We start from the raw sequence: 99,730 nt of genomic DNA, 5'->3' as shown, positions 1-99,730 counted from the left end.
GAAGCGCAGGCCGAAGCGCAGGCCGATGCACAGGCCGATGCGTACGTCGACCAGCAGGAGTTCCAGCAGGAGTTCCAGCAGGAACAGGTCGCGGCGAATGTGCCGGCGACCCCGGGCTTGTTCGATGCGATGCCGTCGGCCGACCCGGCGCAAGCCGCCGCCGACGCCGCGGAAGACGCGAAGCAGGAACACCGCAACGCGTAACCCAACCCCGCCCTCCCCTGCACGCAGGGGAGGGCGCAGGGCTACCACGCCAGCGCCGGATCGCTCATCCCGTACCGGCTCACCACCCGCGCCAGCGCGATGGGGTCGCGGATGCCCAGCTTGTCGAACAAGCGCGACTTGTGCGTGTTGATCGTCTTCGCGCTCAGGCTCAGGCGCCGCGCGATGTCTTCCTGCCGCAGCCCGCGCACCAGCAACATCGCCACTTCCAGTTCGCGCGGCGACAACGTGTCGAACGGCGTGCCGTGGCTGCCGTCGATCTTCGCCAATGCGATCTGTTGCGCGATGCCGGTCGCGAGGTAACGCCGTCCGTGCGCGACATCCTGCAACGCGCGCAGCAATTCGCTCGAGTCATGGCTTTTGCCGACATATGCCGATGCGCCCGCCTCGAGCGCGCGCCGCGGCAACGGCCCGTCCTGCACCGCGGAAACCACGATGACGCGCGTGCCGTAACCGCCACGCACGACGCGCTCGGTGACTTCCAGCCCGCTGATGCCCGGCAGGTGCACGTCGCACACCAGCACGTCGGGCCGCAGCTTGCGCAGTTGCGGCAGGGCGTCCTCGCCACTTTCCGCCTGGCCCACCACTTCCACTTCCGGCACACCACCGAGAATCATGCACATCCCGGTGCGTACGATGACCTGATCGTCGACCACGAATACGCGGATCGTCATCCCTGACTACCTCCTTTCGCACCAGCCTATGCCGATGCGAAAGAAGGGTCGTGCGAAACCGGTCAGCATTCTCCCGAAAGCGGAGTCGCGGATCAGCGGTGGAAGTTTCCGTCGATCATTGTGGCGTCGTGTGCTTCGCGAGGAACGCCAGCAAGCGCGTGTAGAAATCGCGCTCGTCCTCGTCGAGGTTGAGGCCATGGCCCTCGCGCATGTATTCCTGGAACTCGACGTCGACGCCCGCCTCCTTCAACGCCTTCACCATCTTGCGCGAGTGCGCCACGTCGACGCGCGCATCCAGCCGCCCGTGCGCGATGAACACCGGCACCTTGATCGCCGCGGCATTCTGCGCGGGCGAACGCGACGCGAGGTCCGCCTTGTCCTTGCCGAGCACCTTCTCCAGGTAGTCCAGGCCCAGGTCGCTGCGGCGGATGCTGCCCCACTTGTACATCTTGGCCAGGTCGTACGGCGCCGCGTAACCGGCCACGCAGCGATACAAGCCCGGCTCGCGCACGCCGCCCATCAGCGCCGCGTAACCGCCGTAACTCGCGCCGTACAGGCACACGCGCTTGCCGTCGGCGATGCCCTGCCCGATCGCCCACTTCGTCGCGTCGGTCACGTCGTCCTGCATCGCGCGGCCCCACTGGCGCCAGCCGGCTTGCTCGAACTGCTTGCCGTAACCGCCCGAGCCGCGATAGTTCACGCGGAGCACCGCATAGCCCTGGCTCGCGAGCAGGCCCGCTTCGGAATCGAACGACGCGCTGTCGTACACCCCATGCGGGCCGCCGTGCGGAACGACGACCATCGGCAGATCCTTCTCGCGGCCGTCGGGCGGCAACGTCAGCACGCCGTAAAGCGTCTTGCCGTCGCGCGCCTGCACCACCACTTCGCGCGTCTTCGGCAACTGCGCCTCGGGCAGCCAGCTGCGCGCACGGGCGATGAGCTTCGCCTTCTTGGTGGTGCGGTCGAACAGATACCACGATCCCGGATCGCGATCGCCACTGGCCAGCACGATCGCCTTGGAGCGATCCCGCGACGCGCTGGTGACGCCGATCATGCGCCCCGGGAACGCACGCACGATCTGCTCGATCGCCTGCGCATCGGGATGCTGCGTGTTCCAGAACACCGGCCGCGGCGCGGTCGGCCCGTAGTACGCGCCCAGCGGCGTTTCGCCGTCGAACGCGTCGATGGTGGTGACCACATCCGACACCGCGTCGCGATACACCTCGGTACGTGCACCGGTGCCGAAGTCGTAACGCTCGACGACCGACGGCCCGCTCTCGCGCTCGGATTCCAGGAACGCGAATTCGCCGGCGGAGTCCACGCCGAGCGGCCACACGTGCAGGCCGGTCTGCGTGCTGTCGTTCACCAGCGTCCAGCCGGTGTCGTTGCCCTTGTGTGCATGCAGCTTCGAATTGGCCTTGTCGTCCACGCCGATGGCGAAACGCACGTGCCCATGGCGATCGGCGCGCAGCGAGGCTTCGCGGTCCGGCGCGTCGATGAGCTTCTCGCCCATGCGGTTGGTGTGGCCGATCTCGACCTTGTGCACGGCACCGACGCACCCGCCTTCGCCGTAGTTGGAGCACTGGATGACCAGCAGATGCTCCACGTCGCCGTCGATCGTCGCCAGGAAGTTGGCGGGCAGCACGTAGCGCGAGAAATCGTCGACCGTGATGATCGCCAGCGTCGGGTCCGAGAACGAGACGTTGTACTTCTTCATCACGCGGTTGACCGCGACGAGGATGCGCTTGTCGTCGATCCACGACAGGCGTTCGACCTCTCCGCCATCGCCGGTTTCGAATCGCTTGAGCGTGGCGAGCGTCGCTGCGTCGCGGATCGTCACGACCGTGCTGTCGCCGTCGCGCTGCGCCACCGCAAGGCGCGTACCGTCGGGCGAGATCTGCACGCGCTCGATCGTCGAACGCTTGAGATAGTCCTGCCACGCCGGCGCGGCCGGCGTCGCGTTGTCCGCCTGCGCCCGCGGTTGGCCCAACGTCGCGCACGCCGCCACCAGCGCGACCACCAGGCCGCGCACCAGATTCCGATCCAACATCCCGCCCCCGAAAAAGTGCTTTCCCCTGCCGCTATCCCACCGCGTCCGGCCCCGCGAATCAAGGGGCGCAAGATGAACACCGGTAGCGACCTGCGCGAGAATGGCCCCGACACCGCAAGGAGCCCCGCCGATGATCGTCCGCATGTGGCATGGCCGCACCGCCGCGCACCGCGCCGATGACTACCTCGCGTTCCTCGAGGCGCGCGCCATTCCCGACTACCGCCGCATCGACGGCAATGCCGGCGTCTGGTTGCTGCGCCGGATCGAAGGCGACATCGCGCACTTCATCACGATGACGCACTGGACCTCGCGCGAGGCGATCGCCGCGTTCGCGGGCGACGACATCGCGGTGGCGAAGTACTACCCCGAGGACCGCGACTTCCTGCTGGAATTCGAGCCCACCGTCGTGCACTACGAGATCTGCGGCGGCGAGCCTGGTCCGCTCAATCCTCGAGCGTGAATCCGGCCTTGATCGTCACCTGCCAGTGCTGGACGCGCCCATCCTCGACGTGGCCGCGGGTCTCGATGATCTCGAACCACTTGAGGCTGCGCACCGTCTTGCTGGCGCGTTCGATCGCGTTGCGTACGGCGTCGTCCGTGCCGGTCGTCGACGAGCCGGTCAGTTCGATCGCCTTGTAGACATGGTTGGTCATGCGCGCCTCCGGAGCGGGTGGGAACACTCGAGCCAACGAAGCGCGCCTTGGGCGACGGCCAGCGTCACGCGAGCGCGCCGAGCAGCCGCCGCAGCAACTCGTCGATCGACACCGCATGCAGCACCAGCGGCACGATCGGCAGGGCCGACGCCAGCGCCACGCTGAGCAGCGAGAGTTTGTTCACGGGAATCACCGCCATCGTGCGGGCCGTGCCGTACATCGCGGTGAAGTCGGCGATCGCGGACGGATTGGGACTTTCGAGCAGCGACTCGCCCGAACGCGCGACGTCGGCCTGGTCCCAATGCGCCGCGAACGCACGCGACGCCGCCTGCCCCAGCACACCGAGCGCGTGCATTCCGTGCCGCCGCGCGCGCACCAGGGGCTTCATCAGGAACAGCAGCGGCGCGAACACCACCGCCACGCTGCCCGCCACGCAGCCCAGCAGTTCCCACTGGAACGACTGCAGCGGCACGTGCGCATATTCCATCTGCACCAGCGCGTTGCCGCAGAGGATCGTGCTGCCGGCGAGGGTGAGGATCGCGAACCACGCCTGCCCCGGCCCGAAGAACCCCAGGCCGCCCGCGCCATCCGGATGCGCGGCAAACAAGGCCAACCGCAAGCGCGAGAAGCGCCACAACCAATAGGACCACAACGCGAACCGCCACACCCACACCAGCGCGACGAACCGGAACGCCGGCGCCGACACGATCGCGAACCACTCGCCCGCCTTCGTCAGCGCCCCACCCTCCGTCGCCCAATGCGTGAAGCCCGGCACATGCGAGAAGCGCGCATCGGTCGAGAACGCCGACAACACCGCGATCAGCGCGCAGATCGCTTCGGGCGCATACGAATCGCGCAGCGCGTGGCCATGGTGCACGAGCCTGTCGAACGCCTCGCGCGAGGATTTTTCGATGAGCCCCGATCGCCCGATGTATCGAACCGCCGAATGCAGCACTTCATCGCACGGCCTGGCGCCGAGGACCAGGATCGGCACCGCGACCAGCAATCGTGCGATCACCGCGTGGTCGCCAAGCAACGCGATGCGATCGGCGGACGGCCACAGCATGCCGTCCATCCCGGCGAACACCATCAACGGCACGAACGACACGAGCACCAGGACGCCCAACACCAATGGCGCCGTCGGCACGCCCGCGCGCAATGCGCCCAGCCAATGCAACAACCGATACACCGGCCCGCCGCGCAACAGGGAGAAGCTGTCGGAGATCATGTCAGTGCGCGCCCGGGTACACGACCTCCCAGTCGTGCGCCATGTCGATCACGGTCCATCCGCGCGCGGGGGCTTCGTCCAGCCCGCGGGCGAGCATGCCCGCCGACGATTGGCGGTCGTACGCGAATTCGCGCACGCCATCGGTGTGATGCAGCAACGCGGCGTAACGCGGGCCTGGACCACTCGTCGTCCATTCGAGCATCTCGAAATCGCCGTCGGAGTTGCCGAACGCCATGACCGGACGCCGGCCGAGGAAAAACGCTGGATGCCGACCGGCTTGCCCGCATGGTCGTCCACCAGTTCCGGCTGCGCGGTCTTCAGGATGGAAGGCGCGTCGCCGCCCTCGTAATGCAGCCCGGCGTAGCTGCCGATCACCTGCTGCGGGGGAACGCCGTACACGCTTTCGACCCACGCGCGCAGGAACTCCTGGCCACCGCCCGACACGATCCACGTCCCGTAACCGTTCGCGCGCAGGTACGCCATCAACTCCTGCATGGGCTGGAAAACCATGGCGTGATAGGGCTTGCGCGTCGTCGGGTGCCGCGCCTGCGCCATCCATTCGCGCACGATCTCGCCGAAGGCGTCCGTCGTCATCCCCGCGTGCGTGGCGGCCACGATCGGCATCAGCCCCTTCTCGCCCGATGCCGCCAACGCCTTCATGTCGCCGTCGAGCACCCACTTGAACGGCGTGGTCGTCGCCCATTCCGGATTCGCACCGGCCAGTGCGCGCACACGATCCAGCGCGAACAGGAACTGGAAGTACATCGGTTGTTCGGACCACAGCGTGCCGTCGTTGTCGAACACCGCGATCCGCTCGGCAGGCGCGACGAAATCGGGACCGCCCGGCGTCGTGGTCCGCCGCACGAAATCGACGATCGCCCGCCGCGCCGCCGAATCCGACCAGGACGGCAACTCAGACATGGAACAACCACGCGGCGGTGACGCAACCGATGAGGAGGAACACCAGCGTCATCACCACCACCGCGCGATCGAGCGAGCGGAAACTCGCGTTGCGAATGTCCGTGTTGACGTGCTTGTACCGATACAACGACCACAGCGCCAGCGCGATGCCGAGCAGCACCATGCCGACGCCCACGTTCTGCGTATCGCGCAGTGCGCCGAAGGACTGCCCGGCCTGCAGCTTGTCGCTTTGCTGGAGGAACACCGAAAAGCGGTTCAACGTGATCCCGAACCCGATCAGCGACACGCACGTGCGCAGGTACGCCAGGTGCGTGCGTTCGTTCGCCAGGTGCGAGCGCAGGTCGGCCAGTCCCGTGCGCGAGGCGGCCAGTTCGTTCGAAGTCGGTTGCGTGCTCATGCGACCTCCGGAGCGTCCTTCGCGCCTTCGCGCGCCGCGGCGTCCAGGTCGCGTTCGAGGAAGAAGTTGAGGAACGTACGGATGACGGCGATCGCGGCGAGCTTGCCGATGTCGTCCCACGTCGGTGCGATCGCGGTGCGCACGATGTCGGCCGCGAGCATGAATTCCAGCCCGAGCAACAACCATCGCGCCAGACTGAGCCAGGCCGCGCGCCGCCGCCCCTGCGACGCCAGGTTGCGCACCAGGGGAACGACGATGCGCACCAGCGCTTCGACGGCGCCGATGGCGATCATCAAGACGGAGATCGCTTCCAGCGCCAGCGCGATGTGCTGGCTCACTTCGCGGAAGAGCGCCTCCATGCGTGCATCCTCAGCTGCGCGACACGCAGCGGAAGCCGAGGTGCGAGGTCGACGTGTCGACCGGCTGCGCCATGCGCGCGGCGGGCCGGTAACGCCGGCAATAATTGGGCGCGCACAGGTGCGAACCGCCCTTCATCACGCGGCGCGGGATCTTCAGTTGCGGCTGCGCGGGATCGAAGCTCGCCTCCGCCGGGCCGCCGCGTGGATTCTCGGGAATGCAGCAGGCCTTCTGCGCTTCGGCCGGGTGCCGCGGGCGATACCAATCGGCGGTCCATTCCCACACGTTGCCGATCATGTCGGACAGGCCGTAGCCGTTCGCCGGATAGGCACCGACCGGCGACGTGCCGATGTACCCGTCCTGCGCCAGGTTCTGCCACGGGAACTCGCCCTGCCACGTGTTCGCGCGATGCAGTCCGTGCGGCGCGAACTCCTCGCCCCACGCGAACTCCGCCTCGTCGAGCCCGCCGCGCGCCGCGCATTCCCATTCGGCTTCCGTCGGCAACGCCTTGCCGACCCAGGCGACGTACGCATCGACATCGTGCGCCGCGACATGCACGACCGGATGGTCGTCCTTGCCCTCGATCGACGAATGCGGCCCTTGCGGATGCCGCCAATCGGCGCCGGGAACGAATTGCCACCAGCGATAGTGATCCTCCAGCGACACGCGATGCGGCGGCGGGACGAAGACGACCGACGCCGCCACCAGCATCTCCGGCAACGCGCCGGGATAGTCCTCTTCCTTCGGCGGCACTTCGGCCATGGTGACGTAACCGGTGGCATCGACGAACGCGCGGAACTGCGCATTCGTCACCGGCGATGCATCGATCCAGAACCCGTCGACCGCCACGCGATGCGCCGGCGCTTCCTCCGGGTAATGGTGATCCGATCCCATCCGGAACGTGCGCGCCGGAATCCACACCATTCCCTCGGGCGCCGCGGGACGCATCGCGGGCCGTGCGTTCATTTCGCGGCGGTTCCCGGCGGGAACGACGCGAACATCTTGTCGAGCGCCGAATTGACCGCGGCTTCCGTCTTCTCCGGAGAATCGGGCACCGTGCCGCTGGCCACGCCGCGCCACACCGCTTTCTTCGTCGAGGGATCGAACATGTCGAGCACGAGCGTGCCGACCGTGTAGGTGTTCACGCGCGTCGTCGAACTGCCCATCGCGCCGTACGCGCCCCACCCCGGCCCCCAGCCCCAACCGCCCATGCCGGTGCCCGTGTAGAACGTATCGAGCGTCTGCTTCTCGCTCGTGGCGACGTTGCCGACGATGGCGATGTCCCCGCTGCCTTCCTGGCGCGTGAAGCCTTTCGCCGCCATGCGCGCATCGATTCCCGCGAGGATCCGCTGCTTCGCCAGCGGATTGGTGATTTGCGGCTCCTGCGCCCAGTAGTACGTGTGGTAGCGGGTGAAATCGGCCGACGGATCGTGGTCGACCGTCACGTCGGGCGTCGATGCGCAACCGGCGAGCAACGCGGTCAACATCAGGGGGGCGAGCGCTTTCATCGTGGCTCCTTTATCCGAACGGTTGAACGTCGAAGACCATGCTGGCGATCGCCAACAAGCCGATGAGCAGCAGGACGACCGCGCAGATCAGCGTCAGCGAAATCGGATACTCGCTCTGCCCGTGGATGAGGCCGTCGCGGATCATCTGCGTGCGCTCCTGGCGCAACTGCGTCATGTAGCGCACGTGGTAGGCGATGCCGGCCAACAGCAGCAACGTCCCCACCATCACCAGCGCGATGCCGAAATTGCGCGGCGCTTCGCGCGCGAGGCGCGCGCCCGGTTGTTCGAGCCAATGCGTGAATACCTGGTAGATCGTGAAGCCGAAGCTGATGAGCGAGAGCGACGTGCGGATCACCGACATCAGCGTGCGATCGGCGCTCATGCGCGTGCGCTGGAAACTCATGCCCGTGCGGCGCGCGGACAACTCGACCGATACGTCGTCGGCCGTCTTGTATTTCTCGGGATCGACCGGGAGCATGGTCGGTCCAGCTTCCGGTCGCCGCACAACCCGCACAACGGGGTTTACACGGTCGGTGGCCTCAGTATTTCTACTGGTGCGCTCAACGCCGGGTGGCGTGGCGGTCGAGCGATGCCGACGCATACCAACGCCCCGCCATCACCTCCTCGACCGCGGCGTTCAACGCATCCCCGGCATCGGCTTTCAGCACGTACGCCGTGCGTGGCAGGGATTTGGCTTTCGCGACCAGCGCCGGCTCGTCGTGCACGGTGATGAAGACCACGCGCAACCGCGGCAAGCGCCGCAACGCGAGCTCGGCGGCCTGCATGCCGTCGAGCCCCGGCAACGAGATATCGGTCACCAGCACGTCGGGCTGCAGCGCATCCAGCGCGCCCAGGATGGCGTCGCCATCGGTCACCAGCCCGAGGACCTCGAACTCCTGCGCCAGCAACGCCCGCAACTGCCGCGCCACGACCGGACTGTCCTCGGCCAACAACACCCGCACCCGGTACGGAGCCCCGTTCATCCCCACAGCGTGAAGGCGCGCGCGCGCGCCGACCATCGTGAAAACGACTGAAAAGCGCCACGTAAAACTACTGTGGCCGGTCAGTAGCTCAGGGCGGTGCGTCGATCGCGATCAGCCCCGCGTGCGCGGCCTTGCGTACGAGTTCGACGGTGCTGTGCACGCCGAACTCCTGCATGATCGCGTACTTGTGCGACTCCACCGTGCGCACCGACAGGCCGAGCTCGAAGGCGATCTGCTTCGACCGCAGGCCTTGCGCCACGCGCGCCAGGATCTCCCGCTGCTTCTGCGTCAGCGCCGCATCCGGCATCGACCGCGCAGCCGACTGCCCCCCGTGCGCCCGATGCGCACTCGCGCGGATGGTGCGCGCGGCCAACGTCGGCGTCACGTACGTGCGCCCCGCGAGCACCTCGAAGATCGCCCGCACCAACTCCTCGCCCGCCGACGACTTCAGCACGTACGCACTCGCACCGCCTTCGATCGCTTCGGCCGCCAGCTCCGGATCGGCGTGCATCGTGAGGAACACGAACGGCACCTCGATGCCGTCGCCGCGCAACGCGCGCATCGCATCCAGCCCACTCATTCCGGTCATGCTGATGTCGGAAACGATGACGTCGGGCGGATCGCGACGCACTTCGTCGACGAGCGACTGTCCGTCACTCACGATCCGGATGTTGCAGAAGCACTCGAGCAGCAGCATCTCGATGCCTTGGGCGACGAGCACATGGTCGTCTGCGAGCAAGACCCGCGCGCGTTCTGAGGAGTTCGCAGCGTCCATCACGGCCCCCTTCAAAGGTCCGATGCGTGCCCCCTGCGCACCGTGAGGGTCGCGTCGAAAGCGTTCAGATCGCGTGACGGGGCCCATCCGTCGGAGGAGTGACCTTCGGTCATTGAAACGTGCGTGTACGGGGAGTACACGAAGCTGAAAATGCCCGGGATTCGCAATGGACCACGACGTTGCGCGCACCGGCTGGGGCATCCCCGCGGCCGTCGCCGTGGCGGGGGCACTCGGCCAATCGATGACGATGGCGCCCTGGGCGGCGTCGTTCCTTGCGCAGGCCGCCTGGCTGCCCGGCGCGATCCTGATGTGCGGCCTGCTCGCGACCCCCGGCGCCCGCTGGGCCGTGGTCTACGGCGCCGCACTGCTCGGCAGCGCGGTCGCGTGCATCGGCATGGAGCGCGAACTGCTGCCGCATTGCGTCGTGTTGATGGGCGAATTCGCGCTGGTGGTGGTCGCGACCTGGCTGCTGCATCCGGCCCGCGATGGCCGCATCTCGCCGACGGGCTGCGATCCGGTGAAGTTCCTGCTGCTGTGCGGCGTCGCCTTGCCCGTCGCGGGGGGCGCCTGGGCACACGCGGCAACCTCGCAACTCGGCATGAGTGCGATGCCGATGCCCGAAAGCGGCGACATGCTCGCGCGCAGCATCGGCTATCTGATCGTCGTGCCCGCCTTCACCGGCGTGATCCGGCTCGCGCAGGATGCGCCGCGCGAATCGCCGCAGCACGGCTGGCAATCGACGATCCTCCTGGTCGGCGCCCTCGGCATCGTCGTGCTGTGGGTCTCGCCGTTCGGCACTGGCGACGCCTTCCCGGTGCTGCTGCTCGCGCCAGTGATGTTGATGTTGTGGTCCGACCACGCGCTCGGCACCGCATGGACGCGCCTGGCATGGGTGCCGATCTGGCTGGGCTGCCTGCTGCTCACCTCGCTCGGCATCGGCCCGCTCGTGCATCAGATCCCGGGCGCCACGCTGTCGCACCTGCAATGGTGGAGCGTCGGCACCAGCGTCGTGCTGTTGTTGCTCACCGCGTTGCGCGACCAGCGCGGCGAATCCAGCGAAGCGCTGCGCGATTCCGGCGAACGGCTCAGCCAGCTCGCGCGCCGCGCGATGAACATGCAGGAAAACGAACGCAGTCGCATCGCGCGCGACCTGCACGACGACGTCAACCAATCGCTCGCCGCGATCTCCATCGAACTGAGCACGCTCAAGCGCGGCAGCGATGCCACGGCGCGCGACCGCATCGAAGGGCTGCAGGATCGCCTGCTGGGCGTATCGGACGACATCCGCCGCCTCTCGCACGAACTGCATCCCAGCATGCTTCGATACACCAGCCTGGCCGCATCGCTCGAAGGCCTGTGCGCCAGCCATTCGCGTGACGACCTGCACGTGCGATGCGAAACCGACGAATCGTTCGAACTCACCGAGCCGCAGAAGCTCGACCTGTTCCGCATCGCGCAGGAAGCGCTGCACAACGTGGAAAAACATGCCGGCGCACGCCAGGTGCGCATCGAATTGCGGCGCGACCGCGCGGGCTGGGGCTTGCTGCGCGTGGAGGACGATGGCCGCGGGTTGCCGGACGATCGCGCCGATACACCGAAGACCGGCCTGGGGATGATCAGCATGGCCGAACGCGCGCGCTCGCTGCGCGGCCGCCTGGATTTCGGCAACGGCCCGCGCGGCGGCACGCGCGTCGACGTGCGCTTCCCGGTGCCCGTGCCATCGGTAGAAGTACTGAGGCCGATTCCGTAGAAGTCGGGCTGCGGCATGCGGCCGCGGGCGGCGACGATACGGGCTCTTCCCGTCGTCGTCGGATCACGAATGCCGAGCGCGCGTTCCCTCCCCCTCGTCGCCGCGCTCGTGGCCGCCTTTGCCTGCGTGCCCGCACACGCCACCGAAGGCGGGCTCGGCAAGCCGATCACCGGCCTGCAGGGGCAATCCTATGCAGGCGTGGTTCCGCCGACGCCGGGATTCAATCTCGCGATCGGGTATGCGTACTACTCCGGGCAGATCGGCGGCCAGCGCGAAACGCCCATCGGCCGCAGCACGGCGATCGGCGTCGATGCGCAATTCAGCCTGCTCAGCTTCACAGGCCTGTACGTATGGCCGACGGGCGAAGGCCGCTGGAATTACGCCAGCGCCGTCGCCGTCCCGTTCGCGAAGGTCGACGTCGGCGCGGACCTGCGCATCGGCCGGATCGGTTTGTCCACCGACGACAGCGACAGCGGTTTGTTCGACATGACGATCGTGCCGGTCATCGCCAGCCGCCACTTCAGCCAGACCAAGCACATGTCGCTGGCGCTCTACATCAGCGCGCCGACGGGATCCTACGACCCCGACAAGCTCGCCAACGTCAGCCTCAACAATTGGTCGTTCTCGCCGACCGTCGCGTACACGCAACTCGGCCAGGCCGGCACGCTCGAGTTCACCACGCTCGCCGCGATGGATTTCTACACCGAGAACACGGCGACCGATTACCAGAATGGCGCGGTTTTCCGCGTGGATGCGTTGTTGATCAAGAGGACCAGGAGCGGATGGGGCTTCGGCGCCGCCGGCGGATGGATCGAACAACTGGAAGACGACACCGGCCCGACGGCCGATCGCCTCAACGGCTTCAAGGGCCAATCGCTCGCGATCGGGCCGATCGCCACCTACAAGACGGGCAAGGTCGAGTTTTCCGCCCGCTGGTTGTACGAGTTCGATGTCGAGAATCGTCTGGAAGGCAACCCCGTGTTGATCACGGGCACGATCACGTTCTAGGAGACCGGCCATGCTCAAGCGTCTGCTCGCGGAAACCATCGGCACCTTCTGGCTCGTCCTCGGGGGCTGCGGCAGCGCGGTGCTCGCGGCGAACTTCGGCGGCGACGGCAATCCGCTGGGCATCGGGTTGCTGGGCGTGTCGCTCGCCTTCGGCCTCACCGTGCTCACCGGTGCGTATGCGCTCGGGCATATCTCGGGCGGGCACTTCAACCCGGCAGTGAGCGCGGGCTTGTGGGCCGGCGGTCGGTTTCCCGCACGCGAGCTGGTTCCGTATTGGGTCGCGCAAACCCTGGGCGCGGTGCTCGCGGGTTTCGTGCTGTGGCAGATCGCGCACGGGCGCGCGGACGTCGTGATCGATCCGAGCGCGGCGGGCACGTTCGCCACCAACGGTTTCGGCGAGATGTCGCCCGGTGGTTACTCGATGGTCGCGGCCCTGCTCACCGAGTTGGTGATGACCGGCATGTTCCTCGTCGTGATCATGGGCGCCACCGATCCGAAAGCGCCCGCGGGCAACGCGCCGCTCGCCATCGGCCTGGCGCTCACGCTGATCCACCTGATCAGCATTCCGGTGACCAACACCTCCGTGAACCCCGCGCGCTCGACGGGCGTGGCGTTGTTCACCGGCGGCGTGCCGCTGCAACAACTGTGGTTCTTCTGGGTCGTGCCGATCATCGGCGGCGTGATCGGCGGCGGCCTGTATCGCTGGCTCAGGCAACCGGAATGAACGCCGCGCTCGCCGACCCCGCACTCGAACGTCTGTTCGCCGCGGATGCGGCGATCGTCAAGGTCGGTCGCAAGATCCGCGTGCTCGATGCGATCGGCTGGCCGGCGTGGATGGAGACGCGTTTCCTGGACGGCCTGCGCGCGGGCAGGCCCGAGTTGCCCGTGCCCACGACGACACCCCAAGCGTTGAACGACGAGGTCGCCGAGCTCGACGCGATCATGCGCGGCATCGACCGCGGCCACCCCATCGGCCATTGGCTGTGGAAGACCGCCTGGAGCTACCGCGTCGCGGCGCAGATGCTGCGCGGCATCGGCACGCCGGAATTCACGCGCTGCTCCACCCTGCTCTATGGTCGGCCGGATACCAAATACGAATCGCAGGACGTGACGTCGGACGACGCCGCGCGCGACATGCTTGCCACCACCGATCACCTGATCGACGCGCGTCTGATCCCCGAGACGCCCGCGACGATGACGGCCGCGCAGTTCGCCGACCGCATCCGCGAACGCATCGATCCGTTCTTCACCGACGACAAGGTGGAGGTCGTCCTCGACCCCGATCTCGCGTCGAAGGCCGCGGCCGGCAGCAAGCGCATCACGCTGCGCGCGACCGCGATGTTCTCCGAGCTCGACGTCGAGCAACTCGTCCAGCACGAAGCCTTCATCCATAGCGCAACGCTGCTCAACGGCAAGCACCAGCCGCACGTGAAATCGCTCGGCGTCGGTTCGCCGCGCACCACGCGCACGCAGGAAGGCCTGGCGACGTATTCGGAAATCATCACCGGGGCGATCGACCTGCAACGGCTGCGGCGCGTGGCGCTGCGCATCGTCGCGGTGGGCCAGGCCCTGCAGGGCGCCGACTTCATGGAGGTCTTCCGCACGTTCCTCGACGCCGGCCAGAGCGAAGTCGAAAGCTATCGCAGCGCGGCGCGCGTGTTCCGCGGCGGCGACGTCCGCGGCAAAGTCTGCTTCACGAAGGACGGCGCGTACCTCGAAGGCGTCATCATGGTGCACCTGTTCATCTGCAAGGCCCTGCACGAAGGCCGCGCGGACATCCTGCGGATGTTGTTCTGCGGGCGCGTCAATTCGGCGGACGTGATCACGCTGGCGCCGTTCCGCGAGAGCGGCTTGATCGCGGGCCCGCGCTACGTCGCCCCGTGGGCGCAATCGCCCGAACGCGTGCTCGCGACGATGGCCTTCTCCGCGGCAACGGAGAGGTTCAGGCTGGATACGTTCAAGCTCGATCGCTTCGTCGAATACGAAGACGAGCGCATCGCAGAATCGGGCATCGGCGTCTAGAGCTTCGGCGTCGGCGGGCATTCCGCGCGGCGCTGCCACAACACGTACGGCATGCCGACGAGTGCGGAGACGAGCACGTAGAGCAGGATCGTGCCGCCGAAATGCAGGTCGGGGAAGTTCGCCGACGCGATGGTCAGCGCGATCGCCGGGTGCCGGCATGCGCTCGCCAGCGCGAGCACGATCGAGTGCCCGCGCTCGGGCCGGCCGAACCAATGCCCCACCGCGAGGCCGATGCCGACGAACAACGCGATGGCGAAGATCGTGCCGTCGCCGACCGCTGCCCAGATGCCGCGCCAGGCCGCGGCCAGGAATACGACGACCGACAAGGGCAACAGGATGTTCGCCACGCGCCGCACGATGGGCGACAGTCGCGCGGCCAATGCGGGCATGCGCCGCCGGATGAACACGCCGATGACCAGCGGCGCCACGATCAGGATCAACACCGTGCGCGCGATGGCGCCCATCGACACTTGGAACTGGCGATCGAACAACCAGCCGAGCAACGCGCCCGACAACGGGATCGCAACGATCGCCAGCAACGACAAGGTGACCAACAGCGCCACGGTATAGGCATGCTCGCCGCCCGCGCGATCCATGCGGCCCGGCAGCAGCGGCGGCAAGGGCGAGAGCGCCAACGCGACCAGCGCGAGCTCCGTCGTCGGCCGGAAGTCGAACAGCCGCTCGATCAGCACGGCAACGATCGGCATCACGATCATCACCGCGAAAATCGATCGAAGCAGCAACTTCGGCCGATGCCACAGGTACAGCAGGTCCAGCTTCGTCGCATGCAGCCCGAAGCCGAGCACCGTGCAGACGATGCTCAGCTGGAACGCGAGGATGACGATGTGCTTGGGATCCATCGCGGGTCAACGCGCGTAGAGATCGATCTGCACGTTTTCCGCGGTGTTGGCAGCGACCTGCACGGTGAACCGGCGCTCGCCGTGCTTGGCACGGACGAAGACGACGTTCTTCTTGTTGTTGGTTTCGAAGTCCTTCACGCCGAGGATCTCGCGGAACTGCTGGCGCGTCTCCAGCGCGAGGCTGTTTTCGGTCTGCCCCAGTTCGACGGGGATCGCGATTTCCGTCGGCGCGTCCTGGTCGTTCTGCCAGACGAGGAAGCGGATCTGCCCGTCGGACTTCGCCGTGCGGTCGAACGCGATCTGCCAGCTCTTCGCGGTGTCGCCGGGGCGCTTGGCGGCGGTGTCCGCAGGGGCTTGCGCGGCGGACTGCGCGATCGCACCGCCGCACGCCAGGGCAAGCACGATGGAGAACAAAACGTGGGACGTGCGCATGTCCGACCTCCTGGGGACCTGCCGCCACAATGCGGCCGGTGGCGCCAGCCAGCCACCGCAATTCCACGCGCCATCGCCCCAGTAGAAATACTGGCCGTCAGAACCACGCCCGGATGCCGAACACCACGCGCGTGTCGCTGGCGCCCTCGCCCGCCGCGCGGCGGAAGTCCGCAGTGGCACCATGCGCACGCTCGTAAACGACACCGACATAGGGCGCGAACTGGCGATGTACTTCGTAGCGCAAGCGCAGCCCGGCCTCGAGGGTGGACAGCCCCGCACCGATCCCGCGCCGCGGGTCGTCCTTGCCGCACAGGTTCGCTTCGACCAGGGGCTGCAGGATCAGGCGATTGGTCAGCAGCACGTCGTATTCGGCTTCGATGCGCGCAGCGGTGCGGCCGCCGCCGCCAAGATACGCGGTGGCCTCGACCTCGAACTTGTAGGGCGCCACGCCGGTCACGCCGATCGCCGCCCAATCCTGCGACGCGCCCGGTTTGAAATCGTGGCGCACGCCGGCGACGAGATCCCACCAACGCGCGACGGGACGGCCATAGAGCGCCTCGAGGCCGGCCTTCTCCGTGCGCCCGTCGACACGCTCGCCTTCCGAGCGCAGCCAGACCTTGTCGGTGTCCGTGCCGATCCACGCCTGCGCTTCCCATTCCAGGCCGGCGCCGTGGTCGGCGTCGAAGCCTTCGAGGCGGTTGAGCAACACGTACGACTGCACGGTGTCGTCGTGCGCCGTTTCCGCATGCGCGTGGTGCTGCGCGTATGCATTGCCGGAGGCCAGCAATGCGGCGGCGACCGCGAGCGCCCTCATGCCTCAACCCGCACTTCGCGCATCATCCCCGCTTCCATGTGGAACAGCAGGTGGCAGTGGTACGCCCACGCGCCCATCGCATCGGCGGTGACGCGATAACCGCGGCGCGTGCCGGGCGGCATGTCGAGCGTGTGCTTGCGCACCATGAACGCGCCGTCGGCGTCCTCCAGGTCGCTCCACATGCCATGCAGGTGGATCGGGTGCGTCATCATCGTGTCGTTCACCAGCACGATGCGCAGCCGCTCGCCGTAATTGAATCGCAGCGGCTCCGCCTGCGAAAACTTCTTCCCGTCGAAGCCCCACACGAAGCGCTCCATGTGGCCCGTCAGGTGCAATTCGATCTCGCGCCCGGGATCGCGCCCGTCGGGGTCGTCGAACAAGCTGCGCAACTGACCGTAGGCGAGCACCGTGCGGCCGTTGTCGCGCAGGCCGATGCCGGGGTCGTCGAGACGCGGCGTCGGGGAGGTCGCCTGCATATCGACGAAGGGGTTGTGGGTTTCGCTGGCCGGATGCGGCTGGGACTGCGGCATCGCGTGGCCCATCGCGGCATGGTCCATCGCGCCGTGGTCCATGCCGGCCATGTCCTGCGACATCGCACCGCCATGCCCCATGTCCGCCATCGTCAGGATCGCGCGCGGGTCCACGGAGGGCACGGGCGCACGCAAGCCGTCACGCACGGCGAGCGTGCCGCTGACGAATCCCGTGCGCCCCATGTCCTGCGCGAAAATGGTGAACGCGTCCTGCCCCGCCGGTTCGACGATCACATCGAACGTCTCCGCCGCGGCGATCCGGAATTCATCGACCGTCACCGGGTGCACGTACTGCCCGTCCGCCGCCACGACGGTCATCTTCAATCCGGGAATGCGCACGTCGAAGTACGTCATCGACGAGCCGTTGATGAAACGCAGCCGCACCTTCTCGCCGTGGCGGAACACGCCCGTCCAGTTGGCGAGCGAGGTCGCACCGTTCATCAAGTACGTGTAGGTGTGCGCATTGACGTCCGACAAATCCGTCGGCGTCATGCGCATCGCGCCCCACATGCGGCGGTCTTCCAGCGTCTTCGACCAACCGTCGCGCCTGGCATCGCGCAGGAAGTCACCGACCGTGCGCTTCCCGTAGTTGTCGTGGCCCGGCATCTTCTTCAGGCGCGAGAACAGCGCCGAGGGATCGAGGTCCGTCCAGTCGGTCAGCATCACCACGTGTTCGCGATCCCACGCAAACGGCTCGGGCGCGAGCGGGTCGATGATCAACGGCCCGTACAAGCCCGCTTGCTCCTGGAACCCCGAGTGGCTGTGATACCAGTACGTGCCGCCCTGGCGCACGTCGAAGCGATAGTCGTAGGCCTCGCCATTGCCGATGCCGCCGAAGCTGATGCCCGGCACGCCGTCCATGTCCGCGGGCAACACGATGCCGTGCCAGTGGATCGACGTGCGATCGCCGTGGATCGAGCCCTTCGGCAACGCATTGCGCACGCGCAGATGGACCGTGGTGCCCTCTTTCCAGCGCAGCAGCGGCGCGGGAATGGACCCGTTGACGGCGACCGCGGTGCGCGTGCGCCCGGTGAAGTCCACCGGTATCTCACCGATGGCCAGGTCGAACTGCGTGCCACTCAGCGTGGCCTGCCGCATCGCGCCGACGGACGCACGCGACGGCCACGCGCCGAGCCCGGCGCACGCGCCGACGGCCGCGAGGCCTTGCACGAACCTGCGCCGCGCCGGATGCGCGGGCGTGTCGGGGAATCGATCGGAAGACATCGCGCGCAGGGTAACGCATGCCTCCCGCGCACAGCGAAGCCCCGCGCTGCACGGGGCTTCGATGCAGAACGATCGCCGCTGCTTCGCGAAGTGTTACTTCGCCGAGCCGGCGACGCCCTTGTCGACCACGAGCTTCACGACGACCTTGCGGGCATTGGCATTGCTGCCCGAGCCCGCGTCCGGCGCAACGCCCATGCCGTCGCCGGCGGTGACGCGACCCGGCTGCAGTCCGCCCTGGCGCTGCAGGAAGTTCGCGACCGCTTCGGCGCGGCGCTTGCTCAGGCGTTCATTCGCGGCGGCATCACCGGTGGAATCGGTGAAGCCCTGCATGACGACGGCGTAGTTCTGGATTTCCTTCGCCTTCGTCGCCAGCGACATCAGGTCGGCCTTGCCCTTCTCCGAAAGCGACGTGCTGCCCGAGGCGAACATCACTTCGGCCGTCTGCACGGCTTCGTACTTGCCGAAGTCGTCCATGCGCTTGCCCATCGCATCGACCTTCGTCGAGGTGGGCGCGACACCCGCCTGCACCTGTTGTGCGGTGCGCATGTCGTCGCTGCGGAAGGAAATCGCGGTGGCCTGCAACTGGTCGCCCTGCGCGACGAGGTCGGCCACGATCGGCAACCCCGCGATCAGTGCGCTGCGTTGCATGCGTTCGAAGCGGACGGCGGCCAGGCCTTCCTTCTTCTTGATTTCGGTCGCGTCGGTCAGCGTGATCTTGTGATCGACGTTGTTGCCGTCGCGCACGGTGACGGTGTCGCCGTCGATCGCGGTGATCAGGCCCTTGACCGTCGACTTGTCGCCGTCGGCGGCGAAGACCATTGGCGCGAAAGCGAACAGTGCGACCAGGCCGGCGATCCACAGTGTGTGTTTCGAAACGTTCCAGCGAGCCATGAGGGGTCCCTCCACGGACGAATGGCGGTCCGCAAAGGCTCGCGCCGCGCCCGCGCGGCCGCAATTGACCGTTGGGCCAACGCCGGGCTCATCCGTACGCACCCCTTGTTCACCGGCCGTGGCACAGGCTCGCCGCCATCCAGCAAAGGAGGCGCGGTCATGTCCGCCAGGAGCAAGCTGTTCACCCGTTTCGCGAAGAAGGCCGCCCATTTCACCGGCACGCCTGCATGCTTCGTCATCGCACTGGGCGTCATCGTCGCGTGGGCGCTCACCGGCCCGCTGTTCCAGTTCAACGACACCTGGCAACTGGTGATCAACACCAGCACGACCATCGTGACGTTCCTGATGGTGTTCCTGATCCAGAACACGCAGAACCGCGACACCGAGGCGATGCAGATCAAGCTCGACGAGTTGTTGCGCTCGCATCGTTCGGCGAGCAACGCGTTGCTCGATCTCGAAGAACTGGAAGAAGACGAGCTCGATACGTTGCGCAAGCACTACGAAGCGCTCGCCGAAAAGAGCCGCAGTCGCCGAAAGGGCCCGCGCCGCGACACGTGACGGGGGCCGTCACATCGCCCCGCGCCGGGGGCGTATAACCAAGGTGCACAGCGGTAAGTGAATGGTTTCCGCTGACCTTGGGCCTCCGTGCAGCTCGAACGGCAGGCCGATCACATGAAACTCCCGAACCAGCGGGAGTACGCGCACGACGCGCACTCCACCACGCAGCGCCTCGAAACGGCGATCGCGGAAAACCGCAGCTTGCGCGACAGCATGGGCGCATGGGGCCCGCGGTTGCGTGCGAGCCTCGCCGCGTATCACCAGGCAGTACGGCGGTTCCAGCACCCGATGGATGGACTGACGCTTCCGCCGCGCGTTCAGCCCAAGGCGGACGGCGCAGACTGATCGCGCGTCGGCGCGATGCCGACCAGCCAATCGATGGCTTCACGCTCCACGAAGAATCCGCGGACTTCGATGCCGCGCACGGCGCCGCCGATCTGCCCGGGAAAAAGCGCCGACTGCGGTGCGTTCAACGGTGCGATGCGCGTGTGGTCCGGCCACGGCGCGACGATCATGCGCGCGAGGTAGTCCGCACGCGCGGTCTGCCCTTCCTCGAACACGCGCGCGTTGGAGAAATCCACGAGGAGTTGGTGGCAGCCCGCCTGCGCCATGAGGCTGGCCGCGGACTGGATGGCTTCGGTGCGTTCGCCGAAACCGACTTCGCCAAAATACGTGACGCGGACCATCTGTCCGCCGCTCCGCTCGATCCTGTGGCCCATTTCGAGGGCCCTTGGTCCCGGAACTGTGCGCACATCCTACGGCAGTTGGGCGCTCAGGACATCCATCAATGCCCCCGTGGACATCCTGCGCGCCAGCGGCGCCCCCTGCCCCGCCCATTGCGCGCCGTAGCCCGCCTGGCCCGCGGCTTGCGCGGCCTTGGCCAGCGCCTTGCCCGCGTCGTAGGCGATCGGATAGTCGGGGATGGCGGTGTCGGGCACATCGGCGCCGATGCGCGTGAAGTCGTTCGCCAGGCACCGCGCCGGGCGGCCCGAAATCGCGCGCGTCATGACGGTGTGGTGCGCCGCCTCGGAGTGCAGGCGCGCGCGGTAGCCCGCGTCCGCCAACGACTCGTCGGTATCGATGAATGCGGTGCCGAGCTGCGCCGCGCATGCGCCGAGCGACAACGCCGCGCGGATGCCGGCGCCGTCCATGATCCCGCCGGCTGCGATGACGGGCAGCCCGACCGCGTCCACGAGGCTGCGCACCAGCGCCATCGTGCCGAGGCATCCGTCATGCGCGTCCGGATCGAAGACGCCGCGATGCCCGCCGGCTTCGAAACCCTGCGCGACGATGGCATCCAGGCCCGCGGCTTCGATCATGCGTGCTTCGGGCAGGCTAGTCGCTGTCGCGATCAGCACGATGCCGGCGGCGTGCAGTGCATCGCGCTGCGCTTGCGTCGGCAAACCGAAGTGAAAGCTGACGACTTCCGGGCGCACGTCGACGAGCGTGGCGAGCGTCGCGTCGTCGACAAGGAACGAGGTGTAGATCTCGCGCAACGTGTTTGGCGGGCTGCAATCGAAACGCCGGAACTCCGGCGCCATTCGCGCACACCACGCCGCTTCCTTCGCGGCATCCGCGCGCGCGGGCCATGCACGAAGACATTGACGTTGAGCGGCCCGCAATGGAGCGCGCGCGTCGCGCCGATCGCTTCGCGCGCCTGCGTCGCCGTCATCGCACCGACGCCCAACGCTCCCAGTCCACCGGCGGCCGACACCGCCGCGGCCATCGCCGGCGACGACACCCCCGCCATCGGGGATTGGAAGATGGGGACGCGCAGGCCGAGTCGGGCGAGCAAAGCCGAGGACATTTTGGCACTGTAGCCCAATGTCCCATTTCGACACCCTCATCGTCGGCGGCGGCGCTGCCGGCCTGCTGTGCGCGATCACCGCCGGACGCCGCGGCAAGCGCGTGCTGGTGGTCGAACACGCCAATCGTTGCGGCAAGAAGATCCTGATGTCGGGCGGCGGCCGCTGCAATTTCACAAACATCCACGCCACGCCCGCCAATTACCTGTCGGCCAACCCGCACTTCTGCAAGTCGGCGCTGGCGCGTTACACGCCGTACCACTTCATCGAGATGGTCGAGCGCCACGGCATCGCCTATCACGAGAAGGAGCTTGGCCAGTTGTTCTGCGACGACTCGTCGAAGCAGATCGTCAAGATGCTGCTCGACGAATGCAGCGCTGCCTCCGTGCGCGTGGAAACCAGTTGCAGCATCGAACGCGTCAGCCACGGCGAGAGCGACGAAGACCGGTTCCGCCTGCACACCACGCGCGGGAGTTTCTCCGCGCCTTCGCTGGTCGTGGCGAGCGGCGGATTGTCGATTCCCAGCATGGGCGCGACGGGGTTCGGCTACGAACTCGCGCGTCAGTTCGGGCACGCGGTGTTGCCCACGCGCGCCGGCCTCGTGCCGCTGACGCTCAGCGGCAAGCACCAGGAACCGTTCGCCGACCTCAGCGGTGTCGCGTTGCCGGTGACGGCACGATGCAACGGCACGAGCTTCAGCAACTATTTCCTGATCACGCACCGCGGCATCAGTGGTCCATCGATCCTGCAGATCTCGTCCTTCTGGCAACCCGGCGACGACTTGCGCCTCGATCTGTTGCCCGGCCGCGACGCACTGGAGGCGTTGCAGCAATGGCAACGCGACCGCCCCGCGGCGGAACTCAAGACCGTGCTCGGCGACGTGCTGCCGAAACGCTTCGCGCAGCGATTGTGCGAACACTGGCTGCCCAATCGCCCGATGAAACAATTCAACGGCCCGCAACTGCGCGAGATCGCGCAGGTGATCGGTGACTTCGCACTCGTCGCCAGCGGCACCGAAGGCTACCGCACCGCCGAAGTCACCCTCGGCGGCGTCGACGCCGACGAACTCTCCTCCAGCACCATGCAATCCAAGCGCATGCCCGGCCTGTATTTCATCGGCGAAGTCGTCGACGTCACGGGCTGGCTCGGCGGCTACAACTTCCAGTGGGCCTGGGCGTCGGGGAATGCGGCGGGGAATGCGGTGTGACGCGCGCGGAAGCGGTGATGGCGGAGGGAGTGGGATTCGAACCCACGGTTGTCTTTCGACAACGCCGGTTTTCAAGACCGGTGCCTTAAACCGCTCGGCCATCCCTCCATCGGGTCGACACTTTACCGGGTGGCGGTGCGGGCGGCCAAATGGCCCATGTCCGGTGCGCGGTCCGTTCTTCGGGGGACACGCGCAGCGTCAAGGGGAGCGCCGCCATGTCCACCGAGTCGCCCGTGCCGTTGCTGTGGACCGGGGGGTGGGATTCGACGTACCGATTGCTCGTGTTGTTGCTCGAACTCGAACGGTCCGTCGAGCCCTGGTACCTGTACGACGCGCAGCGCGCTTCGGCGTCGATGGAAGTGCGCGCGATGGATCGCATGCGTGCGTGGCTCGCCGAGCACCATCCGGCAACGCGTGCGCGATTGTTGCCGACGCGCGTCGTGCGCCTGGACGAGGTGCAACCCGACCCCGTCATCGAGGCGGCGTTCGCGCAGGTCCTGCGTGTGCGCGGCATCGGCGATCAGTACGCATTCCTCGCGCGGTTCGCGAAGCAGTTCGATGTGCAGGGTGTCGAGTTGTCGCTGGAAAAGACCATCCACGGCGCGCATGGCGTCATGCACGAATTCGTCGGCCGGGCGCGCGACGCGCATGGCCTGGACACTTATCGCGTGGAGGACGCGCACCTTCGCACTCCGATCGGCACGATCTTCGGCGGGTTTTCGTTACCACTGTTCAACACCGACAAACTCGAAACGCTCGCGCACGTGCGTGAAAGCGGCTGGAACGACGTCATGGCGATGACATGGTTCTGTCATTCGCCCACGCGCGACGGACGTCCCTGCGGGTTCTGCAATCCCTGCCAGTACGCGATCCAGGATGGCTTCGCATGGCGCATCCCGCAGCGGCGCCGTGCGTTGTCGGCGCTCTTCGGCAAGACGCTCCAACCGCTGCGGGGCAAGACTCGGCAGTGGCTGCGTCGGCTGCGCGCGTGACGTCATGTTCGTGAAACAGGACAACGGGCCACCGGCATTTGCTCACCGTGTCGGGGGATTCGCAAAGCTCATGTTCATTGGCGAAATGCACGGCCACTCTCAACCTCGACAAGGCCGATTGCCATGACGTCGAACCTGCTCAACGTGTATCGCTGCTATCAGGGGCATTACCTGCTGCAACGCGGTCCGGTCATCGACGCGCTGCGGGGCTCGCAAGTGAACTGGCTCGGCGTGCTGGAGCCCGATCTGCTCGACCCCACCCTGCGGCGACGCGTCGAGCATGAGCTGCAATCACGCGCGTTCGCGTTGCTGACGGCGGCCCAGTTCTACGATCCGAACCGCGGCCGCCAGCTCAGCCATTGACGCGCAGGTTCAGCGCGGCGCAGCCGCCGTCGCCCCGGCCGGCTTGCGCCGGTCGACCTGCGGGATCGGGTGCTTCTCCCCGCCCGGGCAGTTGCGGCAATGCAGGCGCGACTCCTCGATCAGCACGGGCATGCGCTCGGCGAGGAAATCGATCATGGCGCGCACGGCTGGCAGCAAGCCGCGACGCGATGCGAACACCAAGTGCGCGATGCCCTGCGGCAGGCGCCATTCGGGCAACACGACTTCGAGCTCGCCATTGCGGATCGCATCGGCGCAGACGGTTTCCGGCAGCATCGTGATGCCGATGCCCTGCCGCGCGAGCGCCATCAACATCGGGAAATCGAAGCCCGCCAGGCGCGGCTTGAGTTCGACGCGGCGCGTTTCGCCGGCCGCGTCCTGCAGGTCCCAACGCTGGCGCGCCTCGTCCTCGTTCATGCTGAGCGTGACGTGGTCCTTCAGCTCGTCGGGGTCCTTCGGGCGACCCATGCGATTGAGATAGCCGGGACTGGCCACCAGCAATTCCTGGATCTGCCCGAACGTGCGCATCACCAGGCTGCCGTCGTCGTCGAGCTTGTTGCGCACGCGCATGGCGAGGTCGAAGCCTTCGTTGATGACGTCCACGCGGCGATTGCTCACGTGCAGTTGAACGCGCACCTGCGGGTACTTGGCGAGGAACTCGGGCATCAGGCGCGGAATCATTTCCTGCGCGAAGCTCACCGGCACGCTGAGGCGGATGGTGCCGCGCGGCTCGGAGCTGAGGCGGTCGACCACCTCGCGTGCGGCCTTGGCTTCTTCCAGCATGGTCTGCGCGTGGCGATGCACGGCGCTGCCGACGTCGGTGACGGCGAAGCGGCGCGTCGAACGCTGCAGCAGGCGGACACCCAGTTCGTTCTCGAGCGCGCTGATGCGCCGGCTCAAGCGCGACTTCGGAATGCCCAGCGCGCGCTCGGCGGCGGCGAAACCGCCGTTGTCGACCACCGCGGAGAAGTAATAGAGATCATTGAGGTCCTGCATGACCGCCTCCGGACTGTTGCCACGATTGCAACGATGCGTGGCATTTGACCATCTTTATCCCACCAATGCAACGGCCTACAGTTCCCCCCAACGCAGCAACCCCGCTGCACGGATCTGAGGATCGGCCATGAAACTCCTGCATCTCGACACCAGCGCCCTCGGCGCCAACTCCGTCACCCGCGAGCTGAGTGCGGCGATTGTCGCGCGTTGGCAGGCGGCCGTGCCGGGCCTGACCGTCGACTATCGCGACCTGGACGCCAACCCGCTGCCCCACCTCACCGGGCCGGTGCTGACGGGCGTGGATACGGCCGCCAAGGCCGAGGGCGACGCGATCATGGACCAGTTCCTGGCCACCGACGTCATCGTGATCGGCGCCCCGATGTACAACTTCGGCGTGCCGTCCACGCTGAAGGCCTGGATCGACCGCGTCGCGGTGGCGGGCAAGACGTTCCGCTACACCGAGAACGGCCCGGAAGGCCTGGCGACCGGCAAGCGCATGATCGTGGCCAGCGGCCGCGGCGGCGTCTACGGCGACAGCAGCCCGGCGGATTTCCAGGAAGCCTACCTGCGCCAGGTGTTCGGGTTCCTCGGCGTCACCGACATCGAGTTCGTGCGTGCCGAAGGCGTGGCGTATTCCGACCAGCATCGCGTCGATGCGTTGAAGTCGGCGCACGCGTCGATTGCCGAGCGCGTGCTGGAAGCCGCGTAAGCGTCAGCCGATGACTTCGGCGCCACCCATGTAAGGACGCAACACCGACGGCACCGCGATGGTGCCGTCGGCGTTTTGATAGTTCTCCATCACCGCGATCAAAGCGCGGCCAACGGCGACACCCGAGCCGTTGAGCGTATGCACCGGTTCGGGCTTGCCCGTCGCCGGATTGCGCCAGCGGGCCTGCATGCGGCGCGCCTGGAAGGCGTCGCAGTTGGAGCACGACGAGATTTCGCGGTAGGTGTCCTGCGAGGGCAGCCAGACTTCCAGATCGAAGGTCTTCGCCGCGCCGAACCCCATGTCGCCCGTGCACAGCAGGACGCGGCGATACGGCAGGCCGAGTTTTTCCAGCACGACTTCGGCCGAGCGCGTCATGCGCTCGTGTTCGTCGGCCGATTCGGACGGGCGCGCGATCGACACCAGTTCAACCTTCTCGAACTGATGCTGGCGGATCATGCCGCGCGTATCGCGGCCATGGCTGCCGGCTTCGGCGCGGAAGCACATCGAATGCGCGGTCATGCGCAGCGGCATGCGCGCGTCGTCGACGATCACGTCGCGCACGATGTTGGTCAGCGGCACTTCGGAGGTCGGGATCAGGTAGCGCCTGCTGCCCGGTTCGTCGCCGCCGATGGCGGTGGCGAACAGGTCGTCCTCGAACTTCGGCAACTGCCCCGTGCCGCGCATCGAGTCCGCGTTGACGAGCAACGGCACGTTGGTTTCTTCGTAGCCGTGTTCGTTGGTGTGCAGGTCGACCATGAACTGCGCGAGCGCGCGATGCAGCCGCGCGAGCTGGCCGCGCAGCACGGTGAAGCGCGCGCCGCTGAGTTTCGCGGCGGTTTCGGCATCCAGCCACCCGTTGCGCTCGCCGAGCTGCACGTGGTCCTTCACTTCGAAGTCGAACGCGCGCGGCGTGCCCCAGCGATGTTGCTCGACGTTGCCGGCCTCGTCGTCGCCTTGCGGCACGTCGTCGTAGGGAATGTTGGGGATGCCGAGCGCGATCGCGTCGAGCTCGCCGCGGAGGCGTTCGAGTTCGACTTCCGAGGCCTTGAGTTCCTCGCCGAACGAGGCGACTTCCGCCATCAGCGCCGCGACGTCCTCGCCCTTCGCCTTGGCCTGCCCGATCGCCTTGCTGCGCGTGTTGCGCAGGTTCTGCAATTCCTGCGTGCGCACCTGCAGGCGCTTGCGGTCGGCTTCCAGCGATTCGATGGCCGCCACCGGCAGTTCGAAACCGCGGGTCGAAAGCTTGGCCGCGAGTTCGGCGGTCTGGGTGCGCAACAGGTGGGGGTCGAGCATGGGGCCACGGGGGATTCGATACGGAGGCTGAATTATGAAGGGATCGCCGGCCGCTTGCCGACCGGCGGTACAGCGGGCCCGTGACAGAATCGGGCGCATGTCGACTCATCCGTCTTCGTTCGGCGCCCATTTGCGCGCATGGCGTCCCTCGGGCCGCGGCCTGGCGATGATCGCCGCCGCCATCCTTGCGGGCCTGGTGTTGTTCCTGGTCGTGTGGTCGGGCCAGCGCTCGACATCGCCGGCGCCGGTCCGCGCCACGGCCGATCGCCCCGATTTCGCACCCCTGCCCGCCCCCATGGCGGGCGGCGCCGACGGCGCGAGCGGCCTGGAGGAACCCGACGAAGAGGCGCTCGCCGAGCGCCCGCGTCTCGAAGACGCCCCGCGTCGCGAAGCGCCCGTCGCAGCAGCGCCGGCCGCCCCGCCGCCGGCCGCCGCGCCCGCGGTGTCCGACGCCAGCCCCATCCCGATTTCGAAACCCGCCCCGCGTTATCCGCAACGCGCGTTGCGCATGCGCGAAACCGGCACGGTGCGCGTGCTCGTGAGCGTGGGCGCCGACGGCGTGCCCACCAACGTCAGCATCGAGAGCAGCAGCCAGTCGCGCGACCTGGATCGCGCGGCACTGGAAGCGGTGCGCAAGTGGCGCTTCAGTCCGGCGCAACGCGGCGGCCAGGCGGTCGCCGGCGAAGTCGTCGTGCCGATCGAATTCAAGCTGTAGCGCTCAATCCGCGCGCAGTGCGAAGCCGGCGCTGCGCGCCAGCTGGTCGAATGCCGGGAACGAGGTGGCGACATTCGCCGTGTCGCAGATCTGCACTTCGCCCGAACTCACCTGCCCCGCGATCGCGAAGGCCATCGCCACGCGATGATCGCCGTGCGACACCACGTGGCCGCCATGCAGCGCGCCACCGTGGATGGTCGCGCCGTCTTCGGTCTCTTCCACCGCGATCCCCATCGAACGCAGGCCGCACGACATCGTCGCGATGCGGTCGGATTCCTTGACGCGCAGTTCCGCCGCGCCGCGCACGCGCGTGGCGCCCGATGCGCACGCCGCGGCGACGAACAACGCCGGGAACTCGTCGATCATGTCCGGCACCGCATCCACGGGCACGTCGATGCCATGCAGCGGCGCGTGGCGCACATGCAGGTCCGCGACCGCTTCGCCGCCTTGCTCGCCCATCGCTTCGATGTCGACATGCGCGCCCATCGCGCGCAGCACGCGCAGCAGGCCGGTGCGGCGTGGATTCATGCCCACGCCGCGCAACACGATGTCGGAACCGGGAATCACGGACGCGGCGACCAGGAAGAACGCGGCCGACGAGAAATCCGCGGGCACCGACACGTCGGTCGCGCGCAGGCGATGGCCGCCGCGCAGGCGCGCGACGCCCGGCGAGAACTCGATCGGCCAGCCGAAGGCGCGCAACATGCGCTCGGTGTAATCGCGCGTCGGGTGCGGCTCGCGCACCTCGGTGTCGCCCTTCGCATACAGACCGGCGAGCAGCACGGCGGACTTCACCTGCGCGCTCGCGATCTCCGACGAATACGAAATGCCGCGCAGCGCCTGCGCGCCGGCGATCTTCAGCGGCGGGAACCCGTCGTGCGCCGCGATCGACGCGCCCATCCGCGCAAGCGGATCCAGCACGCGCCGCATCGGCCGGCGCGACAACGAACCGTCGCCGGTCAACACGCTGTCGAAGCGCTGCCCCGACAGCAAGCCCGCAAGCAGGCGCATGCCGGTGCCGGCGTTGCCGCAATCCAGCGCGCTCGACGCCGCCTGCAAGCCATCGATCCCCACGCCGTGCACGACGCGCGTGCTCGCCTCCGGCACTTCGATGCGCACGCCCATGCGTTCGAAGATCGCCGCGGTCGCGCGCGTGTCTTCGCCTTCGAGGAAACCTTCGATGCGCGAGGTGCCGTCGGCGAGCGCCGCGAGCATGATCGCGCGATGCGACACCGACTTGTCGCCGGGCACCTGCAGTTCGCCGCGCAACGGGCCGCCGGCGGAGGCGAACCAATCTTCGCGCGGGGTGGCGTTGGTCATGCGAGGTGGTCCAGTGCGTCGAGGAATCGACGGTTTTCGTCGCGGTCGCCGATGGTGATGCGCAGGCACTCGGGCAACCCGTAGCCGCCCATCGGGCGCGGGATGACGCCGCGTTCGAGCAGGCCCGCTTCGATGGCGCCCGCCCGCGCGCCGAATTCGACGAGCAGGAAGTTGGTCTGCGATGGATGCACGAACCAACCGCGCGTCGCCAGCGCATCGGCCAGGCGCGTGCGCTCTTCGGCGTTGCGCGCCAAACCCCATTGCAGATGTTCGCCATCGCCAAGCGCGGCTTCGGCCGCCGCCAGGCCCATGTGGTTGACGTTGAAGCTTTCGCGCACGCGCTCCATCACGGCGATCAACGCCGGATGCGCGACGGCGAAACCGATGCGCAACCCGGCCAGCGCATAGGCCTTGCTGAAGGTGCGGGTGACGATCAGTCCGGGATGCGATGCGAGCAACGACAGCGCCGACTCACCACTCTCGACGAACTCGGCGTAGGCCTCGTCGACGACGACCAGCACGTTCGGCGGAATCCGTTCCAGGAAACGCGACAGCGCGGCGATGCCCAAGTGCGTCCCGGTCGGGTTGTTCGGATTGGCGAGGAACACCAGCTTCGTGCGCGGGCCGACCGCATCGGCGATCGCATCGAGATCGTGGCCGCGCGGCATCGTCGCGTGGTCGCGCGGCAGTGCGGGCGCCACGCGCAAGGCCGCGCCCGCCGCCTGCGTTGCGATCGCATACACGGCGAACCCGAATTGCGACGCGACCACTTCATCGCCCGCGCCGGCGAACACCTGTGCGAGTTGCATCAGCAGTTCGTGGGAGCCATTGCCGAGGATCAACTGTTCGAGGCCAACCCCGTGCTTCGCGGCGAGCGCCCGCTTGAGGTCGCCCCCCAGCGGATCGGGATAGCGATGCATCGCGTGCAGTTGATCGAGCACCGCCGCACGCGCCGCAGGCGACGGGCCCCAAGGATTCTCGTTCGACCCCAGCTCGACGAGCGAGGGCCCCACGCGACGCCGCCACGCGACCAGGTCGTGCCCCGGATCGTACGCACGCAGGCCTTGCAGCGCCGGCACGCAGAGCCCGTCGAAATTCACGGCACCGCCACCGGATACGACCCGAGCACGGTGACGTCCTCCGCGAAGTCGGCCAGGTCCTCCAGCACGTCCTTCAATGGCGCTTCGTCCACGTGGCCGCCGACGTCGATGAAGAACGCGTACTGCCACAACCCCGTGTGCGCGGGGCGCGACTCGATTCGGTTCATGCTGACGCCGCGGCGCGACAAGGGTTCGAGCACGCGGAACAGCGCGCCCGGCTGGTCGCGGACGAACACCATCAGCGAGGTGCGGTCGTTGCCCGAGGGCGGGAACATGTTGCGGCCGATGACGAGGAAGCGCGTGGTGTTGTCGGGGCGGTCCTCGATGGGGCCGGCGACGATCTTCAGGCCATAAACGTGCGCCGCGTTCTCGCCGGCGATGGCCGCCGCATCGTCCGCGTTGCGCGCGCGTCGGGCGGCTTCGGCGTTGCTCGCCACCGGCAGCTTTTCCGCATTCGGTGCATGCTGGCGCAACCACGAACGGCATTGGGCGAGCGACAGCGGGTGCGAATACACGCGCTCGATGTCTTCGATGTGGCCCGTGCGCGACAGCAGATATTGGTGCACGCGCAGTTCGACTTCGCCGCAGATCTTCAGCGGCGAGGTGAGGAACAGGTCGAGCGTCGACTGGATCGTGCCCTGCCCCGAGTTCTCCACCGGCACCACGCCGAAATCCGCGTGGCCCGCCGCGACTTCATCGAACACCTCTTCGACGCTCGCCAGCGGCAAGCCCTTCGCCGAGTGCCCGAAATGCTTCTGCACCGCCTGCTGCGAAAACGTGCCTTCCGGCCCGAGATAACCGATCTTCAACGGCTCCTGCTGCGCCAGGCACGCCGACATGATTTCGCGGAACAGGCGCACCAGGACGTCGTCGGCCAGCGGGCCGTCGTTGCGGTCCACGACACCGCGCAACACCATCGCTTCGCGCTCGGGGCGGTAGTAATCGACCGCCGCCGCGAGCTTGCCCTTCGCCTTGCCCACTTGCCGCGCGAACTGCGCGCGCTCGGCGATCAGCGCCTGGATCTTGCGGTCGATGCCGTCGATCTGCTCGCGGACTTTCGCCAGGTCCAGCGGCGCTGCGTCGTGGGGCGTGTTGTCAGCCATTTCGGGTCGCGAAGTCCTGCATGAAATCCGCCAGCGCCTGCACGCCGGCCTCCGGCATGGCGTTGTAGATCGACGCGCGCATGCCACCCACCGCACGATGTCCCTTCAATGCCAGCAATCCGGCCGCCTTCGATTCGGCGAGGAACGCCTTTTCCAATGCTTCGTCGCGCAGGAAGAACGGCACGTTCATGCGCGAGCGCACCGCCGGCTGCACCTCGTTGCGGTAGAAACCGCCGGAGCCGTCGATGGCCGAATACAGCAGCGCGGCCTTGCGCGCGTTGCGACGAGCGAACTCGGCCACGCCGCCTTCGTCGAGCATCCATTGCACGTTGAGGCCCAGCATGTACCAGTTCCACGTCGGCGGCGTGTTGAGCATCGACTCCGCCTTGAGCTGCGAGCGATAGTCGAAGATGTCGGCGCGCGGCTGGCCGGCGCGTTCCAGCAGGTCGCGGCGCACGATGGCGACGCTGATGCCCACCGGCCCGAGGTTCTTCTGCGCGCCGGCATAGACGATGCCGAACTTCGAGATATCCAGCGGCTCGCTCGCGATCGAGGAACTGAAGTCGGCGATCAACGGGATGTCGCCGGTGTCGGGGATGTCGCGGAACTCGACGCCGTGGATGGTCTCGTTCGCCGTGATGTGCACGTAGGCCGAATCGGCCGCGAATTGCCAGGTGTCGCGGGCGGGGATCGAGCGGTAATTGTCGGCTTCGCTGGTGGCGGCCACGTGCGTGGCGATCACCGGCTGCGCCTGCTTCATCGCCGTCTTGCCCCAGTGGCCGGTGATGACGTAGTCGGCCGGTTGGCCGGGGGCTGCGAAGTTCAGCGGGATGAGCGCCTGCTGCGTGGTGGCGCCGCCCTGGGTGAACAGCACCGCGTAATCGGTGGGCACCGACAGTAGCGTGCGCAGTGCGCTTTCGGCAGCGGCGGCCACTTCCATGAATTCCGGGCCGCGATGGCTGATTTCGACGATCGACGCACCCGCATCGCGCCATTCCAGCATTTCCGATTGCGCCGTGCGCAGCACCGGTTCGGGGAGCGTGGCGGGACCGGCACTGAAGTTCCAGGCGCGTGGCATCGAAGACTCGTCGCTATGTGGGTTGCCGGCAGTATGCAACACCGAAATTCGAGCGGACACTCGGCCATTCGCATCCGCTCGACGCTTTCAGGCGTAACTGATTCCATCGACCCCGAGGAAGCCGGCCATGTCCCTGCGCGATGCCCTGCGCATTCCAGCGTCCGAAATCACCGACGAAGCGGTGTACGCCGACCGCCGCCGGCTGCTCGCCGCCTTCGCCGCGACGCCCGCGCTCGCGCTGGCCGGTTGCAGCGAAGCCGCGCCGCCGCCTCCACCCTCGAAAGTCGCGATCACGCCCGAGCAGGCGAAGTCGGGCTTCCGCACCACCGAGGAGCTGACGCGTTACGAAGACGTGACCTCGTACAACAACTTCTACGAGTTCGGCAGCGGCAAGGCCGACCCGTCGCAGGCGCGCAAGACGCTGCGCACCAGGCCGTGGCGCGTGATCGTGGATGGGCAATGCGAAAAGCCCGGTACGGTGTCCTTCGATGATCTGCTGAAGGGACTCAAGCCCGAAGAGCGAGTGTACCGGCTGCGATGCGTCGAAGGCTGGTCGATGGTGATCCCGTGGCTGGGCGTGCCGCTCGCCTCCGTGCTCAAGCGCTTCCAGCCGACGTCGAAGGCGAAATACGTCGCCTTCGTCACCCTCGGCGACCCCGCGCAGATGCCGGGCATCCGTTCGCCGATCCTCGATTGGCCGTATCGCGAGGGCCTGCGCATCGATGAAGCCATGAACCCGCTGGCTTTGCTCGCCACCGGCCTGTACGGCAAACCGTTGCCGCAGCAGAACGGCGCGCCGTTGCGGCTGGTCGTGCCGTGGAAGTACGGGTTCAAGAGCATCAAGTCGATCGTGCGCATCGAGTTCGTCGAGAAGATGCCGGAGACCGCGTGGCATGCCATGCAGCCCGACGAGTACGGGTTCTTCTCCAACGTCAATCCGGCGGTCGACCATCCGCGCTGGAGCCAGAAGACCGAGCGCCGCATCGCGGGCACGGCGAGCAAGCTGTTCGCCGACCGAATTCCGACCAAGCCCTTCAACGGCTACGGACCGCAGGTCGCGTCGATGTACGCGGGGATGGATCTCAGGAAGTGGTTTTGAAGGCGGTCGCGATCGCCAAGGGCGTCGTGCATGCACTCGCCCTGCTGCCCGCGGTGTGGATCGGCCTGAAGATCCGCGAAGTCGCGCTCACCGGCAACGGCCTGGGCGCGGACCCCGTCGCCGAGATCGAACATTTCCTCGGCCTGTGGGCGCTGCGCTTCCTGATGCTGGCGCTGGCGATCACGCCGTTGCGGCAGCTGACCAACCAGACGGTGCTCATCCGCTTCCGCCGGATGCTCGGGCTGTACGCGTTCTTCTACGCGACCCTGCACTTCAGCGCGTACCTGGTGCTCGACTTGCGCGGCTACTGGACGACGATCTTCGCCGAGATCGCCAAGCGCCCGTACATCACGGTCGGGTTCACCGCATGGCTGCTGCTGGTGCCGCTGGCGATCACCTCGACGAAGGGCTGGATCAAGCGCCTGGGCCGCAACTGGGCGCGCCTGCACAAGCTCGTGTATGCGATCGGCGTGCTCGCCGTGCTGCACTTCTGGTGGCTGGTGAAGTCCGACATCCGTGAGCCGGCGTTGTACGCGGCCATCCTCGCGGTGTTGCTCGGTTGGCGCGCTATCCGGGCGTACCGAACAGCAAGATCGCGCTGAGCGCGGCCGCCAGCAGTACGGCGGCGAGCAGCAGCCACGGCAGGCGGCGTGCGTTGCGCGCCGGGCGCGGGGAGCGCAGCGGCGCGTCGGAATGTTCGAGGTCGATGTCGTCGGGCAACGGCGGGGCCATCGCATCGTGCACCAGCGACGGGCGCCCCGGTGATTCAACGACGAAACGATGGTGCGCGTCGAACACGATCTGGTCGCCCGTGCGCAGCACCGCTTCGCGCGCTGGCTCGCCGTTGACCTGGCTGGGCTCGGCGCCGTTGATGCCGCGCAGCACGACTTGGCCCTGCTGCACGTCGATGCGCGCATGGCGTTCGGGGAAGGCGGGGTCGTCGATGCGGATGTCGCATTCCACGCCGCGGCCCACCAGGCGCGGCCGGTCCAGCGTGAAGCTGCGCCCGTGGTACTGGCCGCCGACGCCGCGCAACAGCACGCGCGCATCACCGCCCTCGCCGCCCGGCGCGGGCAACGGGTCGCGTTCGCGCGGCACCCCGAGCAGCAGCGCCTGCCGGCCGTCGATGTAGATCGCATCGCCGATGCGCAACATCGCCATGTGCTTCACCGGGCGGCCGTTGACATGGACGGTGCGTGCGCCGTCCGTGAGCTTGAGCCACGTGCCGCGGCGGTCGACGCACAACTGCGCGAGCATGCGTCCGCCCTCGGGCACGAGCGCGAGCGCGCCATCGGCCGAGCGGCCGATGCCGTGCAGCCCCGGGCCGATGCCGGCGTCGGGCTGGTTGGAATCGGGAAAGCGCAATCGCAAGGTATCCACCGCGCGGCAATCTAGCAGACAATGCAGGAAAGTCCGCAGGCCCAACGCACCCATGTCGAAAATCGATATCCGCCACCCGCATTCCCAGCCGATGGCCAAGGCGCGCAAGTCGCTCGAGGAAGTCGCGGCCAAGCTCGATGAACGCTTCGACATGCAGTCGCGCTGGGAAGGCGACACGCTGCACTTCACCCGCTCCGGCGTGGACGGGCACATCGCGCTGGAAAAGGACGCGCTGCACGTCACCGCGCAGCTCGGGTTCATGCTGTCGATGATGAAGGGGCAGATCGAAGAGCAGATCCGCCGCGTGCTCGACGAAAAGTTCGCCTGACCGGCTAAACGCCGAACGGGTCGGCCGCGCCGGCCCGCAACCGCGTCGCGATCTCCCGCTCGCCGCGCTGGATTTCCGCGAGGAACGCATCGGCATCGCCGAGCTGTTTGAATGCGGCCACGCCGCGTTCGAGGAACCCCTGCAACTCCGACAGCCCCGCCGCATGCGCCGGGCCGCGCGAGAGCTTGAGCAATGGCGTGATCCCCGGCATGCGCAACGCGCCGCCCAGGCCGAGGCCGACATCGCGGATCAGGTCGATCTGCCGGTCCCGCAGGCGCGGCAGGCCCACGTGCCGATAGGCGTCCGAATAGCGCGCATCGTCCAGGCGCCGCCCGTTGGGCGAGATCGCACCGAGCGCCTGTGCCATCCGCAGATCCAGCGCATGGGTCAGCGCGCCGAGCGCGATACCGTCGCCCACGGTCGAGAGCAAGGCGCTGGGCAGCAGGCGCTGCATCGTGGGCAACACGCGGGCGATGTCGGCGTCGCGCCGGGTGAAGTCGTGGTCGCCGTAGACATCGGTCAGGAAGAAACGCGCGGCGGCGGCGCGGCGCGGGTCGTCGAGGAAGCGCCGGAAGCTGCGCTCCAGCCGCGCGGCCTGCCAGCGCCGCACCTCCGGCAGCCAGCGCAGCCCGTTGCGCGGCTCGCGCGCCGGGTCGTGCAACGCCTGGTGGCACGCCAAGCGGCGCTGCAGGCGGTGGACGAGGTCGGCGTGGCGCGACATCCGGGAAGCATAAGAGCTTTTTTCACGGCGGCCGCCGCTACACTCGCCCGATGCTTTCCCTCCATACGGCGCGCGACCGCCCTTCGCTTCCCCGCCCTCCCAAGATCGGCCTGGCCGTCGCGGGCGGCGGCCCCATCGGCGGCATGTACGAACTCGGCGCCCTGCGCGCGATGGACGAGGCCATCGACGGCCTCGACCTGACGCGCCTGGATTGCTACGTCGGCGTGAGCTCCGGCGCATTCCTCGCCGCGGGCCTGGCCAACCGCATGGACACGGCCGAGATGTGCCGGATCTTCATCACCGGCGACAGCGACGACGTGCAGTTCCGCCCGGAAACCTTCCTGCGCCCGGCCTTCATCGAGTACATGCGCCGCGCCGCCGGTGCGCCGAAGCTGGCGATGGAGTGGTGGCGCGACATCGTGTTCCGTCGCGGCGATTCGCGCTGGTCGGACGCGATCAACCGCTTCGGCGGCCTGGTGCCGACGGGCTTCTTCGACAGCACGGAAATCGAGCGCTTCCTGCGCGAGGTGTTCACGCGCCGCGGCCGCAGCAACGATTTCCGCGAACTGGCCGCGCCGCTGTACGTCGTGGCGGTCGAGCTCGACAGCGGCAAGGCCGTGCGTTTCGGCGACACCGATTGGGACGACATCCCGATCTCGCGCGCGGTGCAGGCCAGCGCCGCGTTACCGGGCCTGTATGCACCGGTCGAAGTGCGCGGACGGCATTTCGTCGACGGCGCGCTGCGCCGCACGATGCACGCCTCGCTGCTGCTGGAGAAAGGCGTCGACCTGCTGATCGGCATCAATCCGCTGGTGCCCTTCGACGCCAACGTCGCGCGCCGCGCGCCCGACGGTATCGATTCGCGGCTCTCGGAAGGCGGCCTGCCCGTCGTGCTCTCGCAGACCTTCCGCACGCTGCTGCAATCGCGCATGCAGGTCGGCCTGCAGCGTTACGCGCAGACCTATCCGAACATCGACCAGCTCGTCTTCGAACCCAACAGCGACGACGGCGAGTTGTTCTTCACCAACGTCTTCTCCTTCGCCGCGCGACGCCGCGTGTGCGAGCTGGCCTACCGCAACACGCTCGACGACCTGCGCGCGCGTGCGGCCGAACTCGAACCCGTGCTCCGGGCCCACGGCCTGTCGCTGCGCGAGGAGGTCGTCAACGATGCGACCCGCTCGATCGTCGACGGCCTCCCGAAGCGCCCGCGCGCCACGGAAACCACCGCGCGCCTGCGCCGGGCGCTGGACGAGGTGGACCATTTCATCGCGACGCAACGCTGAGCCCGCCACCTTGGTGTGAATGCTCTAGCGTTGCGCTGGAATCTGGGTCGCAATCCCGCAAAGGACGCCACACCATGGCCAAGCTGAAGAAGACCGCCGCCAAGAAGACCGCCCGCAAGTCGGCCGCCGCCAGCGCCTCGCAACAGGCGCAGGCCGAACGGCTCACGAAGTCCCTCAGCGAATCGGCGCAGCAGATCTGGCTCGCCGGCGTCGGCGCCTTCGGGCGCGCGCAGGTCGAAGGCACGCGCCTGTTCGAAGGCCTGGTCAAGGAAGGGCTGAACCTGGAGCAGACCGCGCGCAAGCTCGCGGGCAATCGCGCCGATGTCGTGCGCGACGCCGTCGAGAACCGCGTCGGCCAGGCGCGCGAACGCGCCGCCGACACCTGGGATCGCCTCGAGAAGGTGTTCGAAGATCGCGTCCAGCGCGCACTGATCAAGCTCGGCGTGCCCAATCGCGAAGACCTCGGCGCGCTGGCCGATCGCGTCGATGCGCTCACTGCCGAGCTTCGCCGCGTCTCTCCGCGCCGTACCACCACCTCCGCCGCGCCCGCCCGGGCGCCGGCCAAGCACGCGCGCAAGAAGGCGACCAAGAAGCAAGCCGTCGTCTGACCCGCAACCCGCTACGCCCGCCAGTCCAACGCGTTTCCGTCGCTCCCCTCCCCTGACGGTTTCGGACTGGCGGGCTTTTTTTACACCTGTGTTACACGGCGTACAGCGGCCGCTGGCGTAAGATGCGCCGCCCCCCGCCGTTCGCAGACCCTGCATGCCTTCAGCGACATCGATCGTCGTCGCCATCGTCGTCATCGCGCTCATCGGCGCGCTCGGCACGATTTACTTCTGGACGATCCGCCGCCGCCAGGACGAAGCCCTCAACGGCGTGCGCGCGCTCTCGGCGATGCGCTGGCGTGAGTTCTCGCACTTCGTGATCGATGCGATGCGGCACCGCGGCTACGACGTGCTCACGCCCGACGATGAAGCCGATCGCGGCCAGCAGACAGAATTCCTGCTCACGCGCAACGGCGAACGCGCCCTGCTGGGCTGCAAGCACGGCTCGGCGTACAAGTTGTCGAAGCAATCGGTGTCCGAATTCGTCGCCGCCATGAAGTTCCAGGCCGCGCGCAGCGGGCTGCTCGTCACCCCCGGCTCGGTCGACCCCGACGCCCGCAAGGCCGCCGAAGAGGCGCGCGTCGAACTCATCGATGGCGGCGCGTTGTGGCCCGAAGTGGCGCCCCTGCTCCCACAGAGCCTGGCCGAGGACGTGCGCAAGGACGCCAGCAAGCGGGCGCGCATGTTCGTGTGGATCTCGTGGGCTGCGGCGCTGGTGATCGGCGTCGCGGTCGGTTCGACCTTCGGTGGCAACGAGGTGCCTCTCCCCCAGGTCGCCTCGCCGATGCGCGCCACCCCGGCCGCGGCCGCGCCCGAACTCGCGAAAGCCGATGCCGCGGCGCCCACCGCACCGCAGCAACCGGCGAGCGCGGCGGCGATGCCGATGACCTCCGAGGAAGAAGACCTGCAGCGCGCCGAAGTCGTGCGCCGCGTGTCCTCGCTGCCGGGCGTCTACCGCGCGAACTGGTCGACGAAGTCCACGCTGCAGGTGCAGGTCGACGAAACCTCCACCGAGCGTTTCGACGCCGTCTGCACCGTGCTGACGCGCTACGCGACGCTGCGCACCGCCCGCGTGTACCTCGAACCGCCCGAACACAGCGAGCAGGCGCCGCGCTTCAAGCAGTGCGCGACGCTCTAAGCGCTACCAATGCACGCCGCGCATGAGCGCGGCGAATGCGATCTGCTCCCCGCTCGGTTCGGTCTCGCCCTTGAGCGCCTTCTTGTCGCCCTTGGCGGCGGCCGAATCCGGGAACAGTTCGAACGCGGTGTTCATCACCACCTCGTAGGCCTTCGGCGCCAGCGCGTTGATCACCGAGGCGAAGATGCCCAGGCGCGTGGCAATGCGGCTCGGGCGTTCGATGATCGCCTTGACGCACAGGTCGGCCGCTTCTTCGGTCGTCAGCGTCGGCACGCTGTCGTACATCTTGGTCGGCGCGATCATCGGCGTCTTCACCAGCGGCATGTTGATCGTCGTGAAGGCGATGCCCTTGCCCGACAACTCGCCCTGCGCGCAGCGCGAGAACGCATCCAGCGCCGCCTTCGACGCGACGTACGCGGAGAACCGCGGTGAATTGGCCAGCACGCCGATCGAACTGATGTTGATGATGTGGCCCTTGCGGCGATGGGTCATCGTCGGCAGGAAGCCCATGATCAACCGCAGGCTGCCGAAGTAATTCAGCTGCATCGTGCGTTCGAAATCGTGGAAGCGGTCGTAGCTCAGTTCGATCGAACGACGGATCGAACGGCCGGCGTTGTTGATCAGGATGTCGACGTGGCCGTGGTCCTTCAGCACGGTGGCGATCAGGCGATCGCAATCGGCCATGTCGGCCAGGTCCGCCGTGTAGGCGAACACCTTGCCGCCCTTGGCCTTCATCTCGTCGCGCGCCTTGAACAGCTCGGTTTCGCCGCGCGCCACGATGACGGTGACCGCGCCGGCTTCGGCCACGCGCTGCGCCGTCGACAAGCCGATGCCCGACGAACCACCCGTGATCACCACGACCTTGTTGCGCACCTTGCCCTTGAGCGAGCGGTCGACGAACAGGTCGGGGTCGAGGTGGCGCTCCCAGTAATCCCACAGCCGCCACGAATACGTGTCCAGGCGCGGCACGGTGATGCCGCTGCCCTTCAGCGCACGCTCGGCTTCGCGGTTGTCGAAGCGCGTCGGATAGGTGATGAACTTCAAGACTTCCTTCGGGATGCGGAAGTCGCGCAGCAACATGCCGATGAAGCGGCGCACCGGCGGGAGATTGCCGACGGCCGCACGGACCCCGCCCGGCACGAACGCGAACATGCGCGCATCGATGCGCATCGTCATTTCCGGCGCGTGCCCCGCGCGCGCGAAGGCGTTGAGCACTTCGCCCACCCGCATCGGTTCGGGGTCGGTGAGGTGGAAGGTGTGGCCGTCCAGCTTCGGCTTGTGCGCGATGTGGTCCATCGCATCGGCCACGAAGTCCACCGGCACGATGTTGATGCGCCCGCCTTCGATGCCCAGCATCGGCATCCACTGCGGCAGCATCTCGCGCAATTTCTTGATGAAGGAAAAGAAGTAGTAAGGCCCGTCGATCTTGTCCATCTCGCCGGTCTGCGAATGACCGACCACCATGCCCGGCCGGTAGATGCGCCACTTCAGGCGCTTCTCGCGGCGCACGAGGCCTTCGGAGTCGTGCTTGGTGCGCAGGTACGGGTCGTCGAGGCCCTCGGCTTCGTCGAACATGTCCTCGCGCCACACGCCGGGATACAGGCCCGCTGCGGCGATCGACGAGGTGTGGTGGAACGTGCCCGCGCCGATGGCGGCGGCCAGGTCCAGCGCATGTTGCGTGCCTTCGACGTTGGCCACGCGCTGCACGTCGGCCTTCGCGGTGAGGTCGTACACGGCGGCCAGGTGGAAGAAGTGCTTGACCTTGCCGTTGAGCGCGCGCAATTGCGCGGCGGCCACGCCGCATTTCGCGGCGGCCATGTCGCCTTCCACCGGCACGATGCGCTTCATGTCCCAGCCCATCTTCGCGCCGATGGCGTCGAGCTTCTTGCGCGAATCCTTGCGCACGAGGACGTGGACGGGGCCCTTGCGCTTGAGCAGCGCGCTGACCAGGTGGCGGCCGACGAAGCCCGTGGCCCCTGTGACGAAGTAGGTCATGTCCTGCGTGCTCCCCGATGTCCTGCGCCTACGTTGCCAGACCGCAGACGGCCCCACAATTCCCCTGCGTATTGAAAACGTCGACACCGCATGCTGTGATGCCCGCCTGCCGCCCGGGAGCCTGCGCACCATGTCCGACCTGAAAGCCCGCTTCGAACAGGCCGCCAAGGATGTCCAGGGCCTCTCCGAGCGCCCCGACAACGACACGCTGCTGCGCCTCTACGCGCTCTACAAGCAAGGCTCCGAGGGCGACGTCACCGGCCCGAAGCCCGGCTTCTTCGACTTCGTGGGCACCGCCAAGTACGAGGCCTGGGCCAAGCTGCAGGGCACCGCGCAGGACGAGGCCATGCAGAAGTACGTGGACCTGGTCAAGAAACTCACCGCCTGACCCGCGGCCGCCCGCGCACATGGCCCGGCAGACACGACAACGCATCCTCGATGCGTCGCTGACGATGTTCAATGCGCAGGGCGAGCCGAACGTCACCACCAACCACATCGCCGACGAGCTGGAGATCAGCCCGGGTAACCTGTACTACCACTTCCGCAACAAGGACGACATCATCGAGCACCTCTTCGGCCGTTACGAAGAGCGCATCGATGCGGCGCTGGGCGCGCCGGAAGGCCGCCTGCCCGGGCTGGAAGACATCTGGCTGCAGTTGCACCTGGTGTTCGAGTGCATCTGGGATTACCGGTTCCTCTATCGCGACCTCGCCAACATCCTGAGCCGCAACCGCCGCCTGCGGATCCGATTTGCGCGCATCCTGCGCCGCGCGGACGAACAGGCGCATACCGTGATGCGCGGCCTGTCGCAGGCCGGCGTGATGCGCGCGAGCGCCGATGAACTCGATGCCGCCGCCACCAACGTGCTGGTCATCGCGACATTCTGGTTGAACTACGCCTCCGCGCGCGGCGACAAGGACGAACAGGCCTCGATCCGCGCAGGCATCGTGCAAGTGATGATGTTGCTCGCCCCGTTCCTGCGCGACGCCGAGCGCGTGCACCTCAACACGCTGACCCGCGCTTACATCGACTAGCGCCCCTTGCCGGCAATGCGGCGCTGCGCATCCCGCTCGCCCGCGCGCCGCGACCCCGACGAATGCGTGCTCCGCTTCGCCACCTTCTCCGTCGTCACGAACGGCGGCTCGAGCGGCGCTAGCTCTTCGGCCTGCACGCGTCCGGCAATGCGATCGGCACTGCGCCGCAACCGTGCCAACACACCCAGCCCGGCGAGCCACACGTGCCGGAACGTCGTTTCGCGAGATGTCATCGAGGGTCTCCTGGCGCGCACCATGCCGCGCCGTCCATGGAGCAATCACACCACGCGCGGCGCTGACATCTTGCGAAGACGCGCGCGCGGCGGGATGCTGCCGCTTCCATCGAATCCAGGAAGGTCCGCATGGCCAAGTCGAAATGGGCGCCGTTCCCGCATGACGCCAAAGCCTTCGCCTACGCCGGCGACGCGCTGAAGAAAGCCTGGCCGCAATTGCACGCCGGCGACGCCGAACCCTTCCCGGATGCGAAGCACGCCGCCAAGCTGTTGAAAGCCGCGGGAAAACTGGCGCCCAAACTCGATGCCGACGCGCTCGCCGCCGCCCTGCAGGACGCATGGCGCGCCTTCCATCGCGGCGACTTCCAGGCCGCCTTCGACGCGGGCGAAAAACTCGGCCCGGTCGGCGCGTCCGTCGCCACCAAGGCCATCGGCATCCACGCGACTTACCTGGTCGACGACGACGCCGAGAAGCTCAAGCGTTTCGAGCACGCGGCCAAACTGGCCGAAGCCGCGATCACCGCGCTCCCGGGCGAGGCGAACAGCCACTACCGCCATGCCTTCGCCCTCGGCCGCTACAGCCAGGGCCTGTCGATCGCCAAGGCGCTCAAGCAAGGCATCGCCGGCAAGGTGCGCGCCTCGCTCGACACCGCGCTCGACCTGGCGCCCAAGCACGCCGAAGCGCACACCGCGCTGGCGCTCTACCACGCGGAAATCATCGGCAAGATCGGCGCGATGATCGGCGGCCTGACCTACGGCGCGAAGGCCAGCGAAGCCGAATCGCACATCAAGACCGCCCTGAAGCTGACGCCGGACTCGCCCATCGCGCACGTCGAGCACGCCAACGTGCTGCTGCTGCTCCACGGCGACAAGCAGGAAGACGCGGCCGCGACCGCGTTCGAAAAAGCCGCGAAGGCCAAGCCGAAGGACGCGATGGAAACCCTCGACGCGGCGTACGCGCGCGATCAGATCGAGTGAGGGCGCCAGCGACGGGCGAGGAAATACACGCCCGTCAGCTTCGACCCCAGCTGCGCCCATGCGCTGCCCTTGCCCGCGCCGATCGCGATGGCCAGGTGTACCAACGGTACGACGCCGACGACGGGCAACAACGCGGACGGCGCGGCGTTCGACGCCTCGAGCCACCCGACCACCGCCAGCACCGCGGAAGAAAACACGAACAACACCAGATGCACCTGCTGCATCCGCGCCGAATCGACCATGGACTTCCCCCTGTAGCGCACGCCCCGCGACAACCGCCCGGGTCCCCACCCAAGCTGAAGCGTACAGGCGGATAGTCGCCGAAAATCGGCCCGCGTGCGAACCGCACGAACCACACGCCACCCGTTGCCGGAATGCCCCGCCTTCCGTAGAATGCCGCGCCTGCCCCGCCCCGCGGCGGTAGAAGCACCCCGGGCGGTTAGCTCAGCGGTAGAGCATTGCCTTCACACGGCAAGGGTCGCAGGTTCGAACCCTGCACCGCCCACCAGATTTCGACGAAAGGCCACCTTCGCGGTGGCCTTTTTCGTTGGCGACCGGCCGATTCGCTACCATGCCGCCCGGGGAAGGCGCGCAACGCGCCGGGGAACGACCGCACTTGAATACGCTCCGGAAGACGGCGCTCGCCGTCCTGCTCGTTTCGACCACGCAATCGGCGACGGCCGCGATTCCAGGCTGGCCTTATCCGAAACCGACGACGCAACCCGAGCGCAGCGCCGAGGAGTGCGCCGCGGCGCGGCGCGTGGAATCGCAGCCTGCGTTCGATGCAATCCGCAAGTCATGGCGACGCAAGGCCGGCGACGATGTTGCGGGCCGCGTCGTGGTTCGCGTCCTGGTGGAAGACAACGGCATCCCCTTCGACGCGCATTTCGTTACCAGTTCGCGCGATCGTGCACTCGACCAACTGTTGATCGAGCACGCGCGCCAGACGCGCTACGTCGCAGCGCCGGGGTGCCCGATCTGGACGAAAGACGTGCGCTACCAACTCCAGGATTGAGTCTTCGAACGCTTACGTTTCGTCCGATTCCGACGAGTCGAAACGCGCGTTGCGGATCAAGTCCGAATAGCGCTCGGTCTCCGGCCCGGGGGCGCCCATCCGGTAGAAGTTGATGGTGAACATCCTTCCGGCGGGCAGCGCGATGGCGTACTCGATGACGAACACATCGTCGCCGAGGTCCTGGATCCGGGTCGTGGCGGGTTGGCCGCCGGGCATCGCGAACGGCGTGAACGGCAGGACGTTCCTGACCTCGGGCGGCTCCGGGACCGAGAGTTCCTTGATGTAGCGCTGCAGGTGCTCGGCCGGCGTTTCGTCGGCGACGCGCGAACCGAATTCGGTGACGCTGACTTCGTCCTCGGTGCCCGGCAACTTGCCGATGGCGCTGCTGCCGTCGTCGCTGGTTTCGACGGCCCATCCGGAAGGAAGCTGCATCCGGAGCTGCCCCCACGCGAGTGTCGGCCCCTCCGCGGCAACAGGTGCGTCGTTCGCGCTGCGCGGCGCGGTGGCGCACGACTGCAGGAGCAGGCACGTCGCGGCGATGAGGAGGCGGGTTCGGAATGTCATGCCGCCCTTATAGCAAACCGGCCGCGTCCGGGTGCGGCGGCATTTTGGCGTTGCACAGGGCGTCGGCATCGCGTGCGTGGTCGCCATGGACAAGCTCGATCAGCTGTACCAACGCGCGGAAGAGACCTCCGCCCATCTGTTCCGCACGTTCCAGTCGGACGAGGATTTCCTCGACGACGCGGTGGTCGCGCTCGACGCCGAAGGGCTGACTACCTTGTCCTCGCAGGCGCAACGCGAGGCCGCGGTCGCGCTGTGTTTCGCGCGCGTGCGGGAGGCGGCGGCCGGCGTCGATCCGCGCCATGCGATCCCGGGCCTGGCCCTTGCGACCGAACGCTACTACTACGGCGACGAGGAACTGACGCAGTCGCTGCCGATGCTCGGCACGGCGATGAAATCCGCGATCGCGCTGGCCTGGAACAACGTGCGCTCGCCCTCGCCGCCCGTGTGCGTGTGCGACGACGCGGGCCTGTGCAAACTCGTGAAGGCCATCGCCGCGTGGGAGCTGCTGAACCTGCATGCCGACCAGGCGCATGTCTTCGGATTCGGCACGAGCGTCGTGCACGCCGGCGGCCTGGAAATGCTGTCCGACCGAGACCTTGGATTGATCCATGCATGGCAACGCTACACGCAGGGCCGCGGAACGAACCAACGCACCCTCGCGCAATCCCAGCAAGTCGTCTGGGGCCGATTTCAGGAATTCCAGCGCGCCGTGATCGAAGTGCTTCGCGGCGCATCACCGCGTTCGATGCCCGTGTTCCGGGGCACGTTGTTCGAGGCGATCGGATCGCTCGATTTCTGGCTGGGGCTCTACGTCCGCTTCATGCTCCTGCAAGGCGTGTTGCGCATGCGCATCGCGCGGGAAGGCGCGCAGGCGGCGGCGAGCCTGGGCATCACCTTGTTCCGCGAGTTCCCGCTGGCGTTCGAGGGCATCGAAAACATTCCCCGGGACAAGGTCGAAGCCGTGGTGCACAACGTGTTCTGGCGGCGACCGTGGTACGAATCGCGCATCGACGGCCCGCTGGCCAACATGTGGCCAGAACGCCCGGCGATCCGCATCGACGAGGACACCTTCTGCGTCGGCATCGCGAACGTGATGGACTCGGTGAACAACTTCATCGAGTCCGCCGTCATGGCCTCGCAGGGGTTCGGCGACGTCAAGGTCGACCCCGTCGTCTTCCAGACGTATGTATCCAGGCGCTTCGAGGACGAGGTATGCGCCTTGTTCCGCAAGGCAGGGTTCACCGCGGGTTCGCTGACGACACGACACGCGTGGCACACCGGCGACGATCCGGAACCGATCGACCATGCGCATCGCGCCCGCATCCCGGGGGAGATCGACGTCGTCGCCTGGCACCCCGAGCGACGCCTTTTGCTCGTCTGCGAATGCAAGGTACTCGTCAGCCCCGCCTCGCGGCGCGTGCTCACCAACGTCTGGTCGAAGCTCGGGCCCGACGACAGCAAGGGCTTCCATCGCAACCTGGACGCGAAGCTCGAATGGATCCGGGGCGTATCGCGTTTCGGCGACGCCACCGTGATCGGGCTGCTGGTCGTCGATCAGGGCGCCTTCCTGGCCGGAGACGCGCAGCATCGCGTGGTCGAGCTCGCCGAACTCGAAGCGATGCTCGGGAATCTCGACCAGTTGTCGACGCGCGCGGCCGGAAGTGCGCCTACGCGAACAGGGTGAGCAAGCCCGCCACCGCCGCGGTGATGGACGGCACCATCTTCGCCACGGTCTTCGCTGCCTCGATCAAGCCTTCGCCCGACACTTCCAGCATCTTCCTGCGGGGCTTGGCCGATGTGGCTTCCCGGGTGAGCGTCTCCATGTCGGAGAGCGCCTGCGCCTTCGTCTCCTCGGGCAACTGCGGCACGAGTTCCTGCACTTGCTTGATCAGCGCGTCCAGCTTGTCCTTCCTGTCCTGCGTCGCGCCGTCCGCCTCCCTGACCATCTTGAATGCGTTGTTGAACGCGTTCTCGATCTCCTTCGCGGTGACGACGTTGACGACCGCCCCCTGGCCCAGGTTGCCGACCGTCGTGGTGTTCTGGATGACATCGCCGTTGTGGATGTTCTGCACGATCTTCGCCTCCTGTCGTCGAATGTAAGCGTCCACCTTGTCCTTCACCTGCCGGCGCATCGTGTCGAGCGATGCCGACTGCCCGGCGATCGCGATGCCGTAGGCATCCATCGAGGCTTCGAGGATCGGCGACTGCGCGATCCCGAATCGCTGGCGTTTCTGGAGCCCGTGGACGGCTTCGTTCAAATACGTCTGCACGCCGTCGGAATTGGCCTGCGTGATGGCAAGGCGTTGGCCGTTGCCCATCGTCTGCAGCACGATGCGCAAACATTCGCGCTCGGCATGCAGGCGGCTGAGATTGATGCGGAGCCGGCGCACGGTGCGTTCGTCGTTGCCGCGTTCGATGAGCCACGTCCCGTGCAGCGCACCGCCCAGGCCGATCCATGCATGCCAGAGTTTGACGCCGGCCAGGCCCACCTCGACGGGTTGCGCGGCGTCCGGCATGACCGACGCGCCCTCGCCCGGTTGGAACTCCAGGACGATCACGGGATTGCCGGCCGCCATCCACCATCGTTGCGCGCCGGAAGGTTTCGCTTGTCCCGTTGCAGCATTGCCTTGCGGGCTGCCTGGCGCGGCATGTCGCGTCGTGGCGTCGAGCAGTTGCGCGGCGAGCCTGGTGCCTGCGTCGATCAACTTGATCTGCTGGCCCGAACGCAACTGCACTGGCAATTGCGCGAGTCGCGTGGCCACGGCCAGGTGATCGTGCGAGCCGGTGTCCAATCCCAATCCGATTTCGAAACGCCCCACGGTGCCGCTCGAGAGGAACCGGCGGAATGACGTGCGCACGCGCGCCTGCTCGCCATGGATGTCGAAGGTCTGCTCGCCGAGGCGGTCCCCGAAACGGATGGCGCGCGAGGCATCGCCATACAGATCCTCGCCGGCCCAATCGTCGATGCCGCCGCGCATCCTGCGGCGCACGCGGCCGGTGCCGCGGATGTAGTCGTGCTGCGGATCGGGAACGGGCCATGCAGGTCGCCCGAGCGCGCCACTGTCGGCGCCGAGGAACGGACGCAAGTCGGCGATCGGATGCTGCACCACCAACAGCACGTGTGGAACCTCCCCGAAGGGAACCCCTTCGGCCAAGCCTCCGGGGGTGCTCAGCAGGCTGAAATCCTGCTACGAATGCGCTTGACGGAATTGATCAGCTGTCATCCCGCCGCTGTGCGCGCGCTCGACGAGACCGCACCGATCTCGTCTCCATCGATGGAAACGACCGCCCCTGTTGCAAGCGGCCACAGGCCGTGACATGCAACGCGTGTCACATCCCGCGTGACATGCGCGCGACACGCCGGATTTCGCACCGCGCACCTGCAATTCGCGCACTGCGCGACCGCACGCGCGCACTGCCGCGTCACATCCGTGCGTCACATCGCCACGCGCGCGCATTCGCACGATCGCGCGTCGCATCGGCTGCAACCGTTGCCACGCCTGCGTTTCGTATCACTTGCGAATCGCGCGTCGCACTTGGCCCGCTTCATGCACACGCCTGTGCCCACGACGCGCAAGCCGGTCCCGTGCATTTCACAGCGAGGCATTGGAGACATGAACCCGCAAAGTCAGTCGCCGCAGGAACAGTCGCACCCGAAGGACCCACCGTGCGGCGAAAAGCCCGAGCCCAAACCCTGTCCCGAACCGGAGGAACCGAGCGATCAGGATCCTCCCTGCCCGGAACCCAAGCCGTGTCCGGAACCGCCCGAGCGCCCATGCCCGCCGCCGGAACCGACGTGCGAAGAACCCGAACCGCCGCCGGAGGAGCCGGAGCCGTGCGAACCGCCGCCCCCCGATCCATGCAGCGGTGACACCAGCCAACAAGGCGAACCGCAAAAGCCGGGAACGCCTGCGGAACAGCTCGAATCGTTGCGCAAGAGCGCCGAACGCGGCTCGCGCGAACTACAGAAATTCGAGCCGCTCAAGGCGAAGCTCGCCGACGTCACGGCACGCATCGCGGCCTTGGAAAAAATGATCGAATCGCAACCGGCGGCGACCGCGACGTACACCGAGTTCTATCGCGCCACCGAAGTGCAGCGCAGCAGCATCGAGTGTTCGATTCCGACGATCCGCTGCCAACTGGGCCTCACCGACAAGCAGAAGCAGTGCATCGCCAAGGCCATCGCGTCGGTCGAGGCGCGCGTGAAGAAAGCGCAGGACGCGCGCGATGCGCAGAACGCCGAAGTGGTGCGCCTCGACAAGCGCCAGGCGCGGCTGCAGCGCGATCTCGACTGGGCGCAGCAGTGGGCCGACTACTTCAAGACCAAGCTGCAAGCGCAGGTCACGGCGCAGCGGGAGGACCTGAAGAAGCTCCTGCAACTCGCCGATCCGTCGAAGGATCAGTGCGAAGCCTGGTTCTACCTCCGCGAAATGGAGGCGCTGCTGCGTTCGGCGCGCACCGAAGGACAGAGCGAGGTCTGCTACGTCGAGAACATCAACATCGCCACGTTCCTCGATTGCTGGTCGCCCGCCTGTTACACGACCGCCTACGAGCACTGGGTCGTCGCGCTCAACGATGCCGAGAGCGCGCAGAAGATCGGCGCGATCGAGCTGAGCGAAGCGAAGAAGCGCGCCGAGGAGCTGGCGGCGGCCGCGACGGAGGCCGAAACGCTGCGGCGCGAGTGGATCCTGAAGGAAATCAAGGCACGGGACTGCTGCGGCCCGATGTCCAAGTGCCCCTGAACAGACGCAGCGCGGAGCGACGGGAGTGGCAGATGAAGACGCCAACACAGGCCATGACGATGCTGACCTCGCCGGGGAGTGGTATGCCGATCGCTTCCGCATCGGCCACAACGCCTTCGAATTCAAGGTCGACTGCGGTCACGAGAAGGAGAACGGCATGACGCCCGTCTACCTGCGCGTGATCGCCAACCCCGTCAACGCACGCGAACTGTTCCGCCAACTCGGCGTCGGCCTGTTGCGGCACGCGGACCGGTTCGGGCGCGACGACGACCCCGACGGCGGAGACGGCGGGCCATGAGCCACATGATCATCGGCGAAGTCAGCGAGTTCCTGCGCCACACGCTGTGGCTCGGGTTGACGCAGGACACGACGACCAGCCAGCTGGTGACGGCGAAGGACAACATCGTGTTGTCCAATCCGGCGCAACCGCTCGGCGCGAACGTCGTCCGCCAGATGTCGTTGTGGCTGTACCAGGTCACCGCGAACGAACACCTGCGCAATGCGCCGCCCGTGCGCAAGCGCGAAGCCGGCGACGACACCGCGGAGGCGTATCCGCCGCTGGCGATCAACCTCCAGTACCTGCTGACGCCGTCCACCGGCAGCGACGTCGGCGATCAGCAAGTGCTCGGCCGCGCGTTGCAGATCTTCCACGACCAGGGCGTCCTCACGATGCCGAGCCTGCATGCGCCCCAGCAGGCGGAGGAACTGCACGTCAGCCTGGCCTCCCGCACGATCGAGGAGTTGGCGAAGGTGTGGGAAGCGATGCAGCAACCGTATCGATTGTCGGTCTGCTACGAAGTCCGTGCCGCGCGCATCGAGTCCCAGCGCGTGCAGCAGACTGGTCGCATCGGCGATCGCGAATCCCGGTTCGGCGACATGGCCGCGTGAGCCGCACGATGAACACCGCGACCGTGATCGAGCATTTCAAACCGGCGCCGCTGATGGCGTTGAGCGTGCTGGACGCGCTCGCGCGCGCCCTGCGCACCGACGGGCAGTTCCCGCCGCCGCTGGGCGAGATCCGCTGCGAAATCACCGCGGCCACGGCGCCCGCGGCGCGCACGTTCGATCCGCCGCGCGTGTTGCACGCGTTCCGCAATCGCTCCGGCTACCTCGTGCTGGACGGCACGTACGTCGACAGCGCAGAGCCTGCGCGCCGGTGGCCGCTCGGTCCGGGAACGTATCGGGTGCGCGTGCGCGGCGATTATTACCAGGACGCGGAACTCGCGCTGATCTGGCCGCCGCCCGAAGGCGTGCGCCGCATCGACGTGCCGCAGCCGCAAGCGAACGACGCCGGCAGCGTCACGCTGCTGCCCGGCCCCGCCTATCCGTTGCCGGATGTCACGACCAGCCGTTTCGACCTGGGCCCGACGTTGCTGCGCGGCAGTGCGCTCGGTGCCGACGGAACGCCGCTGCCGGGCATTCGCGTCGAAGCACTCAACATTGGCCCGCCCTTCCTCGCGCCGGCGGCGTTGCCCGCGATCGGCGATTGGCCGTTCCTCGTCGCGGACACCGATGCACGTGGCGAGTGGGCGCTGGTCCTGCCGGATCGCCGCTATTTCGACAACACGCCGGAGATCGCCTCGCAGCCCGTCATCAAGCCGATCTCCGTGCGCATCGCCTACCCCGGCGGCGCCGTCGTGCGACAACGCAACGTGCGCCTGGGCAGCGAGACCGCCCTGAAGAACACCGCCTTGCGCGGCCAGGTGCTTGGCCGCGGCGGCACGCCGGTGGCGGGCGCCGTCATCAGTACTTCCGTCAACGCGCGTCGGTCGAAGTCGCGCGCGGACGGCACGTGGTTCCTCTATTTCGACCTCAACCAGGTCGCGGTGCCGAACCTCACCGTGACCGCGACAACGCCGGCCGGCGCGACCGCGACAGTCGCCGCGATCGCGCTGCAGCCGGAAGCCGTCGTCGTGGTTCCCACGTTCCACATTCCCTGATCCAGGAGAGCGGCGATGCCCGAGTATCTCGCCCCAGGCGTATACGTCGAAGAAGTCAGCAGCGGCCCACGGCCGATCGAAGGCGTCAGCACCAGCACCGCCGGATTCGTCGGGGAGACCGAACGCGGGCCCCAGCGGCCGCGCCTGGTCACCAGCTGGCAGGACTATCAACGCTGGTTCGGTGGGTACATCGACCAGCCCCCGTTGAATGCATCGAATTGTTTCCTGCCCTATGCGGCGCGCGGGTTCTTCGAGAACGGCGGGCAACGTTTGTTCGTCGCGCGCGTGATCGGCACCGCGTCGGTCGCCGCCGCGCTCGACGTGCCCGGCGCGCCCGGCCCCACCACCGTGCGCGCGAACGGCAAGGGCGCGTGGGGCAACAACATCCTCATCGCGATCAAGCAGGCCTCCGCGGCGCAATTCGCCGCGGCGGGCTCGCCGGCGGCGAGCTGGTTCCGCCTCCAGGTCCTGTATTACCGCGACGCGATCCCGGCGCCGTTCGTCGATCCCACCGACGTGACGCAACTGGCGAATCCCAATCGCCGCGAGCCCGACGTCCTCGAAGACTTCGACAACCTCTCCGGCGACCAGACGCAGTCGAACTATGCGATCACCGTGATCAACGGCGGCTCGCGGCTGATCGAAGTGGTCGCGTGCCCCGGGCCGCCGACGCCCGCGGCCTTCCCGAATCTCCAACTGCAGAACGGCACGTACGTCGCGGCGACGCCCAACGACTACCTGGATGCGGCGACGGTCGATCCGGAAGCGAAGGTCGGCCTCGCCGGCCTCAAGGCGATCCGCGAGATCTCGCTGATGGCGATCCCGGATGAAGTCGCGCCCGGCATGGGCCAGCTCGGGGCCGACCTGCAGGATGCGTGCGATGCGATGAAGGACCGCTTCGCGATCCTCAGCGACCAGGTGATGAACGGCAATCCCAACATCCCGCAGATCCGCCCGTTGCGCGACAGCACGTTCGGCGCCTTCTACTACCCGTGGGTGCGCGTCGTCGCCAGCCACACGCCGGACGGCACGAAGCTCATCCCCGCCACCGGCCACATCACCGGCATCTACGCGCGCACCGACGTCGAGCGCGGCGTGCACAAGGCGCCCGCCAACGAAGTCGTGCGCGGGATCCTGGCGCGCGACCTCAACGGCGGCCGCAAACCGCTGTCGCACACGCTCAACAAGCAGGAACACGACCTGCTCAACCCGCGCGGCGTGAACGTGATCCGCGATTTCCGTTCCGACGGCCGCGACATCCGCGTGTGGGGCGCGCGCACGATGACGTCCGATGCGATGTGGAAATACATCAACGTCCGTCGTTTATTCATTTTCGTCGAGCAAAGCATCGACCGCGGAACGCAATGGTCGGTGTTCGAGCCGAACTCCGAACCGACATGGATCGCGATCCGCACCTCGATCACCAACTTCCTGCGCACCGTGTGGCGCAACGGCGCACTCATGGGCACGACGCAGGAAGAAGCCTTCTTCGTCAAGTGCGATCGCACAACCATGACGCAGGACGATTTCGACAATGGTCGACTGATCTGCGTCATCGGCATCGCGCCGGTCAAACCCGCCGAGTTCGTCATCTTCCGCATCTCGCAAAAGACGCTGGACGCCGAAGCCTAAGGAGCACGTGCCATGCCTGCATCCGGTAGCCGCAACGACCCCCTGGCGTCGTTCAATTTCATCATCACGGTCGAGAACATGCGCGCCGGGTTCTCGGAGGTGGGCGGGCTCGCGACCGAGACCGACATCATCGAGTACCGCGAGGGAAACGAGGACATCACCGTCCGCAAGATCCCCGGCAAGCGCAAGTACACCAACATCAGCCTCAAGCGCGGATACACGCCCGACGGCAAGGACCTCTACGCCTGGCGCAAGACGGTCATGGACGGCAAGACCGTGCGCAAGGGCGGCACGATCACACTGCTCAACGAAGCGCGCCAGCCGGCGCTCACCTGGGAGTTCAGCGAAGGCTGGCCTTCGAAATGGGCGGGGCCGGCGTTGAACGCGAAGAACAACGAGATCGCGATCGAGGAGTTCGAGATCTGCGTCGAAGGCCTGGCCCTGCAGACGTGATCCAGGCGCCATGGCCGCCCTCCTCTCCCGCTCCCGCGCACCCGGCGTCTACGTCGAATGGCTCGATGCCAACCCGCAGGCGCTCGACCTGGCGCGCACCGATGTCGCGGGCTTCATCGGCATCGCCGAGCGCGGGCCGCTGCACGAGGCGTGCAAGGTCGAAAGCATGCGGCAGTTCGTCACGACCTTCGGCGCGCACATCGCGCAGGGGTATCTCGCGTACGCGGTGGAGGGGTTCTTCGCCAACGGCGGGCGCACGTGCTGGGTCGTGCGCGTCGCCGATCCCGCCAAGGCGAAGCGCGCGCGCATCGCGTTGCGGTTGCCCGACGGCAAGGCGATCGCGCTGGAAGCGACCAGCGACGGCTGCTGGGGCAACTCGGTGCGCATCGCGCCGATATGGGAACGCGATGCGGTGATCGGCCTGTCGGCGACCGCCGAGGGACGGCCACCGCAAGTGCTGGCGTTCGATGCAATGCCAACCCTGGCGCAGGAGACCCTCGTGCGCCGGATCGAGCCGTCCGCGGACGAGCCGTTGGAAGTCCTCGGCGCCGGCATCGATCTCGCCGGCGGCGACGACGGCATCGTATCGCTCCGCCCGGCGCATTTCTCTGGCGATGCATCCAACGACCCGGACAACAAGCGCGTTTGGGGAATGGACGCGCTCTCGCGCATCGATGGCATTTCCTTCGTCGCCGCGCCAGACCTGGTGGGCGCACCCGTCCCGGGTTTCAAGCCCGAGATCGTGCGCGACGCGCAGATCGCGTTGCTCGCCCGCTGCCTGGAGCAACGCGATCGCATCGCGCTGCTCGATCTGCCGCGGACGAACCAGACCCAAGCGATGCGATACGTGGCGCCGGGCTCCCCGACGCAAACCGCGCTGCCGCGCACGAGCTACGCCGCGGTGTACCACCCGTGGGTCATGGTCGACGATGCATTGCGTATCGACGGCAACGTGCGCGTCATTCCGCCGTCGGGGCATGTCGCCGGGATGCTCGCGCGCACCGACCGGCGGCGCGGCGTACACAAGGCGCCCGCCAACGAAGTGCTGGAAGGCGTGTGGGACCTGCAGGAGGCGATCGACGACGACGCGCACGCGCGCCTCAACGACGCGCATATCAACGCCATCCGCGCCATTCCCGGGCGCGGCATCCGCGTCCTCGGGGCGCGCACGCTCGACGACGACCCGAGCTGGCGTTACATCGGCGTGCGCCGCCTGTTCGCGATGATCGGCGAGGCGCTCGACGAACAGATGCAATGGCTGGCGTTCGAGCCCGACAGCCCGCGCCTGTGGCGCGACATCGACCGCGCGGTGCGCGGTTTCCTGGAACGGCTGTATCGCGCAGGCATGCTCGATGGCGCGACGCCCGAGGAGGCCTACTTCGTCCGCTGCGACGCGACCACCAATCCGCGCGAGCAGACCGACGCGGGGCGCGTCATGTGCGAACTCGGGTTGCGTCCCCCGCGGCCTGCCGAATTCGTGATCGTGCGCATCGGCGTCACGCGCGACAACGGCGTCCGGATCGAAGCACAGGGGGCGCAGGATGTCTGAGACCGGCGCCCGCCTCGATCCGGCCACTGCGTTCCGCTTCACGGTGCAGTTCGACGACCTGCCGCCGGGCGGTTTCAGCGATTGCACGGGCCTGCAGTCGGAGGTCGAAGTGCAGGAGTACGCCGAGGGCGGACTGAACACGCACACCTGGAAGCTGCCGGGGCGCTCGAAGCAAGGCAACGTGACCTTCAAGCGCGGCATCGTCAACAAGGTGTTGTGGGACTGGTATCGCGCCATCGCCGACGGCGACTTCAAGGCGCGCAACTGCTCCATCTATGTCCACGACCCGTCCGGCGCGAACGACGTGCTCGAGTTCCAGCTGGTCGATGCTTTCCCGGTCAAGTGGCTCGGGCCCGAGCTGGGCGCGGGCCAGAACAACCTTGCGATCGAAACGATGGAAGTGGCGCATCAGGGCTTCACGCGTCGGAGGTGACGGGTGCAGGTGCATATCGAAAAGATGACGAGCGACGTGTCGGTGCAGACCGGCGAGCTGGCGCTCACGCAGGCCCAGTGCGAGAAACTCGTCGCGCTGGTCATCAGCAAGCTCGAGGACCGCGCGCGCGAGGCCATGCGCGCGCGCGCCGCGACGGCGCTGACGACGCAGGCCGCGAAGCCCTTCGAAGCGGGCAGATGACATGCTGGTCCCGGCCATCATCGAAGTCGATGCGCGCGATCGCGGCCAGACGTTGCCGCCCGTGATCCCGGTGCAGTTCAACCCGCCCGAATACACCATCGCGAAGGCGGCGCAGATCGCGGAGATCGCGATCCCGGGCATCGACGCGCCGATCCTGCAATTCGTGCGCGGCCAGACGCGCACGCTCGCGCTGGAGCTGTTCTTCGACACCACGCGGCTCGGCAGCAGCCTGGCGAAGGTCCTGGACGTGCGCCTGATGACCGACCTGGTCGCATCGCTCGGACGCATCCAGCCCAAATCGCATGCGCCGCCGCGCATCACCTTCATCTGGGGCATGGGGCTGTCGTTCCGCGCCATCGTCGACAACGTGCAGCAGAAGTTCACGCTGTTCAATCCGGCCGGAATCCCGGTGCGCGCGACGCTGACGGTGTCGTTCAAGGAATACAAGACGCTCGAGGAGCAACTGCAGGAGTTGAACCTGCAATCGGCCGACCATTCGAAGGGCCGCGTGGTGAAGGACCGCGACACGCTCGCGAGCATCGCGTACGAGGAGTACGGCGATGCAGCGATGTGGCGCGTCATCGCGGACCGCAATCGCGAACGCTTGCCGAGCCTGCGCCGCCTGCCCCCCGGGCTGGAACTGGAGATCCCGGCGGTCGACGTGCTCGCACAACCTGCGGGGACGCGACGATGAGCGCGATCCCGATCTATGAAGGACAGGACTTCTACGTGCCGGCCTTCGAGGTGAAGCTCGACGGCCGGCCGACGGGGCGCGACGTCATCCGCGACATCCTCTCTGTCTCCTACAAGGACAGCCTGCAGGAGATCGACAGCTTCGAGATCACGATCAACAACTGGGACGCGGACAAGCGCGAGTTCAAGTACAGCGACCTGGACCTGTTCAACCCCGGCAAGCGCGTGGAGTTGAGCATGGGCTACCAGGGCGCACTGCGCACCATGCTGAAGGGCGAGATCACCTCGCTGCGCCCGGCCTTCCCCGCCGGCGGTGCCTCGACGCTCGCGGTAAGCGGGCTGAACATCCTGCACCGCTTCCGCACGCAGCAGGAGTCGCGCACGTACACCAGCATGACCGACAGCGACATCGCGCAGCAGATCGCCGGGCGCCTGAACGTCGAGGTCGATACCTCCAGCGCGACCAACCTGCCGACGTTCGAGTACCTGGTCCAGGACAACAAGTACGACATCATTTTCATGATGGAGCGCGCGCGACGCGCGGGCTTCGACATCTTCGTCAAGGAAGGCGATGCGTCGGACCCGGGCAAGACGACGCTCGTCTACCGACCCTCCACGACGGTGCACCAACCGACGTATCGCCTGACGTACGGCAAGTCGCTGGTCGAGTTCCAGCCCGAGCTCACCACCGCCAACCAGGTCGGCAAGGTCACCGTGCGCGGATGGGATCGCGTCAAGAAGGAAGCGATCAACTACACGGCCACGCGCGCCGACCTGGTCACGCAAGGCGTGGGCGAACGCGGCGGACAGGCGGCGATCGACAAGTCGGTCGAACAGAAGGCCGAGATCGTCGCGACCAAGCCCGTGGAGAGCCAGGCCGAAGCGCAGCAACTGGCGAAGCAGATCCTCGAAGGCATCGCGAAGGAGATGGTCAAGGCCAACGGGTCCGTGCCGGGCCTGCCCGACATCCGCAGCGGCACCGTGCTCGAGATCGACGGATTGGGCGAACGTTTCAGCGGGCGCTACTTCGTCGTCTCAACGACGCACGCCATCGGCGACAGCGGTTACACCACGCAGTTCGAATGCCGCCGCGAGGAGCTGTGATGGAACGCGAGAACGGCATCGTGATCGGCATCGTGGACGACTTGGACGACCAGGAAGACCTCGGCCGCGTGCGCGTGCGCTTCCCGCACCTCAACGACGAGGTGAGCAACTGGGCCCGCATCGCGACGCCGTTCGGCGGCAAGGGGCGCGGGTTGTTCCTGCGGCCCGAGCGCGACGACGAAGTGCTGGTCGCCTTCGAACATGGCGATCCGCGCGCGCCGTACATCGTGGGTTCGCTGTGGAGCAAGCCCGATCCGCCGCCGAAGGACGACGGCAAGCGCACCGACAACAACTGGCGATTCCTGCAGTCGCGGTCGGGGCACCTGCTCAAGTTCGACGACACGGACGGCAAGGAACGCGTGGAGATCGTCGGCAAGGACGGCAACCACAAGATCGTGATCGACGTCTCCGGCGCGAAGATCGAGATCACCTGCTCCAGCGGCGACATCGTGTTGTCCGCGCCGTCGGGGAAGGTGTCGATCGACGCGCAGACCGTCGAGATCAAGTCGAGCCAGAGCACGACGGTGAAGGCGACCGGGAGCATGACGCTCTCCGGCCAGACGGTGGCGATCAACTGAAGGAGCACGCCATGGGACCTCCCGCAGCACGCCAGGGCGATCGCATCGTGGCGATCGACACCCACCTGATCCAGCCGCCGGGCACGGCGCCGCCGGTGCCGACGCCGCATCCCTTCAGCGGGATCATCGACGGCAGCGTGAGCAGCGACGTCAAGATCGGTGGCGCGTTCGCGGCCACCGTCGACAGCACGGCGACGAACACGCCGCCGCACATCCCGATCGGCGGCACGTTCGTCAATCCACCGAGCAACCGCGCCACGATCACGCTGGGCAGTTCGAGCGTGACGATCAACGGCAAGGCCGCCGCGCGTGCCGGCGACACGGCGCGCACCTGCAACGACCCGGCCGACCTGCCCGTCGGCACGGTCGTCGCCACCGGCCAGGTGTTCATCGGTGGCTGACGAACTGCGCGAGCCGGGTTTCCTCGGGCGCGGTTGGGCGTTCCCCGTCGTCGCGGGCGCCGCGGGCCAAGTGGCGCTCGTCGCCGGCGCCACCGCGATCGAGCAGGCCATCGGAATCATCCTCGGCACGAGCCCGGGCGAGCGCGTGATGCGCCCCGAGTTCGGCTGCGGCATCTGGGGCCTGGTGATGGAAACGAACACGGCGCAATTGCATGGGCGCGTGCAACTGCGTGTGCGCGACGCACTCGTGCGATGGGAGCCGCGCATCGACGTACTCGACGTACGCGTGGAGTCGCCGCCGGAGGAACGACAGGTGTTGTTGATCCACATCGACTATCGGGTCCGCAGCAACAACGCGGCCTACAACCTCGTGTACCCGTTCTTCCTGGAGGAAGGCGTCAGGCAATAGGAGTCGCGGATGTCGCTGGAAGCCAAACAACCCAGGTTCGACCGCCCGTTCGAGGAGATCTTCCGCGAACTGCGCGACCGCATTCCGCTGCACAACCCGGCGTGGACGAACTACAACGACTCCGACCCGGGCATCACGCTGTTGCAGTTGTTCGCCTGGCTGGCGGAAATGACGCTGCACAAGATGGGCGAGGTGCCGCGGAAGAATTACCTGAAGTTCGCCGAGTTGCTGGGCCTCGAACTCGCGGCTGCGCGCCCGGCGACGGTGGCGCTGGCCTTCACGCCGAAGGCGGCGGAGATTCCGCAGACGATTCCCGAGCGCGCGCGATTCAGCGGCCGAGGCGATGCCGGCACGGTGGCGTTCGAAACCTTGCAAGCGCTCGACATCATCGGCGCACCGATCGCGGCGATGTTCGTCTTCGCCGATGGCACCGTCGCCAAGCGCGACGTGCCCACGCAGCCGCAAGCCGCGCCGTTCTGGCCGCTCGGCCGGACGCCGATGCCGGGCGACGCGCTGTACCTGGCGTTCAAGCCGAACCCGAACAACCCGCGCCCCTTCCCGCGCAAGATGCGGTTCCTGGCGTTGCGTCCTTCGGAAGACACGCGCGGCGTCGCGCAACGCATCGGCGCGCATCGCGACGATCTGCGCCCGCCCGTCGAGCTTGCGTGGGAGTATCGGCGCAGCGCGAGCCAGCCCGATTGGGAACGCCTGGCGGTCCTGGACGACGGTTCGGTCGCGCTCACGCGCGATGGCTACATCGACGTCGAAGGACCGCAGGACATCGAACCGGCCATCGAGCCCGCCGTCGGCACGCAACTGCAGGGGCCGCACTACTGGCTGCGCATCCGGCTGGATCAGGACGCGTATCCGATCGGTCGCGCCCCGCGGCTCGAACACCTGCTGCCGAACGCGGTGGAAGCGATCAACCTGCGCACCGAAGATCGTCGCACGCTCGGCACGAGCGCCGGGCGCGGAGAGGAAAGCTTCGATTTCCCGCGGCGCCCCGTCGATCCCGACTCCCTCGCCATCGAAGTGGAAACGCCGAACGCCGGCATCCAGGACGACTGGACGCGCGTCGACGACTTCTTCGACTCGAAAGCCGACTCCCGCCATTACGTGCTGAACGCCACTGCGGGCCGCATCAGCTTCGGCGATGGCGAACGCGGCCAGATTCCGGCGGCGGGCGCGGCGATCGTCGCAGCCACGTGGCGGCAAGGCGGTGGCGCGGCCGGCAACTCGGTCGCCGCCGGCGCCGTCAAGACCATCGAGACGCAAGTGGCGGGCGTCGAGAAAGTGATGAACCCGCGCGCCGCCACCGGTGGCAGCGAAGAACAATCGCTCGACGACTTCATCCGCAATGCGCCGCGCCAGTTGCTCAGCGGCGGGCGCGTGGTCACCGCGCGCGACTTCGAAGTGCAGGCCGTCGCGATCCAGGGCGTCGAACGCGCGCGTGCGCTCGGCGGGCGCCATCCCGACTATCCGGGCGTCGAAGTGCCGGGCGCGATCACGGTGTTCATCGTCGCCGATTCGGAGGCCTCGCCGCCGGCGCCGTCCGCCGAATTGATCCGTTCGGTGTGCCAGTCCCTCGACAAGGTCCGGTTGATCACCACCGAGATCTACGTGGCGGCGCCGAAGTTCGTCGAAGTGCGCATCGAGGCGCGCCTGCTCGCGCCGCCGGAAGCGGCCTTCGACCAGGTCGCGGAGAACACGCGCAAGCGCCTGGATGCGTTCCTCAGTCCGCTCGAGCGCGACTTCGGCGAAGACCTCTCGACGGCCGCGTTGTACGCCTCGTTGATCGGCGCCGTCGATGGCGACCGGCAAGTGCGCTCGGTCGAGAACCTCATCGTCTACGTGGACGGGCAGGAACACGACATCCGCCAGCCGATCGCGCTGGGACCCGATGCATTGCCCTTCCCCGGCAAGCACCTGATCGTGGTGCGGCCCGATCCGGACCAGCGGGTCTCGCGATGAACGGCACGTCGCTGCTGCTCGGCGCCGGTTATCCCTGGTATTCCGATACCGGTGCGGCGCAACGGGCCATCGTCGCGAATGCCGTGACGGGCCTGTCGCTCGCGACCTTGCCCGACGGCGCGATGGGCCTGGCGTCTTCCGACGACAGCCTCGGCCGCCTGACGCTGCCGCGCGGCGTCGCCATCGACGATCCCGACGTCTACGTCCTCTCGGAAGACGGCAGTCTCGTCTATCGCTACGACGCGGTGCGCGCCACGCTGGTGCCACTCGAACACGTGGGCGCGCAAGGGCTGCGTGCCGACGCCGATGCATCGGAATACCTCGAACCACGGCGATTCCGCGGGGCGACCGCCATCGCGATCGCCGGCGGCGCGCTGTACGTCGCCGATCCGCTCGCACATCGCGTGCAGGTGTTCGACTTGCGCACGCTTGCGCTGCTCCGGATGCATGGGCCCTTCGTCGCGCCCGTCGACCTCGCCGCTTCGGCGCGCGCGGTGTACATCCTCGACCGCGGCGCCGGGCGCGTGTATCGCGCCGACCCGGAAAGCGATTGCGTCACCCTCGTCGCCGATCCGGACGACGTCTGTCGCGCGCGGCATTGGGACCGCATCGCCGTGGACAACGCGGAGCGCGTGCATCTCCGCTATCGCCATGACGACTCGACCGAGCTCGATGTCTTCGAAACGCAGCGATGCCCCGGCCCGGTGCATGCCAGCGAGCGCGTCTACGACAGCGAGCAGGTGCGCGACCGTTTCACGCCGCCGCTCATCACGTCGGATGGCCGCGGCGGATTGGACCTGCCCGAGCGCCTCCTGGATCCGTGCAAACTGCGCCAGCCGCTGGCGGACTCGGTGTCGCGCTGGGAGATCGGCGACACGCTCTATGTCGCCGATCCGGCCACGCGCAAGCTGGTCGTGCATCTGGCCGACGGGCGCGTGCGGCATCGCTTCGGTGCCTACGACGCCAACGGCGAGCGCGTGTCCGCCGACCACATCGACGCGTGGCTGCCCGCCGAAGTCGTCGCACTCGACGGCTGCGCGATCATCCTCGATGCGAGGCACCAGGTCGTCTATGCGCATCGCACGGGCGAGGCGCAATTGCGTCGGTTGTTCGGCGCGTCGTCGGACAGCACGCGCCGCTGGCGCCGCATGGCCGGCGACGCGCACGGTTGCCTCTTGCTGTGGGACATCGCGACCGACAGCGTCGACCGCGTCGATTTGCGCGGCAAACCGCTGGGCACGATGCCGTTGCGCGATGCGAAGGCCGCGTTCGACCGCCCGCGCTCCACGCGGCAACCCGCAAAGGAACGCCGCGACGTGCGGCTGACGCGTTCCGGTGCGATCCCCCGACCGGCGAATGCACCGCCCGCATGGCCATCCCCGTCGCATGTGCGCGAGGGCACGTGGATCAGCGCGTGGCTCGACAGCGATTTGTACAACTGCGTGTGGGACGTGATCGAACTGTCGGTGGCCCGCCTGCCGCAGGGTGCGCGCATCCGCATGCGCACGCGCACCAGCAACACGCGCGGCGAAGCCGAGGATGGCGCAACGGCGATCGACCCGACGCTCGCCGGCTCCTGGCGCGATGCGCCGATGTTGGCGGCGCCCGCGCAGCCGGACCCCACGGCGCCGGCGACGTTCTCCCATCGCGTGCTCGTTCCGAGTCCGCCCGGCCAGTACCTGCAGTTGCAGATCGTGCTCGAAGGCGACGGTGCGTCGACGCCGCTGGTACGGCATGCGCGGCTGCGCTTCCCGCGCGATTCGCTGCTGCGCTACCTGCCCGCGATCTATTCCGCGCCGCCCGCGCAGCAGGAGTTCCTCGATCGGTTCCTGTCCATCGCGCAAACGACATGGGCGTCGATCGAACGCGAGGTCGACACGTTCGAGCGCTTCCTCGATCCCGACTCGGTGCCCGACGACGCCCTGCCCTATCTCGCAGCTTGGCTCGACGTGCGCCTGGAAGGCACGTGGACGCCCGCGCAGAACCGTCGATTGCTCAAGGCGATGCCCGCCCTGCGCGCGCGATGGGGAACGCTCGGCGGCATGCGCGACTGGCTGCGCGTCTACATCGGCAACCTCGCCGGTATTCCCGAAGCCGACCTGGAAGCGATGGGCGTGCCCGGCATCGTCGAGGGGTTCGTCGAGCGCCGCCGACTGCGATTGAACGGCAACGGCGCCACCTTGTGCCAAAGCCAGGCGTTGTGGAGCCCGGCGGTCGAGCGCCGCATGCAGATCGGCGTGTTCGATCGGCTCGGCGACGTGGAGCTGGTGTCGACCGGCGATCCCGAACGCGATGTATTCCAGCATTTCGCGCACGCCTTCCGCGTTTACGTGCCGTCCTCGATGGTGCGCACGCCGGAGCAGGAGGCCGTGCTGCGTCGCGCGGTGGAAGCGCAGAAGCCGGCGCACGCCACGTACCAATTGGTGTTGGTCGAGCCGCGCCTGTCGCTCGACGACCAATCGACGCTCGACCTCGACACGGTCATCGGTGGTGCGCGTCCGATTCCGCTGCGCTGCTTCGATGACCGCGACGCGCCGAGCCTCCCGCCGCGGCAACGCCTCGGGTTCGACACCACGCTCGCCTGAACGGAGAACGTCATGAACTGCGACAAAGACACCGGAACCGGCGCGTGCGAGCCCCTGGCGCTCGAGCGGATCCGCTACTTCACCGGCCGGCATATGACATCGCGCGACTTCACCGACGCCGATGCGTACCACCGGACCATGCGGCACCTGCACAACCGCGTGCTGCACGGCGTCGGCGTGGGTTGCGGCCTCGAGGTGCGGCTGCACCCGCGGCCGGAGTGCGGCGTCATCGTCCACTGCGGGCTCGCCATCGATTGCTGCGGGCGCGAGATCGTCCTGCGCAAGGCGGTGAGCGTGCGCATCGACTGGGAGGCGTGGCCGAAGAACGCGGACGGCAAGCCCGAAGACGACTACGTCCTCGTGCTGTGCCTGGAGTACTGCGAGCTGCACACCGAGAAAGTGCCGGTGCTCTACAGCGCCGACGCCTGCGCGGGCCACACCTACGAAGAAGGGCGCATCCGCGAAAGTCATGCGCTGCGCTGGCGCGCGGTGCGCGTCGCCGACCTGGGCAAGTATGGCTGGCGGTCGTCGAAAGGCTGTCCACCCGGCGAGGGCGACGACGATTGCAAGCCATGCCACGACGATGCCACGGCGCGGTGTTGCATCGATCCGGCCTGCCCGCCGTGCCACTGCGTTCCGATCGCGATCGTGCGCGGCGATGAAGACGCGCCCGTGCTGGTCACCCGTGGCCGCCCGCGCCTGCCGCAATCGCAGGAACAGCTCACGCACATCTGCTGGATCAGCTGGCCGCACGGCGGCGCGATCCCGTTGAGCGCCTTCGACAAGCTGCAGGTGCGTTTCGACCGCCCGATCACCGATCCGGCCTCACCCGTGGAGCCCGGGCCACGCGGCATCAACGAACGAACCTTCGTCGTGCAGTACGGACAACAGCGAGAAGACCTCGACTTCGTGATGTTCCGCGACAAGGGGCCGTTCCTGTTGCCCGACAAACGCACCGCGCAGTTCGACGTGCTGCGCCCCGACGAGTACCTGGGCGACACGATCCACGTGACCTTGCGATGCGATTTCATCGTCGACTGCGACGACAACCCCGTCGACGGCGACCACCTGCGCGGCCGCCTGCCCACGGGCAACGGCTTGGCGGGCGGCACGTTCGAAAGCTGGTTCAAGGTCATGCGCGACGACGACTACGAACAAATGATGAAGGCCGCGGGCCCGGGAGAAACGTCATGAGCGCCAACAGGACGACCACCGGCGATTGCGGATGCGGTTGTGGCGGCGGATGCGGCGGCGGTTGTGGCGGCCCATGCACCTGCGAAAGCCGCTGCTGCGAACTCGAATGCCTCGTGCGGCCGAACTTCTTCTGCGGCCAACTGCTGACCGACGCCGACCTCGGCGCGATGGTGGACTGGACGCGCAAGCGGCTCGCGCTTTCGCGCTATCGCGACGGCTGGGGCATCGTCTGCGGGCTGGACCTGAGTTGCAGCGAACCCGCCGACGGCGGTGCCTGTTGCGACAACGGCAAGCATGCCAACGGCCCCGCCGTGTGGCTCACGCAGGGCTACGCCGTGGATTGCTGCGGCAACGACCTCGTGGTCTGCGACCCGATGCGGATCGACCTGGGCAGCGTATGCCGCCCGCCCGACGACCCTTGCGACCCGAATCCGCCGCCGCAGCCCGATCGTCCGGTGCGCCCGGTCCGCGGCGACCGCACCTGCTTCGACGTGGACAAGGAACACCTGTTCGCCGTGCGCGTGGTCCTGCGCTACCACGAAGACCTGGCGCAGGGCCAACGCGCGATGTTCCGCGGCGGCGGCGCGTGCGGGAACACCGAAGCCTGCGAATACGCGCGCATCCTCGAGCGGCCCTGCGTCCACCTGGAAGTGGTGCCGCTGCCCGATGAAGACGACACGACCGAAGAGGAAAAGTTCGTCGAGGACTTCCGGCGTCGCATCCGGCAGATGTTCCAGGAAATGCAGGATCTGCTGAAGAAAGGCCCCGAGGCGGTCGTGGATCACTTGCGGCGACATCCGCCCTACCAGGCGTGCTACCTGATGGAGCTCGCGTGCTGCCTGAGGAACAAGAACAAGGACGCGTTCGACCTGGAGGACGCGGTGAAGATCGGCGGGCTGATGGTGGCCGACGCCATGGGACGCGAGCTGGGGCAATGCACGTGCTTCGCGTGCAAGCCCGACGACGGCGTGTCGCTCGGCATCGTGCTGATGCAACGGACCGTCGAAGGCAGGAACGTCACGTGCAAGGTCTATTCCATCGACGCCGATGCCCGCCATCGTCGCCGGTTGAAGCCGCAACTGTGCCAGCGCCTGTTGTCCGGCGACCTGGCGTTGCTGCGATACCTTGGTCAGTCCGAGCAGGTCGTGAAGCGGGAGTTCGCCGAAACCGGCGTGCGGGTCGAACCCGTCGACCGCATGGCCGTGCCGATCGCCACGCTGGACGAGCTGTCGGATGTCGTCAATCGGCAAACGTTGCGGCTCAATCCGCTCGAACGCCGCGAGTTGAACGCGCACGTCGTGGTCGATCCACTCGGCACGCGGCGCATCATCGCCTTCGAATGAGCGCGCGCGCATGAGCATCGAGCGCGTCCGCTATCGCGAGCGACAACGCCTGGCCGCGGCCGACCTGCGCATGGAGCAGGCGTGGCGGCTCGGCATGGCTGGCCGCCACCATCTCGCGCCGCACGATTGGGGCGTGGTGCGCGGGCTGCGCGTGGAGCACCTGGCCGACGACAGATTCCGCTTGACACCCGGTGTCGCGATCGACGGCCATGGACGCGAGGTCCTGGTGCCGGCGCCGGTCGAATTCGCGATCGCGGGTTTCGACAAGCAACACTGCTATTACGTGCAGCTCCACTACTGCGAAGACCCCGAGCAACTGCGTGGCCGCAAGTGCGAGGACATCCCCGCGCCGCGGATCCGGCAGCGCACGGCCATCCGCGTCACCGAGGACTTCTCGCCGCCCGGCGAGGCCGCCGGCCTGGCCACCGCGCGTGCGGCGGGCGCCGTCACCGGTGCGCCGCCGTGGCCGATCCTGGTCGCGCGCATCGGCCGTTGCCCGGGCATCAGGCGTGGCGCGTTGATCGACTACGACTTCGTGCCGTACGTGCGCCATCGCGCGGCGGCGATCCGCTCGCCGACGGACAACGCGCGGCTGCAACTCGGGCTCGCCGGCCGCACGGACGTCCATCATTTCCTGGTCTCCACGCGCAATGCCGCGCGCACCTTCGACAAGCGCGTGGGCATCGACCGCGAGGGCACGCTGCATGTGTGGAAGCAACTGATCGTCACCGGCGCGACGGCCACCGGAATTGCGAGCATCGCCGGCGGATTGCAGCTGAAGATCGACATGCCGATGCCGGCCGGGTTCGGCCATGTCCTCCGCCTCGACGGTCGCGTCGACCCGGATCTGCGCACCTTGTCTGCATCGCTGCTGGCCTCGCGTCCACCGACGATGGGCGAATCGGTCACCGTCGAGAGCCGCGCGATCCTGCAGGCGCGCGCGGTCGCGCTCCCGTTCGACGCGGTGCACGCCGCCTCGGTGACCGTGCGCGACGTGTCGCACGGCGAGCGGCCCGTCGTGTTGTTCTCGGAGGTGCGCAAGCGCTTCCGCAGGGCGGTCACGCTGCTCGACGCGCAAGGTGCTCACGCACTCGCCGATGCCGCGCCGCCGCCCGTGCCCGACGTCGCCTTTTCCATGCAGTTCTCCGCGACGGGCGGACTGCTGACGCCATGGAAGGCGACGATCTTCCGCCCGGCGGCGACGCTCGACGCCGACCCGCTGCTGCGCGAGATCCACGCCGTCACCACATCGAAGGACACCGACCCCGTGCCCGCGACGGAGCTGCGGATCGTCGGCGGCGGCGCCGACGACAGCGACGCCTCGGGGCGCGTGAGCATCGGCGCGCGCGACGGCATCGATTACGTCCCCGCCCTGCGCATGGATGGCGGCGGCCGGATCCGCCTGTTGTCGGCGCCGCAATCCACGACGCGCGATCCACTCGTCGACGTCCGGGGCACCGTGTACTTGCCGCCAGTCGGCAAGAAGGATCCGATGTTGCCCGACCTGATGACGCTCGCGTTCATCGCCGGGCACTTCCAGGTCGGCAACGTCGCCGCGTCGCCGGCAATCACGCTCACGGCGAGCACGGACCCCGATTTCATCTACGACCTCAAGGTCGCCACGGTGAGCGCCAACCTCACCGTCAAGCGCACGCTCGAATTGATCTTCCGCGATCCGGCCGCGGGGCCTGCCGAGATGACGGTGCGGGCACTGGAGACCGTCGGCATTTCCACGGCGAGCGCGACGACGACGCAGATCCCCGTCCCCGGCCTGGCGCCGCCGGGACGCAAGATCCTCATCGCGGTGGTGATGTTGGTCGAAGCCTCGAACAAGACGCGCGTCGTCCGCTCGAACACCCTGTCCCTGGAGATTCCGCCATGAGCGCCTCGCCCGCCAGTCGCGTGAACTACTTCGACCGGCAATACCTGCGGCTGTCGGAGTTGAACGACGAGCAGGCCTACCACCTGCAATTGCATCGCCGCCATAACCTTTCGCACCACGGCTGGGGCATCGTCGTCGGGCTGGACCTCGTGTTGCAGGAAGACCGCCCCGTCGTGCTGCCCGGTCTTGCCGTCGACGGATACGGCCGCGAGTTGCTGCTGCTGGAACGCAAGCCGTTCAGCCGCGACGACTTCGACCGCCTTGCGACGAATCGCATCGACCTGTGGCTGGAGTATCGCCTCGCCTATTCCACCGACCCGCTGGCGCCGATCGACTGTGGCGCGAGCGACCCGCGCAGGCAATACCGCGCGATCGAACGCGCGGACGTGTTCTCGATGCGTGCGGGCGCACGGCCCGATCCGCGGAAGCCGCCGGGCGTGGATTCGGATGCGCTCGAAGAACCGCTGCTCGCCACGCCCGACGATCCCGCGTTGCGCTGGCCCGTCTATCTCGGCCGCATCCTCATGCAGGTACCCGCCTCCGGGCCGCCCACGTTCTCGATCGAAGCAGGCGACCGCGCGTACGCGGGGCTCAATGCCGAACTGATCGATCATCCGGGCAACGCCGCGCGCATCGAACTCGGCCGGCGTCCCCCTCGCACGGACGAGAAGCGCATCGGCGAAGACTCGTTCCATTACGCGGCCGACGAAGACCGCGACTTCGCGATCTTCGTGCCGGTGCAGCCGCCGGTGGATCCGACGATGGCGACGGATCTGCAACCGGCGTTCTCCATCTACAACGCAGCCACGCAGGTACGCGGCTCGGCCGAAGTGCACGGCAACCTGTTGCTCGACGGCAGCTCGCTGCAGTTCAACAAACGCCTGGATGATGCGGAAGACCTGGCGAGCATCGACGGCAATCCGGCCCTGTATCGTGCCAAGGGCGCGCAGGGCGACGAACTGCGGATCGACGTGGGCGAGTTGAATGACGGCGATCGTTCCTTCGTTCTGGGCTACACGAAGAACGGCGAATTCCAGGACGCGGTGACGATCCGTTTCACCAGCGACCCCGCCGGCGGCGGCGTCGCCAATCCCATCGTGACCGTCAAAGGCGACCTGCACATCGACGGCACGATCCAGTGCCTCGACATCCGCACGCGCACGCTCACCGAGGATGTCGCCGCGCAACTGGCCGGGATGCTGCAGGCGGCGATCACCTCGGGCGGCAGCTGAGCATCGGCGGAACGGCGCATGCACCACCGCATCGGTTCCCTGCATCTCCACTATCGCGTCCGCGACGCGTCGCTGGGCGCGCATGTCCCCGCGTTCGACCGCGCCCTGCAGGGAGGGTTGTCGGAAGCCATCGCCGCGCGGATCTCCCTCCAACTCGGACATGACGCCGGCGTCGTCGTGATCCGCGAGCTCGCGGCCTCCGTCGTGCTGGCGGGACAGGACGCGATGCTCGACAGCCGCATCGTCGAGCGCGTTTGCCGATCGTCGGTCGATGCGCTGGTCGACACACTCTCGGATCCGCCCTCTTCCGACACGCTGATGCGCTTCGAGGACGAAGCAGCGTTCGTCGGCGCGTTCATCGTCGACCTGCTGGCGGGCGTGGCCTGGGAGCACTGGTATTACGGCGCGTTCCATCGCCACCGCGGTGCCTCCATCGGCGAGGCCATCCGCGGCGTGCTCGAAGACGCGACGGACCCGGCCCGCGTTCTCGCATGGTTGTCGCGTCGCGGGAAACTCGAGGCGATCCTCGCATTGCTGCGTGCGTCCGAGCTGCTCGACGTCTTGCAGGCCGGCGCCCAGGCCCCCGCGGATTCGATCGAAGGCGACGGCACCGATGCGCTGTCGCAAGCCGCGTTCGCGCTGCTCGACGCGCTGGGCGTCGCGATCTCCACCGATGCACGCGCCGACCTGCTGCGGAGATTCTGCGCCACGCATGCGGTCGCGGTGGACTGGCGCGACCGGCGCGCGCTCAGCGGCTACGTGCTGCGACTGATGCAGTTCCTCCTCGCCGACGGTCGCGTGGCGGCATCGCGCGTCGCGAACGCCTCCGATGCCTGGCGGACGTTGCTGGACACGACGTTCGATTGGCTCGATGGCGAATGGTTGGCCGGCCGAATCGAGGCACTCGCGGCGCCCGGCGGAGCGTTCCGGGCGAGTGAAGCGGCGCGCGTCCATTCGGTCCTGAGCCCGCGCCAGTCGCGGATTCTCGACGCGATCGCCACGCAGGTGCGCGAAGGCGGGCTGCGCATTCCCTTGCACGCGGGTGCGGAGGCGACCCTCGTTCGGCTGATCGCGGCCGCAGGACTGCAACTCGCACCCGGTGAAACGCTGGACGCCTCGATCGTGTCCGCCCTGGAAGCGATCGCCCGCGCATTGGCGCCCGCATCGCACCCGCGTGGTGATGGCTCCGGCGACGCGGCTTTGACGGACCGCGACCTCGACGCGACACGCGCAATCGCAACGCACAACCCACCGCGCGACGCAGCCATCGACGCGCTCGCGCAGATCAGCCCCTCCGCCGCGTCCCTCGCGCACGTGCTGAAGGCGGCACCCGACGATGCAGCGTCCCTTGGCGATAGCACGTCGACCGCCGGCCTGTACCTGCTCTTGCGCGGCCTGATGGATGCGCGGTTGCCGGCGCTTGCCCATGCGTCCGCAGTGCCGCTGGCGCCGCTGCTCGGCGCGTTGGTGCATCGATGGTTCACGCCGCAGGCGCCCTTCGACGCGGCGACGTCGCTGTGGGTCGGGGCGGACCATTGCGACTTCGACGCACTCGAGACGGCGATCGAAGGGGTGCACGCGTTGAACGCGGCGATGACGGAGACGCTGGCGTTCCGGCAAGGCATCGACGAACACACCCTGCGCGCGTCCCTCGATGCGGACACGCGATGGCCGACGCCGCTGCCCTGCTCCGCCCCGCTGGATGCGGCACTCGCGCGCACGGCTTCGCTCCTGATGCGCACATGGGCGATGTGGCTGCGCGGCGTCGCCGACTCCAGTTCGGCATTCCTGCTCGACAACTGCCTGCGTCGCGCGGCGCGGGTGGGCATCACGGACGACACCGTGCACATGGACCTGGACCCCGCACCGCTCGATGTCGTACTCCGCATGGCGGGATATTTCGAGCGCATCGATCGCGTGCCCTGGCTCGGCGACCGACGCGTGACCTTCGCCGTGCGCGGTCCGGCGCGGGAATGAGCCATGGCCCGCTCGCCCACGCCCTACGACTCCAACGAAGCGCACCTGCGCGATGAACTGGCGCGCGTTGGCGCGCTGTTGCGCGCGCAACTCCTGCGCTTCCGCGCCGCCGACCCCGAAGCGCATCGCGAACGGTTCTGGCACCTCACCGACGATGACCTCGACGCACTCTCCCGGGACGAAGCGCTCTCGCCGCTCGATGCGTTCGCCCCGACCGATGACATCCAGGCCCTGCTCGATGCCTGCGCCGACAAGCGCACGGAAATCGCCGCGCGCGTGGCGATCACGAAGGACGTCGACCTGCGACTGCCGCGCCTGGTGCGCGAGTTCGACCTGAGCGCGGAAGACACCGACATCGTGCTCGTCGCGCTCCTGCCCGCCGTGCACTCGACCTTCCGCCATCTGCTCGGCGTGTTGCAGCGCGATCCTGCGCGGACGCACGCGACGGTCGGACTCATCGTGGAGATGCTGGCCACCAGCGCACGGGATCACGCGCGGCTGCATGCGCGCCTCTCGCCCACGGGCCGGCTCATCGGCGCGCGCCTCATGGCGCTGGGCGGCAACGACGACGAACCGCTCGTGACGCGCCCGGCCCTGGTCGAGGAGCGCGTGCTGACGTTTCTGTTCGGCGACGACGCTGCCGACCCGCGCATCGCCAACGTCGCCCGCGCGTTCGCCGACACCGTCGACCTGGCGACGCTGCCGCTCGCGCCCGAAACGATGAGCCGGCTGGAGATGCTGCCCAACCTGCGCGTCGCCGAACCCGAAACGATGCAGCGATTGCGCGTGCGCTTCGCAGGACCGGATCCCGCTCTCGCCGTGCGCGCGTTCTCGACCGTGGCCCAGGCGCTGCAACGCGGGCTGCTCGTGGTCGATGTCGAAGCCGCGCTGTCGGGTACGGTGGCGTGGCCGCTGGTGGTGGAACTGGCGCTGCGCGAAGCGCGCCTGACCGGCAGCATCCCGTTCTTCAGCGGCATGGAGCATCTGCAGGACGCGCCGGAGAATGCGCAACGCAACGCCGCATTCGCGCGGTGCCTCGCAGCGTTCCCGCACGTGGCGGCCACGTCGACCACGGGCGCTTCCGCGGTCGATGCCGCGACCGGCGACTGGGTGCCGTTCCGGATCGACGCGCCGACCATCGCGATGCGCGAAAAACTGTGGAAACGCCTCTTCGCGCGGGAATCGACGCCGATCCCCGACGCCGATGCGCTCGCTGCGGCCCTTGCGCGCGCATTCCAGTTCACCGACAGCCAGCTCCGCGACGCCTGGCACGCCGCGCGGGGCTTGGCGCGGCATCGCAACATCTTCATCCCGTCGATCGCGCCTGCCGACCTTTACGCAGCGTGCCGCCTCCAATCGGCGACTCGGCTGGTCGCCTTCGCGCAGCGGCTGGAACCGCGACCGCAACTCAACCTCGAAGACGACATCGTCCTGCCGACCGCGAGCCAGCACCTGCTGCGCGAGTTGCGCACCCGCATCCGCCACCACGCGCACATCCACGCCGCGATGGGCCTGGGCGACCACATGCGCCTGGGGCGCGGCGTGATCGCGCTGTTCGTCGGGGGCTCGGGCACCGGCAAGACGATGGCCGCCGAAGTGCTCGCCAGCGAACAACACCTCGACCTGTACCGGATCGACGTCGCCTCGCTGACGAGCAAATGGGTGGGCGAAACGGAAAAGAACCTCGCGAAGATCTTCGCCGATGCCGAGCGCGCGAACTGCGTGCTGTTCTTCGACGAGGCCGACGCGATCTTCGGCCGGCGCGGCCAGATCAAGGATGCGCAGGACCGCTGGGCCGGGCTCGAAGTGAATTTCCTGCTGCAGCGGATCGAGGAGTATTCGGGCGTTGTGATCCTGGCGACGAACCTGCGCCAGAACATGGACGAGGCCTTCCAGCGCCGCATCCACGTCATCGTCGAATTCCCCGTGCCCGACGCACGTTCGCGTCGTGCGATCTGGGAACGCCTGCTGCCGGCATCGCCGCGTTGCGCCGTGGGAACGGCCGAACTCGACGAGATCGCGCAACGGTTCGAACTGACCGGCGGCAGCATCCGCAACGTCGTGCTCGATGCCTGCTTCCGTGCGCGTGCCGAAGGCGAACAGGCGCGGCTCAACAGCCGCCACCTGGTCGCGAGCGTCGCACGTGAACTGCAGAAGCTGTCGCGGCCCGTGACGCGCGGCGAATTCGGCGGCTTCTACGACTGGGCGATGGCGGACGTGGTCGCACCGCCGGAGAACGCGCCCGTGAAGCGCGCCAGCTGACCATGGCCGCCCCGGGACGCGCACGGACCCAGGACACGAAAGCGACATCGGCCGCACGCGACCACGCGCCGCAAGCGCCCGCGAAAGCGTCGACGCGCGCCGGCATGGCGAGTCGCTTGCCGAGCCCGCAAGTCGCCGAGGCGATCCTCAAGGGCGCCGATCGCACCGATCGCATCCATCCGCGCGGCCCCGCGAAGCGACCGCCTGCGCCGCGCGCAGTGGCGACGGACAAGCCCATCGCAACGCCTCCGGCTCCGACGCGCGCAGTCGTGCAGAAGCCCGCCGTCATCGCGACGATTCCGCCCATCGCAGCGATCGCACCGATCAAACCCGGCGCATCGACGAAGGCGGTCGTGACGGCACAAGCGATCGCCGTACCCGTTGCCGTCAAACAAGCGCCCGCAGCGAAAGCGGAAGCACCCGTTGCCGCGCCGCCATCACCGGACGCCGCATCGCACGCCGGCGCGCCCGCCACCATCGCACGCGGTGCCGAATCTGCACCCGAGGCGGAAGCCCCGAAGGCAGACGCCGCGGCGCCGGCGGAAAAGCCGACGGAGTCGAAGGAAGAAAAAGGCGCGAAGCAACCCGTCGGCAAGGAAGCGAAGGGCCCCGGCGCGAAGGGCGATGAGAAAGGCGAAGCGGACGCCGAAGCCGAAGGCGGCGCTGCGGGCGTGGCCGTCAAACTGCACATGCCCGAACCGCCGAGCGCACCGTCGAAAGCGACGACGCGCCGCATCCAGGGCGTCAAGGCGCGTGCAGGCAGGAAGTCCGCATCACACGGTGCCCTGCCGGCAGGCGCGGCGCAGGTGGGCGATGCGCGCAAAGCGGTGACCGAACCCGATGCGGAAGCCAACGCCAAGGCCCAGGCCACGCTCATCGCACAGGTGAAGGCCGAACCGAGCCAGGAAATCGTCGAACTGTGCGAGCGCATCCGCAAGGTCATCCGCGAGAAGCGCCCGCCCGACGAAGACGCACTGGTCGCCGCCAAGCCGGACAACGAAGCGCTCAACGCGGGAAACCAGCTCAATTCCACCGTCGAAGGCGAAACCAAGAAAGTCCAGGACAACTATGGCCCGGTGAACGCGCCCCCTGCGCCGGGCGCGCCTGCGAAAGGCGCGGAGTTGCCGCCGCAACCCGCCGCCGCGGGCACCGCGCCGATCAATGCCAAAGCCGCGACGCCAGATGCGGTGCCGGACGCGAACGTCTCGCTCGACAAGGACGCGGCCGACGCGAAGAAGAAGCAGCAGGACGCGGGCATGGACACGCCCGCCGCGCAGGAAATCAAGAGCGGACCGATCGCCGAGGCCCGCGGCGCGCAGGGAGAACTCGACCAGGCCGCGAAGGAAGATCCGGCGAAGGTCCTCGCGCGCCAGAAGGAAGCGCTCGGCAAGGCCGAAGGCGACATGGCCGCGCTGCAGGCGCAGGCGCTGGCGGCGCTCACCGAATCACGCGACACGACGACGAAAGCGAACGCGTCGCGCCAGGGCGGCATGGTCGGCTCGGAAGAGCAGATGCGCACGACCGCGGCCGCCGAAGCGAAGAAGACGTTCGACGACGCGAAGACCCAGGTCAACACGCTGCTGCAACCCCTCGCCTCCACCGCGATGGCGGACTGGGAAGCGGCGAAGGACCTGCTGGTCACCAACTTCAAGAACGACCTGGCGATCGTCAAGAAGCGCGTCGACGACCGCCATTCCGGCGTGGGTGGTTTCTTCACCGGCTTGTGGGATGCCGTCGCCGGCCTGCCCGACTGGGCCGAAGAGGCCTACACCAAGGCCGAGACGAATTTCGGCGATGGCGTCATCAAGAAGCTCACCGAAGTCTCGACGCACGTCAACTCGGTGATCGCGACGTGCGACCTGATCATCAAGAACGCACGCGAGCGCATCGCGAAGATCTTCGGCGACCTGCCGCAGTCGTTGCAGACATGGGCGGCGCAGGAACAGGGCAAGTTCGACGACCAGCTCGACCAATTGCACAAGGACGTCGTCTCCGCCCGCGACAACTTCAACAAGGACCTCATCGAACGCTCGAGCGCCGCGGTGGACGAAGTGCGCGCGGAGATCGCCGACCTGCGCAAGAAGGCCGGCGGCCTGGTCGGACGCATCGTCAACGCGATCAACCGCTTCATCGAAGACCCGATCAAATTCATCATCGAAGGCTTGCTGGAGATCCTCGGCATCCCGCCGGCGGCATTCTGGGCGGTCGTGGCGAAGATCAAGAAGGTCGTCAAGGACATTGCCGACGATCCGATGAAGTTCGCCAACAACCTCATGAAGGGCTTGGCGCAAGGCTTCGGGCAGTTCTTCGACAACATCCTGTCGCACCTGCTGAAGGGGTTCATCGGTTGGTTGACCGGCGGGCTGGCGGGCGTCGGCGTGCAACTGCCCAAGGACGCCACGCCCAAGAGCCTCATCACGTTCTTCCTGCAGTTGATGGGAATCACCTGGCCGCGCATCCGCAAGATCCTGGTCAAGCACATCGGCGCGAAGAACGTCGCGCTGATCGAGAAGGTCTATTCGCTGATCTCCCTGCTCATCGAGAAAGGCCCGGAAGGGATCTACGAGATGGTGAAGGAGAAGCTGAGTCCCGAAGCCATCGTCGACCAGATCGTGCAACTCGCGGTCGACTACATGATCACGGCGATCATCAAAGCCGCGACGGCACGCATCATCGCGCTGTTCAACCCCGCCGGCGCAATCGTCCAGGCGCTCGAAGCCATCTACCGCGTGCTCAAGTGGATCTTCCAGAACGCCGCGAAGATTTTCACCCTCGTCGAAACCGTGGTGAACGGAATCGCCGACATCCTCGCCGGCAGCATCGGTGGCTTCGCCAACGCGGTGGAAAAAGCCCTCGCGATGCTGATCGCACCGGTCATCGGCTTCATCGCCGACTACCTCGGCTTCGGCGACCTGCCCAACGCGATCGCGAAGAAGATCGAAAGCTTCCAGGAAATGGTGCTCGGGCTGATTGAGCAGGCAATCGTTTGGTTCGTCGCGAAGGGCAAGGCGTTGTTGGCGGCGTTGGGACTTGGGAAGAAGGACGACAAGAAGGGCGACGGAGCTGAGCAAGTCGGCGAAGAGGTCGAGTTCGATGCGGACGGGGAACCGCACAAGCTCTGGATCGAGGTGCAGGGCGAGAACGCCGTGGTCATGGTTGCAAGCACCGAGGAGCGACTCGACTCCTTCCTCAAGAGCAAACGGGTAAAGGACGCAGTCAAGAAGGACAAGAGCGGCAAGCTTCGGGGCCTCGTCAGCCAGGCCGAAGCGCTGCTCAAGGACACCGATGTCGATGCAGATGCCGTTGTACGCGAACTGAATTCAGCGTCCAAACCTGAGGCGGGAGCGGACGCTGGCGCCGGCGCTGCGGCAAGTTCCAAGAACAATGACGTCACAAAGGAAGAGAAGAAGTTGGCGAAGGTACTCGCGCAGATCTTCCAGCTGGTCGGCACAAAAGGCCTGCTGATCGAGGAGGTCATCGGACTGCCCGTGGATCCGTTGCCTGAAGAAGCACCGGAAGGATACGAGTATTGGAAGCCGCCGCTGCCCAAGCTGTTGCGCGAAGTGAAGCGAGCATCCGGCTACGCGGCCAAGGATTCGAAGAAGTATCCGAGAGTCAGTGTCGATGAATCGGGATTGGTGCAGACGGGCGCCGGGCCGCATCGGTATGACCTCGATCTGGTGGATCGCTACGAATCCACCATCAGCGCGGCGGAGGCAGTTCGCAAACTGGAAGGCTCGACCAGATGGCCGATGCAGACTTTGAAAGGATTATGGGAAATGGAAACGAGCGCGACCGACGCGCGCCTGCGTGGGTTCCGGGAGCAAATGGAAGCAGTGATTGCTGCTTCGTCCGAGGGCGACCTCATGGGTGTTGAAGTACAGATAGAAGGCGGTGGGCGCGCCGACTACATCGTGCGCATTGACAAGATCCAGCGGCTCGTTGAGGTAAAAGCGTGGCGGACACCCGACCTGAGCCGTGGTAGCGATGCGTGGGAGGAATTCCTCGACCAGATGAGCGGTTATGTCGATGAGGCGCAGACCCGAGGCACCGTGACGGCCAGGGGCGCCGTCAAGTACTGTGAGGTCGCGATGGAGCTGAGAGGACTGCCTGATGACCTGCTGCCCACTGCGCGGCGACTCGCACGCCAAGTCATTCGCAATGCAGCCAGACGCCGCCCCATGGTCAAGGTCATCGTGATCGGAATTGACGTATGAAAGAGCCGAAATCAAAAGTGTGGATCAAGACGATCGGCGTGTTCTGCGCCCCGACGACGCAGGACGCGGCCGGAGCCCTCATGCGTCAGGCGGTGACAACGCTTCGGGATTCCGCCGAGATCGCGTTCGAGGATGAAGAGGACGAGGCGATCTTCCTGCGCGATGACAAGTCGGCGCCCGAATGGAGCGACCAACCCATCTTCCTTCGCGGTAACAGCTCGAAGTACTCGATCCTGCTCGGGCACTTCTGGAAGAGCGGAGAAAATTACCACTACTTCGTGACCAGCCCCGAGTCTGCAATTGACCCGTCGGAGCTTTCGGCGGAGTGGACGATGCTCATCGATCGCTCGCGCCAACTCGTATCCGCACTCAGACCAGACGCCGCATTCAGCTGGGCAAGATCCGGAGATGCGGGTAGCCCCTTTGACTTTCGCGCTGTGTGCTCGCACGAGCGGCCTCTTGCGCTCGCTCCATGGACCTACTACGACAGCCATATGTTGGACGCTCAAGCGCAAGACGCATTACGTGCGCTTGGCCCGGACGCAACCGAGACGTTCGGCCGGGGACTGGTCGTGCAACCAGCACGCTTACCGGGAGCAGCGCCTGCGACGGATCTCCTCGTCAGGTTGGAAGCAACCGGCGGTGTGATTTATCGCGACCCCCTATTGGTCACGCCATGAACCGAGCGCTTTCCGTTTGGCGCACTGACGACCGCTCACGGTATTTTCTGCTACCTGATGCGTTCGAAGCCGAACCAGGTCCCTTGCGGCTGCGGAGCCTGATGGGGGCTTCCATTTCGCTGATGCCTGAATCCGTCGAATGTTTCGAGGTGACGGAAACGCAGGCCCATCGCTGGGCAAGAGAGGAGCTCAGCGAGTCGCTGGATCAGCTCAAGTCGGGCCTCGATACAACGCTCGGCGAATGGCAAGAGCGTCTCGGCGCCCGTAGCCGTCGATCCGACGGCGTCACGCAAACAACGAATGAGGCGGCACCCGCCTTGCTCGCCTTCTTCAAGCGCCTCCCCGGCGTCATCGGCCAGAGCCTCTCCGGCGACCCGCAACGTCTGGATTCAGCGCGCGACACGCTCGCGGAGCTCCAGCAACGCCTGAACGACGCGGGCATCGACGTCGACGACCGGGTGAAAAACTTTGCCGATCGGCTGGCATCCATCCGCACCGAGGCCGAGGCGACAAAACCACCCGACGATGCGGCCTGAGGCGCGCTACTGCCGCAGCCCCACGTCGTGCTGGTGCATCTTCCGGTAGAGCGTCATGCGCGAGCAGCACAATTGCGCCGCGGCCTTGCTCTTGTTCCAGTTCGTTTCGCGCAGCACCTGCAGCAGGCGTTCGCGTTCCGACTTGGGCGCGCCCACGGCGAAGGCGAGCCGGCGCATCACTTCGGGCATGACGTCGACGATGCCGGTGGCGCTGGGCGCGGTGTTCACCATCACCGCTTCCACCACGTTGCGCAGCTCGCGGACGTTGCCCGGCCAGTGATACGCGCAGAGGGCTTCCATCGTGCGCGGCGACAGCCCGCGGATGGTGCGCGGCAGGTCGCGGTTGAAACGACGGATGTAGTGCTGGACCAAGACGGGGATGTCGTCCGGTCGTTCGCGCAGGGGCGGTATCCAGACGCGCAGCACGTTGAGGCGGTAATACAGATCCTGGCGGAAGCGCCCTTCCTGGATCGCCTGTTCGAGATCCTGATGGGTGGCGGCGATGATGCGCACGTCCAGCGTACTGCTGCGCGAGGCCCCCACGCGATGGATCTCGCGGTTCTCGATCGCGCGCAACAGCTTCGCCTGCACCGCCAATGGCACGTCGCCGATTTCGTCGAGGAACACCGTGCCGCCGTTGGCCGCGCTCAACTTGCCTTCGCTCGCACGGTCGGCGCCGGTGAACGCCCCCCGCTCGTGGCCGAACAGTTCGCTTTCCACCAACGACTCGGGCATCGCGGCCGTATTGAGGCAGACCAGCTGCTTGTCGGCGCGCTGCCCGTTCGCATGGATCAACTCCGCGACGACTTCCTTGCCCGTTCCCGATTCGCCGGTGATGAGCACGGTGCTGTTGGTGGGCGCGATCCGCGCAAGTTGGCGTTTGAGCTGGCGAACTGCGTTGCTGCGGCCGACGAAGCGATCGCTGCCGACCAGCGCCTCGGTGCACGCGCACTCCGCGTCGCCAGGCGTCAACATGCGCAGCTCGGAGACGAGCGCATCGGCGGTCCACGGCTCGCGGAGATAGCGTTCGGCGCCTGCGTGGAAGGCCGCGATGGCCAGCGCTTCGCTGCTTTCGGAAGCGACGAACAGATAGCGGGCGCCGTCCCACGCGGACCGCAGGCATCGCAGGCACGCGAGCGCCTGCGCGGCATTGCCGTCGTCCGTCGCGACGATCACCAGGTCGGGCGCACGCGCGAGCCCGGTCGCGCGCAGCGCCGATTCCGCGGTCTCGACGACGCATCGATAGTCCAGGCCGGCAACGATCGACGCGACCTCGGCGCCGCGCCTGCAATCGCCCACGACGAGGAACGCCGATGCGGCTCCTGCGTGACCTGTCGCGGTGTCGAGCACGGCCTGACCCTATTTCGTCGCGTCAGACCAAGAGCGCATGCCATGCCTCCTTTCGCGCGTTGCACCGATGCATCAGCGTCGGAGCACACCCTTGAGGACGTCCGCACGTCTTTTCGCCGGTCATGCCCTGTCGCATGAACAGGGTGAGCACCGGTATCCATCACATTCCAAACGTCTTGATCGACCTCGATTTTCCGCCGCTGCGGCACCACAGGGGCGCCGAGTGCGAGATTATCGGTCTCTCCGTTACTTTCAGTCTCCACCGACGACGCGCGGAAGAACGAGCGCGCGCCCGCGCTGGCGCATCGTGACGCTCGCTGCAGCGCCCTGCCCCGCCGTGAACTCCAGCGTCGCACCGGAATCGGCGACGTCGAATTCCGTTGGCGAAGTCGGCGTCAGCGGGATCGCGGGTTGGTCGCCGAGTTGCGCTTGCAACACATCGCCGACGAGATTGATCTTGAGCGTCATTCCGCCTTGCGCGTAGGCGCCGACCAGGCGTTCGAGCAACCCGCGCGGCACTGTCGCCGTCCTGGCGGCCACGCCGGCTTCGGGGTACGGATCGCCCAGCGCGACCGCCGCGATCTTGCGTGCGAGGTCGTCGGCGCTTTCCGGTGCATCCGGCGCATCGTCGTTTTCCAGCACGATGACGGTGATGTCGTCGCCAGGCACGTACGCGAACGACGACACGAAACCGAAGATCCCGCCGCCGTGGCGCAACACCGGATGGCCGCGCCAGTCGTCGGTGTAGAGGCCGTAACCGTAGCCGCGCTGCCTGGCGCCGCCTTCGGGCGTGATCATGCGGCGATACGTCGCGTCGCGCAGGATGCGCCCTTCGTGCAGGGCGCGGTTCCATTTCAACAGGTCATCCAAGGTGGACACCAGCGAGCCCGCGGCATGCGGTTGCGTCATGCTGATCGCGTGCGCATCGGCCACCTTGCCGTCTTCGTAGGTGTAGCCATGCACGAGTCGCGATGTGAACCTCGGGTCGTTCGCATGGCCGGTGTCCTGCATCCCGAGCGGTTCGAATAACGCTTGCCCAAGATAGACGGGCCACGGCATGCCGCTCGCCGCTTCGATGATCGCGCCGACGAGCACGTAGCCGGAGTTGCTGTACTTCCATTGCGTCCCCGGTGCGAAATCCGGCGGCAGGTCGTCGAACACGTCGATCATCTGCGCAGTCGTACGGTCTTCGCGCACGCGACCCTCCATGTAGCCGGGCAGCTCGGTGTAACTCTTCACGCCCGCGGTGTGATTGAGCAGTTCCTGCACGGTGATCTGCGCGCCGTTCGGGTAGTCGGGAACGTACTTCGACAATGGATCGTCGAGCCGCACCTTGCCCGCTTCGACGAGCGTCAGCACACCGGCGGCCGCGAATTGCTTGGTCACCGATCCGATGCGGAACACCGAGTCGGGTTGCAGCGGGATGCTTTTCGCGACATCGGCTTCGCCGCGTGCGCCGCGAAACAGCACGGTGTCACCACGCGCGACCAGGAGCGCGGCGCCGGGCGCGCCGGCTGCATAGTTCCGTTCGAGCGCGGCCTTTGCGTAGTTCGCAGTCGCGTCCTGCGCCGGCTCGGCGGCCGTCGCCGCACATGCGCTGGTCATCACCGAGAGGCACAACAGGGTCTTCTTCATGTGCATTCCTTGTCTACTAAGACGTTCGTAGTTGCGGGCGAAAAAAAAGCGATTCACTCAACGCGCGACGACTTCCCGCAACGTCCAGACGTTCGCCTTGCGATCGGCGACCACGCCGAACTTCGCACTGCCCTTCGGTCCCTGCACTTCGACTTCGATGTCGGCATCGCCGAGTGCGCCATCGAGGTGCACGTTGCCGTTGACGGGTGTACCGGAGGGAATGGCCGGCGATCCGACGCGCGCGACGACGACCTCCTGCATCACCACCTGCGTCAGCAGTTCCTGCAGGTGCGTCGCGCGTTCGAAATCGGGCGTCGGCATTTCTGCGAGGCCTGCGACGTGCGCCGTCCATTGCCGCGTGACGCCGTCGATCCACTTGCGCGTCGGCGCGTCGATCGGGCGTGCGCTGCCGTTTTCTTCGTACACCTCGGTCGCGCGGCCCCGCGCGTCCAAGCTGATGCGATAGAAGCGGCGCTTGTCGACGCCGTCGGCGGAGATCTGCCGATAGTCACCGGCGCGCAGCGGGCCGTCGGTCGACGCGCGTACTTCCAGGTCGGGCATGTGCCCGCCCGCCAGGCCGAGCTGCACCGCGAGCAGCAATCCGCCGAGCGACAACGCCCCGAGCGCGACGAGCGCACCGCGCCGCGCACGCGTGGGGGGAACCGACAGCAACCGCGAAATCCTGGACATGAGCGAACCTCCGTTGGCAGCGAGCGTGGGTGAAACGACGACGCGGGGTTGCGCGGCGAGCGATGCCAGCGCTTCGGCGAGCGCGATCGGATCGCCGCCCGCCCCGACGGCGAGGTCGTCGCAGGCGTGCTCGCGTTCCTGGCGGATGCGCTTGCCGAGCCACCACACCGCGGGATGGAAGAACAGCACGGTTTCGACGACGCACTGCGCGCCGTTCCACAGCCAATCCTTGCGGGCGATGTGCGCGAGTTCGTGCGCCAGCAAGGCTTCGAGTTGATCGGCGGGTGCGCGCGCGAGCAAGCCTGCGGGAACGAACACGATCGGGCGCAGCCAACGCGCGGCACACGGCGTGACGACGGCGTCGGTGACGTGCACGGCGACCGCGCGCGTGATGCGCATCGCGCCGCGCAACGCGTCGACACGCGCCTGCCACTGCAGCGGCAATCCGGCATGTGGGGCACGTTCCATCGCGGACAATGCGCGGAATCCGACGACATGCCGCACCAGCATCACGCCGACGCCGCACAACCACGGGACCACGATCCACGGCGCGAGCGGCGAGGTCTGGCGCACGAAGGCGCCGGCATCGGCGAACGTCGGCCCATTGATCGGCGACCACGACCCGGTGTGCAGCGACGAAGGATCCTGCAACACGAGTGCGAACCGCAGCGCCGGCACGACCAGCATCGCGATCAGGAACCCCATGCCGACGAAATGCCGCGACGCCGCACTCGCACGCGCCATCGCCCGCAGCGCGAAGGCGGCGGCGACGCCGATCAGCGCCACCTGCCACACCGCATGCAGCAGCGCCCACGCGAGCGCAGGCGCGAAGCTGAATTGCAGGGAGGCGAGCGCGTCCATCAGACGTTGCGCTTCTTCTTCGCGTCGGCGATGAGCTTGGCGATGGCGTCGAGTTCTTCCGGGCTCGCCATCGCGTCGTCGAGCGCGCGTTGCACCAATGCCGTCGCCGAACCGGAAAACGCCTTGCGGACGAGGTCCTTCAACAACGAGGCCTGCACCACCGGTTCGGCGTGCACGGCCCGATAGGTGTGCGTGCGCTGCGCTTCGTCGCGGACGACCAGGCCCTTGTCGGCCATGATGGTGAGCATCTTCAGGACCGTCGTGTACGCGGTGTCCTTCTGCCGCGAGAGCACGGCATGCACCTCGCGCACGGTCATCGGCGCGGTGCCGGCCCACAGCACGTGGAGCAGCGCGAGTTCGCCTTCGGTGGGATGCGGCGTGGTGGGCATGGTGGCGTCCGGTTGGCTACGGTGCCATTAGTACTAACGTCTTCGTAGTGTGTCAAGCCCCTTGCGGCGGTGCTTTCGGGACACCCGTGCGGGAACGCTCGAACCACCACAGCGCACCACTGGCGAGCAGCCAGGCGAGCCACCAGGGCCAACGCGCGCCGGGGATGCGCGGTGGCTCGGATCCGGCCTTCGCGTTGGATCCGCCGACCGACTCGGCGACCAGTCGTTGCGTCGCCTCGCGCAGCCGATTCGCGTGCAGGCCGGGCGTTGCGTCGGCCGCGACGACGTGGAAGTACTGCACGCCGCGAGCGCGTGTCGCGGTATGCCAACCCGCCTCGCGCGGCCAATAGGCGGCGCACGCGCGATCACCCGTCGTCGGGTCGATCAGCAGCGGCGTCTTCGTGCCATGCGGCGCGGCGACGACCGCATCGCGCGACAGACCGCACAGCGCGATGCGTTCCCCCACGCGCGTTTCGCCTTCGATCGTGATCGGATCGCTTGCCTGCGCACGCGCAAGCGTCGCGATCGCGTGGCTCCACGTTTCGGCATGGAGGTCTTCGCGGCCGGCCAGCACGAGGCGATACGTGTCGGTGAGCGACCACACGGCGATGCGGCCGCGGCCTTCGGCGCGCCAGAGGGCGAGCGGCGCGTTCGCCTGGTCGTGCAGCAGGACGACGCCATCGTTGGCTGCGAGTCGCAACGTGCGTCGCGTCAGTGCGGGCGTCTCGGGCACCGGCGCGTCATGTGCTCGCGATTGATCGCGCGTGCCGGGGCCGATGCGGGCGCGCAATGCATCCTCGTCGCGGCGCGGCTCGGGAAGGTGGACCTCCGCGGCGTCGCGGCCGGCATCGATGTCGAAACCGAGGGCGCGCAGGCGGCGCTGCTCCGCGTCGGACAGTGCCGACGTAACGCGCACCAGGACGCCAAGACCCTGACGGATCGCGTCATTCAATGCGGCCCGTTGCGCGTCGCCGAGGCTCGACCACGCGCGTTCGTCGACGATCACCACGTCGAACCGCTGCAAGTTGCCCGAATTCAACGCCATCGGTGCATCGCCGAGTTGCGCGCCGCCGCCGACGGACAGCTGGACGTGCAGCGCGATGCCCGCGTCGCGCGCCCAGCGGCGCAGGTATTTCACTTCCGGGCCGGGTGCGCCGGCGAGCAGCAGCACGCGCGGCGCGGCTTGCGCCTGCACTTGCAACGGCACCGCGATGTCCTCGACGACGCGGCGCTGCGCGTCTCGCAAGCGCAGGGTGAACGTCGCGGCACCGGGGACACGCGTCGTCGCGGTGAGGTCGAAGCGACCGTCGTCGGTGAGCGGGCGTTGATCCACGCGCTGCCCGGCGGGATCGCGCAGTTCAGCCGTGCCACCGCGCAAGTCGTGCGCACGCCCGTCGATCCGGAACGCGCCGCCTGCGATCGCGCGCGAGGGCGCATCGAGTTGGATCAGGCCCCGTGGCAACGGGTTCGGCTCGAAGACGACCGATCGGCCGCGCGCCGCATCACGATCGCGCGCCTCCAGGCCCGCCCCGAGCACTCGGATGCGCTGCGTGCCGGGATGGCGTCGCAATGCGGTGGATAGATCCGGCACGCGTTCGACGCCGGCGAGCGGCGGCGATTCGGGGAGCGCGACGGTCGCGTCACCGCCCTGCCCCTTCGCCAACGCAGTCGACGGCGTGTTCGCCGTCGCGACCACGAGCGTCCCCGCCTCGCCCGGCGTGGTCGGCGGCAGCAACGCGAAATACAACAGCGCCGCACAGATCGGTTGGGCCGCGACGAGGCACGCGACTCGCCACGTCGCGGCGCGCTTCGGCTGCGCGCGAACATGACGGACGATCAGTCGCGCCGCAGACAGCGCCGCGATGACCGCGAGCGCAGCGCCGACGACGTGCGGGACGTTCATGGCGCACGCCCCTCGCGCAAGGCATCGAGATAGGCGCGCGAGGTCGCATCATCACCCGCCCGGCGTTCCGCGTTGGCCGGCGGCCGCGGCAACAACGGCCACAAGAGCGCACGCAGATCGCGGCGGCAACGGTCGCATTGCGGGTCTGCCCGCAGCGCTTCGATGGCGGCGACGAATGCCAGGGGATCGCGCAACTGCGATTGATGATCGCGCAGCCAGCGTTCGAGCGATGCGTAGTCGATGGCCGATGTACCGTCCAGTGCGCGCCACAAGTCGGACAGCACAGGGTCGGCGGCCGTCGCCGCGACCAACGCATCGCCGCGCGTGATCGCACCGCGCTCGCCGCTCATGCGGCGCGACTCGTCGATCGGCGGCAGTTCCGTACCCACCCGCGCCAGGTAGATGCGCGTGGCCTGCTGGACTTCCTTGATGAACCCGAGCGCGCGGTACGCATACGGCAACGCGTCCTGCGGCTGGCCCTGGCGCAGGTGCAACTCCGATTGCCACATCTGGTCGAGCGCCTTCTTCAACGTCGCGCGCGTGTCCGGATCGAGCAGCGTGGCGGCTTCCGGTTCGTCGTGCGTGTGGCCGAATTGTTCGACCACCGCGGTTTCCTGGCCGAACGTCGGCGCCGTCGGCACCGGCTCCGCCGCATGATCGTGTCCATCCGCGTCCGCATGCGCGTCGGCAGGATCGTTCGTCGGGGGCGGCTGCGGATCGCCTTCGGCTTCTTCGCCGAGGAACTGGCCGTACCGCAGGCGCAGGATGCGTTGGTCGACGCCGATTTCGTCGCTGCGCTTGGTGAAGCGTTCGCTCGCCAGCGCACGCCGCTGCTTCAGCAACGCCTCGGCATCGATGATGATTTGCCGCTGGCTGCGGAAGTACGCGGGCAACACTTTCTTGACCATGCCCTCGACGCCGGTCGCTTCCGCGCCGAGGTCCGGCGGCCAGCGCAGGATCACGCTCGCGCTGCGGGCGCTTTGCGGGCCGGGGACACGGTTGTCGTCGACGTGCAATTGCGCGACGAGGTCGTCGCCTTCGGTCATGCCGAGCGCGGCGAGGTCGAGGGTGCGGAGGTAGCGCTTCGACGTGGCCGCGCCCGCGCCACCGACGCCGAATTCCTGTTCGCGGAACTCGATGGACTCACCGCTGCCGTGCGCGATGGTGATGTGCAGGCGCGCACTCGGCGACACGCCGTAATCGTCGCTGCCCTCGAACGCGAGCGACCACGCGCGTTGCCCGGATTTCATCTGCGTCAGACCGCGGTCCGGGGCGACGACACGCAGCTCGGGCGGGCGGTCGGCGATGGCGTCGAGGCGGTGCAGTGTCTGCTTCTGCAGCGGCGGCGCGTCCTGCAACACGACGCGGTAGAGCGCGGAACGTGCAAGGACGTCCGTTGCGCGCCAGACATCGCCTTCTCGCGTCAGCGCGACGCGGCGGCCGTCGTGGAAGACCAGTTCCGCCCCTTCGGGTTGCGGCGCGAAGCGCAACGTCCATTGCAGGCGCGTGCCTTGCGGCGCCTTGGCGTCGAGCGTGGCGGATTCGCGCGCCGGCTGGCGGGTGTACGCGGGCGGCGCGATGGCGAGCGTTTGCGTGACGATGCGCGTGTGCGTCGGCTTCGCGGTCGACACGCCGATGTTCGCCAGTACGTTGTCGAACGTGACGGGCTGGCGTTCCGGCCACGCGAGGATCGCGGCGACGCCCACGGCCGCAACCACGAGGCCGAGTGCGATCGCGCGCGTCGACCAGCGCGGACGCAGATCCGGCACCGGGCCCGATTCCAGGCGCGATTGCAGGCGCTGGACCTGCAGGCGCTCCAGTGTCGTCAGTGATTCGGGCTGCGCGAACAACAGGTCCGTGCTGTCTTCCAGGTCGGGCCGGCGCGCGTCGAGTTCGCGCACGAGCCACGCGTCGTCGAGTCGCAGCATGCGGATGCGCGCCATGAACCACAGTGCAGCGAGCATGGGCAGCACGAACAACGCCGCGCTCCGGAGGTCAAGCAGGCGCCAAAGGAGCACCGAGATCAGCAAGACCCACGGGGACCACGCCAGCAGGAAGTCGATCGTGCGTCGCCGGCGTGCGCCATGGAGCGCGGCGCGCACGCGCGTCAACGCGTTCACGGGCTCACCCCGCTCCGGCGCGCGGTCGCCATCCAACGCTCGAGCGCGAACACCAGCACGATCAGCAACACCAGCCACTGCGCGATGTCGCGTGCCGATGGCGGGTACGCGGTGGCGCCGGTGGTCGGCGCATGGTCCGCTGCCGCCACGCGCGCGGGTGTCGTCGATGCCGGCGCGATGGCCGCGCGAAGCTGCTTCGGGAAATCCCCATCCAGCAGCGCGGGCATTTGCGCGGGAACGAGTGGCTTGGTGAATCGCAGGACGCGGCCGCGGCCGAACGCGGCACTTTCGATCAACACCGTGCCGTTCGCATCGCGCCATAGCGGCACGAGCGTCGGCATGTCGGCGATGGTGGCCTGCGAATCGAGCAGGAGCGTGCCGCCGGTGCGCGTCCATTCCAGGAGGTCGGCGGGGACCGCGCCCGTGGCCAGCCATGCAACGTTCCTCGATCTGGAGTCGAAGCGTTGCGTCGCGGGGGCGATGTCGGGTTTGGCGTTCCACGCGATCGCTGCGGCGCGCAGGTAACGAACGGCGCGCTCGTGCGTGGGGTCGAAGCGGATGGTGAGTGGCGTCGGTTGACGGGCTTTCTCAACAACCCGGTTCGCGGAGGGAGAGGGGCTTCCGACGACGCGCCAATCGACCTTGCGCGTGAGCTTCGGGATCTGCGCATCCACGCCATCGAGTTGCGTGGGGACGATAACGGTGAGCGCGACGTCGGGCGGCAGCGTCGCGTCGAGTTCCCGCAACACGCTCGTGAACGGTCCGTCCGTCTCCTTCAACCAGTGCCAGCGTGCCTCCTTCGGCACGTCGACGCGCTTCGCCGTCGCTGCATCGACACCCGGCGCGACCGCAACGTACGGCGCATGACTCGCGGCGCCGAACAACACCGGCTTGGCGAGCAACACGCCGACCAGCGCGACGAGCAGCACGCGCACCAGCAACAACGGCCATTCGTCGAACCGGATGCGATGCCGCGGCTTGGGCTTCTGCCGCAACCACTGCAATGCGGCGAACACCGTCGGACGCTGCTCGCTGCGTCGCGCAAGGTGGATCAGCAGCGGCAGCAACACCGCCGCCAGCGCCGCAAGCCCGGCGGGGAGCAGGAACGCGAGGTTCACGCGTACTCCGCGGCGTCGCGCGCGCCGAACAGGCGGCGCAGCGGAAGATCGAGCGGTTGATCGAGGTAACAATCCGCGTGGCGAATGCCGGCGGCATCCAGGCGCGCATGCACGGCGCGGCGCGCGGCGTCGAACCGCGCGAGGAAATCGGCGCGCATCGCAGGCCCGTCACCGAGCAATTCCTCCCCGGTTTCCGGGTCGCGGAAACGATGCCCGCCTTCGAACGGGAAGTCGCGCTCCTCCGCCGTCAGCACCTGGATCGCGAGCACTTCGCGCCGCGCCGCCGCCATGCGCGTGGCGACATCCACCGCGCCGTCGTCGAACAGATCGCTGAGCAACACAACGAGATCCCCCGCCGCGATGCGTTCCCACAACGGCCGCAATTGCTCGGCTTCCGGCCATCGCCCTTGCGCCGACAGCCCATGCAACTCGAGGAACAACCGATCGCGCTGCCGCGCCGACGACCCCGGCGCCACCAGGCGTACGCCATCGCCGCGCAACACCGCCATGCCGAAGCGATCGCCCTGCCGCAGCGCGAGCTCCGCCACGCACGCAGCCAGGCCTTTCGCCGCCGACAGCCGCGACCAGCCGGGGCGCGCCGCGTCTTCCTGCGCCATCGACGCGGTGGCATCGACGAGCAACCACACGGCCAGCGGACTTTCCCGTTCGGCCTCCCGCACGAAGAAGCGATCCGAACGCGCGTACAACTTCCAGTCGACCTGGCGCAGTTCATCGCCCGGTTCGTACGCACGGTACTGTGCGAACTCCAGCCCCGCCCCGCGGCTGCGGCTGTGATGCAAGCCGACGCCCTGCACGCCCACCGCGCGGCGCGAGATCAAACGCAGATCCTTCAACCGCGCGCGGACCTGCGGCGGAATCAGTTCGGCGATGGTCGAGCCTGCACGCACGTCGCGCCTGTCGTCAGGCGTTGAACGGCACGCTGCGCAACAGCGCGGCGATCACGTCGTCGGCGCTCTTCTGCTCGGCCTCGGCGGCGAAGGACAGCAACAGGCGATGCCGCATCACGGGTGCGGCCAACGCAAGCACGTCGTCGCGCGTGGCGGCCAGGCGACCGTGCAGCAACGCGCGCGCCTTTGCGGCGAGCACCAGCGATTGGCCGGCACGCGGGCCCGCACCCCACTTCACCCATTGACGAATTTCGGACGGTGCGTGGTCGCTCGGACGGCTCGCGCGCACCAGGCGCGTGATCCATGCAAGCAGGTCGGGGCCGAGGTGAACCTCGCGCACGCGCGCCTGCAGGGCGAGGACTTCCTCGCCGTGCATCACTTCGGGCACCTGCGCGATGGCGGCGCCCGTCGTCTGCGCGAGGATGTCGTATTCCTCCTGCTCGCTCGGATACGCGACGCGGATGTGCAGCAGGAAGCGATCCAGCTGCGCTTCGGGCAAGGGATACGTGCCCGCTTGCTCCAGCGGATTCTGCGTGGCGAGCACGAAGAACGGCGACGGCAGTGCATGCGTCACGCCCGCGTAGCTCACCGTGCGCTCCTGCATCGCTTCCAGCAGCGCAGCCTGCGTCTTGGGCGGCGTGCGGTTCAATTCGTCGGCGAGCAGCAGGTTGGTGAAGATCGGACCCGGCTGGAACCGGAAATGGCGATGGCCGGTGCCGTGGTCTTCTTCGAGCAGTTCCGTACCCAGGATGTCGCTCGGCATCAGGTCCGGCGTGAACTGCACACGGCGGAACTGCAATGCGAGCGCCTGCCCGAGCGAGCGCACGAGCAGCGTCTTGCCCAGCCCCGGCACGCCTTCGAGCAGGCAATGCCCGCCGGCGAGCAGGCCGATCAGCAACTGCTCGACCACTTCCTCCTGGCCGACGATCGCCTGGCCGATGGCCTCGCGCAGCGTGGTCAGGAGCGCAAGTTGCGCCTTGAGGTCGGATTCGGAAAAGGTGTCGTTCATGCGCGTGCGCCCGTCAGCTGTTCAATGCATACATCACGATGTTGACCGCGAACTTGGTGTTGTCCTCGGCCAGGAAGCGCTTGTTGCGCCAGTCGTAATCCCATTCGCAACCATAGTCCTTGTTGCTGTAGAGCACGCCCAGGCGGCCGTCGATCTCGATCCCGCGCAGGTAATCGTGCACGAGGTCGTCGCCCCACCCGTTCAACTCGAAGCCCGTGGCCGGCGGGCCCTCGGGGAACTTGAAGAAGCTGCGATACAGCGGGTGTGTGTTCGGCAGCTTCTTCAGCGCCCTGGGCCCGAAGATCGACGCCATCTGCGCTTCGAAGGATTTGGCGAACAACCCGTCGATGTCGTGGTTGCAGTCGTCGACGAACACGAACCCGCCATTGCGCACGTACCGCTCGAAATTGCGCCGCTCCTGCGGGTTGAACTCCACCAGCTTGTGGCCGGCGAGATAGCAGAACGGCGCCATCAGCATCTTCGGATCGGCCAGCGGCAGCACGTGTTCCTTCGGATCCACGCGCAGGTTGGTGTAGTCGATCAGGGACGTGACCAGGTTCGACGGCATGCGCTGGTCGACGTCCCAGTCGCCGGAGTCGTATTTCAACCGCGTCAGCCAGAAGTCGTATTCCACGCGCGCCGCACGCACCCGCGGCGGCAACACCGCCCCGGCTGCCCCGAGCAGGAGCAGCCGGAGGAACTGCGCGCGCGTCACGCCGACGCGCGCCATGTGCGCCTTGCGATCACACCGCGTCCGAGAGCGAGGTGAACGTGAAGTCGCGCAGCTTCATCGGCGGAATCATCATGATCAGCGAGGACTCGTCACCGGCCACGCGCACCGGCTTGCCGAGCTCCTCGATGTTGTTGAGCATGATCACCGGCGATTCGTTGAACCGGAAGTTCTTCACCGGGTGCTTGATCTGCCCGTTCTCGATGTAGAACGTGCCGTCGCGCGTCAGGCCCGTCAGCAACACCGTCTGCGGATCGACCAGGCGGATGTACCAGGTGCGGGTGACGAGGATGCCCTTCTGCGTGCCGGCCACCAGCTGCGCGGTGGTCTTGTCGCCGCCGGACATGATCAGGTTGCCGGGCTCCGCGTTCGCCTTCTTGCCCTGCTTCTTCGCCCAGTAGCGCGAATACTGCATGTTGGCGATCTTGCCGTTCTGCACGATCGGCAGTCGCTCGCGCGGCAGGCCTTCGCCGTCCCACGGGAACACCGGCGCATCCGGATCGGCCGGATCGGAGTGGAAGTTCACGCGCGGGTCGTAGACCTGTTCGCCGACCTTGTTGCCGCCGCCCTTCTTCGACAGGAAGCTGCGGCCTTCGTCGGCCTCGCGCGCGCCGAAGAAATTCATCATGAAGGAGATCAGGCCCGCGGCCGCGGCCGGTTCCAGGATCACCGTGTACTTGCCCGGTTCCAGCGCCTTGGCGTCGGCCGATTCGCTGGCCTTGCGCATCGCAACGCGGACGTCGTCGTCCGCCTTGAACTCGCCGGCATCCTTCACGTTGCGACCCACCCAGCCCGAACCACGCCCGTCTTCGGTGCGCACGGTGCAGGTGTAGTCGAAGCTCGTCGCGCGCTGGTAACCGAAGTTGCCCTTGCTGTTGGCGAAGGCGACGAAGCTCTGCCCGTCTTCGAGGAAGCCCGCGGCGATCAGCTTCTCGTTCTTGCACGGCGCGATCGAATCGGCCGCGACCTGCGCGCGGAATTCGGGCGTGATGGCCGCGATGGATTCGCTGAACGTCGGCGTCGCCTTGTACGTCTGCTTCTCGATCGCCGGCATGAACTCGGGGTTTTCCGGCGCCAGGCGCGCGAGGTCTTCGGCACGGCGCACGACGCGTTCGAGCGCGGCGTCGTCGAACTCGTTGATCGTCGCCACGCCCACGCGGTTGCCGAAGGCCACTTCGACCGCGAGTTCGGTGTCCTCCACGATGCCGCTGGTGGAGATGTTGTTGAGCGCGAAACGGATGTTGCCGTCGGCCGAGCCGGTCAGCTGCGCCGTGCACTGGTCGGCCTTCGACAACTTCACCACCTTGTCGAGGATCGCCTTGGCCTGTTCTTCGTTGAGGATGCTCATCTGGGTGTTCTCCGAAGGTCAGCCGAGGTTGCGGGCGGTGTTGATGACGTTGATGCCGTTGAAGCGCGCGGTGCTCGAACCATGCGAGACCGCCGACACCTGCCCCGGTTGCCCCTTGCCGTCGAAGAACGAGCCGCCGAGGCGGTAGTCGCTGTCGTCGCACACGCCCACGCACGCGTTCCAGAATTCCGGCGTGCGGATCTGGTAGGCGACGTCCTCGATCTGCTTGGTGATCTGCCCGTTCTTGATTTCGTAGAACAGCTGGCCGCCGAACTGCGCGTTGTAACGCTGCTGGTCGATGGAGAACGAGCCGTCGCCGATGATGTAGATGCCGTTCTCGACGTCCTTGATCATGTCGGCCACGCTGAGCTTGTCCTTGCCCGGCGAGAGCGAGATGTTCGCCATGCGCTGGAACTGCACGCTCGACCAGGAGTCGGCGTAGCAGCAACCGTCGGACTCGGTCTTGCCGAGGATGTGGGCCTGGTCGCGGATGGTCTGGTAATCGACCAGCGTGCCGTCCTTGATGATGTCCCAGCGCTTGGTCTTGACGCCTTCGTCGTCGTAACCGACGGCGCCCAGGCTCCCCTTCTGCACCTTGTCGGCGACGACGGTGACCTTGTCGCTGCCGTACTTGAACTTGTTGGCGCGCTTGTCGAGGGTCGCGAAGCTGGTGCCGGCGTAGTTGGCTTCGTAGCCGAGCACGCGGTCGAGTTCGGTCGGGTGGCCGATCGACTCGTGGATGGTGAGCCAGGTGTGCGAAGGATCGAGCACGAGGTCGTACTTGCCCGGCTTCACCGACGGCGCGGTGAGCTTGGCGCGCGCCTGCTTCGCCGAGGCGATGGCGTCTTCCTTCATGTCGTAGGACAGGCCGTAGTTGGTCACGCCGTTGGGCGAGACGAACTTGCCGGACTGCGCACCGTCGAGGTACTCGAAGCCCATGCCCATCGGCGAGGACAAGCCGTCGCGGGTGCGGAACTTGCCGCTGGCCTTGTCGATGGCGGTGACCGTCATCGGCGCCCAGATGCGGTGCACGTCCTGGTCGATGTAGCTGCCGTCGGTGGAGGCGAAGTACTTCTGCTCGTTGACGAGGAACAGCATCGAGTTGACGAAGTCGGCGCCCGCGTTCATCGCCGCGGCGTTCACGCCGAGCAGCAGGTCGACCTTGTCCTTGATCGGCACTTCCATCGAGTTCTTGGAGATCGGCGTCTTCCACGCCACTTCGCCCACGCCCGGCGCCTTCGCCAGCTGCACCTTCGCGGTCTGCATCTTCGAATTGGCCTTGGCGATCGCGGCGGCCTGCTGGGCAGCCTTCGCGGCGCCCTGCGTGTTCAGCGCGTTGGTCGCCGCGAAACCCCAGGCGCCGTCGACGAGCACGCGCACGCCGATGCCGGTGGATTCGGTGTTGACCACGTTCTGGACCTTGTCCTCGCGCGTGATCACGAACTGGCGCAGGTAGCGCCCGATGCGCACGTCGCAATACGAGGCGCCCGCGGAAGTGGCGGCCTGCAGCGCGGCATCGGCCAGCGCCTTCTTCTTTGCCACGTCGATCGTGCCCACCAGCGCCTCGGCGGCGATGAGGCGGCCGAAGGGCATCGCCAGCCCGGCGACGCCGAGACCGGACATCGTGAGGAACGTACGTCTATCCATCTCTGACTCCCCGAGGAAATGAGTTCCCGAAACCCCGCCGACTGTGCGCAGCCGTGAGGTGGGAGGTCAAGATGACCGATGGGCTAGACGGGGGTTCCAGGCCAGCGCAAGTCAGCGCGTGCCGCGCACCACGAGCTCGACCGTGCCCTGCGTCGTGATCTTCCGCACGCGGGGCAACCACTGCGTGCGGTCGTCACCGACCGTGTGAAGGTACTCGAGCACGAAGACCTCGCCCTTCGCCACGGCGACCGCGGTCGGCGAATACGGCGGGGTCGCGCGCAGGACCGGCGTGACGACGCCCTTCGGTGAAATCATCAGCACCGCACCGCAGCCGGCGGCCGCGACGAACACCGTGCCGTTCGGTGCGACGTCCAGCCCGCGCAGGTAGGGACCGACTTGCGGCTCCACGCCGGGAATGCGCGCGCAACCAGGCACGACCACGTCGCGCGCGATCGTCGTGACGCGGCCTTTCGCATCGATGCGATGCACCGAGCGATCGTGCGTGAAATACAACGCGCCATCGGGCGTCGCCGCCAGCCCGTTGACGTACTGGAAGTCACCATCGGAGCGCTTCATCGCGGGAAACCGCGCGTGCACGGTGAGGGTGCCGGCGGGCGCGACGCGCACGAGTTCGAATTGCGTCCCGCCCCGCAGACGCGGGTAATACAAGGCGCCATCGGCCCCCACCGCGACGGGGAAATCGCTCGACAGCACGACCGTCGGCCGCGTGCCCACCGCCGTGATTTCGGCGCCCGGAATGGCGGGCCAGCGTGTCTTCGCCAGCCCCGAGGCCTCGTCGAGTGCGAACCAGTGGAACGCCGGGCCCGGTTGCTTGACCCGCTTCCCATCGCGCCCGACGACGAAAACACCGCCGCCCGTGTCGACGAAGAACACGCGCCCATCGACAGCCACGTGGATGGAGGCGCCCGGATGGGCGAAGGCGCTGGCCGCCAGGCACAGCAGCAAGCCCGCGACGAGGGTCCTGACGAAGGTCTGCATGAGGCGCTCCCGATCGTCGATGGTGTCGCAGTTACGCACGCGCGCAGGCGTCGGATGCACGCCTTGCCGTACAGTGCCACGTTCCGCGCCGCGTACGACTTCCCCCATGACCCCCGAACCCTTCTATCCCATCGGAACGCCCGGCCAGGCCTGGGGAGAATCCGAGAAGCTGGCCTGGCTTTCGCGCCAGGTGCGCCACCGCAGTCATGCCGACGATGTCGTCGCGCGCGTCGACCGCCTCCGTTCGCGTTTCCACGTCAGCGAGTACGGGCGGCTGGTCTATGGTGAAGAATCATTCCCGCAACTGGCCGTGCGTTCGCGCGACTGGAACGAAGCGCTGCCGACGGTGCTCGTCACCGGCGGCGTGCACGGGTACGAAACCAGCGGCGTGCACGGCGCGCTGCAATTCCTCGAACAGCATGCGGCGCGTTACGCCGGACGCGTGAACCTGCTCGTGGTGCCGTGCGTCAGCCCGTGGGCGTACGAGCGCATCCATCGCTGGAACCCGAAGGCGGTCGACCCCAATCGTTCGTTCCGCGAAAACAGCCCGTCCGACGAGTCGGCGGCGTTGTTGCAGATGATCGCCCCGCTGAAGGACAAGGTGCTGGTGCACATCGACCTGCACGAGACGACGGACAGCGACGAATCCGAATTCCGCCCCGCCCTCGCCGCGCGCGACGGCAAGCCCTTCGAGGCCGAAGGCATTCCCGACGGCTTCTATCTCGTCGGCGATACCGAAGACCCGCAGCCCGCGTTCCAGCAGGCGATCATCGCGGCGGTCGAGCAAGTCACGCACATCGCGCCGCCCGATGCGAAGAACGAAATCATCGGCTCGCCGGTGGTGGCGCACGGCGTGATCAATTATCCGTTGCGCGCACTCGGGCTGTGCCCGTCGATCACGAACGCGCGCTACCGCACGACGACCGAGGTGTACCCGGACAGCCCGAAGGCCACCGCGCAGCAGTGCAACGATGCGCAGGTGGCTGCTGTCAGGGCCGCGATCGATTTCGCATTGGCCAACGCATGAAAGAAGGCCGCCTTTCGGCGGCCTTCTCATTCGACTTGCTTAGAACTTGAAGTCCAGCTTGGCGTAGTAGTACCCGCCGTTCATGCCGAAGGGCATCGTTTCCCAGCCGTAGATGAAGCCCAGCGCGGGGAATACGTTGGTCTGCGGCGACACGCCGAATTGCGGGTCGTTCGGGTTGGTGACGCCCGCATCCCACTTGTCGGGGTACACGTCGAAGACGTTGTTGGCGCCGACGGTGAGGCGCAGGTTGTCGCTGAAGTTGTAGCCGACCGCGACGTCCGTCAGCCACTTGCCGCCCCAGGTTTCCTTCAGCCCCGGCGTGAAGCCTTCGCCCGACACCGAGCCGAAGTAGTTCTCGCGGAGCGTCAACTCCCACTGGTTCTTCTTCCAGAAGCCCTGGAACACGTGCTTGGCTGCCGGCTGGCCTTCCTCCACCAGCGTGACCTGCGTGTCGTCGAACAATACCTGCGGCGCGAGCACGGTCGAGTCGGAGTGGCGCTTGTTCACCACCGTCTTGTTCCAGTGCATCAACGCGGTGAGGTCGAGCGAGCCGCCGTAGAAGTCCGTGTTGTAGTCGGCGACGATGTCGACGCCCTCGGTCTTCGTGTCGATGGCGTTGGTGAAGAACAGGACCTGGCCGACGCCGATCGGGTCGAGCACCGCGCGGATCGGGCAGCCGGCGTTCGCCGGGCCGCACGTCGCGGGGTCTTCGGGCTGGATGTTGCTCGAGAAGATGATGCGGTCGTTGATGTCGATCTGGAAGATGTCGACGGTCAGCGCGAACTTCTCGTTCGGTCGCCACGCCAGGCCCAGCGTGAAGGCGGTGGATTCCTCTTCCTTCAGCGGCTGGATGCCGAACGCGCGCGTGACGTCGCTGTCCTGCCGCGCGGTGAGCGTGTCGGTGAGCACGCCGGCGGCGTTGAGATTGGTCGAACGCTGGCCGTAGAACAACTGCTGCACGCCCGGCGCGCGGAAGCCGGTGGACACCGTGCTGCGGATCGCGAACGTCGGGCTCATGTCCAGGCGCGCGGAGAGCTTGCCGGTGACGGTGGTGCCGAAGTCCGAGTAGTCCTCGTAGCGCAACGCCGCGCCGAGCAGGAAGTCGCTCGTCAGGTTGGATTCGGCATCCACGTACACCGCCCAGTTGTGGCGGCTTTCGTCGACCGCTTCGCGCGGCGAGAAACCGGGGAAGCCCTGCATGCCGGGCTGCGCGATGTCGCCGGTCTGGCCGAGGATCGGGATGCCGCGGTTGTCGGTGCGGCCGTACATGTACGACACCGGGTCGCCGGCTTCGATGGCGTAACCGTCCTGCCGCCATTCGGCGCCGGTGGCCAGCGACAGCGGGCTGTTGCCGATGCCCCAGTCGATGTTGCCGCGGAAGTCGAGGTTGACGGTGGTCTGCGTGAATTCCAGCGTGCCGGTGTCGGCTTCCACCGGCGATTGGCCGTAGATGCCGGCGGCCGGATTGAGCGGATCGATCGGCTCGTACCACCAGCTCACGTTGACCGAGTTGCGTTCCTCGAACCCGAACTGGCTGTTGCCGTGGACCACGGAGAAATCCATGTCCCACGTCTCGTTGAGCAGCGTGCGGTAGCCCACCGCCAGCGAGTAATCCTTCACCGTGGTGATGATGTTGGGCAGGAAGCCGTTCGGATACAGCTCGGGCACGGTGCGGTTGTCGCCGCCGGTGCGGAAGAAGCCCGACGAATCGCCTTCGCGCTGCGACAGCCCGCCGAACCAGTACAGCTCGCCGCCACCCATCGGCAGTTCGCCGTTCATCCACAAATACATGTCCTTCGCGTCCGCATCGCCGAGGCGCTGCGTGACGCGCGGCGGATCCACGCGCAACAGGTCGGGCCCCGCGCGATTGGTTTCCTCGCGGTCGCGGTATTCGCCCGTGAGGTTGAAGAAACCGCCGTCGCCGAGTTTCCAACCGGTGTTGGCGCCGCCGTGCAGCACGCGACCGTCGCCTTCGTAGGTCTGCCCCACTTCGAAATTCATCAGCGTGGCGTCGGTCTGCTGGCGCAGCACGATGTTGATCACGCCGGAGATGGCATCGGAGCCGTACTGCGCGGACGCGCCGTCGCGCAGGACTTCGACGCGGTCGATGGCGGAAATCGGGATCGCGTTGATGTCGGTGCCCGCCGAACCGCGGCCGATGGTCTGCTGCACGTTCACCAGCGCCTGCTGGTGGCGGCGCTTGCCGTTGACGAGCACCAGCACCTGGTCGGGCCCGAGCGCGCGCAGCGTGGCCGGGCGCAGGATGTCGGTACCGTCGCTGACGAAGGTGCGGGAGAAGTTGAAGCTGGGTTCGAGCATCTGCAGGATCTGGCCCACTTCCTGCACGCCCGCCTGGCGCAATTGTTCGCTGGTGATCACGTCCACCGGCGCGGCGGTTTCGGCGGCCGTGCGACCGCGGGCACGGGAGCCGAGCACCTGCACGGTGTCGAGCTGCGCCGGCGTTTGCGGGGCTTCCCGCGATGCTTCCTGGTCCGCGGCAGCCGTTCCGGTCCCCGCCCCCGCATCCTGGGCCTGCGCCGTCATCGCGAGCGACAGTCCGATCGCGAGTGCCGACCACTTCAGTCCACGCTTGTCTGCTACGAACGCCATGCACGATCTCCCTTTCCTACATGTGGCGGCCGATGGCCGGCGGCGGCTCGTCCCACCGCAACCCGGTTGTAACAAAGTCTTTAACGTCGTGATAACAAAACGGGCCCGATTTGCCGACGAGTGGGCAAAGAAAGCGTTTTCTGCTGCACTGCAGGACAAAAAAAGCCGCCTCGAGGGCGGCTTTCTTGTGCAGGGCAGCGCAACTTCCTACGTCAGTTCGTCACCGGCGGCAGGTCGGGGATGACCGGGATCGAACGCTCGATCACTGGAGTTTCGTAGCGGTCGCCACCCTTCTTCGCCCGACGTTCCTTCTCGGCCTGGCGCAGCGCGAAGGGCGTGGCCCTGAAGCGCTTGATGTTGAACGACTCGACCGTGTTGTCGGACCAGCGGACGTGCACCGTCGTGGGGTCGAGCGTGTAGCAACCTGCGCGGCGCTCCAACCC

97 protein-coding genes, 2 tRNA genes and 1 pseudogene (1 of these 100 running past the window's edge) are annotated in these 99,730 nt (G+C 67.5%); 51 read left to right on the top strand and 49 right to left on the bottom strand.

What is annotated here, in order from left to right:
• Positions 1–204, top strand: a 204-nt coding sequence (locus LF41_RS16970) for a hypothetical protein (RefSeq protein WP_036168485.1), incomplete at its 5' end; no start/stop codon positions are given.
• Positions 205–245: 41 nt separating this feature from the next.
• Here LF41_RS16970 and LF41_RS08485 read toward each other — a convergent pair.
• Positions 246–896 carry a response regulator gene (locus LF41_RS08485; protein WP_036168483.1) on the bottom strand — a complete coding sequence of 217 codons (651 nt, stop codon included), beginning with the start codon at positions 894–896 and terminating at the stop codon, positions 246–248.
• Between the two features lie 115 nt (positions 897–1,011).
• Complete coding sequence (locus LF41_RS08480) at positions 1,012–2,946, bottom strand: S9 family peptidase (RefSeq protein WP_052116249.1); 1,935 nt, start codon at positions 2,944–2,946, stop codon at positions 1,012–1,014.
• Positions 2,947–3,076: 130 nt separating this feature from the next.
• Between LF41_RS08480 and LF41_RS08475 the strand changes: the two genes are divergently transcribed.
• Positions 3,077–3,406: an antibiotic biosynthesis monooxygenase family protein gene (locus LF41_RS08475; protein ID WP_036168481.1), complete on the top strand. Its 330-nt coding sequence runs from the start codon at positions 3,077–3,079 to the stop codon at positions 3,404–3,406.
• On the opposite strand, the gene LF41_RS08470 is transcribed toward LF41_RS08475, so the two are convergent.
• The 10 genes from LF41_RS08470 to LF41_RS08425 form a co-directional block, all read right to left on the bottom strand.
• Positions 3,390–3,599, bottom strand: a complete 210-nt coding sequence (locus LF41_RS08470) for a dodecin (RefSeq protein WP_036168479.1) — start codon at positions 3,597–3,599, stop codon at positions 3,390–3,392. The genes LF41_RS08475 and LF41_RS08470 overlap by 17 nt on opposite strands.
• A 64-nt stretch (positions 3,600–3,663) precedes the next feature.
• Positions 3,664–4,827, bottom strand: a complete 1,164-nt coding sequence (locus LF41_RS08465) for a hypothetical protein (protein ID WP_036168477.1) — start codon at positions 4,825–4,827, stop codon at positions 3,664–3,666.
• A gap of 48 nt (positions 4,828–4,875) precedes the next feature.
• Positions 4,876–5,748, bottom strand: coding sequence for an HAD family hydrolase (locus tag LF41_RS08460; protein WP_202594032.1), 873 nt, complete (start codon positions 5,746–5,748; stop codon positions 4,876–4,878).
• Positions 5,741–6,145 carry a YidH family protein gene (locus LF41_RS08455; RefSeq protein WP_036168474.1) on the bottom strand — a complete coding sequence of 135 codons (405 nt, stop codon included), beginning with the start codon at positions 6,143–6,145 and terminating at the stop codon, positions 5,741–5,743. Before LF41_RS08455 ends, LF41_RS08460 begins: the two co-directional genes overlap by 8 nt.
• On the bottom strand, positions 6,142–6,504 hold the full coding sequence (locus tag LF41_RS08450) for a DUF1622 domain-containing protein (RefSeq protein ID WP_036168472.1): 363 nt from the start codon (positions 6,502–6,504) through the stop codon (positions 6,142–6,144). Before LF41_RS08450 ends, LF41_RS08455 begins: the two co-directional genes overlap by 4 nt.
• Positions 6,505–6,514: 10 nt before the next feature.
• Entirely contained in the window at positions 6,515–7,468 is a 954-nt protein-coding gene (locus LF41_RS08445; RefSeq protein ID WP_036168469.1) for a formylglycine-generating enzyme family protein, read from the bottom strand.
• Complete coding sequence (locus tag LF41_RS08440; protein ID WP_036168467.1) at positions 7,465–8,010, bottom strand: DUF4136 domain-containing protein; 546 nt, start codon at positions 8,008–8,010, stop codon at positions 7,465–7,467. Before LF41_RS08440 ends, LF41_RS08445 begins: the two co-directional genes overlap by 4 nt.
• A 10-nt stretch (positions 8,011–8,020) precedes the next feature.
• Positions 8,021–8,488, bottom strand: a complete 468-nt coding sequence (locus LF41_RS08435; RefSeq protein ID WP_036168465.1) for a YidH family protein — start codon at positions 8,486–8,488, stop codon at positions 8,021–8,023.
• Between the two features lie 82 nt (positions 8,489–8,570).
• Positions 8,571–8,993 (bottom strand): response regulator, encoded by a 423-nt coding sequence (locus tag LF41_RS08430; protein WP_161786942.1) that lies wholly within the window; start codon positions 8,991–8,993, stop codon positions 8,571–8,573.
• 88 nt (positions 8,994–9,081) lie between these two features.
• On the bottom strand, positions 9,082–9,768 hold the full coding sequence (locus tag LF41_RS08425) for a response regulator transcription factor (protein ID WP_036168463.1): 687 nt from the start codon (positions 9,766–9,768) through the stop codon (positions 9,082–9,084).
• A 166-nt stretch (positions 9,769–9,934) separates the two neighbouring features.
• On the opposite strand from LF41_RS08425, the gene LF41_RS16140 reads away from it, so the two are divergent.
• The 4 genes from LF41_RS16140 to LF41_RS08405 all read left to right on the top strand — a co-directional run bounded on the left by LF41_RS16140 (position 9,935) and on the right by LF41_RS08405 (position 14,548).
• Positions 9,935–11,518, top strand: coding sequence for a sensor histidine kinase (locus LF41_RS16140; RefSeq protein WP_052116246.1), 1,584 nt, complete (start codon positions 9,935–9,937; stop codon positions 11,516–11,518).
• A gap of 69 nt (positions 11,519–11,587) precedes the next feature.
• Positions 11,588–12,526, top strand: a complete 939-nt coding sequence (locus LF41_RS08415; RefSeq protein ID WP_036168461.1) for a SphA family protein — start codon at positions 11,588–11,590, stop codon at positions 12,524–12,526.
• A 10-nt stretch (positions 12,527–12,536) separates the two neighbouring features.
• The gene (gene aqpZ, locus LF41_RS08410; RefSeq protein ID WP_036168459.1) at positions 12,537–13,250 is read left to right on the top strand and encodes an aquaporin Z; all 714 of its coding nucleotides are present in this window, start codon (positions 12,537–12,539) and stop codon (positions 13,248–13,250) included.
• The gene (locus LF41_RS08405; RefSeq protein ID WP_036168453.1) at positions 13,247–14,548 is read left to right on the top strand and encodes a peptidase MATCAP family protein; all 1,302 of its coding nucleotides are present in this window, start codon (positions 13,247–13,249) and stop codon (positions 14,546–14,548) included. The genes aqpZ and LF41_RS08405 overlap by 4 nt, the downstream gene beginning before the upstream one ends.
• On the opposite strand, the gene LF41_RS08400 is transcribed toward LF41_RS08405, so the two are convergent.
• From LF41_RS08400 to LF41_RS08380, 5 genes are all read right to left on the bottom strand, one after another.
• Positions 14,545–15,408, bottom strand: coding sequence for a bile acid:sodium symporter family protein (locus LF41_RS08400; protein ID WP_052116245.1), 864 nt, complete (start codon positions 15,406–15,408; stop codon positions 14,545–14,547). The genes LF41_RS08405 and LF41_RS08400 overlap by 4 nt on opposite strands.
• A gap of 6 nt (positions 15,409–15,414) precedes the next feature.
• Complete coding sequence (locus LF41_RS08395) at positions 15,415–15,840, bottom strand: hypothetical protein (RefSeq protein WP_036168451.1); 426 nt, start codon at positions 15,838–15,840, stop codon at positions 15,415–15,417.
• Between the two features lie 97 nt (positions 15,841–15,937).
• Positions 15,938–16,654 carry a copper resistance protein B gene (locus LF41_RS08390; protein WP_084073473.1) on the bottom strand — a complete coding sequence of 239 codons (717 nt, stop codon included), beginning with the start codon at positions 16,652–16,654 and terminating at the stop codon, positions 15,938–15,940.
• Complete coding sequence (locus tag LF41_RS08385; RefSeq protein WP_036168448.1) at positions 16,651–18,408, bottom strand: copper resistance system multicopper oxidase; 1,758 nt, start codon at positions 18,406–18,408, stop codon at positions 16,651–16,653. The genes LF41_RS08390 and LF41_RS08385 overlap by 4 nt, the downstream gene beginning before the upstream one ends.
• Positions 18,409–18,501: 93 nt before the next feature.
• Positions 18,502–19,299, bottom strand: a complete 798-nt coding sequence (locus LF41_RS08380; protein ID WP_036168442.1) for an OmpA family protein — start codon at positions 19,297–19,299, stop codon at positions 18,502–18,504.
• 159 nt (positions 19,300–19,458) lie between these two features.
• On the opposite strand from LF41_RS08380, the gene LF41_RS08375 reads away from it, so the two are divergent.
• On the top strand, positions 19,459–19,857 hold the full coding sequence (locus tag LF41_RS08375) for a low affinity iron permease family protein (protein ID WP_036168438.1): 399 nt from the start codon (positions 19,459–19,461) through the stop codon (positions 19,855–19,857).
• Positions 19,858–19,971: 114 nt separating this feature from the next.
• Positions 19,972–20,202 carry a hypothetical protein gene (locus LF41_RS08370; RefSeq protein ID WP_152599953.1) on the top strand — a complete coding sequence of 77 codons (231 nt, stop codon included), beginning with the start codon at positions 19,972–19,974 and terminating at the stop codon, positions 20,200–20,202.
• Here LF41_RS08370 and LF41_RS08365 read toward each other — a convergent pair.
• The 3 genes and pseudogenes from LF41_RS08365 to LF41_RS17370 form a co-directional block, all read right to left on the bottom strand.
• On the bottom strand, positions 20,175–20,576 hold the full coding sequence (locus tag LF41_RS08365) for a hypothetical protein (protein ID WP_152599952.1): 402 nt from the start codon (positions 20,574–20,576) through the stop codon (positions 20,175–20,177). The genes LF41_RS08370 and LF41_RS08365 overlap by 28 nt on opposite strands.
• Positions 20,577–20,612: 36 nt before the next feature.
• Positions 20,613–21,398 (bottom strand): NAD(P)H-dependent flavin oxidoreductase, encoded by a 786-nt coding sequence (locus LF41_RS17125; protein WP_272913782.1) that lies wholly within the window; start codon positions 21,396–21,398, stop codon positions 20,613–20,615.
• A gap of 35 nt (positions 21,399–21,433) precedes the next feature.
• A pseudogene (locus LF41_RS17370) lies at positions 21,434–21,607 on the bottom strand (nitronate monooxygenase); the annotation flags it as partial.
• Between the two features lie 74 nt (positions 21,608–21,681).
• On the opposite strand from LF41_RS17370, the gene LF41_RS08355 reads away from it, so the two are divergent.
• The gene (locus LF41_RS08355) at positions 21,682–22,869 is read left to right on the top strand and encodes a BaiN/RdsA family NAD(P)/FAD-dependent oxidoreductase (RefSeq protein WP_036168431.1); all 1,188 of its coding nucleotides are present in this window, start codon (positions 21,682–21,684) and stop codon (positions 22,867–22,869) included.
• An 18-nt stretch (positions 22,870–22,887) separates the two neighbouring features.
• Here LF41_RS08355 and LF41_RS08350 read toward each other — a convergent pair.
• Positions 22,888–22,977: transfer RNA gene (locus LF41_RS08350), tRNA-Ser, on the bottom strand.
• A 107-nt stretch (positions 22,978–23,084) separates the two neighbouring features.
• Between LF41_RS08350 and LF41_RS08345 the strand changes: the two genes are divergently transcribed.
• On the top strand, positions 23,085–23,861 hold the full coding sequence (locus LF41_RS08345) for a hypothetical protein (protein ID WP_036168429.1): 777 nt from the start codon (positions 23,085–23,087) through the stop codon (positions 23,859–23,861).
• A gap of 123 nt (positions 23,862–23,984) precedes the next feature.
• Entirely contained in the window at positions 23,985–24,224 is a 240-nt protein-coding gene (locus LF41_RS08340; protein WP_036168427.1) for a hypothetical protein, read from the top strand.
• A 9-nt stretch (positions 24,225–24,233) separates the two neighbouring features.
• Here the strand turns inward: LF41_RS08340 and LF41_RS08335 are convergent, their stop codons facing one another.
• Positions 24,234–25,238, bottom strand: coding sequence for a LysR family transcriptional regulator (locus tag LF41_RS08335; RefSeq protein WP_036168425.1), 1,005 nt, complete (start codon positions 25,236–25,238; stop codon positions 24,234–24,236).
• A gap of 127 nt (positions 25,239–25,365) precedes the next feature.
• Here LF41_RS08335 and LF41_RS08330 point away from each other — a divergent pair, with 127 nt between their 5' ends.
• On the top strand, positions 25,366–25,947 hold the full coding sequence (locus LF41_RS08330) for an FMN-dependent NADH-azoreductase (RefSeq protein WP_036168423.1): 582 nt from the start codon (positions 25,366–25,368) through the stop codon (positions 25,945–25,947).
• Positions 25,948–25,950: 3 nt separating this feature from the next.
• On the opposite strand, the gene serS is transcribed toward LF41_RS08330, so the two are convergent.
• A complete protein-coding gene (serS, locus tag LF41_RS08325) occupies positions 25,951–27,240 on the bottom strand; it encodes a serine--tRNA ligase (RefSeq protein WP_036168421.1) in 1,290 nt (429 codons plus the stop codon).
• A 97-nt stretch (positions 27,241–27,337) separates the two neighbouring features.
• On the opposite strand from serS, the gene LF41_RS08320 reads away from it, so the two are divergent.
• The gene (locus LF41_RS08320; RefSeq protein ID WP_036168419.1) at positions 27,338–27,955 is read left to right on the top strand and encodes an energy transducer TonB; all 618 of its coding nucleotides are present in this window, start codon (positions 27,338–27,340) and stop codon (positions 27,953–27,955) included.
• Positions 27,956–27,958: 3 nt separating this feature from the next.
• Here LF41_RS08320 and aroA read toward each other — a convergent pair whose 3' ends face one another.
• Genes aroA through serC form a run of 4 tightly spaced genes read right to left on the bottom strand, consistent with a single transcriptional unit; the run spans position 27,959 to position 32,556 of the window.
• A complete protein-coding gene (gene aroA / locus LF41_RS08315; RefSeq protein ID WP_036168418.1) occupies positions 27,959–29,275 on the bottom strand; it encodes a 3-phosphoshikimate 1-carboxyvinyltransferase in 1,317 nt (438 codons plus the stop codon).
• Positions 29,272–30,375: a histidinol-phosphate transaminase gene (gene hisC / locus LF41_RS08310; protein ID WP_036168416.1), complete on the bottom strand. Its 1,104-nt coding sequence runs from the start codon at positions 30,373–30,375 to the stop codon at positions 29,272–29,274. Before hisC ends, aroA begins: the two co-directional genes overlap by 4 nt.
• Positions 30,372–31,478, bottom strand: a complete 1,107-nt coding sequence (gene pheA, locus LF41_RS08305; protein WP_084073468.1) for a prephenate dehydratase — start codon at positions 31,476–31,478, stop codon at positions 30,372–30,374. Before pheA ends, hisC begins: the two co-directional genes overlap by 4 nt.
• Positions 31,471–32,556, bottom strand: a complete 1,086-nt coding sequence (serC, locus tag LF41_RS08300) for a 3-phosphoserine/phosphohydroxythreonine transaminase (RefSeq protein WP_036168412.1) — start codon at positions 32,554–32,556, stop codon at positions 31,471–31,473. The genes pheA and serC overlap by 8 nt, the downstream gene beginning before the upstream one ends.
• Before the next feature lie 127 nt (positions 32,557–32,683).
• On the opposite strand from serC, the gene msrP reads away from it, so the two are divergent.
• Both msrP and LF41_RS08290 read left to right on the top strand, forming a co-directional pair.
• Positions 32,684–33,655, top strand: coding sequence for a protein-methionine-sulfoxide reductase catalytic subunit MsrP (gene msrP / locus LF41_RS08295; RefSeq protein ID WP_036168411.1), 972 nt, complete (start codon positions 32,684–32,686; stop codon positions 33,653–33,655).
• Positions 33,646–34,257, top strand: a complete 612-nt coding sequence (locus LF41_RS08290; protein WP_036168408.1) for a protein-methionine-sulfoxide reductase heme-binding subunit MsrQ — start codon at positions 33,646–33,648, stop codon at positions 34,255–34,257. The genes msrP and LF41_RS08290 overlap by 10 nt, the downstream gene beginning before the upstream one ends.
• On the opposite strand, the gene LF41_RS08285 is transcribed toward LF41_RS08290, so the two are convergent.
• Entirely contained in the window at positions 34,223–35,089 is an 867-nt protein-coding gene (locus LF41_RS08285; RefSeq protein WP_084073466.1) for an FHA domain-containing protein, read from the bottom strand. The genes LF41_RS08290 and LF41_RS08285 overlap by 35 nt on opposite strands.
• Here LF41_RS08285 and LF41_RS08280 point away from each other — a divergent pair.
• A complete protein-coding gene (locus tag LF41_RS08280; protein ID WP_036168406.1) occupies positions 35,088–35,363 on the top strand; it encodes a polyhydroxyalkanoic acid system family protein in 276 nt (91 codons plus the stop codon). The two genes, LF41_RS08285 and LF41_RS08280, sit on opposite strands and share 2 nt — an antisense overlap.
• A 4-nt stretch (positions 35,364–35,367) precedes the next feature.
• Here the strand turns inward: LF41_RS08280 and LF41_RS08275 are convergent, their stop codons facing one another.
• A complete protein-coding gene (locus LF41_RS08275) occupies positions 35,368–36,084 on the bottom strand; it encodes a DUF8198 family protein (protein WP_036168405.1) in 717 nt (238 codons plus the stop codon).
• A gap of 50 nt (positions 36,085–36,134) precedes the next feature.
• Between LF41_RS08275 and LF41_RS08270 the strand changes: the two genes are divergently transcribed.
• From LF41_RS08270 to LF41_RS08260, 3 genes are all read left to right on the top strand, one after another.
• Positions 36,135–37,367: a patatin-like phospholipase family protein gene (locus LF41_RS08270; RefSeq protein WP_036168403.1), complete on the top strand. Its 1,233-nt coding sequence runs from the start codon at positions 36,135–36,137 to the stop codon at positions 37,365–37,367.
• Positions 37,368–37,441: 74 nt separating this feature from the next.
• Positions 37,442–37,975 (top strand): phasin family protein, encoded by a 534-nt coding sequence (locus LF41_RS08265; protein ID WP_036168402.1) that lies wholly within the window; start codon positions 37,442–37,444, stop codon positions 37,973–37,975.
• A gap of 154 nt (positions 37,976–38,129) precedes the next feature.
• The gene (locus tag LF41_RS08260) at positions 38,130–39,110 is read left to right on the top strand and encodes a restriction endonuclease (RefSeq protein WP_036168401.1); all 981 of its coding nucleotides are present in this window, start codon (positions 38,130–38,132) and stop codon (positions 39,108–39,110) included.
• A gap of 3 nt (positions 39,111–39,113) precedes the next feature.
• Here LF41_RS08260 and LF41_RS08255 read toward each other — a convergent pair whose 3' ends face one another.
• Positions 39,114–41,105, bottom strand: coding sequence for an SDR family oxidoreductase (locus LF41_RS08255; protein WP_036168399.1), 1,992 nt, complete (start codon positions 41,103–41,105; stop codon positions 39,114–39,116).
• Between the two features lie 130 nt (positions 41,106–41,235).
• Between LF41_RS08255 and LF41_RS08250 the strand changes: the two genes are divergently transcribed.
• Both LF41_RS08250 and LF41_RS08245 read left to right on the top strand, forming a co-directional pair.
• On the top strand, positions 41,236–41,493 hold the full coding sequence (locus LF41_RS08250; protein WP_036168396.1) for an acyl-CoA-binding protein: 258 nt from the start codon (positions 41,236–41,238) through the stop codon (positions 41,491–41,493).
• A gap of 19 nt (positions 41,494–41,512) precedes the next feature.
• Positions 41,513–42,139, top strand: coding sequence for a TetR/AcrR family transcriptional regulator (locus LF41_RS08245; protein ID WP_036168394.1), 627 nt, complete (start codon positions 41,513–41,515; stop codon positions 42,137–42,139).
• Here the strand turns inward: LF41_RS08245 and LF41_RS08240 are convergent.
• Entirely contained in the window at positions 42,136–42,372 is a 237-nt protein-coding gene (locus LF41_RS08240; protein ID WP_152599951.1) for a hypothetical protein, read from the bottom strand. The two genes, LF41_RS08245 and LF41_RS08240, sit on opposite strands and share 4 nt — an antisense overlap.
• Positions 42,373–42,501: 129 nt before the next feature.
• Here LF41_RS08240 and LF41_RS08235 point away from each other — a divergent pair, with 129 nt between their 5' ends.
• On the top strand, positions 42,502–43,350 hold the full coding sequence (locus LF41_RS08235) for a tetratricopeptide repeat protein (protein ID WP_036168390.1): 849 nt from the start codon (positions 42,502–42,504) through the stop codon (positions 43,348–43,350).
• Here the strand turns inward: LF41_RS08235 and LF41_RS08230 are convergent.
• Positions 43,338–43,592, bottom strand: coding sequence for a hypothetical protein (locus LF41_RS08230; RefSeq protein WP_036168388.1), 255 nt, complete (start codon positions 43,590–43,592; stop codon positions 43,338–43,340). The genes LF41_RS08235 and LF41_RS08230 overlap by 13 nt on opposite strands.
• Positions 43,593–43,783: 191 nt before the next feature.
• On the opposite strand from LF41_RS08230, the gene LF41_RS08225 reads away from it, so the two are divergent.
• Both LF41_RS08225 and LF41_RS08220 read left to right on the top strand, forming a co-directional pair.
• Positions 43,784–43,858: transfer RNA gene (locus LF41_RS08225), tRNA-Val, on the top strand.
• Positions 43,859–43,966: 108 nt separating this feature from the next.
• Positions 43,967–44,365: an energy transducer TonB gene (locus tag LF41_RS08220; protein ID WP_152599950.1), complete on the top strand. Its 399-nt coding sequence runs from the start codon at positions 43,967–43,969 to the stop codon at positions 44,363–44,365.
• A gap of 12 nt (positions 44,366–44,377) precedes the next feature.
• On the opposite strand, the gene LF41_RS08215 is transcribed toward LF41_RS08220, so the two are convergent.
• Complete coding sequence (locus LF41_RS08215) at positions 44,378–44,929, bottom strand: hypothetical protein (protein ID WP_036168384.1); 552 nt, start codon at positions 44,927–44,929, stop codon at positions 44,378–44,380.
• Between the two features lie 85 nt (positions 44,930–45,014).
• Here LF41_RS08215 and LF41_RS08210 point away from each other — a divergent pair, with 85 nt between their 5' ends.
• Complete coding sequence (locus tag LF41_RS08210) at positions 45,015–46,613, top strand: hypothetical protein (RefSeq protein ID WP_036168382.1); 1,599 nt, start codon at positions 45,015–45,017, stop codon at positions 46,611–46,613.
• On the opposite strand, the gene LF41_RS08205 is transcribed toward LF41_RS08210, so the two are convergent.
• On the bottom strand, positions 46,597–48,048 hold the full coding sequence (locus LF41_RS08205) for a hypothetical protein (protein WP_052116242.1): 1,452 nt from the start codon (positions 48,046–48,048) through the stop codon (positions 46,597–46,599). The genes LF41_RS08210 and LF41_RS08205 overlap by 17 nt on opposite strands.
• An 810-nt stretch (positions 48,049–48,858) precedes the next feature.
• Here LF41_RS08205 and LF41_RS16740 point away from each other — a divergent pair.
• The 25 genes from LF41_RS16740 to LF41_RS08075 all read left to right on the top strand — a co-directional run bounded on the left by LF41_RS16740 (position 48,859) and on the right by LF41_RS08075 (position 78,943).
• Complete coding sequence (locus tag LF41_RS16740) at positions 48,859–49,671, top strand: hypothetical protein (protein WP_161786941.1); 813 nt, start codon at positions 48,859–48,861, stop codon at positions 49,669–49,671.
• 25 nt (positions 49,672–49,696) lie between these two features.
• Positions 49,697–49,969: a hypothetical protein gene (locus tag LF41_RS08190; RefSeq protein WP_036168378.1), complete on the top strand. Its 273-nt coding sequence runs from the start codon at positions 49,697–49,699 to the stop codon at positions 49,967–49,969.
• Positions 49,966–50,559, top strand: a complete 594-nt coding sequence (locus LF41_RS08185) for a Pvc16 family protein (protein ID WP_084073465.1) — start codon at positions 49,966–49,968, stop codon at positions 50,557–50,559. Before LF41_RS08190 ends, LF41_RS08185 begins: the two co-directional genes overlap by 4 nt.
• Positions 50,560–50,567: 8 nt before the next feature.
• Positions 50,568–51,611, top strand: a complete 1,044-nt coding sequence (locus tag LF41_RS08180; RefSeq protein ID WP_036168374.1) for a hypothetical protein — start codon at positions 50,568–50,570, stop codon at positions 51,609–51,611.
• 15 nt (positions 51,612–51,626) lie between these two features.
• Positions 51,627–53,243 carry a phage tail sheath family protein gene (locus LF41_RS08175; RefSeq protein WP_036168373.1) on the top strand — a complete coding sequence of 539 codons (1,617 nt, stop codon included), beginning with the start codon at positions 51,627–51,629 and terminating at the stop codon, positions 53,241–53,243.
• Between the two features lie 12 nt (positions 53,244–53,255).
• Entirely contained in the window at positions 53,256–53,696 is a 441-nt protein-coding gene (locus LF41_RS08170; protein WP_036168371.1) for a phage tail protein, read from the top strand.
• Positions 53,697–53,706: 10 nt separating this feature from the next.
• A complete protein-coding gene (locus tag LF41_RS08165) occupies positions 53,707–55,245 on the top strand; it encodes a phage tail sheath family protein (protein ID WP_036168369.1) in 1,539 nt (512 codons plus the stop codon).
• Entirely contained in the window at positions 55,238–55,678 is a 441-nt protein-coding gene (locus LF41_RS08160) for a phage tail protein (protein WP_036168367.1), read from the top strand. Before LF41_RS08165 ends, LF41_RS08160 begins: the two co-directional genes overlap by 8 nt.
• Positions 55,679–55,681: 3 nt before the next feature.
• Positions 55,682–55,879, top strand: a complete 198-nt coding sequence (locus LF41_RS08155; RefSeq protein WP_036168365.1) for a hypothetical protein — start codon at positions 55,682–55,684, stop codon at positions 55,877–55,879.
• A 1-nt stretch (position 55,880) separates the two neighbouring features.
• The gene (locus LF41_RS08150) at positions 55,881–56,573 is read left to right on the top strand and encodes a CIS tube protein (protein WP_036168363.1); all 693 of its coding nucleotides are present in this window, start codon (positions 55,881–55,883) and stop codon (positions 56,571–56,573) included.
• Positions 56,570–57,676: a phage late control D family protein gene (locus LF41_RS08145; RefSeq protein ID WP_036168361.1), complete on the top strand. Its 1,107-nt coding sequence runs from the start codon at positions 56,570–56,572 to the stop codon at positions 57,674–57,676. The genes LF41_RS08150 and LF41_RS08145 overlap by 4 nt, the downstream gene beginning before the upstream one ends.
• The gene (locus LF41_RS08140; RefSeq protein ID WP_052116240.1) at positions 57,676–58,254 is read left to right on the top strand and encodes a phage baseplate assembly protein V; all 579 of its coding nucleotides are present in this window, start codon (positions 57,676–57,678) and stop codon (positions 58,252–58,254) included. The genes LF41_RS08145 and LF41_RS08140 overlap by 1 nt, the downstream gene beginning before the upstream one ends.
• Positions 58,255–58,265: 11 nt before the next feature.
• Complete coding sequence (locus LF41_RS08135; protein WP_036168357.1) at positions 58,266–58,655, top strand: PAAR domain-containing protein; 390 nt, start codon at positions 58,266–58,268, stop codon at positions 58,653–58,655.
• Positions 58,648–59,064 (top strand): GPW/gp25 family protein, encoded by a 417-nt coding sequence (locus LF41_RS08130; protein WP_202594030.1) that lies wholly within the window; start codon positions 58,648–58,650, stop codon positions 59,062–59,064. The genes LF41_RS08135 and LF41_RS08130 overlap by 8 nt, the downstream gene beginning before the upstream one ends.
• A 9-nt stretch (positions 59,065–59,073) precedes the next feature.
• Entirely contained in the window at positions 59,074–61,035 is a 1,962-nt protein-coding gene (locus tag LF41_RS08125; protein WP_036168355.1) for a putative baseplate assembly protein, read from the top strand.
• The gene (locus LF41_RS08120; protein WP_036168353.1) at positions 61,032–63,620 is read left to right on the top strand and encodes a phage tail protein; all 2,589 of its coding nucleotides are present in this window, start codon (positions 61,032–61,034) and stop codon (positions 63,618–63,620) included. The genes LF41_RS08125 and LF41_RS08120 overlap by 4 nt, the downstream gene beginning before the upstream one ends.
• 12 nt (positions 63,621–63,632) lie before the next feature.
• On the top strand, positions 63,633–64,814 hold the full coding sequence (locus tag LF41_RS08115) for a hypothetical protein (protein ID WP_036168351.1): 1,182 nt from the start codon (positions 63,633–63,635) through the stop codon (positions 64,812–64,814).
• Positions 64,811–66,157, top strand: coding sequence for a hypothetical protein (locus tag LF41_RS08110; RefSeq protein WP_152599947.1), 1,347 nt, complete (start codon positions 64,811–64,813; stop codon positions 66,155–66,157). The genes LF41_RS08115 and LF41_RS08110 overlap by 4 nt, the downstream gene beginning before the upstream one ends.
• Positions 66,158–66,167: 10 nt before the next feature.
• A complete protein-coding gene (locus LF41_RS16965) occupies positions 66,168–68,039 on the top strand; it encodes a hypothetical protein (RefSeq protein ID WP_036168347.1) in 1,872 nt (623 codons plus the stop codon).
• Positions 68,036–69,271 carry a hypothetical protein gene (locus LF41_RS08100; protein WP_036168346.1) on the top strand — a complete coding sequence of 412 codons (1,236 nt, stop codon included), beginning with the start codon at positions 68,036–68,038 and terminating at the stop codon, positions 69,269–69,271. Before LF41_RS16965 ends, LF41_RS08100 begins: the two co-directional genes overlap by 4 nt.
• Positions 69,272–69,289: 18 nt before the next feature.
• Positions 69,290–71,248 (top strand): hypothetical protein, encoded by a 1,959-nt coding sequence (locus LF41_RS08095; RefSeq protein ID WP_036168344.1) that lies wholly within the window; start codon positions 69,290–69,292, stop codon positions 71,246–71,248.
• A gap of 3 nt (positions 71,249–71,251) precedes the next feature.
• Positions 71,252–73,510: an ATP-binding protein gene (locus tag LF41_RS08090; protein WP_036168343.1), complete on the top strand. Its 2,259-nt coding sequence runs from the start codon at positions 71,252–71,254 to the stop codon at positions 73,508–73,510.
• A 104-nt stretch (positions 73,511–73,614) separates the two neighbouring features.
• A complete protein-coding gene (locus tag LF41_RS08085) occupies positions 73,615–77,727 on the top strand; it encodes an MFS transporter (protein WP_152599946.1) in 4,113 nt (1,370 codons plus the stop codon).
• Complete coding sequence (locus LF41_RS08080; protein WP_036168339.1) at positions 77,724–78,407, top strand: hypothetical protein; 684 nt, start codon at positions 77,724–77,726, stop codon at positions 78,405–78,407. Before LF41_RS08085 ends, LF41_RS08080 begins: the two co-directional genes overlap by 4 nt.
• A complete protein-coding gene (locus LF41_RS08075; protein WP_152599945.1) occupies positions 78,404–78,943 on the top strand; it encodes a hypothetical protein in 540 nt (179 codons plus the stop codon). Before LF41_RS08080 ends, LF41_RS08075 begins: the two co-directional genes overlap by 4 nt.
• A gap of 6 nt (positions 78,944–78,949) precedes the next feature.
• Here the strand turns inward: LF41_RS08075 and LF41_RS08070 are convergent, their stop codons facing one another.
• The 13 genes from LF41_RS08070 to LF41_RS08010 form a co-directional block, all read right to left on the bottom strand.
• Complete coding sequence (locus LF41_RS08070) at positions 78,950–80,293, bottom strand: sigma-54-dependent transcriptional regulator (RefSeq protein WP_152599944.1); 1,344 nt, start codon at positions 80,291–80,293, stop codon at positions 78,950–78,952.
• 252 nt (positions 80,294–80,545) lie between these two features.
• Positions 80,546–81,928, bottom strand: coding sequence for a serine hydrolase domain-containing protein (locus tag LF41_RS08065; RefSeq protein ID WP_161786940.1), 1,383 nt, complete (start codon positions 81,926–81,928; stop codon positions 80,546–80,548).
• 57 nt (positions 81,929–81,985) lie between these two features.
• Positions 81,986–83,479 carry a M56 family metallopeptidase gene (locus LF41_RS08060; RefSeq protein WP_036168333.1) on the bottom strand — a complete coding sequence of 498 codons (1,494 nt, stop codon included), beginning with the start codon at positions 83,477–83,479 and terminating at the stop codon, positions 81,986–81,988.
• Positions 83,479–83,868: a BlaI/MecI/CopY family transcriptional regulator gene (locus LF41_RS08055; RefSeq protein ID WP_036168330.1), complete on the bottom strand. Its 390-nt coding sequence runs from the start codon at positions 83,866–83,868 to the stop codon at positions 83,479–83,481. Before LF41_RS08055 ends, LF41_RS08060 begins: the two co-directional genes overlap by 1 nt.
• 52 nt (positions 83,869–83,920) lie before the next feature.
• Positions 83,921–85,771, bottom strand: a complete 1,851-nt coding sequence (locus LF41_RS08050; RefSeq protein ID WP_036168327.1) for a hypothetical protein — start codon at positions 85,769–85,771, stop codon at positions 83,921–83,923.
• Entirely contained in the window at positions 85,768–87,891 is a 2,124-nt protein-coding gene (locus LF41_RS08045) for a hypothetical protein (RefSeq protein ID WP_052116253.1), read from the bottom strand. The genes LF41_RS08050 and LF41_RS08045 overlap by 4 nt, the downstream gene beginning before the upstream one ends.
• Entirely contained in the window at positions 87,888–89,009 is a 1,122-nt protein-coding gene (locus LF41_RS08040; protein ID WP_036168324.1) for a BatA domain-containing protein, read from the bottom strand. Before LF41_RS08040 ends, LF41_RS08045 begins: the two co-directional genes overlap by 4 nt.
• Positions 89,006–89,917 (bottom strand): DUF58 domain-containing protein, encoded by a 912-nt coding sequence (locus tag LF41_RS08035; protein WP_202594029.1) that lies wholly within the window; start codon positions 89,915–89,917, stop codon positions 89,006–89,008. The genes LF41_RS08040 and LF41_RS08035 overlap by 4 nt, the downstream gene beginning before the upstream one ends.
• Positions 89,918–89,930: 13 nt before the next feature.
• The gene (locus LF41_RS08030) at positions 89,931–90,926 is read right to left on the bottom strand and encodes an AAA family ATPase (RefSeq protein ID WP_036168321.1); all 996 of its coding nucleotides are present in this window, start codon (positions 90,924–90,926) and stop codon (positions 89,931–89,933) included.
• 13 nt (positions 90,927–90,939) lie between these two features.
• Complete coding sequence (locus LF41_RS08025) at positions 90,940–91,656, bottom strand: DUF4159 domain-containing protein (RefSeq protein ID WP_202594028.1); 717 nt, start codon at positions 91,654–91,656, stop codon at positions 90,940–90,942.
• 13 nt (positions 91,657–91,669) lie between these two features.
• Entirely contained in the window at positions 91,670–93,004 is a 1,335-nt protein-coding gene (locus LF41_RS08020; RefSeq protein WP_036168318.1) for a TldD/PmbA family protein, read from the bottom strand.
• 18 nt (positions 93,005–93,022) lie between these two features.
• Entirely contained in the window at positions 93,023–94,651 is a 1,629-nt protein-coding gene (locus LF41_RS08015; RefSeq protein WP_036168315.1) for a TldD/PmbA family protein, read from the bottom strand.
• A 111-nt stretch (positions 94,652–94,762) separates the two neighbouring features.
• Positions 94,763–95,650, bottom strand: a complete 888-nt coding sequence (locus tag LF41_RS08010) for an NHL repeat-containing protein (protein ID WP_161786939.1) — start codon at positions 95,648–95,650, stop codon at positions 94,763–94,765.
• Between the two features lie 106 nt (positions 95,651–95,756).
• On the opposite strand from LF41_RS08010, the gene LF41_RS08005 reads away from it, so the two are divergent.
• Complete coding sequence (locus LF41_RS08005) at positions 95,757–96,677, top strand: M14 family metallopeptidase (protein WP_036168309.1); 921 nt, start codon at positions 95,757–95,759, stop codon at positions 96,675–96,677.
• A 39-nt stretch (positions 96,678–96,716) separates the two neighbouring features.
• On the opposite strand, the gene LF41_RS08000 is transcribed toward LF41_RS08005, so the two are convergent.
• Together LF41_RS08000 and LF41_RS07995 are read right to left on the bottom strand one after the other, a co-directional pair.
• The gene (locus tag LF41_RS08000; protein WP_036168306.1) at positions 96,717–99,287 is read right to left on the bottom strand and encodes a TonB-dependent receptor plug domain-containing protein; all 2,571 of its coding nucleotides are present in this window, start codon (positions 99,285–99,287) and stop codon (positions 96,717–96,719) included.
• Positions 99,288–99,499: 212 nt separating this feature from the next.
• On the bottom strand, positions 99,500–99,730 hold the 3' portion of the coding sequence (locus LF41_RS07995) for a hypothetical protein (RefSeq protein WP_152599942.1). 165 nt of this gene lie beyond the right edge of the window; 231 of the gene's 396 nt are visible here — the last part of the coding sequence; its start codon lies off the right edge, out of view; the stop codon is at positions 99,500–99,502.

It is taken from the genome of Lysobacter dokdonensis DS-58, assembly GCF_000770795.1.
Classification (GTDB): domain Bacteria; phylum Pseudomonadota; class Gammaproteobacteria; order Xanthomonadales; family Xanthomonadaceae; genus Noviluteimonas; species Noviluteimonas dokdonensis.
This window is presented reverse-complemented; position numbering and strand designations above follow the sequence as displayed.

What these genes read in the sequence shown, in the direction of transcription:
- LF41_RS08485 (WP_036168483.1), bottom strand. Translation starts at nt 896, where the DNA reads ATGACGATCCGCGTATTCGTGGTCGACGATCAGGTCATCGTACGCACC.
- LF41_RS08480 (WP_052116249.1), bottom strand. Translation starts at nt 2,946, where the DNA reads ATGTTGGATCGGAATCTGGTGCGCGGCCTGGTGGTCGCGCTGGTGGCG.
- LF41_RS08475 (WP_036168481.1), top strand. Translation starts at nt 3,077, where the DNA reads ATGATCGTCCGCATGTGGCATGGCCGCACCGCCGCGCACCGCGCCGAT.
- LF41_RS08470 (WP_036168479.1), bottom strand. Translation starts at nt 3,599, where the DNA reads ATGACCAACCATGTCTACAAGGCGATCGAACTGACCGGCTCGTCGACG.
- LF41_RS08465 (WP_036168477.1), bottom strand. Translation starts at nt 4,827, where the DNA reads ATGATCTCCGACAGCTTCTCCCTGTTGCGCGGCGGGCCGGTGTATCGG.
- LF41_RS08460 (WP_202594032.1), bottom strand. Translation starts at nt 5,748, where the DNA reads ATGTCTGAGTTGCCGTCCTGGTCGGATTCGGCGGCGCGGCGGGCGATC.
- LF41_RS08455 (WP_036168474.1), bottom strand. Translation starts at nt 6,145, where the DNA reads ATGAGCACGCAACCGACTTCGAACGAACTGGCCGCCTCGCGCACGGGA.
- LF41_RS08450 (WP_036168472.1), bottom strand. Translation starts at nt 6,504, where the DNA reads ATGGAGGCGCTCTTCCGCGAAGTGAGCCAGCACATCGCGCTGGCGCTG.
- LF41_RS08445 (WP_036168469.1), bottom strand. Translation starts at nt 7,468, where the DNA reads ATGAACGCACGGCCCGCGATGCGTCCCGCGGCGCCCGAGGGAATGGTG.
- LF41_RS08440 (WP_036168467.1), bottom strand. Translation starts at nt 8,010, where the DNA reads ATGAAAGCGCTCGCCCCCCTGATGTTGACCGCGTTGCTCGCCGGTTGC.
- LF41_RS08435 (WP_036168465.1), bottom strand. Translation starts at nt 8,488, where the DNA reads ATGCTCCCGGTCGATCCCGAGAAATACAAGACGGCCGACGACGTATCG.
- LF41_RS08430 (WP_161786942.1), bottom strand. Translation starts at nt 8,993, where the DNA reads ATGAACGGGGCTCCGTACCGGGTGCGGGTGTTGTTGGCCGAGGACAGT.
- LF41_RS08425 (WP_036168463.1), bottom strand. Translation starts at nt 9,768, where the DNA reads ATGGACGCTGCGAACTCCTCAGAACGCGCGCGGGTCTTGCTCGCAGAC.
- LF41_RS16140 (WP_052116246.1), top strand. Translation starts at nt 9,935, where the DNA reads ATGGACCACGACGTTGCGCGCACCGGCTGGGGCATCCCCGCGGCCGTC.
- LF41_RS08415 (WP_036168461.1), top strand. Translation starts at nt 11,588, where the DNA reads ATGCCGAGCGCGCGTTCCCTCCCCCTCGTCGCCGCGCTCGTGGCCGCC.
- aqpZ (WP_036168459.1), top strand. Translation starts at nt 12,537, where the DNA reads ATGCTCAAGCGTCTGCTCGCGGAAACCATCGGCACCTTCTGGCTCGTC.
- LF41_RS08405 (WP_036168453.1), top strand. Translation starts at nt 13,247, where the DNA reads ATGAACGCCGCGCTCGCCGACCCCGCACTCGAACGTCTGTTCGCCGCG.
- LF41_RS08400 (WP_052116245.1), bottom strand. Translation starts at nt 15,408, where the DNA reads ATGGATCCCAAGCACATCGTCATCCTCGCGTTCCAGCTGAGCATCGTC.
- LF41_RS08395 (WP_036168451.1), bottom strand. Translation starts at nt 15,840, where the DNA reads ATGCGCACGTCCCACGTTTTGTTCTCCATCGTGCTTGCCCTGGCGTGC.
- LF41_RS08390 (WP_084073473.1), bottom strand. Translation starts at nt 16,654, where the DNA reads ATGAGGGCGCTCGCGGTCGCCGCCGCATTGCTGGCCTCCGGCAATGCA.
- LF41_RS08385 (WP_036168448.1), bottom strand. Translation starts at nt 18,408, where the DNA reads ATGTCTTCCGATCGATTCCCCGACACGCCCGCGCATCCGGCGCGGCGC.
- LF41_RS08380 (WP_036168442.1), bottom strand. Translation starts at nt 19,299, where the DNA reads ATGGCTCGCTGGAACGTTTCGAAACACACACTGTGGATCGCCGGCCTG.
- LF41_RS08375 (WP_036168438.1), top strand. Translation starts at nt 19,459, where the DNA reads ATGTCCGCCAGGAGCAAGCTGTTCACCCGTTTCGCGAAGAAGGCCGCC.
- LF41_RS08370 (WP_152599953.1), top strand. Translation starts at nt 19,972, where the DNA reads ATGAAACTCCCGAACCAGCGGGAGTACGCGCACGACGCGCACTCCACC.
- LF41_RS08365 (WP_152599952.1), bottom strand. Translation starts at nt 20,576, where the DNA reads ATGGGCCACAGGATCGAGCGGAGCGGCGGACAGATGGTCCGCGTCACG.
- LF41_RS17125 (WP_272913782.1), bottom strand. Translation starts at nt 21,398, where the DNA reads ATGGCGCCGGAGTTCCGGCGTTTCGATTGCAGCCCGCCAAACACGTTG.
- LF41_RS08355 (WP_036168431.1), top strand. Translation starts at nt 21,682, where the DNA reads ATGTCCCATTTCGACACCCTCATCGTCGGCGGCGGCGCTGCCGGCCTG.
- LF41_RS08345 (WP_036168429.1), top strand. Translation starts at nt 23,085, where the DNA reads ATGTCCACCGAGTCGCCCGTGCCGTTGCTGTGGACCGGGGGGTGGGAT.
- LF41_RS08340 (WP_036168427.1), top strand. Translation starts at nt 23,985, where the DNA reads ATGACGTCGAACCTGCTCAACGTGTATCGCTGCTATCAGGGGCATTAC.
- LF41_RS08335 (WP_036168425.1), bottom strand. Translation starts at nt 25,238, where the DNA reads ATGCAGGACCTCAATGATCTCTATTACTTCTCCGCGGTGGTCGACAAC.
- LF41_RS08330 (WP_036168423.1), top strand. Translation starts at nt 25,366, where the DNA reads ATGAAACTCCTGCATCTCGACACCAGCGCCCTCGGCGCCAACTCCGTC.
- serS (WP_036168421.1), bottom strand. Translation starts at nt 27,240, where the DNA reads ATGCTCGACCCCCACCTGTTGCGCACCCAGACCGCCGAACTCGCGGCC.
- LF41_RS08320 (WP_036168419.1), top strand. Translation starts at nt 27,338, where the DNA reads ATGTCGACTCATCCGTCTTCGTTCGGCGCCCATTTGCGCGCATGGCGT.
- aroA (WP_036168418.1), bottom strand. Translation starts at nt 29,275, where the DNA reads ATGACCAACGCCACCCCGCGCGAAGATTGGTTCGCCTCCGCCGGCGGC.
- pheA (WP_084073468.1), bottom strand. Translation starts at nt 31,478, where the DNA reads ATGGCTGACAACACGCCCCACGACGCAGCGCCGCTGGACCTGGCGAAA.
- serC (WP_036168412.1), bottom strand. Translation starts at nt 32,556, where the DNA reads ATGCCACGCGCCTGGAACTTCAGTGCCGGTCCCGCCACGCTCCCCGAA.
- msrP (WP_036168411.1), top strand. Translation starts at nt 32,684, where the DNA reads ATGTCCCTGCGCGATGCCCTGCGCATTCCAGCGTCCGAAATCACCGAC.
- LF41_RS08280 (WP_036168406.1), top strand. Translation starts at nt 35,088, where the DNA reads ATGTCGAAAATCGATATCCGCCACCCGCATTCCCAGCCGATGGCCAAG.
- LF41_RS08285 (WP_084073466.1), bottom strand. Translation starts at nt 35,089, where the DNA reads ATGGGTGCGTTGGGCCTGCGGACTTTCCTGCATTGTCTGCTAGATTGC.
- LF41_RS08275 (WP_036168405.1), bottom strand. Translation starts at nt 36,084, where the DNA reads ATGTCGCGCCACGCCGACCTCGTCCACCGCCTGCAGCGCCGCTTGGCG.
- LF41_RS08270 (WP_036168403.1), top strand. Translation starts at nt 36,135, where the DNA reads ATGCTTTCCCTCCATACGGCGCGCGACCGCCCTTCGCTTCCCCGCCCT.
- LF41_RS08265 (WP_036168402.1), top strand. Translation starts at nt 37,442, where the DNA reads ATGGCCAAGCTGAAGAAGACCGCCGCCAAGAAGACCGCCCGCAAGTCG.
- LF41_RS08260 (WP_036168401.1), top strand. Translation starts at nt 38,130, where the DNA reads ATGCCTTCAGCGACATCGATCGTCGTCGCCATCGTCGTCATCGCGCTC.
- LF41_RS08255 (WP_036168399.1), bottom strand. Translation starts at nt 41,105, where the DNA reads ATGACCTACTTCGTCACAGGGGCCACGGGCTTCGTCGGCCGCCACCTG.
- LF41_RS08250 (WP_036168396.1), top strand. Translation starts at nt 41,236, where the DNA reads ATGTCCGACCTGAAAGCCCGCTTCGAACAGGCCGCCAAGGATGTCCAG.
- LF41_RS08245 (WP_036168394.1), top strand. Translation starts at nt 41,513, where the DNA reads ATGGCCCGGCAGACACGACAACGCATCCTCGATGCGTCGCTGACGATG.
- LF41_RS08240 (WP_152599951.1), bottom strand. Translation starts at nt 42,372, where the DNA reads ATGACATCTCGCGAAACGACGTTCCGGCACGTGTGGCTCGCCGGGCTG.
- LF41_RS08235 (WP_036168390.1), top strand. Translation starts at nt 42,502, where the DNA reads ATGGCCAAGTCGAAATGGGCGCCGTTCCCGCATGACGCCAAAGCCTTC.
- LF41_RS08230 (WP_036168388.1), bottom strand. Translation starts at nt 43,592, where the DNA reads ATGGTCGATTCGGCGCGGATGCAGCAGGTGCATCTGGTGTTGTTCGTG.
- LF41_RS08215 (WP_036168384.1), bottom strand. Translation starts at nt 44,929, where the DNA reads ATGACATTCCGAACCCGCCTCCTCATCGCCGCGACGTGCCTGCTCCTG.
- LF41_RS08210 (WP_036168382.1), top strand. Translation starts at nt 45,015, where the DNA reads ATGGACAAGCTCGATCAGCTGTACCAACGCGCGGAAGAGACCTCCGCC.
- LF41_RS08185 (WP_084073465.1), top strand. Translation starts at nt 49,966, where the DNA reads ATGAGCCACATGATCATCGGCGAAGTCAGCGAGTTCCTGCGCCACACG.
- LF41_RS08180 (WP_036168374.1), top strand. Translation starts at nt 50,568, where the DNA reads ATGAACACCGCGACCGTGATCGAGCATTTCAAACCGGCGCCGCTGATG.
- LF41_RS08175 (WP_036168373.1), top strand. Translation starts at nt 51,627, where the DNA reads ATGCCCGAGTATCTCGCCCCAGGCGTATACGTCGAAGAAGTCAGCAGC.
- LF41_RS08170 (WP_036168371.1), top strand. Translation starts at nt 53,256, where the DNA reads ATGCCTGCATCCGGTAGCCGCAACGACCCCCTGGCGTCGTTCAATTTC.
- LF41_RS08165 (WP_036168369.1), top strand. Translation starts at nt 53,707, where the DNA reads ATGGCCGCCCTCCTCTCCCGCTCCCGCGCACCCGGCGTCTACGTCGAA.
- LF41_RS08160 (WP_036168367.1), top strand. Translation starts at nt 55,238, where the DNA reads ATGTCTGAGACCGGCGCCCGCCTCGATCCGGCCACTGCGTTCCGCTTC.
- LF41_RS08150 (WP_036168363.1), top strand. Translation starts at nt 55,881, where the DNA reads ATGCTGGTCCCGGCCATCATCGAAGTCGATGCGCGCGATCGCGGCCAG.
- LF41_RS08145 (WP_036168361.1), top strand. Translation starts at nt 56,570, where the DNA reads ATGAGCGCGATCCCGATCTATGAAGGACAGGACTTCTACGTGCCGGCC.
- LF41_RS08140 (WP_052116240.1), top strand. Translation starts at nt 57,676, where the DNA reads ATGGAACGCGAGAACGGCATCGTGATCGGCATCGTGGACGACTTGGAC.
- LF41_RS08135 (WP_036168357.1), top strand. Translation starts at nt 58,266, where the DNA reads ATGGGACCTCCCGCAGCACGCCAGGGCGATCGCATCGTGGCGATCGAC.
- LF41_RS08125 (WP_036168355.1), top strand. Translation starts at nt 59,074, where the DNA reads ATGTCGCTGGAAGCCAAACAACCCAGGTTCGACCGCCCGTTCGAGGAG.
- LF41_RS08120 (WP_036168353.1), top strand. Translation starts at nt 61,032, where the DNA reads ATGAACGGCACGTCGCTGCTGCTCGGCGCCGGTTATCCCTGGTATTCC.
- LF41_RS08115 (WP_036168351.1), top strand. Translation starts at nt 63,633, where the DNA reads ATGAACTGCGACAAAGACACCGGAACCGGCGCGTGCGAGCCCCTGGCG.
- LF41_RS08110 (WP_152599947.1), top strand. Translation starts at nt 64,811, where the DNA reads ATGAGCGCCAACAGGACGACCACCGGCGATTGCGGATGCGGTTGTGGC.
- LF41_RS16965 (WP_036168347.1), top strand. Translation starts at nt 66,168, where the DNA reads ATGAGCATCGAGCGCGTCCGCTATCGCGAGCGACAACGCCTGGCCGCG.
- LF41_RS08100 (WP_036168346.1), top strand. Translation starts at nt 68,036, where the DNA reads ATGAGCGCCTCGCCCGCCAGTCGCGTGAACTACTTCGACCGGCAATAC.
- LF41_RS08095 (WP_036168344.1), top strand. Translation starts at nt 69,290, where the DNA reads ATGCACCACCGCATCGGTTCCCTGCATCTCCACTATCGCGTCCGCGAC.
- LF41_RS08090 (WP_036168343.1), top strand. Translation starts at nt 71,252, where the DNA reads ATGGCCCGCTCGCCCACGCCCTACGACTCCAACGAAGCGCACCTGCGC.
- LF41_RS08085 (WP_152599946.1), top strand. Translation starts at nt 73,615, where the DNA reads ATGGCGAGTCGCTTGCCGAGCCCGCAAGTCGCCGAGGCGATCCTCAAG.
- LF41_RS08080 (WP_036168339.1), top strand. Translation starts at nt 77,724, where the DNA reads ATGAAAGAGCCGAAATCAAAAGTGTGGATCAAGACGATCGGCGTGTTC.
- LF41_RS08075 (WP_152599945.1), top strand. Translation starts at nt 78,404, where the DNA reads ATGAACCGAGCGCTTTCCGTTTGGCGCACTGACGACCGCTCACGGTAT.
- LF41_RS08065 (WP_161786940.1), bottom strand. Translation starts at nt 81,928, where the DNA reads ATGAAGAAGACCCTGTTGTGCCTCTCGGTGATGACCAGCGCATGTGCG.
- LF41_RS08060 (WP_036168333.1), bottom strand. Translation starts at nt 83,479, where the DNA reads ATGGACGCGCTCGCCTCCCTGCAATTCAGCTTCGCGCCTGCGCTCGCG.
- LF41_RS08055 (WP_036168330.1), bottom strand. Translation starts at nt 83,868, where the DNA reads ATGCCCACCACGCCGCATCCCACCGAAGGCGAACTCGCGCTGCTCCAC.
- LF41_RS08050 (WP_036168327.1), bottom strand. Translation starts at nt 85,771, where the DNA reads ATGAACGTCCCGCACGTCGTCGGCGCTGCGCTCGCGGTCATCGCGGCG.
- LF41_RS08030 (WP_036168321.1), bottom strand. Translation starts at nt 90,926, where the DNA reads ATGAACGACACCTTTTCCGAATCCGACCTCAAGGCGCAACTTGCGCTC.
- LF41_RS08025 (WP_202594028.1), bottom strand. Translation starts at nt 91,656, where the DNA reads ATGGCGCGCGTCGGCGTGACGCGCGCGCAGTTCCTCCGGCTGCTCCTG.
- LF41_RS08020 (WP_036168318.1), bottom strand. Translation starts at nt 93,004, where the DNA reads ATGAGCATCCTCAACGAAGAACAGGCCAAGGCGATCCTCGACAAGGTG.
- LF41_RS08015 (WP_036168315.1), bottom strand. Translation starts at nt 94,651, where the DNA reads ATGGATAGACGTACGTTCCTCACGATGTCCGGTCTCGGCGTCGCCGGG.
- LF41_RS08010 (WP_161786939.1), bottom strand. Translation starts at nt 95,650, where the DNA reads ATGCAGACCTTCGTCAGGACCCTCGTCGCGGGCTTGCTGCTGTGCCTG.
- LF41_RS08005 (WP_036168309.1), top strand. Translation starts at nt 95,757, where the DNA reads ATGACCCCCGAACCCTTCTATCCCATCGGAACGCCCGGCCAGGCCTGG.
- LF41_RS08000 (WP_036168306.1), bottom strand. Translation starts at nt 99,287, where the DNA reads ATGGCGTTCGTAGCAGACAAGCGTGGACTGAAGTGGTCGGCACTCGCG.